This window comes from Streptosporangium sp. G12, from assembly GCF_052983175.1.
This window is the reverse complement of record NZ_JBRIQO010000008.1, coordinates 1-114,210: the sequence shown is the minus strand read 5'-3', so window position 1 is coordinate 114,210 and position 114,210 is coordinate 1. Positions and strand designations below refer to the sequence as shown.

Genomic DNA, 114,210 nt, shown 5'->3' with positions numbered 1-114,210 from the left:
AACTACGGCTGCTGGGAGCGCTGGGGGGGTGACTTCCAGAACCCGGCGATGGCCCAGCAGGACCCCATGTGCTGGCAGGCCTGGCAGAGCAACCCCAACGCGATGTGGAACTGGAACGGGCTGTTCCGCGAGGGCGTCGGCGGCAACCACCAGGCCGCGATCCCCGACGGGCAGCTGTGCAGCGGCGGCCGGACCGAAGGCGGCCGCTACAACTCCATGGACACGGTGGGCGCGTGGAAGACCGTGGACCGTCCCGCCTCGTTCACGATGAACCTGCTGGACCAGGCCTCGCACGGCGCGGACTACATCCGCGTCTACGTCACCAAGCAGGGCTTCAACCCCAAGACCCAGCAGCTGAAGTGGAGTGACCTGGAACTCGTCAACCAGCTGGGCAGCAGGCCCACCGGCACCAGCACGGCCATCCCGGTGAACGCGCCCGGCCGTAGCGGCCACCACATCGTCTACACCGTCTGGCAGGCCAGCCACCTCGACCAGTCGTACTACTTCTGCAGCGACGTCAACTTCACCGGCGGCACGGACCCCGACCCGACCCCCACGCCGACCCCGACCCCGACCCCGACTCCCACCCCGACCCCCACGCCCACCCCGACCCCGGGCCCGGGCGGCTGCTCGGCCACCTACCGCGTCACCTCCCAGTGGTCCGGCGGCTTCCAGGCCGACGTGAGCGTGACCGCCGGCTCCAGGGCGATCACCGGCTGGACGGTGAACTGGACCTTCGCCAACGGTGAGAGGGTCAACTCGGCGTGGAGCGCGACCGTGACCACCAGCGGGTCCGCGGTCAGCGCCCGCAACGTCGCCTACAACGGTTCACTGGGCGCCGGCGCCTCCGCCAGCTTCGGATTCACCGGCTCCGGCACCGGCGGCACCCCCACCCTCACCTGCACGGCGACCTGACCCCCTCCCCCCGGGCACGCACGCGCCGGCCCGCCACCTCCCGGTGGCGGGCCGGTTCAGTGTCCTCATCATCCGCCGTTCGCGGCTCCGAGGCGTTCCCGCACCGGACTCCCGGCCTCCCCGCCGCGCGGGACCAGGGCGGCGCCGAGCAGGGAGAGCGCGCAGGCGGCCCAGAAGACCGCGGGCAGGCCCGCGAGGGAGGCGACCAGGCCGCCGGCCGCGGCGCCCAGCGGCATGGCGCCCATGCCGATCAGGCGGCAGGTGGCGTTCACCCGCCCGAGCAGGCCGTCGGGGATGAGCCGCCGGCGCAGCGAGACGGAGACGACGTTGGTGACGGCGTTGGCCGCGCCGATGCCCGCGGCGGCGGGGAAGACCGCGAGCGGGGAGGGCACGAGCAACGGCACCAGCGGCAGGAGCCCGTTGAGCAGCGTGACGCCCACCAGGGCGCCGTTCGCACCGGCCGGCCGGGTGAGCCGCCCGGCGAGCACCGAGCCGGCCACCGCCCCCGCCGCCGGCGTGGCCGCCAGGAAGCCGTACTGGCCCGGGGTGAGCCTGAGCCCCACGCGGGAGCCGCCGCCGACCACCCACAGCACGAAGACGGCGAAGTACGCGCCGTAGGCCAGGTTGAGCACGCCGGAGTACGCGGCCAGGCCGCGCAGGGCGCGGTGCCCCCACAGGTGGCGCATGCCGCCGCCGAGCATCTTCCGCATCCGCCTGGCCTGGGCGATGATCGCCCGATCGCCCACCAGGACCGACCCGATCGGCGCGCACAGGCCCTTCGACAGGCAGATCTGCACCGTGTCGGCGTAGAAGGCGATCTCCGCGGGGGTGACGCCCAGCGCGACCGAGGCGTTGAAGATGCGCGCCCCGTCCAGGTGCAGCGCCACCCCGTGCGAGCGCGTCAGCTGGGCCACCTCGGCGAGGTAGTCCAGCTGGAGCGGCGGGCCGCCGCACCGGTTCTGCGGCGTCTCCAGGCTGACCAGCGCCGGAGGCGTGATCTGCGGGTCGGCGCGGTCGACCGTGCACGCCTCGGCGATGTCCTCCAGGCTGATCGTCCCGTCCGGCAGGTTGGCGAGCGGCTCGTAGACGATGCCGCCGCACATCGACGCGTCCCCGGCCTCGTAGACGTACAGGTCGGGCTCGTGGCCGACGATCGCCTTGCCGCCGCGGGTCCTCGCGGTGGCCTGCCCCCGCACGTTGACGCCGGCCGAGATGATCCGCCGGCAGTGGGCGGTTACCTCCCCGGGCGTGGAGCAGAGCACCACGCTCAGCGAGCCGGTGTCGTCGACGGGTTTGACGACGCACGGCAGGGCGATCCGCGACAGCGCGACCACGATCCGCGCGCCGACGGGCTCGCGCAGGGCCGGGTGCCGCCGCTGCCGGCCCTCGGCTTCACCGGCGTCGTCGTCACCGGCAGGGAACCGCTCGCCGGACTCCTCCCGTCACGGCACATCGCCCTCGCGCGTCTGAGATGAGACACCATGAACGGGGTTGAAACAGAGATCAGGGTCCTGATCTGCTACTCGGAGAGACTGCTGCGCACGGCACTGTGCTCGATCCTCGCCGCCGAACCGGGGCTGCGCGTCGTGGGGGACGCCGGCGACGGGTTCGAGGCGGTCTCCCAGGCCAGGGGCCTGCGGCCGGACGTGGCCCTCGTCGACGAGCGGCTCACCGGCCTCGACGGCGTCCAGGTCACCGAGCGGCTCACCGGCCTCGACGGCGTCCAGGTCACCGAGCGGCTCCGCGCCGACCCGCTGGCGGGCTCGGTGCGCAGCGTCATCCTGACCGAGCACCCGGAGGCCATGTTCGACGCCGTGCGCGCCGGGGCCCGCGGCTTCCTGCTGCGCTCCAGCGCCCAGGACGAGCTGGTCGGGGCGATCAGGGCGATCGCGCGGGGGAGGCGTTCTTCGCGCCGCAGGTCGCCAGCAGCTTCCTGAGCCGCTTCGAGAACGGGCTCCCGTACCGCCCGCCCGAGGCCGTCAAGTCGCTCACCGAACGCGAGCACGAGGTGCTGGCCCTGGTCGCCGACGGGCTGAACAACACCGAGATCGCGAGCAAGCTGTACGTCAGCCAGGCGACCGTCGAGTTCCACGTGTCCAACCTCCTCAGCAAGCTCGACCTCCGCGACCGCCTGCAGATGGCCGTGTTCGCGCACAAGGCGGGCGTCGTGTGACGCCCGCCGGGCCGGCCCGCGCCCCCGCTGCGGACCGGCCGGGAACGGGACGCGTCACTCGCCGGGGCGGCAGACGGTGCCGGGGGCGGGGAGCGTCAGGTCGACGAGGTAGCGGGTGGCGTGGCCGATCACGCACCGGCTGGCGGGCCCGTTGTCGCCCGGCATGTACAGCACGTGCCCGGGACCGTCGTACCGGACGGTGACCGAACCGGGCACCGTCCCGGCCAGGCTCGCGGTCATGGCGTGGTCGGTCCAGGACCCGGCTCCCAGGAACGGCGGCAGGCCGCGGACCGGCAGCGGGCGGGACGGGTTGGCGACGGGCCGCGGCCAGCCGGAGCAGCCCAGCATGTCGAGCGGCGCGGCGCCCAGGTGGGGGGAGGCCTCCCGCATCCGGCGGGAGGCGTCGCGGAACCGGGCGTAGCCGGCGTAGCCGCGGTCGTCGGGGCAGGTCATCGCCCGCGCGGCCGGTACCGCCCAGATCCGGGAGTTGCCGTTGACGGCATCCGCGAAACCGGAGGCGTCACCCTTCCTGAGCCTGTCCACCGACGCGGCGAAGGCCGACCACCAGGCGTTGTCCGGGCCCGGGTTCGCCTGGAAGCCCAGCAGCCTCAGGTGCCACCCGGTCAGCTTCCCCTCGCCGAGCTCCGGGGACGAGATCGGGATCGGGGAGCGGTCCAGCTTCTCGACGAGGGCGCGCCAGACCGCGCCCGCGTCCTCCTCGTGCAGCGCGCAGGCGCTGTCGGCCGCGCACCAGGCGACGAACCGCCCGAACATCCGCTCGTTGACGGAGACGTGGTCCAGGTGCAGCTTGGCCCATCCGTTGACCTGGTCGGCCGCCCCGTCGAGGTACATCGCCCGGACGCGCCCGGGGAACAGGCGCGCGTACGCGGCGGCGGGCACCCCTCCGTAGGAGTTGGCCATGAAGCTCAGCCGCCGCTCGCCCAGGGCCTCGCGGACCGCCTCCATGTCCCGTGCCACCGACAGGGAGTCGAGGTTGTCGAACAGGCCGCTGGAATCGGCGTCCCGGCACTCGCGCGCAGCCGCCTCCACCCTCGCCACCTGGGCCCGGTACTCCTCGCGGTCACGGGGCTCCAGCAGCTGCGGCCCCATCTTCCAGCACACCGCCGGCAGCCTCTTCCCGAGCCCGGTGTTGCGCGGGTTGTAGCCGACGAGGTCGAAGCGGCGGCGCAGCTCGGTGAGGCCGGGCGCCGAATCCTTCAGGTCCTCCACTCCCTCGGCCCCGGGGCCTCCCGGTATCTGCAGCACGCCACCGATCCGGTTCGCCGGGTCGGTGGCGGGAAGCCGCGCCAGATCCAGGGTGAGCTTCCGCCCGCGCGGCTCCCTCCAGTCCACCGGCACCGTGACGGTGGCGCACCGGATCCCCTCCGGGAGGTTCTCGCCCGCGCACGCCTTCCACTCCAGCCGTGAGGCCGTTCCCGACGCGGGTGCCGGAGCCCGCGCCGACTCCGTGGTGGGTGAGGCCGCGGGCGCCGGTCCTGTCGTGAGTGACGGCGTGGGCGAGGGCGTTCCGGCGGGGACGAGCAGCGCAGACGCCGCCACCAGTCCCGTGAACAACGGTCCGATCTTCCCGTACATCCGTGGCTCCTCTGTTCTGTCCGGACGGCGGTCGGTACGCCGTACGGTCGTCGTGCGCCGGTTCCCGGACACCGGCTCCCCTCCAGCGTCGCGAACCCGTCCGCCGGAGACCACGGGGACGTCCACCGGGAAACCTCGGGATATCCCCCACGGGCCCGCCGGATGTCGGGCGGGAGCGGGGTGCGGCACGCTGGAGAAATGAGCCGTCCTCCCTCCGGCCCTCCGCCTCCGGCCGCGTCGTCCTCGCCCCCGCCCCCGGCAGCGGTTCCGGCTTCACCGATGCCGGGACCGGGACCGATGCCGGGACCGGGATCGGGGCGGGTCTGGCGCGAGCTGGGCTACGCGCTGGCCGGGATGCCGCTGGCCGTCGCCGGCCTGGTCCTCCTGCTCGCCATGCTGCTGGCCGCGTTGTGGTCGACGGCGATCGTCGGCCTCCCGATGCTGGCCGTCGCGGTCCGCGGAGCCCGGTACCTGGGGGCGGTCCACCTCGGTCTGGCCCGCCTGCTGCTGGACGTCAGGACGCCCGCCCCCGCCCCCTTCAGGCCGGGTTCCGGGCCGATCGGCTGGTTCGTGTCGGCGCTCGGCGACGGGGTGGGGTGGCGGGCGGCGGTCTACCTGCTGGTCAAGCCCCTGACCGCGTTGCTCGCCCTCGGAGCCGCCGCCGGATTCTGGGGTGGCGGCCTGTGGCTGCTCTCCTATCCCGTCCGCTGGTCGCCGGGACCCGCCGGTGTCTGGGGTCCGCACGCCGGCACCTGGCCGGGCGTCCTGCTGCTGGGCGTGGCCGGTCTGGCGTTGCTCGCGCCGGCCCCCCTGGCGCTGCGGGCCGCGCTGCTCCCCGAGCGGCTCCTCGCGCGCACCCTGCTCGGCCCGACCAGGGTCTCGGCCAGGATCGGCCACCTGGAGGAGACGAGGGCCCGCATGGCCGAGGACGCGACGGCGACCCTGCGCCGGATCGAGCGCGACCTGCACGACGGACCGCAGGCCCGCCTCGTGGCGCTGGCGATGAGCCTGGGCATGGCGAAGGAGGAGCTCGCCGCCTCACCGGGGGAGGACCGGCTCCGGCAGGCGCGCGACCTGGTGGACGCCGCCCACCGCGACACCAAGGAGATCATCGCCGACCTGCGCCTGCTGATCCACGGCATCTACCCGCCCGTCCTGGACCAGGGACTGGAGGTCGCGCTCGCCATGCTCGCCACGCGCTTCGCGCTGCCCGTCGACCTCCGCGTCGACCTGCCCCGCCGTCCCCCCGCCGCGGTGGAGACGATCGTCTACTTCTGCACCGCCGAGCTGCTCGCCAACGTGGTCAAGCACAGCGGCGCGCGGCGGGCGATCGTCGAGGTGGGGGGACACGGCGGCCTGCTGCGGCTGCACGTCGGCGACGACGGGACGGGCGGCGCCTCGATGGGCGCCGGGACGGGACTGCCGGGGCTGGTGGCCCGGGTGGGCGTCGTGGACGGGCGGCTGGAGATCGACAGCCCTCCCGGAGGGCCTACGGTGGTCACCGTGGAGGTGCCGCTCCCCACCTGAACGGAGATCGCATGCGCGTCGTCGTCGCCGAGGACTCCGCGGTGCTCAGAGCCGGGCTCACCCTGCTGCTCACCACGAGGGGGCACGAGGTCCCCGCGGCCGTGGGCGACGGGGTCGCGCTGCGCGCCGCGGTGGACGAGCACCGGCCGGACGTCGCCGTGGTGGACGTGCGCATGCCGCCGACCCACACCGACGAGGGCCTGCGCGCCGCGATCGACATCCGCCGCGACCACCCCGGCATCGGGGTGCTGGTCTTCTCCCAGTACGTGGAGACGCGCTCGGCGACCCTGCTCCTCGCCGAGGACTCGCGAGGGGTGGGCTACCTGCTGAAGGAGCGGGTCGCCGACGTCGGCGACTTCCTGGCCGCGCTCTCCCGGATCGCCGCGGGCGAGACCGTGCTGGACCCGGAGGTCGTCACCCGGATGATGGCGACCGGCAGGCGCGCCGACACCCTCGACACCCTCACCCCCCGGGAGCGCGAGGTGCTCGTCATGATGGCCGACGGACGGTCCAACGGCGCGATCGCCGAGGCCCTGTTCCTGTCGTACGGGTCGGTGGAGAAGCACGTCACGCACATCTTCACCAAGCTCGGCCTGCCGCCGTCGCAGAGCGACCACCGCCGGGTGCTCGCCGTGCTGCGCTACCTGGAGTCCTGACCTCCCGTCGCGGCCTCAGCGGTGGTCACGCAGCCAGGCCAGCACCTGCGCGGCGTGCCCGTCGGGCGGGAAGACCGGGTAGAAGCAGTGCTCGACCACCCCGTCGCGGATCACCAGGGTGAGACGCCGCAGCAGCGTCATGCCCGCCACCCATGTCGTGGGCAGGCCGAGAGCGCCGGTGAGCTCCAGCGACGCGTCACTGAGCAGCGGGAACGGCAGGTGCAGCCGCTCGGCGGCCTCCCGCTGGTAGGCGGTGTCCTGGGTGGAGAGGCCGGCGACGGCGGCGCCGGCCGCGTGCAGCTCCCCGGCGTGGTCACGGAAGGCGCACGACTCGGGCGTGCACCCGCGCGCGCCGGGGATGAGGTCCCAGCCGGGAACCGGCGGGTCCTCTCCTGGGCGGCCGGTGCGCGGGTACGCGTACAGCACCAGCCGCTCGGCGCCGCCGGGCACCAGATCCACGCGGAACGGCTCCCCGTCCGTCGAGGGGAGGGAGAGCGCCGGCACCGCGGCGCCGGGCAGGTGGGCGCAGGCGCCGTCGTCCACGGGTACCGGCAGGCCGGCGGGCAGGACCGTCGGATCGTGGGGCATGAGCTCAGCCTAGGACGTCCCCGCGAGGCCGCCTCCGTGGTCCGTACGCGGGCACGGGCGGGCGGCCGGATCGGCGCACGTGTCAGGACACGGATTTCCCCGGCACGGCGATGGCGGTCACGACCAGGCCGTCGGACACCAGCCAGCGGCCCGTGAAGCCGGTAAGCTCCCGGCCCTCCACCCGGGGGCCCGGGACGAGGAGGCGGGCGGTGAACGTACCGGAGGAGGAGAAGGTGAGGTGGGCCTCCTCGAAGCCGAGCCAGCGCCTGGCCAGCGGGAACCACGCCTTGTAGACGCTCTCCTTGGCGCTGAACAGAAGCCGGCCCCAGTGCACGCCGTCGTCGAGCTCCGCGATGGCGGCCCGCTCCTCGGGCAGCGAGACCGCGGGCAGGACGCCGTCGGGGAGCGGCTCGTGGGGCTCCGCGTCGATGCCGACGGCCAGCGCCTCGAGGGAGACGGCCGCCGCGCGGTATCCGGCGCAGTGGGTGATGGCGCCCACCACCCCCGCAGGCCACCCGGGGGCGCCGCGCTCGCCGGGCAGGATCGGCACCGGGGGCAGTCCCAGATCGGCCAGGGCCCGGCGGGCGCAGTGGCGCGCGGTGCCGAACTCGCGGCGCCGCTTGTCCACCGCGCGGGCGACGGCCGCCTCCTCCTCGGGGAACAGCACGACGTCGGGCGGGTCCTCGAAGCACTCCGAGCTCGCCACCCACGACGGCAGGATCTTCTCGATCATGCGACGGGCCGAGGGGCGGGCAGGATGCGCCGCAGCTGGCCGGGCGCGGTGGGCCTGGGACGCCACTCGCGGGGATAACCCAAGGAAACCTCCTCGAAGCGGACACCGTCGTGCCAGGTGGTCCGGGGGATGTGCAGGTGGCCGTAGACGACCGTGGCGGCGTCGAAGCGCAGGTGCCAGTCGGCGGTGCGCTCGGTGCCGCACCAGATCGCGAACTCCGGGTGGTACAGGACCAGGGTGGGCTCGCGTACCAGAGGATAGTGGTTGACCAGCACCGTCGGAACCCCGGGCGGCCTGGCCTCCAGGCGCCGTTCGGTCTCGGCGATCCTGGCGTCGCACCAGGCGTCCCTGGTCGGGTACGGGTCGGGGTGGAGCAGCATCTCGTCGGTGCAGACCACACCCTTGTCGTACGCGATGGCGAGCGCCTCCTCCTTCGTCGCGACGCCGGGCATGCGGAAGGTGTAGTCGTACAGCACGAACAGCGGGGCGACGGTGACCGGGCCGCCGGGGCCGGTCCAGGTGAGGTAGGGGTCCTCCGGCGTCGCCACCCCCAGGTTCCGGCACACCTCGACCAGGTGCCGGTAGCGCTCCTCGCCACGCAGCTGGACGGGGTCGCTGGGATGGGTCCACAGCTCGTGGTTGCCGGGCGCCCACACCACCTTCTCGAACCGTCCGGCGAGCAGTCCCAGGGCCCATTCGACGTCGGAGACCTTCTCGGAGACGTCCCCGGCGACCAGCAGCCAGTCGGAGGCGGAGGTGGGCCGCAGCTCCTCGACGATGCTCCGGTTCTCCTGGTAGCCGATGTGCAGGTCGCTGATGGCCAGCAGTGACGTCATGCGCGGCCCGTCCCCGGAGAACCGGTGGCCCGAGCGGGCCGGACGCCGCGCGCCGGCGGCGTGAGGGCCCCCGCCGTCCCCTCGTTCGTTTCCACGTTCCCAAGCACCGCCGCCTCCGTCTCGCCCGCTTCCCGGGCGCGGTCACGAACTCGTGATCGCCGAGCAAAAGAACCCTCTCACGACCGCTCCCGGCGGCACACCCCACCCCGCCGCGAAGGCACCGAGTACGGCGATACTCATGCGGCCGGGGGAGGCGGCGGCGATTCTTGACGTATGACGACATTCGACAGCATGCCCCAGTGCTGCATCGCACCCCCCGACCTGCTCGAGGCGGTCGCCGGCCAGGGAACCCCCGAGGAGCGGGAGGCCGCGCTCAGGACCCTGGCCACCTCGGAGAACGCCCGTGCGCAGCGCGCGTCGTTCGCCGGCGCGCTGCGCCAGCTCAACCTCACCGTCGCCGACGTGGCGCCCGCCCCCGGCATGGTGCGCACGGTCTACGACGTCGAGAACGGCGGGGACTTCGACCTGCCCGGCCGCAAGAGGCGCGGGGAGGGCGACGGGCCGTCCGGTGACGCGGCGGTCGACGACGCCTACGACGGGGCGGGCATCACCTACGACTTCTACCGGAAGGTCTTCGAGCGGGACAGCATCGACGGGCGGGGACTGGAGATCGTCTCCTCGGTCCACTACGGGACCGACTACGACAACGCCGCCTGGATCGGCTTCCAGATGATCTACGGTGACGGCAGCGGGCAGATCTTCACCAAGGGCTCCCTCACCAGGGCCGTCGACATCGTGGCGCACGAGCTGACCCACGGCATCACCCAGTTCACCGCGAACCTGGTCTACAGCAAGCAGTCCGGCGCCCTCAACGAGTCGTTCTCCGACGTCCTCGGGTCGCTCGCCAAGCAGTACAGCCGCGGGCAGACCGCCGAGCGGGCCGACTGGCTCATCGGCGACGGCATCCTGGGCAGCGCCCTGCGGGGGACGGCCCTGCGGTCGATGAAGGCGCCGGGAACCGCCTGGTCGACCCCCTCCGGGGGACGCGACCGCCAGCCGGGGCACATGCGCGACTACGTGGACCTGCCCGACGACGGCAACCCCTCCAACGACCACGGAGGCGTCCACATCAACTCGGGCATCCCCAACCACGCCTTCTACCTCGCCGCCACCGCCATCGGCGGCAACGCCTGGGAGCGCGCCGGACGCGTCTGGTACGTCACGCTCACCGAGCGGCTCCGGCCGCGCTCGGACTTCCGGGAGGCCGCGGAGGCGACCGTGGAGGTGGCCGGGGAGCTGTTCGGCGCGGACGGGGACGAGCAGAGGAAGGTGCGCGCCGCGTGGCAGCAGGTCGGGGTCCTCTAGGAAGGGTCTCCCGTGGCGGGGAACCGCGGACGGGTCCGGGCGCGCCCCGTCAGTCGTGGTCGGCGCAGCAGGGCGTCGGGTTCGGCACCTCGGCGGGCATGAGGCGCCCGCCCGAGGCCGGCATGGTCAGCAGGACCACGTGCCCGCCGCGCAGCTGCGGCCGTACGTGGTCGTTGGTCGTGACGAGCGTGTCCGGCGCCGGCTCCTCCGCCTGCGCCAGCACGACGACGCGGTCGATCACCGAGCGGGCCAGCACCTCGGCCACGCTGAGCGTGCCGGTGAGTTCGGCCCGGCCGGGGAACACGACCAGGCGCCCACCGGACCCGGCGGCGTGCTCGGCCGCGGCGAGCGCGGCCCCCTCCGCCAGATCCTCCGGGCCGGTACGGCTGTCACCGAACGTGGCGCCCACCCCGGCGGGGAGCGCGGCCAGGTCGACGGTCTCCCGGACGGCGAGGGAGCAGGCGACGTGCGGCGGTCCGCCTGCGGTGCGGACGAAATGCGTGCAGCCCACGGTCCCGGCCGGGAGGCCGAGCGCCTTCTCCACGTCATGAAGAAGGTGCTCGGCCTCCGCGACCGTCCGCGAGCCTCCGTCGAGGCCGAGGATCATCCGCGCGGCACGACCCAGATCGGGTTGCTGTAGAACCACAGGTCCTTCCAGGGGTCGCCGTCGCCGAAGACGTCGATCTGGGGCCCGGCCGGGTCGATCGCCGCGCCGAGCAGCCCGGGCGCGCTGCGGTTGCCGTCGGTGCCGCGCAGCCGCACGTAGACCGGCCGGTCGACGGCGCCGAGCTGGTAGGTGAACGTCACCGTCCCGGTGTTCCTGCCGACCTCGAAGGACTTCACGACCTTGGTGGCCGAGGTCGTGAAGACGTCCTTGTCGGCCGCGGGGCCGGTGACGTCGCCCTGGATGACGTCCACGCGGGCCAAGGTCGGGACGTACTGCGCCCAGTTCGGCTGGTTCGCCAGCGTGATCTCGATGACGAGCTCGACCTTGGCGCCCTTGCGGACATGCAGGGTGTCGCCGAGCGAGACCCCGCGCTGCCCCCTGCCGGCCTGCCGGGCGCGCACGACCAGGGCGCTGATCAGACCGCCGTGGTCCACCCACACGCGGCCCTCTCGGAGACCGTCCATGACCGCGGTGTAGGAGAAGTCCTTGGCCCCGACGTGGGTCCGGCTGTAGAAGCCCGGCCAGAAGTCGCCGGCCGCCAGGTTCTGAGAGCCCCGGTAGACGGGGTCGTCGTACTTGCCGTTGGCGTTGAAGTCGCTGCCCGGCCCGCGGTCGCTCGTGTCGGCGTAGACCGAGTGCGAGTCGGAGTTGGCGGTGATCCACCAGCTCTTGCCCTCGGCGAGCAGGCTGTCCCACAGCCCTCCGACGGTCGAGGTCATCCAGTCGAAGCCGCCGAAGGTCTTATAGCTCTCGGCGGGGTACGCGGGGAACGAGTCAGCGCCCGGGTTGCTGTCGTAGAAGCCGCGCCCGCCGCCCGGCCCGTGCGGCTTGGGGATCCCCGCCGCCTGGTGGCCCGGCGCGCCCTCCATACCGACGGCGATGCCCGGCTGGGCGTCGCGCCAGGCCCGGATCTCGTGCGGGGAGTCGAGCCCCTTGCGCGAGGGGTGGTTGGCGAAGAACAGCGCGGCCTCGACGCGGCGCCGCCTGACGGCGTCCGCCAGGAAGTTCAGCCCGGCGATGGCGAGGGCCTCGTTCTGCGGGGTGGAGGCCCCGGCGTTCTTCACCCCGCCGTCGAAGGAGTTCTCGAACTCCTTGAGGGTGGCCACCTCGTTGCGGCCGGGGGCCACGAACACGGTGCCGTGCTCGGCGCCCGGGATGTTCCACTCCAGCCCCTGGAAGACCAGGGCGTCCTTGACCGCCTGCCGCGCGGCGACGATGTCGGGGTTGACCTTGTCCACACCGATCTTGGCGTGGGTGGTGCCTCCGTGGTCGGTGATGACCATCCAGTCCAGCCCGTACGCGTTTCCGTGCTGGACCTGGTCGCTGACCTTGTAGATCCCGTCGGAGCTGTACTGGGTGTGGATGTGGTGGTCGCCCGCGAGCCAGAGGTAGCCGTCGCGCGGCTCGGGCCCGCGCGTGACCCGCGCGGGGGTGGCGGCCGCGGCCTGGCCCTGCGTGCCGAGAACGCCGGCCGCGCTCAGGCCGGCGCCCAGCAGTCCCGCGCGCCGGAACATCTGGCGCCGCGACAGCTGCCCGGGGGAGAGCTCGGCGTCGGGAACCGAGAAGTCCACGACCGGAGCCATGTCACCCTGGTCGAGGGCGTGCTCGGCACCGTGAGAGTGGTCGTGCGGGTGAGCATGAGTGTGATCGTGAGGGTGATCGTGCCCGTGGCCCATGTCGTGCCTTTCCATTCCCGCCGGAGAGATCTTGCTCCGGCTACGCATGGACCCTCGCAAAAGCATCTGAACCGTACGTTAACTGGTCATATCTATAGAGGGGTGAACTGCTGGCGGCCGGCCGACGCCCGGGTCGCGCGGGCCGGTCTAGGATCACTCTCATGAAGGTCTCGATCGTCCGGGGTGGCGGCATCGCCGGTCTCGTCACGGTCATCACGGTCGACTCCGCGTCGCTGGCGCCGGAGGCCGCCACCGGGTTGCGCGCCAGGGTGGAGCTGGCCGGGCTGTCCGGCCCGCCGGAGCGGCCGGGGCCCCCGGAGGGCCGGGCGACCGGGCCTGACCGCTTCGACTACGAGCTGACCGTCGAGGACGGCGGCCGCGTGCTCACGACGCGTGCCCGCGAGGGCGACCTTCCCGGCCCGCTCCGCGCGCTCATCTCGTACGTGACCTCGCTGCCGGAGCGGCAGGAACGGATCGGCCCGCCCGGCTGAGCTCCGTTTCACCCCTTCTGTCCGCTTTAACCCTTTTGTGCACCTCCTTGCTCGCCTAAAAGCGGGCCTGACCATGCGAAACTCCGCGCCGTCACCGGTTTTGGCGCGAGAATTTCCATGTAACGGTTCCCCGATGACACGATCCGCCGATGTGTGCAGGTCACAGGGGTGGCGGGATTCCCCGGCGCCTGCTGGCTTTATTACACCTTGGCGGCAAATGTGGGCACGACTGGATTGTTGGTGCGCGTGAAATCACATTTGCGGGGAGCTCTTCGGATATACGGAGGTATATGTGAAACGCGTCATCATCACCGCAGCTGTCGCCGCCCTCACGGCAGCCGCGCTGGTGCCCCCGGCGCAGGCCCGGCAGGTGATCGCCGAACCGGGCGCGGAAGCCGAGTACGTCGTCCTCTACACGGAGGGCGCGCGTTCCGCGGACGCCCAGCGGGCCATCAGGGCGGCGGGCGGAAGCATCCTCAAGGAGAACGCCGCGGTCGGCGTCGCCACCGTCACCACGACGAACGCCCGCTTCGCCGAGGCGGTGCGCGACGCCGCCTCGATCGACGACATCGCCCACAACCGGTCCATCGGCAGCGTGCCCACCGCCAGGCGGGGAGCCGCCGGCCTCGCCGTGCAGTCGAGGGCGGTGGAGAAGGCCGGTGACGGCGCGCCCGCCACCTCCACCTTCGGCAGGCCCGCACCCGCCGCGGAGCCGCTGTCGGAGCTCCAGTGGGACATGAAGCAGATCCACGCGACCGTGGACGGCTCCTACCGTCACCAGCAGGGCGACCCGGGCGTGCTGGTCGGTGTCATCGACACCGGCGTCGACGGCTCCCACCCCGACATCGCGCCGAACTTCAACCGCGAGCTGAGCCGCAACTTCACCGTCGACATCCCCGTCGACGCCAACGGCGACGAGATCGACGGCCCGTGCGAGGCCGAGCCCGACCGCTCGTGCAACGACCCGGCGGACGTCGACGAGAACGAGCACGGCACGCACGTGGCGTCGTCGATCGCCTCGCCCGTCAACGGGCTCGGCACCTCGGGCGTGGCGCCCAAGGTCTCGATCGTGAACCTGCGGGCCGGCCAGGACTCCGGATACTTCTTCCTGCAGCCCAGCATCGACGCGCTGACCCACGCCGGTGACGTCGGCATCGACGTGGTCAACATGAGTTACTACGTCGACCCGTGGCTGTTCAACTGCGTCGACAACCCGGCGGACTCCCCGGCCGACCGGCAGGAACAGGCCACGATCATCAAGGCCATGCAGCGGGCGCTCACCTACGCGCACGACAGGGGGGTGACCCTGGTGTCCGCGGCGGGCAACGGCGCCTCCGACTACACCAAGACGATCGTCGACGCCTCCAGCCCCGACTTCGCCAGCGTCCCCGGCGAGTTGCCCTACTCACGCACGATCCCCCCGAGCTGCGTCTCCATGCCGAGCGAGGGCAAGCACGTGATCTCGGTCTCCTCGACCGGCATCAGCAAGCGCAAGTCGTACTACTCCGACTACGGCAACGGCTACGTCGACGTCTCCGCCCCGGGCGGCGACGTCTACGACACCGCCGACAACCACCGCGACGTCACCAGGGCGACGCTGGCGGCCTATCCCCGGTCCGTGGCCGAGGCGCGCGGCCAGCTCAACCCCGACGGCACGCCCAACGTCACCAACGTGGTCCGCAGCTGCAAGGGCGACGTCTGCGCCTACTACGTGTACCTCCAGGGCACCTCGATGGCCTCCCCGCGCGCCGCCGGGGTCGCCGCGCTGATCGTGAGCAAGTACGGCCAGCGCGACCGGGCGCACGGAGGCAAGAAGCTCCACCCGGCCGTCGTGGAGACGGTCCTCAAGGGCACCGCGACCAGGACGGCCTGTCCCACCCCGCCCGCCTACACCTACACCAGGCACCTGCCGGACGGCACCACGGCGACCTCGACGCACACCTGCGAGCGAGGCGCCCTGAGCAACGGTTTCTACGGCTACGGGATCGTCGACGCCCTCAGGGCGGTCCGCTGATCCGAACCCGGTGCCCGGCGTCCGCCTCACGGCGGGCGCCGGGCCTCGCCGTTTTTACGCCTTCTTGCGCGATGGGTTGATTTACCCGAAGCCCGGTCCGGGGATGGGTCGTCAGACGCCATCGGTCGCCATCGGGTCATGGCCGTACGCCTGCCGCCGGCCAGACGCATCCGAACGCGGTCTCGCTTGCGAAGTCCTTCGTGGACGTTAAGGAGTGATGCCCATGGCCGCCGTCACGTGTGAGACCGATCGGCCCGGTGAGCGGATCGACCCCCCTGCCGGGCGGGAGGCGACCTCGCCGGCCGGTCGCGGAGACTCGGCGACGAGGAGGAGCGCGTGAGCCAGGCGGTGGTGATCGGCGCCGGTCTCGGCGGGCTGGCCGCCGCGGTCCGGCTGGCCGCCGCCGGGCGGGACGTCACGATCGTGGAGGCGAACGACGTGCCGGGCGGCTGCTGCGGCACGGCCACCCTCGGCGACTACCGCTTCGACACCGGCCCCTCGGTGCTGACCATGCCGGAGGTCCTGGCCGACGTCTTCGCCGCCGCGGGGGAGGACATGCAGAGCATGCTCCCGCTGCGGCGGCTGGACCCGTACTACCGGCTGCGCTACCACGACGGCTCCCACCTGGACGTGGTGGCCGGCGAGGACGCCATGGCCGAACAGGTGCGCGCGCTGAGCGGTGCCGCGGAGGCCGAGAGGTACCGGCGTTTCCGCGCCAGGCTCGGCGAGCTGTTCGACGCGGAGTGGCCCGCCTTCATCGACCGTGACATGACACGGCTGCGTGACCTCGCCCGGCCGCGCGTCCTGGCCCGTATCGCGGCGCTGGGCGGCTTCCGCAGCCTGGACTCCCTCGTCAAGAGCCACCTCACCGACCACCGGCTGGTCAAGGCGCACACCTTCCAGGCCCTGTACGTGGGCCTGCCGCCCCGGCAGGCGCTCGGCATCTACGCGGTCATCGCCCACATGGACACCGTCGGGGGCGTCTTCTTCCCGCGCGAGGGCGGGATGCACGCCATCCCGCGCGCCCTGGCCGCGCTGGCCGAGAAGGCGGGCGCGCGCATCCGGTACGGCGTGCGCGCCGTCAAGGTGGAGGCCGGGTCCTCCGGCGTCTCCGGGGTCAGGCTCGACACCGGGGAGCGCCTGGCCGCGGGGAACGTCGTGGTCGCCTGCGACCTGTCCCGCGCCCACACCGGGCTGCTGCCCAAGGGCGCGGGCGACTGGCGGCTCCGCCGCCCCCGCTACTCGCCCTCCTGCCTGGTCCTGCACTTCGGCCTCGACCGTCGCCTGGCCGGGCAGGCGCACCACACCCTGCACTTCGGCAGGGAGTGGGACGCCACCTTCGCCGCGCTGCGGGCCGGGCGGCCGCAGCCCGACCCGAACCTGCTGGTCACCTACCCCGAGTCCGACACCGGCGCCGCGCCGCGTGGTCACGCCACCCTCACCGTGCTGGAGCCCACGGCCAACCTGCGCGGCGGCGCCGACTGGGACCGGCTCACCCCGCGGTTGGAGGACCGCCTGCTCGGCAGGCTGGCCGACCTCGGTTACGGCGACCTGTCCTCCGCGCCGAGGCTCACCCTCGACCCGCCCGCCTGGGCGCGGCTCGGCCACTCGGCGGGCACCCCGTTCGCCCTGGACCACCGCTTCACCCAGACGGCCTGGTTCCGGCCCGCGGGCGCGGCCAGGCGAGTCCCGGGGCTGCACTTCGCCGGAATGTACACCGCGCCGGGAGTGGGGGTGCCCCCGGTGCTGATCTCCGGCCGGCTCGCCGCGGAACGCGTACTGGAGACCCCCCGATGACCCTCACCGCGAGTTACGAACTGTGCCGCAGGCTCAACGCCCGCCACGGCCGTTCCTACTACCTGGCGACCCTGCTGCTGCCCGCCTGGAAGCGCCCGCACGTGCACGCCCTGTACGGCTTCGCGCGCTACGCCGACGAGATCGTGGACTCCTTCACGATGACCGGCGACAGGGCGCGGGCGCTCGACGGCCTGTCCTCCCGGCTGGCCGTCGTCCTGGCGGGCGGGAGCACCGACGACCCGGTGCTCCCCGCGTTCGCGCAGACCGTGCGTTCCTTCGGCGTCGACCACGGCGACATCGACGCGTTCCTGTACTCGATGCGGACCGACCTGACCGTCACCCGCTACGCGACCTACGACGACCTGCTCGTCTACATGGAGGGCTCGGCCGCGGTGATCGGCACCATGATGCTGCCCGTCCTCGAACCGCTGCCCGGCATGGAGGACAAGGCCCGAGAACCGGCCCGCCAGCTGGGGCTGGCCTTCCAGCTGACCAACTTCCTGCGCGACGTCGCCGAGGACCTGGAACGCGGCCGGGTCTACCTTCCGATGGAGGACCTGGACAGGTTCGGGGTGACGGTGGCCGATCTGGGGCGCGGCGTCCCCACCCCGGCCCTGCGCGAGCTGCTGGCCTTCCAGACCCGGCGGGCCAGGGACCACTACGCGCGGGCCGAGGAGGGGTTCGACATGCTGACCCCCTCCTCCCGGCCGTGCATCCGCGCGGCCTTCCAGCTGTACGGCGGCATCCTCGACCGGATCGAAACCGCCGGCCACGACGTCCTCGGCGCGAGGGTCGTCGTGCCCCGGCGGCGAAGACTGGCGATCTTCGCGCGGCACCTGCTCGCGGCGTCCGCGGCCGACCGCGCCGAGCGCCGCCTGATCGCCGAGATCCCGTGAACAGGCCTGCTGGAGCGGTCGCGGGGGCCTCCAACACCGTCGTCAGGAGGGCGTGATGTCGGAACCTGTGGTCGTCGACGCGATGGGCGGAGACCACGGACCGGTCGAGACGGTCGCCGGAGCGGTGGCGGCCCGGCGCGAGCTGGGGATCCCCGTGCTGCTGGTCGGCAGGGCGGCGGACATCCGTGCCGAGCTCGACCGCCACGGCGCCGTCTCCGAGATCGATGTGGTGCACGCCGAGGACGTCGTCCCGATGGCCGAGCGGGGCGCGGGGGCGGTCTCCTCCGCCACGACCAGCCTGACGGTCGGCTGCGATCTCGTACGGCGCGGAGCGGCGTCGGCGTTCGTGTCGGCCGGATCCACCGGCGCGGTCGTCTCGTGCGCCATCCGCGGCATCGGCCGCGCCACGGATGTCCTGCGGCCGGCCCTGGCCATCGCGCTGCCCTCGGTCACCGGCGGCGCCACCGTGCTGATCGACGCGGGGGCGACCTCCGACCCCACCCCGGAGATGATCGCCCAGTTCGCGCTGCTCGGCGTCTCCTACGCCCAGCTCGTGCTCGGCGTCGCCGACCCGTCGGTGGGCCTGCTGTCGATCGGCTCGGAACCGGGCAAGGGCAACCGGCTGACGCGCAGGGCCGGCGAGCTGCTTCCCGGCCTGCCGTTCCGCTTCCACGGCAACGTGGAGGGCCACGACGTGCTCGCGGGCACCGTGGACGTGATCGTCACCGACGGCTTCACCGGCAACGTGGTGCTCAAGAACGTCGAGGGCTCCGTGCGGGCCGCGCTGACGCTGGTGGCGCGGTCCGGTGTCGCCGGGGCCGAGGAGCTGCGGGAGGTGGCCCGCCGCTACGACCCCGAGACCCACGGCGGGGCGGCGCTGCTCGGGCTGAGCGGCACCGTCGTGGTCGCGCACGGCTCCTCGCGGGCGGCGACGATCGCCCGCGCCTGCGCGGTGGCGCACGACCTCGCCGAGGGCGGGGTCGTCACCCGCTTCGGGGAACACCTCGCCGCGGAACCCGCCCGTTGAGCGGGAACGGGCGGCCGGGCGGAGCGGGCCGGGTCAGGCCAGCGGGTCGGCGCCGTCCCAGGTGCCCTCGCTGGCGTACGGGGAGAACCGGGCGAACAGCTCCTCGGAGTACCAGTCCTCCGCGCGCGTCCTGCCGATCACCCGCCGGTGCTCCCGTCCCCGGTGCGCGAAGTCCCGCACCGCGGCGGCGTCGCGCCACAGCGAGAACGTGCCCTGCCTGGCCAGCGGCCACTCGCCGACGCCGACCGAGGCCAGGCAGCCGTCCTGCTCCGCCAGGAGGCGGTCCACCCCGGGGACCGAGCGGTAGAACGCCACCAGGCGGGAGGGCCGGATCGACGCGCGGGTCAGCACGGCGACGGGGCCGCCTGGGCCGCCGGGATCGCCGGGATCGGGTCCCCGCGCGCTCCCGGGAAGAAGGCCGGACGGGCTCGTGGGGAGAGGGCCGAACGGGTCCACCCCGTTCCAGCGGCCACGCGAGGCGAGGGGAGCCAGCCGTACCTGCCAGGACTCCCGAGCCTCACTTCGCCAGCGCTCCGCCACCGGGGAGTCGCCCAGGAAGCGGTCCAGGTCCCGCTCGTCGCGCCACACCGCCAGCAGGGCCCAGCGGCGCAGGTCCGCGCCCACGCTCATCGAGGCCCCGCGGCCGGAGCCGAGCAGCCGCCAGAACCTCAGTCCCGGCGTGCTTCCCAGCACCGGCCGGTCGAACGCCATATACCGCATAGCCCCCATATCCACATATTTCGTGAGATGGAAGGAAGCGATGGTTCCCCTGCTCGTCTCGGTCATCGGCGGCTACCTTCTCGGATCCGTGCCGGTCGCCGTGCTGGTCGCCCGCGCGCACGGGTTCGACCCCCGCGAGGTCGGCGACCGCAACCCCGGCTTCTGGAATGTCCGGCGGCGGCTCGGCTGGCGGGCCGCCGTGCCGGTCTTCGCGGGCGACACGCTCAAGGGCACGCTCGCGGGGCTGCTCGGCCTGTGGGCCGGCGGCGCGCACCTCACCTGGCCCGGCGGGGTGAGCGGTGACAGCGTGCTGCCGGTGTATCTCGCGGTGGCCGCCGCCATGGCCGGGCACGCCTGGCCGGTCTTCGCCGGGTTCGCGGGCGGCCGGTCGGTCCTCGCCTTCGTCGGCGGCTTCGCCGTCATCTGCCCACCGGGTTTCCTGCTCGGGGTGGCCGCCCTGGTCGTGGTCGCCGTGGTGACGCGGTCCTTCGCGATCGGGGCGCGCGTCGGCGTCTTCGGCATCCCGCTGTTCCAGCTGCTCTTCGCGCCGGTCGTGTACGTGGCCGGGACCGGCCTGCTCATGTGCCTCATCGGGCTGCGCTTCGGTCAGGCGGCGCGGACCAGCCGCCCGTCGTGACCGGTGCCGTCTCCGGTCCCGGCCGCGCGTCCGGTCCAGGCAGGGTGCCGGATCCCGGCCGGTCGTCCGTCGCGGCCCCGCCGGAGCGGGTGCCCGTCGTGCCCCGGCCTGACCGCGCGCCCGTCATGCCGGAGCCGGGGTGGGAGACCATCGTGGCGGCGGGATAGACGCGGCCCCGCCAGTTGCGCACCGGGCGGAGGGTGGCCTGCGTCAGCCGCAGGGCCGCCAGCGGGTCCAGCAGCGGGGAGAGCAGCACGCCCGGCCCCGGCCGCGTGTAGCTGCCGCGCAGCGCGCCGGCCAGCAGCAGCCGCACGGCCAGCAGGCCCAGGTCGAGCCGGGTGGGACGGCCGGCCACCAGCCGCAGCACGGGCAGCGCGGCGGCCAGCCAGACCACGGCCAGGTCGGCGGCCTGCCAGCCCGGCGCGGTGGCGTCGCGCAGCGACAGCGACCGCCCCCACTCCCGCCACACCCCGGCGGCCGAGTCGTGCATGTCGACCTCCAGCAGGCCCCCGGCGTCCAGGAACCCCACCGCCCAGCCGTCCGCCGCCAGGACCCTGGCCAGCGCCACGTCGTCGGCCATGTTCCCGCGTACCCGCGCGAACCCGCGGGCGTCCAGCATCGCCGTGCGGCGGAAGGCCGTGCACTGGCCGTTGGCCATCGCCCGGTGCGGGGCCGGGGGAGTGGCCGGCCCGATCGGGCCGAAGCGGTAGACCAGCGTCGCCAGGAACGAGGCGTGCAGCGCCTGCTCGACCGACCCGTCGCACACGAACCGGGGTCCCGCGCTCACCAGGTCGTATTCCCCCAGGGCCGCCGCGAGCGCGCCGAACAGTCCCGGCGCGGGCCGGGCGTCCGCGTCCAGGGTAACCACGACGTCACCCTCCGCCGCCTCGACGCCCTGCCGCAGCGCCCACTGCTTGCCCACCCAGCCGTCGGGGAGCGGCGCCCCCGTGACGACCTTCGCGCCGAGCCCGGCCGCCAGCCGTGCCGTGCCGTCACGCGACTCGTCGTCGACGACGATGACCTCCGCGACGTCCGGATCGGCGAGCACCGCCGACAGGCACGGGCCGAGGCGGGCCTCCTCGTCGCGGGCGGGGATCACCACGGACACGCGCGGCGACGCCGTCCGTACGGAGGCCAGCGCGGGCCGGCGACGCCGCCCCCGGGCCAGCCTCACCGCCACGGCCAGCGCGGCGGCGGCCTGCAGCGCGGTCAGGAGCCTCATCTTCATGCCTCTCCGGCCGGGACGGCTCCGGTCCCGCGGCCCCGGCCGCCGGCCGCGCGGGGGGAGCCGGCGGGGAAGTCCTCCCGTACGAGCGAGGCGACGATGCGGGCGCCCATCGCGACCAGCGGCAGCCCGCCGCCGGGATGCGCGGAACCGCCCACCAGGTACAGGCCGTGCCGGGGACCCCGGTTGCCGGGGCGGCGGAAGGGCGCGAGCCTGCCCGAGTAGGCGCCGCCGTAGATCGAGCCGCCCCACGCGCCGTACCGGTCGCGCAGGTCGGCGGGGGTGAACAGGTCCACGAAGCGCAGCCGCCCCGACAGGTCGTGCCCTCTGGAGGCCAGGCGGTCGAGCACCAGGTCGCGGTACGCCTCCGGGGACATCGGCCACCGGCCGGGGTCGCGGGACGGGACGTTGACCAGCATGACCCAGTTCTCCGTGCCCGGCGGGGCCTGCGACGGGTCGTCCACGACCGAGCAGCCGATGTAGACGGTCGGGTCCTCCGGAGGCCTGCGCCGCCGGAAGATGTCGTCGAACTCCCGCTCGTAGTCGCCGGAGAAGACGATCGAGTGGTGGCCCAGCCCCTCGGTCCTGCCCTCCACCCCGGCCAGCAGCAGGAACGCCGAGGAGGAGGTGCCGAGCCCGGCGATGCGCCGCAGCCGCCGCCGGTCGGGCAGCAGCCGCCCGTACAGCGCCGCCGCGTCGGTGTTGGCGACCACGACGTCGGCGCGGTCGCGTTCCCCCGAGGCGAGCCGCACCCCGTTGACCCGCTCGGTGTCGGCGAGCACCTGGGTCACCTCCGCGCCAAGGATGACCTCCACCCCCGCCTTCTCCAGCATCAGGGCCAGGGCGTCGGCGATGCGGGGCAACCCTCCGGGGACGTACCAGCCGCCCTCGCCGTGCTCGATCGCCGGGACGCACCCCAGCGCGGCCGGGGCGCGGTACGGGCTGGAGCCCGCGTAGGTGGCGTAGCGGCCGACGTACTGGCGCAGGCGCGGGTCGGTGAAGAAGCGGCGGGCCAGCCCGTCGAGGGTCCGGCCCGGCGCCACCGCCAGCAGGTCCGACAGGCGGGCCTCGGCGGGCGGCCGGGTGAGCGGGCCGGTGAAGAAGGTGCGGCGCGACGCGTCGAAACAGTTCCGCGCCCAGTCGAGGAAGGCCAGCCAGGCGCGGCCCTCGCCGGGGGCGAGCCGGTCGACCTCGGCGGCCGTCCGCGCCGGGTCGCGGTACGCCGCCAGTGTCGAGCCGTCCGCGAAGCGGTAGCGGCACAGCTCGTCGAGTTCCACCAGGTCGAGTTCCAGCCCGAGGCCGGTGAAGACGGCGGGCAGGGTCAGCAGGGAGGGGCCGACGGAGAAGGTGAAACCGTCCCTGGTGTGCTCGGCGAGCTTGCCGCCCAGCCGGGGGAGCCGCTCGTACAGGCGCACCCGGTGCCCCTGCCGGGCCAGCAACAGCGCGGAGACCATGCCCCCGACGCCGCCGCCTATCACCGTTACCTCGGGCATCCGCGTTTCCTTCCGATGGGTGCGGCCGTCGACATCACGCCGGGCCCGCCCCGGGCAGCGGCCGTCTCCGGCGTCCACGCCGCCAGGCGAGCAGGGTGAACAGTCCCATCGAGAGCCCTCCGGCCGTGGCCACCAGCGGGTCCCGCGGGACGAAGACGGCCGCGAAGCCGATGGTCTCCATGACCGCCATCACCGTGTAGATCGACACCAGCCCGGCGCTCCACGCGGCGGGCCCGGCCAGTACGCGTTCCAGCAGGGTCATCACCAGCAGGGAGACGACGAGCCAGCCCGCGAAGTTGCTGAGGGGAACGTCCCGGTAGGGGCCGGGCTCGTGCCAGACCCACAGGCCCAGCCGGATCATCTGCGGGTCCAGGAACAGGTCCCAGGCGGTGAGGGCCAGCGCCCCCGTGACGATCCGCGCCGCCCTGGACCCCGGCGCGACGGCGGCGGCCGCCGCGTGGGCCGCCAGCCCCATGCCGCCCCACGCCAGCGCCACGATCACCGGCACCCCGCCGGGCGCGGGCCACAGCACGCCGGTGTAGTGGTAGTCGCCGAACGGCAGGCCCGTCCTGATCCCGACCCACTCGGCGGCGTACCCGGTCGCGACCACGGCCGCGAACGCCGAGACGGCCCTGGCGGGGGAGTGGGTCGCGCAGGCGAAGGCCAGCGCGCTCGCCGCCAGCAGCAGGACGACCACGCTGGTCAGCACGATCGGCCGGGGCTGCAGTCCCGAGGCGACCTGCGCGACGACCATCGCGGCCAGCAGCGCCGCGCCGAGCACGCTCGCCACGCGCGCTCGCGGTCTCACCGGCGAAGGCGGCTCCCGCACCGCCCCGCGCACGGGCCGTCCGCTGCTCATCTGGTGACTGTGCCCCATGGACGGTCATTCGATCGGCCGGATGCGGTCAGATTCACTTTGAGGTCACGATCTTTCACTTCGAGGTGACGATCTCCGGCGAGTGCGAGTGCGAGTGCGAGTGCGAGTGCGAGTGCGAGTGCGAGTGCGAGTGCGAGTGCGAACGCGAGTGCGAACGCGAGTGCGAGTGCGGTGTGGACGGTGCTCCCCGGTCCTCATGTCGGCAGGGTTTCCCCGCCTTCGCCCCGACAGGCTGTCCCGGTCTCGTCCCAGGCGTCCGCACATCGTGACGTGTAATCACCCTGCAAGGGCCGTGCATGCCCGGTGCTGTACAAACCTCTCACCACCTCGATCCGCCTCCTGCGCCCGGTTGAAAGGACGACCCAGCATGCGCACGACACGCTCCACGACCTCCGAGTGGAACGACCACGAGACGCTCCACGGCTTCGGGCAGGGGGCGGCGGGTGCGGTGGGTGCGGTGCGCGGTTTCGGCTCGTGGGCGTGGGTCCTCGCCGCGGCCCCGATCGCGCTGGCGCTGGTACTGATGGTGGCGTTCTCCGTGGGGAACGCCGCGAACGCGCCCGAGCAGACCGTCTATCCCGGGATCCGCAGCCTCTCCGTGGACACCGACCACGGGAACGTGGAGATCGTCGGCGCCGACGTCACCGACGTCCGCGTGACGCGACGCCACCACGGGGACGCCCCGCGCGGCGAGTCGTCGGGAGGCGGGTCCCTCGCCGTCGGTCTCCTGTGCGACGAGGGGTTCGTCTGCACGACGATCCGAGACACCCCGCGGGACCGTACCGACTACGCCTTCGTCGTCCCGGCGGGCATCGACGTCACCGTCCACAGCCGCAACGGCGACGTCGTCCTGCGCGGGCTCACCGGGAAGGTCGTCACCCGCCCGGGCAACGGCTCGATCACCCGCCAGGACGGCCAGGGCGCCCAGGGCGCCCAGGGCGCGCAGGATGCCCAGGGCGGCCAGTAACGACCAGGGCGTGGCCACGAGGTCTCCGGCGTTGACGGCCCGCGGAGCGCCCTGGCGCGGTGGGTGGGGGGTATGCGGGTCCAGGAACGCCGTAGGTGTGGATCAGCGACGAGGTCGCTTGAGCGGCTCGGCCGCTCCATGGAGCACCGAACCGCCTCGCCGACTCCTCCGGCGCGCCTGGATGATCGCCACTTCGGCCGGCGCAGACCAGGCGGCCCTACAACCCGTACTTACTCCAAAGAAATAGTGCTGCGCCATGAGTTCTCATGGACTGCCACTCTTTTGACGTCAGACTGCTTCTGATCTCGGTCAGAACCGGGGCGATATTGGCTTTGATGAGATATTCGGCCGTCATCACGTAAACCTGATTGAAGCAGTCGGCTTTCGTCTTCCGACTACTTTTCATTGCGATAATCTTCTTGCTCATATTATTGTAATATGGTTCGAACCTGCGCTGAAGGACTGTGAGGGCCTTTGTCAGCGGAACCCCGGAGGTCGATATGATCACCATTTGACTTGGGGTGAGAGTGTTCGGGGCGATGAGAGTGCCGAAGGACTCTTTAAAAGGTTTGTTGGCGTAGATGTCTTCCGCCATCGCGTCCAGGATTTTGGACAGCTGCTGATCGGTGAAGAATGTCGTCAGCAGGGTTTTGGTCTTATTGATGGCCGTCTGCTTGGACGTGATCAGGGTTTGCGGCCCCTGTAGCAGGCCCGGTTTGGCTGATATCGACGCGTGAGTAGCACCCATCGACGTCTGGGTCGGCGACGATGAAGCTGCGCTTGCCACTGAGGCATTCGCAAGGCAGACCGACACCGTGACGGCGGCGGCCAGAAGAGAGGTTCGGGGCACGGCCGTCACGTTACTCATTTCTTCGGTGCCCGTCCACGGCGACGTCTCGGCGCAGGGCTTGGATGAGCAGGGCGAAAGGCCCGCTGATGCCGTGGGCGATGCCAAGGTCGGCGTGCCCGCCGGGGAAATCGGATGACGTTTACCATCGCCGCACCGTGACCGTAGCGGCCGGTTTCCGGGTGGTAGGTGTCGAGCTCGATGTCCGGCACCAGGCCTTGCCCGCGCAGGCCTGTGGCCCACTCGGCGACCCTGGCGGCGGCGGCCTGTCCGTACCGGTCGGAAGCAGGCAGGCGTACGTACAGCCGCAGGTGCCGTCCGGTGGCCGGACCGGTCGAGGTCACCAGCGCCGACGCCGCGAACGCTCCCCTCGCCGACGCGGGCCGGAGCGGCCCGGAGCGGCCCGGAGCGGCCCGGAGCGGAACAGCAGGCCGTACGACGGATCAACTCTCCGCGCGACAGGCGGTGTCCCTGGGCGGCACGCGGAGGTCGATGAAGTACCGGTTGGCGTATGCGATCGTGCACGGGTCACCCGTGTGGTACAGCCCGTGCCCAGGCCCTTCGAAGCGGATCGTGCCCGACCCCGGTACCCGGAGGGCGAGGTCGGCGGTGTCCGCGTAGTCGGTCCACGTTCCCGCGCCGACGAACGGCGGCAACCGGTCCACGGGGAGAGGAGCGGCGGGGTTGCGGACCGGTTCCGGCCAGCCCACGCAGCCCAGGGGGTGCCACAGCTCGGAACCGGACAGATGCGGCGCGATCCGGTCGCCCAGGGCCCGCAAGCGGCGGTATTCGGCGTAGTCGCGATAGCGGATTCCGTCCAGGCAATGGGTCATGTTCATCCCGACGGGCGAGGGCGGCTTCAAGCTGCCCAGCGTTCCCGCCTTGACGTAGTCGGAAAATCCGGTGGCGTCTCCCTTTCCCGCCCGCCTGATCGCCTGGGCCAGTTCCTTCCACCGGGCGTTGTCCTCACCGGGCGTGACGAGGTCGGGCATGGCGGCCACGGTGATGTCGAAGCCGCTGTAGGCGACTCCCTTCTCGGCGGACACAGGAGAGCGGTCGGCCGCGGAGATGAGGTGATCCCAGGCGGTGCCGACGTCGCGTCCATGCAGTGCGCAGGCGGAGTCGTTCGCGCACCACTGGGAGAAGCGGGCGAACTGTGCCTCCATGAGGGTGTACCGTGCTCGATCCTGCTCGATCTTGTCCCGGAGCGTGTTGACGCTTCCGTCCAGGTACATCGCTCGTACCCGGCTGGGGAAGAGCCGGGCGTAGGCGATTCCGGGGACGCCGCCGTAGGAGGTGGCCATGAAGGTGAATCGTCGCTCGCCCATCGCCGCGCGGATCGCGTCGATGTCGCGCGCGAACGAGGCGGAGTCGAGGTGAGCGAACAGCTCAGGGTCGGCGGCTCGGCAGGCTTCGGCGGCCGCCCGGTTCGAGCGGGCCAGCGCGCCCCAGTCGCGCTCGCTGTCCGGTCTGGTGATCCACGGTCCGGTGGTGAGGCAGTCCTGGTCGAGGACGCCCAACTCGATGCCGTTGCGCGGAAGGAGGCTGACGACGTCGAAGCTGTCCCGGATCTGGGCGAAGCTGCCCGCGTGCCGCTCGAGGTCCTGCACTCCCGACCCGCCGGGCCCGCCGGGGATGGAGAACAGCACGCCGACGCGGTGGCGCCTGCCGGTGTGCGGCAGCATCGCGAGGGGGAGCGTGATCGTACGGCCCTGGGGTTCGGCCCAGTCGACCGGAACGCGGATCTCACCGCAGAGCATCTTGCCGCAGGGCTTCCACGCCAAGGTGGAAGCGGGAGGGACGGCGGCGGACACGGACGTGGCACCCACCAGGACGACGGTGGCGAACGAACCGGCCAGCAGCGGCCGGACGCGGCGTCCGCGCGGCGCGACGGCGACCGTCGCGGCGGCCAGGGCGGCCACGGTGTAGGCGGCCAGCAACGCGCCCGCGGAGGTCGGGGTGAGCAGGCCCTCGGCCGCGATCTGGGCGGGCAGCGCCCCGATGAGGTGCGCGCCGATCCGGTGGCCGAGCGGACGCGGCAGGGTCTGCGCGGCGACGGGCAGGATCACCAGTAAGGCCGTCAGCGTGACCAGGGTGCCCGCCGTGGAACGGATCGCCGTGCCCAGTCCGAGCCCGATGAGCGCGACCAGCGGCATCGAGGCACCGGTGATCAGCAGCCCCGCCAGGACGCCGGGCTCGGACAGGGAGGCGCCAAGCGTCTCCCCGCCCAGCAGGACCGTGTCCGCCCTGGTGCCGAGGACGGCCATGGTGGCGGCGTGCATGCCGAAGACCAGCACCTGCCCCGCGACCAGGCTCACGGCCACCAGGACCGGGATCTTCGCGAGGAGGAAGGTGTGGCGGGCCGGGACGGCTGTCAGACTGGTGCTGATGTGGCCCGTGCCGTACTCGGTGGTGACGGACAGCGCGCCGAGCGCGCCGATCACGAGGTAGGCGAAGGGCAGCCCGGTGTCCAGCCCGTCGCCCAAGCCGTCAAAGCGCCGCAGGTCCGCCCCCTGCTGGTTGTCGAAGCCGCGCGTGACCAGAAAGGCCACGCCCGCGCTGAGGCCTACCGTGGCCAGCGAGGAGACCAGCAGGTAGAGGTTGGTGCGTAGCGTCCTGAACTTCAGGAACTCCGCCGCGATCGCGTCCGTCATCGTGCCACGTACTCCCTGCTGTCGCCGGTCAGCTCCATGAACGCCTCCTCCAGGGAGGCCTCGCGCGGTGTGAGCTCGTACAGCGTGATGCCGTGGGCGAAGGCCAGCTCACCGATGCGCCTGGCCTCCAGTCCGGTCACCGCCAGCCCGTTCTCGGCCCGCACGACGCCCCCGTTGGCCCGCAGGACCAGCGCCAGCGCCGCCGGGTCGGCGGCGCGGACGAGCACGTCGCGGCGGTACCGCTCGGCGAGCGCCGCCATGGCCGTGTCGGCGATCAACCGGCCGCGCCCCATCACCACGACGTGGTCGGCGGTCATGGCCATCTCCGCCATCAGGTGGCTGGAGACGAGCACCGCCCGGCCCTCCGCGGCCAGCGTGCGCATCAGCTCGCGGATCCACCGCACGCCCTCCGGGTCCAGCCCGTTGACCGGTTCGTCGAACATCAGCGCCTCCGGGTCGCCCAGCAGCGCCACCGCGATCCCGAGCCGCTGCTTCATCCCCAGAGAGAACTTCGCGATCCGCTTGCCCGCCACGGACGTCAGCCCCGCCCGGTCGAGCACTTCGTCCACGCGGGCCAGGCCGATGCCGTTGCTGCGCGCCACGCACGCCACGTGCGCCCGTGCGGTGCGGCCACCGTGTACGGCTCCCGCATCCAGCAGCGCCCCCAGTGTCAGCAGGGGGCGCTTGAGCGAGGCGTAGGGCCGCCCGGCGACCAGGGCGGTGCCGGCCTGGGGGGCCTCCAGGCCGAGGATGGCTCGCATCGTGGTGGACTTCCCGGCGCCGTTGGGGCCGAGAAAGCCGGTCACCCGGCTCGGTTTCGCGGCGAAGGTGAGCCCGTCCACCGCGATGGCGTCGCCGTACCTGACGGTGAGGTCGTTGACTTCGATCACGGATCCAGCCTCGCCGCGGTGTGCCCGCGTCCTCCATCGGCCCACGCCCACCACGTGAGGCGGGATTTCCCACCCCGGAAGGTGGGGCTGGGCCTACCGTGTGACGGATGATCAGAGGGCAGACTGGCGGGGTGAGCGGAGTCAGGAGGGGGTTGATCGCAGCGGCCGGGGTGCCGCTGAACGCGATCATGGGCGTGGCGGTGGTTCTTGCCTGGGTGCCGGACATCCGCAGGGCTCTCATCTCACTGCAACGAGCGTGGGCGGGAGCGGCGCTGGGCCGGGCCGTCCCCGCGGGTGGGTCCGGGCCGCGTGTCCTGGCCTGGCTGGCGATCAACACCGTCGTCGGCCCGGCCCTGCTGATGGCGGTGGCCGCCGTGGTGAACACGGTGGGCGTCATCTTCTCCCTGCGGCCCGCCGTCAACGGTCCCAGCGTGACCTTCACGCTCAGCCTGGCGCTGCTCACCCTCTCGGCACTCGCCTTGATCATCGCCGCTCTCATGGGACTGGCCGAGGCCCGGCTCGCCGAACTACTCCTCGGCGACGGCGGCCCGCTGGCGCAGCGGGTGCGAGAGCTGACCGTCTCCAGGGCCGCCGCCGTCGACGCGCGGGCGGCCGAGCTACGCCGGATCGAGCGCGACCTGCACGACGGCGCGCAGGCCAGGCTCATCTCCGTACGGATGAGCCTCGGCCTGGCCAGGAACGCCGGCGACCCCGAGCAGGCCCGCGAGCTCATCGAGGAGGCATGGGAGTCGGCCGGTCAGGCGCTTGCCGACCTGCGCGACCTGGTGCGCGGCATCCACCCGCCCGTGCTCGCCGACCGCGGCCTGACGGGCGCGATCGAAGCGGCCGTCCTGCTCTGCCCCGTCCCGGTCGCGACGGACCTCGCCCTGACCGGCCGCCCCGAGCCGCCGGTCGAGTCCGCGCTCTACTTCGCCACCGCCGAGGCCATGTCCAACGTCACCAAGCACAGCCACGCCACCCGTGCCTGGGTACGGCTGAGCCACACCCGCGACGGCCTCCGCCTGGTCGTCGGCGACGACGGGCACGGCGGCGCGGATCCGGCGGCGGGCACCGGACTGCGTGGGATCGCGCAGCGCCTGTCCGCCTTCGACGGCACGCTGGCCGTGTGGAGCCCGCCGGGTGGCCCTACCGTCCTCACCATGGAGCTGCCGTGCGGGTTGTGATCGCCGAGGATCTTGTCCTGCTGCGCGACGGCCTGATCCGGCTGCTGTCGGCGCACGGCTTCGAGGTCGTCGAGGCGGTGGACAACGGCCCCATGCTCCTGGCCGCCCTGGTGGAGCAGAGCCCCGACGTGGCCGTCATCGACGTACGGCTCCCGCCCACCTTCACCGATGAGGGCCTGCGCGCCGCCCTGGAGGCCCGGCAGCGCCGGCCAGGGCTTCCTGTGCTGATCCTGTCGCAGTACGTCGAGCAGCTCTATGCCCGCGAACTCCTCTCCGACCGGTCGGGCGGCATCGGGTACCTCCTGAAGGACCGCATCGGCGACGTGGCGGAGTTCGTCGAGGCGGTCCGCCGGGTCGCCGGCGGCGGCACCGCCATGGACTCGGAGGTGATCTCCCAGCTCCTGACCCGCCGCTCGAGGGACGAACCCCTGGCGGAGCTGACCACCAGGGAGCACGAGGTCCTCGCCCTGATGGCGGAGGGCCTGTCCAACCTGGCGATGGCGACCCGCTTCGGGGTCACGGACAAGACGATCGGCAAGCACACCAACAACATCTTCGCCAAGCTCGGCCTCCCGCCCTCTGACGACCACAACCGCCGCGTCATGGCCGTCCTCGCCTACCTTCAGGCGGGCCCCATGTCTCCGAACCCGTCTTAGGGCCTGTACTTCGCGCCGTCCCGGCTCGTGTCAAGGTCCGGCCGCCGGTCAGCCGCCCGCGCACCCGCCCTGCCGCGGTGGCCGCCGACGAGGCCTACTCCTCCCGGTCCGGTGGGGGAGCCGCAGGCTCAGCGCCCGAGGAGTATCAGGCGCAGCCGCCTGCCGAATCTTCCGCGCCGGAACGCCGCGCGTTCGTTGACCCGGGGAAAGGGCCCGTCCGGCCGAAGCCCGCACCGATCACCTTCACGTCGTGCTCCCCTCGGTGTTCCGGTGGTACGTCCATGGTCGCTCTCCGGAGCCCGGATGGCCTTCCCGCGGTCGGTCCCCATCCCGGGCGGGAGCTCTGATGATTCTCTGATCTGCGCTGTCTAGCTTCGTGGTGAGCGACATACCGGTTATACGACGGCACACCGCTTCAGACGAGTCCAGAAGCCCGCCGCAGGGACCCGGAAACGCCTCGGAAGAGACCAGGGAAAGACCCCGAAGAGATCCGGAACCGCGAAGACGCCGCGCCGACCCGCGTGAAACCAGAGGAGCCGAACCATGAGTGGTCCCGCCGAGCCGCCGTTCCCGCACTCCCTTCTCGAAGCGCTGCGGAGCTCGCCCGACGACCCGGCCTTCGAGCAGGGAGACAGGATCGTCTCGCGAGGTGAGCTGCTGGAGACGATCCGGCGGCTGGCGGGGGCGATGCTCGACGCCGGGCTGGGCCCCGGCCGGGCCGTCGCCGTCCGCACGGCCGTCTCCCCCGAGGCGTTCGCCGCCCACATGGCCGCCCACGCGCTGGGCTGCCGGGTCGTGGGCGTCCGGCCCGGCTACCCGGAGGGGCATCTCGCCCACGTGCTCGGGATGGAGGTCGACGCCCTCCTCGTCGACCGGTCCACCGTGACGCCGGAACTGCTCCGGGCCGCCGGCCCCGTCACGCTGCTGTCGCTCGGGCCGTGTCCCCCGCCGCTGCCGGCGTCGGCGATCGACCTGCTCGCCGACACCGGCACCGGCGAGGGCCAGCCCCTCGTCGTCGCGGCCCGTCCGGACGACGTGGCCGCCCTGACCTTCACCAGCGGCAGCACCGGCCGCCCCAAAGGCTGCGCGATCACCTATCGCGCGCTCGGCGAGCACTGGTCGTGGCAACCCCGCCTGTGGTCCCCGGTCACGGACGAGCTCGCCTCGGCCTTCGGGCGCTACATGCTGTTCGGCACCCTGGCCAGCATGGTGGTCATAGAGTTCCTGGGGCTGTGCCTGCTGGGCGGCGGCACCGCGGTGATCCCCGAGGACGACGGGCGGCCCCTGTTCCCGTACGCGATCGAGCGTCACCGGATCACCGGCTCCATCGTGACCGTGCCGCGGTTGTGCCAGATGCTCGACCTGCTCAGGAAGGAGCCGGTCGACGTCGGCTGCCTGCGCGCGCTGATGGTCTCCGGGTCGCCGCTCGGTCCGGGGCGTCTGGCGGAGGCTGTGAACAGGCTCGGTCCCGTGGTCTACCAGGGGTACGGGCAGACCGAGGTGGGCCTGATCTCGTTGCTCACCCCCGGGGACATCGCCGCGTTCCCGGACCAGGCCCTGGCTTCGGTCGGGCGGCCGAACTCGGGCGTCGAGATCAGCGTGCGCGACGAGGAGGACCGCGAGGTGGCCGTGGGGGACACCGGTGAGATCCACGTGCGCAGCCCGTACCTGATGTCGGGTTACTGGGGGGATCCGGAGGAGACCCGCGCCACCCTGCGGGACGGCCGGCTGCGCACCCGGGACCTCGGCCACCTGGACAAGGAGGGTTTCCTGCACCTCGCCGGCCGGACCCGCGACGTGATCATCGTCAACGCGATAGTGGTGTACGCGGGAGCCGTCGAGCGGGTGCTGAGCGGCCATCCCGACGTCGCCGAGGCGTACGTGGCCGGGGCCCCGGACGAGCTGACGGGAGAGGCCGTCCACGCGTTCGTCGTACCGGCCGAGGGCGCGGTTCCGGACTGCGATGCCCTGGCCGCGCTGGTGGGCGACGAACTCGGTGAGGGCAGCGTCCCCTGGACGATCACGGTGCTGCCCTCCGTCCCGGTCGCCGCGAGCGGCAAGCCCGACAAGCGCGCGCTGCTGGAACTGCTCGACCCGCGGGCTCTCTGATCGTTCTCTGAGAATTCCCCGCCAACACTGGGGACGTCCGTTCGACCGGATCGCTGTGACGGAGGTGTACGTGCCGGACAATGCGCTGGACTACGTGGTGATCGGTGCCGGCCCCGCGGGGCTGCAGCTGGGGTACTTCCTCGGCAAGGCGGGACGGAGCTACCTGATCCTGGAGGCGGGCCCCGCGCCGGGCACCTTCTTCCGGACCTTCCCGCGCCACCGACAGCTCATCTCGATCAACAAGAGGTACACCGGGTCGGACGACCCGGAACTCAACCTCCGGATGGACTGGAACTCGCTGCTGTCGGACGATCCCGGCCTGCTGTTCACCCGCTACAGCGACCGCTACTTCCCCGAAGCCGACGACATGGTCCGCTACCTCGCCGACTTCGCCGCGGCCTGCGACCTGCGCGTCACCTACGACGCCCGCGTCTCCCAGGTCACCCGCGCCTCCGGCACGGGCCACTTCCTGGTGACCGACGAGCGAGGCCGGACCCACGAGGCCAGGCGGCTGGTCGTCGCGACCGGGGTCAGCCGGCCCAACATCCCGTCCATACCGGGCATCGAGACGGCCGAACCCTACGGCACCGTCTCCACCGACCCGTCCGACTACGTGAACCAGCGGGTGCTCGTCATCGGCAAGGGCAACTCGGCGTTCGAGACGGCCGACAGCCTGGTCGCGACGGCCGCGGTGATCCACGTCGCCGGGCCGAACTCCATCCGGCTGGCGTGGCGCACCCACTTCGTCGGGCACCTGCGCGCGGTCAACAACAACTTCCTCGACACCTACCAGCTCAAGTCCCAGAACGCGGTGCTGGACGGCGACGTCAAGCGGATCGAGCGCCAGGCCGACGGCTCGTACCTGGTGACGGTGAGCTTCGTCCGCGCCGACGAGGTCACCAAGGACATCCCGTACGACAGGGTCATCGTCTGCGCGGGCTTCCGGATCGACGCCTCGATCTTCTCCGACGAGTGCCGCCCGGAGCTGACGATCAACGACAGGTTCCCCGCGCTCACCCCCGCCTACGAGTCGGTGAACGTGCCCGATCTCTACTTCGCCGGGACCGTGACGCAGTCCCGCGACTTCAAGCGCGGCACCAGCGGGTTCATCCACGGCTTCCGGTACGGCACCCGGGCGCTGCACCGCATCCTGGAGAACAGGTACCACGGTGCCGGGTGGCCCGGTTACGAGCTCCCGGCCGATCCGGAGGCGCTCGCGGCGGCGGTGCTCGAACGGGTCAACCGCAGCTCGGCGCTGTGGCAGCAGTTCGGGTTGCTGGGCGACGTCGTCGTCCTCGACGGCCACGGCGGGGCGCGCTATCTGGAGGAGCTGCCGGTCGACCTGGAGGGACCGCCGATCGGCGACGGCGGCCACTTCACGATCACGCTGGAGTACGGGCCGGAGCACGACCAGGTCGACCCGTTCGACATCGGGGTGGGCCGGATCCGGCAGAACGACGCCGAGCGCGCCGCCGAGGGCCACTACCTGCACCCGGTGGTGCGGTACCACCGGGCCGGCGCGCCGACGGCCGTCCACCACGTCACCGAGAACCTGGAGAACGAATGGACCTCCCGGGAGACCCACGTGGAACCGCTCCGCGCGTTCTTCGCCCGCCAGGTCGCCTCGGTCCCGGCGTGACGGACGCGAGAACGCCGTGCGTGGCGGGTGAGCGCCCCCCGCACGTGGCGGACGCGAGAACGGCGCAGGGGGCGGGTGAGCGCCCCCCGCATGTGGCGGACGCGAGGACACGGGCGGCCCCGGCGGCCCCGCGTACCCTCCGCGAGTTCGAGGCCGCGGCCCGCGCGCGCCTCGCCCCGGAGTACTACGACTACTTCGCCGGCGGGGCCGGGGACGAGGTCACCGTACGGGCCAACGAGGCCGCGTTCGGAAGGCTCTCCCTGCTGCCGCGGGTGCTGCGCGGCGCAGGGAGACCCCGGACCGACGTCACCCTGCCCGGCGGCCGGGCGGCCATGCCCGTGCTGGTGGCGCCGACCGCGTTCCACCGGCTCGCCGACCCCGAGGGCGAGCGGGCCACCGCGCGGGCGGCGGCCACCGCCGGGACGATCATGATCGTGAGCATGGCCTCCACCGTCGCCGTCGGGGACGTGGCCGCGGCGGCGCCCGGGGCCACCCTGTGGTTCCAGTTCTACGTCCAGCCGGACATGGCCTTCACCGAGACGCTCGTGCGGCGCGCCGAGGCGGCCGGGTGCCGGGCGCTGATCGTCACGGTGGACTCACCGGCCCACGGCCTGCGGGACCGGGAGCGGCACCACGGCCTCCAGGACCTGCCCGAGGGCATGGCCTGCGAGAACCTGCGCGACGGCGGGCGGGTGCGGCCGATCGTCATGTCGCCGGAGATCTCCTGGGAGCACATCGACCTGCTCCGGGAGATGACGGCGCTCCCGATCGTCCTCAAGGGCGTCGCGCATCCCGCCGACGCGCGCCTGGCGCTCGACCACGGCGTCTCGGGGTTGCTGGTGTCCAACCACGGAGGCCGCCAGCTCGACACGGTCCCGGCCGCCGTCGACCTGCTGCCGGAGATCGTGGCCGCCGTCGGCGGGGCCGTCCCGGTGCTGATGGACGGCGGCGTCCGGCGCGGCACCGACGTGCTGAAGGCGATGGCGCTGGGCGCCGCCGCGGTCGCGGTCGGCCGCCCGGTGATCTGGGGGCTGGCCGCGGACGGCGAGCGCGGCGTGACCCGTGTCCTCGACCTGCTCCGCTCGGAGGTCGAGCACGCGCTCACCCTGTGCGGCTGCGCGTCGGTCCACGATCTCGATCCGGGCATGGTGCGACGGTCATGCCGGTGACCGCGCCGGTCAGGGCGGTGGCGGTGGCGGTCGCCGCCGCCACTGTGCTGAGCCTGCCCCGATGGCTCCCCGCCAGGATCGTGGCGTTGCGGACGCGGGTCTTCGCCCGGATCAACGGGGAGGAGGGGATCACCGTCCCCGGAGACCTGGTCGGCGTCGAGAGGTTCAGGGAGATCTACTCCCACCCGGCGGCCGGCGGCCGGAGCAGGGGAGCCGCGCTGTCGGACCTGTTCTGGTACTGGCTGTCGCCCGGTGCCGAGATGCACCAGGAACACATCGAGGCGGGAGAGCGGTACGACGCGGTCGCCCGCGCCACGCGCGGCTTCCTGTCCGTGCCGCGCGTGGAGGCCGAGGAGCTCACCCGCCGCTGCGTCGCCCGGACGCTGCGGGACGCGGGGGGACTGGTCCGGCTGCGCGACCTGATGATGCCGGTCTGGGCGGAGTTCTACTACGAGCTCGTCTTCGGCGAGCCGTGCCCGCCGGCGGCGCGTGACCTGATCGTGGGCAACGCGGACGACGTCGTCACCGCGCTCAAGTGCTGCGGGCTGCGGCACATGGACCGGCGCGACCGGCTGACCCGGCACCTCTCCGGCCTGCTGCCCAGGGTGCGGGACCGGCTCCCGGCGGGGTTGTCGGCCCGGGAGCAGGCCCTCTATCTGCAGGGAGCCTTCTTCAACACCGCGGTCGTCCAGATGTCGGAGGCCATGGCCCACCTGCTGATGGTCCTCGCCCAGCACCCGGACGCCCAGGCCGGGGTGCTCGCGGGCGACGAGCGCCACCTCGACCGCGTCATCTCCGAGACGCTGCGGCTCTACCCGCTCTTCGGTGTCGCCCACCGCATCACCACCGGCGACATCCCCCTCGACGAGCGCACGACGATCCCGGCCGGCTCGGTGCTGTGCTTCGACTATCCCGCCTTCCACCGCGAGGGCTTCCCCGACCCCGACCGTTTCGATCCCGGCCGTTTCGGCACGGACCGCTCGCACGCGGACTACTCGCATCTGGACCGTTCGGGCCAGGTCCGTCCGGAGCCGGACCGCTCAGGCCGGGACGGTCCCGCTTCTGATCGCCCGGCCCCCGGCTGCCCCGCCTCCGGCCGTCCCCGCCCGGGCCGGCCCGCGGTCCGGGAGCTCAACCACATCCCGTTCGGCGTCGCCGCCAACCGCCCCTGCCCCGCCTGGAGGCTGGCGCCGATCACCATGCGGGTCGCGGCGCGGGAGGTCCTGCGCGCGTACGCCCTCGACTCCTCCGCCTCCCACACCCGGTCGATGCCCAACCGGGGACCGTGCCTGCTCGTTCCGCGGGGTGTCCCCAAGGGGGCGGCCCATCGGGCGGCGCTGGTGTTCATGCGGTTCCGCGACCGCTGGGAGGACGTCTGGCGCAGCCTCGTACAGCTCGTCCTCGGCACCTACATGGTCTGGGACGCGCGCAGGCAGCGGCTGTGTGAGCGCCACTTCGCGGAGGCCGACCGTTCGGCCGCCGCGAAGAGCAGATGATCGTCCGGACCACGAGCGGAGAAAACGGTATGCCCACCCTGGCGCAGGTCACCGCCGGTGACCCGAACCTCGAACTGATCCTCAAAGTCCTGCCCGCCCTGGTCGTCATCCTGCTGGCCGCGGCGATATGCGGCCGGCTGGCGCTCATGATGATGCAACCGCGGGTCCTCGGCGAGATGGTCGCCGGCGTCCTCCTCGGCCCGACGCTGTTCGGCCAGTTGTTCCCCGAGGCCCAGGCGGCCGTGTTCCCCGCCGAGGTCAGGCCGGTCCTGTACGTGCTGAGCACCATCGGGCTGACGCTGTACATGTTCCTGGTCGGTGCCGGGCTGGACCACGGCGCGTCGCCGCCCGGCCAGGGCCGCCGGGCGGCGACGCTGGCGTTCTCCGGTATCGTCCCCTCCCTGCTCCTCGGCTCCTGCGTCGGTCTGCTCCTGTGGGACATGCTCTCGCGCCCCGACGTCAGCCGGTGGGAGTTCGCCCTGTTCGTCGGGGGAGCGCTGTCGCTGACCGCGTTCCCCATGCTGGCCAGGATCCTGTACGAGCGGGGGCTGGAGAACTCCCCTCTCGGAAAGCTGACCCTGGTGGCGGCCGCCATCGACGACGCCCTCGCCTGGTGCATCCTCGCCGTGCTGTCGGCGATGCACCTCGACGCGGGTCCCGGCGACGCGGTGCGCACCATCGCCCTGACGGTGCTGTTCGCGGTGGTGATGCTGAAGGTGGTCGCGCCGCTGCTGCGGCCCCTGGGCGAGGGCGTCGCGCGGACCGGCCGGATCGGCCCCGGCGCCATGTACGTCGTCGTCCTCGTCCCCCTCACGGCGGGCTGGCTCACCGACTGGATCGGGGTCTACGCGGTCTTCGGCGGCTTCCTCGCCGGGCTGGCGATGCCCCGCGACGCGGCGTTCCGCCGGGCGCTGCACGGCCGCATGATGGACGTCGTCTCGACGCTGCTGCTGCCGGTCTTCTTCACCTTCTCCGGGCTGAACACCCATCTCGACGGCATCACCGGCGGTCCCATGCTCCTGGCGTTCGCCGCGATCCTGGCCGCGGGTTTCTGCGGGAAGTACTTCGGCTGCTCGCTGTCGATGAGGGCCCTGGGATTCGGCTGGCGCGAGTCCTACGCGGTGGGGGCGCTCATGAACGCGCGGGGGCTGATGATCCTCATCTTCATCAACATCGGCCTGGCGCAGGGCATGATCACGCAGGAGCTCTTCGCCATTCTCGTGCTCGTGGCCATCATCACCACCGCGGGAGCCTTGCCGCTGTACAAACTGGCGCTGCCGGAGCGTTACGAACGTGCCCACGAATCCGGGCCCGCCGGCCCGGACACACGCTCCCTGGAGGAACAGGCCGAGAAATCCCATTCCTCGTGACCGCTCGAATACGTTGAACGCCTGAACGCAGTACAGATATCGTTTTGTGATCAGCCGAACACGGTGTGAGCATTGCCGTGTAACTTTCAATTATTCTGGTAACCCTGGTAATTCGGCGGGAGGAATGCCACGGTTGTTCCGTGGCTGTGACATCGGGGACATCCGGCACGCTCGCTCGCCGGCTGCTCCTCGTCGAGGACGACCCCGAGCTCGGGCACATGCTTGTCGGGTTGTTCACCGAGCAGGGATACATGGTCGACCTGGCCCCGGAGGGACAGCGCGGTCTTCACCTGGGCCTGAGCCGCCCGTACGACGTGATGATCGTCGACCGGGGTCTCCCGGTGGTCGACGGCATCGAGTTGCTGACACGGCTGCGCCGCCGGGCCGTCACCGTGCCGGTGCTCGTGCTGACCGCCTTCGGCACGGTCGCCGACCGGGTCACCGGGCTCGACGCGGGCGCCGAGGACTATCTGGTCAAGCCGTTCGAGATCGAGGAGCTGCTGGCCAGGGTGCGGGCGCTGCACCGCAGAAACCTCGACCACGCCAGGCTGCTGCCGCTCGGCGCGGGCTGGCTGGACTCCGATTCCCACACCGTGGGGCTGCCGACCGGCGAGCAGGTGACGCTCTCGGGGCAGGAGTGCCGGCTGCTGAGCGCGCTGGCGACCCGTCCGCGGCAGGTGCACACGCGCGCCTCGCTGCGCCAGCGCGTCTTCGACGGCGCCCGGACGGAGTCGATCGTGGACACCTACGTCTACTATCTGCGCAACAAACTGGGGGCGGACGTCGTACGCACCGTGCGGGGTGTGGGATACCGCCTGGGCGGGCTGTGAGGAGGCGTCCGCCCCACGAGCCGGAGCGGTACCTGCTGCTCCGGGCCCGTCGCCGGGTCACCATGCAGGTGGCGGGCGCGATCTCCGTGATGCTCGCGCTCGGCGGGATGATGGTGTACTGCGTCATCACCAGCGACCAGGACACCTCGGCGCGGCGCGACCTGGCCGTCGCGGCCCAGCACGCGTACCTCTCGCGGCCCCCGCCCTGCGTCTGGCTGTTCGAACTGCACGGCGGCACCGTGCTGAGGTCTCCCGGCGCGCCGGCGGTGCTGCCGGTGCGTGCCGCGCTGCATCAGGCCGCCGCCGGACGCGAGCCCCGGGTCGGCCGGATCGAGATCGCCGGGCAGTCCTATCTCGTCCACACCCAGCGGCGCGGCGGCGTGGCGGTCCAGGCGGCGATGGACCTGCGCTACCAGGCCGCGGAGCGGCACCGGCTGCTGCGCACGCTCGCCGCCGCGGAGCTCACCGGCCTGCTGGCCGCGCTGATGATCGGCCAGATCGTCGCCCGGGGGGCGATCGCGCCCCTGGGCGAGGCCCTGGCCCGCCAGCGCCGGTTCGCCGCGGACGTCAGCCACGAGCTGCGCACCCCGCTGACCCGCCTGCACATCCGCGCCCAGATCGTCGCCCGCGGGTTGCGGCGGGAGACCGACCCGCTTCTCGCCGCGGCCGAGGTCGACCAGCTGGTGAACGGCACCCGGCAGCTGGGCGACGTGGTCGAGGACCTGCTGCTGACGGCCCAGTTCGGCCAGCTGCGGCGGCCGTTCGCCCCGGTCGACCTCGCCGCCCTGGCCGAGGAACTCGCGCTGGCCGAGGCGGCCCGCGCCGAGGCGCACGGCGTGACGATCGAGGTACGGCGCCAGGGGCCGGGCGGCCACGTCGTGTGCGGGGCGCAGTCCGCGCTGCGCAGGGTGATCTCCGCGCTCCTCGACAACGCGCTCACCCACACCCGCGCGGGCGGCCACATCTGGGTGGTCCTCTCCAGCGGCCCGGAGACGGTCCGGCTCGACGTCCGCGACGACGGCGTGGGCCTCGACCCCCGCGACGCCGAACGTCTCTTCACCCGGTTCGTCGGCGGATCCCGAAGCGGGGGCCTGGGCCTCGGTCTCGCCCTCGTCCGCGAGGTGGTCGACGGCCACGGCGGGACCGTCACCGCGGACGGGCGCCCGGGAGCCGGGGCGGTGTTCACCGTCCGGCTCCCCGCGGACCCTGCCGGGGCGGCGCGGTTCCCGTACCTCCCGGAGCCCGTGGGCCACCCGGCCACGCGGCCGGAGGACTCAGGCGGCGGACCCCACCTGGAGGGCCGAGGCGTGCCCGGCCGGTCGGGAGCCCGCTCCGGTCCCGGGCCGGAGCCGTGACCCCGTACCGGTGCGCCGACCCGCGTCCGGCACCTCGCGAGATCGGACGATCACTCTGAAAGGCGATGAAGCCTCAACCGGCCGACGAAGGGATGGGCTGGGGGCCGGGGCACGCCGTGCGGGAGCGTGTGATTGGCTATGGCCCCGTGGACGTCGCTGAGATGCTGGGACTGCTCGGGGCCGGGACTCTGGCCGGGGTGGTCGGCACGGTGGTGAGCCTGGCGTCGATCGTCTCCTACCCGGCACTGCTCGCGTTCGGCCTGCCCCCGCTGGCCGCGAACGTCACGAACACGGTGGCGCTGACGTTCCACGGGGTGGGCGCGACGCTCGGGTCGCGGCCCGAGCTCGCCGGGCAGGGCGGCAGGGTCATGCGGCTCGGCGTGACGACGCTGATCGGCGGGGCGGTGGGATCGGCGCTGCTGCTGATGACCCCTTCCGACACGTTCGAGGCGATGGCGCCGTGGCTGATCGCCATCGCCGCGCTGCTGCTGATCCGCCCGCCCAGGGTCGGGGGAGGGTTCGGCGGCGAGGACGGGTGGGCGGCGCGCGCCGCGCTGTTCGGCGTCGCCGTCTACATCGGCTACTTCGGGGCCGCGGGCGGGATCCTCATGTTCGCGGTGCTCTCCGCCGTGCTCGACCAGGCGCCGGTCAGGGTCAACGCGATCAAGTCTGTCGTGTCCTCGCTGGCGAACGCGGCGTCCACGGTCGCCTTCGCCCTCTTCGGCCCGGTGCAGTGGTCGGCGGTGGCGCCGCTCGCGCTGGGATTCTTCCTCGGAGGCCTGCTCGGGCCGCCGATCGCCCGCCGCCTGCCCGGCCGCGCGCTCCGGTTCGGCGCCGCCGCCTGCGGGCTGCTCGTCGCGATCAAACTCGGCGCCGACGCCTACATGTGAGCCGCCCGAGGGGACTCGCACCAGTCGACAAGCCTTTCCACGCAGGTGCCGAGGACCTTCAGCCGCCCGTGGGCAGGAGGTCGAGCGTGCGGGTGAGGGCGGCGCGGCCGGCGCGCAGGGCGGCGGCCGGGTCGGTCCCGGCCGGTCCCTGCCAGCGGAGATAGACCATGGTGGAGCCGTGGCGCACCGCCACGGCGACGTGCGCCACGGAGTCGCGATAAGTGGGCCGGGGCGGCAGGTCGGGGCGCCGTACGGCGAAAGTCTCGATCTCGCCCGTCCAGGGCCCCCTGGCGAAGGGGACGAGATGGGGACCGACACTGTAGGACCTCGGGTCCTCGGAGTCGCAGGGCTTCTCCTCGCTATCGGTTGGGAAGCCCGATCCGCGCCAGATGAGCGGCCGGACGCGGGCCTCCTCGGCGCTTCGCTCGTCGGCCAGGAACAGCACGTCCTCGCGGACGGAGATCGCACCGATCAGGCGGCGCGTGACGGCCGGAGCGCCGCCGTGCACGTTCTCGTCGAAAGCCGCCGCGCAGACCAGGTCATGAGTGAGACCGACGGGGTCGGGCCACGGCTTCATGTCCTTGCCGTAGACGGAGGGCGGGGGCAGGGCCGCGGCCATCGCGGCCGAGGCCGCCCGCGAGCCGGCGCCGGTCGGTGCGGGTGCGGCGGGGGCGCCCCCCACGGCGGCCAGCACGGACGCCGCCGCCGCGGTGCCCTCGTGCAGCGGTCGCGGGTCCGGTCTGCCGCCCGCCTCGAACGGCCAGGCCCACGACACCTCGGCCAGCAGCGCGCCATGTGTGGCCACGATCGTCGCACTGGCGCCCGAGTCGCCTTCTTCCGTGAAGTACTCCGTGGTGACCAGGGCCCGCAGCCCGCGCCATCCCCCGCGGTCGAAGTCGCCCACGTCACTGATCGCGTAGTCGCGACGGTCGCACTTCCCGGCGCCTCGCCGGGTCGCCGAGATCAGGCGGCTCGCCTGATCGGGCGAGGTGATCCAGAACCGAACCACCAGCGGCTCGGGCACCTCCGGAGCGCGCAACTGGGCGGTGTAGGCGGGCACGCCCTCGGGTGGCAGCCGTGCCTCGATGCCCCGCTCCCGCTTCGGCCAGCACCAGTGCAGGAGGGGGGTGCCCAGGTTCGTGGCGAAGGGGGCGAAGGTGAGGTCCGCCAGAGGGCTCTCGAAGACGTCGTCCCTCAGGCGGCCCCGCAGCCGCTCGGCGATCTCCTCCACGGAGGTCGCCGCGTTCGCGGGCATCGGCAGCGCGGGCGTCTTCAGCTGGTCGAAGCCGCCAAGGACGAACAACAGGGTGACGGCCGCGATCGCGACGCGCGGCCCATGACGCCTGGAAAGATCCACAAAGGACATGGTGCCGTACACCCGGCCAAGGAGCGTTTTCCGGCTCTCCCCGGAACCGCAGGGCCTCCCGGCCCCGTCCGCGAAACCCCGCGTGACCATGGGGGAGACCCCGGTGCCGACCCTTGACATCGAGATTCCCTGGGGTCACGCTGTTGCGTATAGCGCCGACTGTTCCGCCTTCCGAAACTGGGGTTTATCGCGATGATCCCTGCCTGTCCCCTCGCGGCCCTACCGCCAGGTGAGGCCCACCGGCTCGACGTCGACCCGCCCATCGCCGTCTTCCACACCGAGGACGGCGAGATCTACGCCGTGGACGACACCTGCACCCACCAGGACGCCTCTCTTTCCGACGGGTGGCTGGAGGGCTGCGAGATCGAGTGCCCGCTGCACGCGTCGAGCTTCGACCTGCGGACGGGACGGCCGAGCTCTCCTCCCGCCAAGCTGCCGCTGCGCACCCACCGGGTGGTGGTCGAGGACGGCACCGTCTACGTCATCCCCGCGGAGGAGCCCCCGAACCTGCCGCCCGGCGTCCGCGCGAGCACCGCGTGAGGATTCGAGCACCGCGTGAAGAGGAGCGATCGTGACCGCGAGAAGCCTGCCCCCCAGCGTGATCGCCACCCTGCCAGGCGGCTACTACACCGACGAGATCATCTTCGCCCTGGAGCAGGCCCGCGTCTTCGAGACGATGTGGTTCTGCGTCGCCCGCGCGTCCGACCTCGGCAAGCCGGGGGCCTTCCGGACCGTCCAGGTGGGCCGCGAGAGCGTCCTCGTCAACCGGGCCAGGGACGGCTCGATCCGGGCCTTCCTCAACGTGTGCCGCCACCGGGGCGCCCGGATACGGACCGAGGAGTCCGGCGAGGTCAAGCGGTCCTTCCAGTGCCCGTACCACGCGTGGACCTACGACCTCGAGGGCAAGCTGATCGCCGCGCCGAACCTCACCAAGATGCCCGACATCGACCGGGTGGAGTACGGGCTGATCAACGTGCACGTGCGCGAGTGGATCGGGTACGTGTGGGTGTGCCTCGCCGACGAGCCGCCGTCGTTCGAGGCGGACGTGATCGCCGAGGCGACGCACCGGCTGGGCGACGAGAGGTCCATCGAGAACTACGACATCGCCAACCTCCGGGTGGGCCGCAGGATCGTCTACGACGTGAAGGCGAACTGGAAGCTCATCGTCGAGAACTTCATGGAGTGCTACCACTGCGCCACCATCCACCCCGAGCTCACCGAGGTGCTGCCGGAGTTCGCCGACGGGTACGCGGCGCAGTCCTTCGTCGGGCACGGCGCGGAGTTCGGCGAGGAGATCCGGGGGTTCACCGTCGACGGCTCCGAGGGGGTGGACCGCATCCCCGGGGTGGGCGAGGACCAGGACCGCCGCTACTACGCGATCACCATCAAGCCGCAGGTCTTCGTCAACCTCGTGCCCGACCACGTGATCCTGCACCGGATGTTCCCGCTGGCGGCCGACCGGACGATCGTGGAGTGCGACTGGCTCTTCCTCGGCGACGTCGTGGACTCGGGCAGGGACCTCGGCCCGTCCGTCGAGCTCTTCCACCGCGTCAACGTGCAGGACTTCGAGGCCTGCGAGCGGTGCCAGCCCGCGATGAACTCCCGGGCGTACGCTCAAGGTGGGGTCCTGGTGCCCAGCGAGCACCACATCGGGGCCTTCCACGACTGGGTGCTCGACAAGCTGGGAACCGGGCCCGGCTGAGCGCCTGTATTGTGCGCTCTCGAAGGTGACCGGCCGGAAGGAGGCGCGAGGATGGCCAGGAAGGCCCCGCGCGACGACGTCAACGAGGACGGCCTCGAGGTCGGCCCGCCCAAGGAGTGGGCCGCCGGCATCCCGGGGGTGACCCGGTCGCTGGTGGCCGCGAACGCCCAGATGGGCGTCGGCCGCACCCTGCGCACCCTGGCCGTGGTCAACCAGAAGGAGGGCTTCGACTGCCCCGGCTGCGCCTGGCCCGAGGGCGGGCACCGCAGCCCGGCCGAGTTCTGCGAGAACGGCGCCAAGGCGGTGGCCGAGGAGGCCACCGTCCGCAGGGTCACCCGCGACTTCTTCGCCCGGCACACCGTGGACGACCTGGCCCGGCACACCGACTACTGGCTCGGCCAGCAGGGACGCCTCACCGAGCCGATGCACCGGCCCGAGGGCTCCGACCACTACGTGCCGGTGAGCTGGGACGACGCGTTCGCCATCGTCGCCCGTGAGCTGCGCGCCCTCGACAGCCCCGACGAGGCGCTGTTCTACACCTCAGGGCGCACCTCCAACGAGGCCGCGTTCGCGTACCAGCTCCTGGTGCGCAGATTCGGCACCAACAACCTGCCCGACTGCTCCAACATGTGCCACGAGTCCAGCGGCTCGGCGCTCAACGAGACGCTCGGCATCGGCAAGGGCACGGTCTCGCTGGAGGATCTTTACCAGGCCGACCTCGTCTTCGTGGTCGGCCAGAACCCCGGCACCAACCACCCGCGCATGCTGTCGGCGCTGGAGCGGGCCAAGCGCGGCGGCGCCCGGATCATCGCGGTCAACCCGCTGCCCGAGGCCGGGCTGCTCCGCTTCAAGAACCCGCAGAAGGCCTCCGGCCTGGTGGGCAGGGGCACCACGCTGGCCGACCGGTTCCTGCAGATCCGCCTCAACGGCGACCTCGCGCTCTTCCAGGCCATGTCGCTGCTCCTGCTCGAAGCCGAGGACGCCGCCCCCGGCACCGTGGTCGACCGCGCCTTCGTCGAGACCCACACCCACGGCTTCGACAAGTGGGCCGAGGACCTGCGCTCCCTGGACTGGGCGGAGGTCGAGGAGGCGACCGGCCTGGACCGCCCGGCCGTCGAGGACGCCGTACGGGAGGTGCTCGGCGCGAAGTCGGTCATCGTGTGCTGGGCGATGGGGCTCACCCAGCACAAGAACTCCGTCGCCACCATCAGAGAGGTCGTCAACTTCCTGCTGCTGCGCGGCAACGTGGGCCGCCCGGGGGCGGGCGTGTGCCCGGTGCGCGGCCACTCCAACGTCCAGGGCGACCGCACCATGGGCATCAACGAGAGGCCCCCGGCGTGGTTCCTCGACGCCCTGCGCGACGAGTTCGGCTTCGAACCGCCCCGCGACCACGGCCTCGACACCGTGGAGGCGATCCGCGCGCTGCGGTCGGAGCGGGCGAAGGTCTTCGTCGCGATGGGCGGCAACTTCGTGGCCGCGACCCCCGACACGGCGGTGACCGAGGAGGCGATGCGCCGGGCCCGGCTGACAGTGCAGGTGTCGACCAAGCTCAACCGCTCCCACGCCGTGTGCGGGCGGGAGGCGCTCATCCTCCCCACTCTGGGACGCACCGAGCGCGATGTCGCGCCCGGCGCCCGCGCGGGCCGCTTCGTCACGGTCGAGGACTCCATGGGCATGGTCCACGCCTCGCGGGGCAACCTGCCGCCCGCCTCCGGCGACCTGCTCTCCGAGGTGGACATCGTCCGCCGCCTGGCGACGGAGCTGTTCGGCGCCGACCCGCACGTGCCCTGGGAGCAGTTCGCCGACTACGACGTGATCCGCCACCGCATCTCCCGGGTGGTCCCCGGGTTCGAGGACTTCAACCTGCGCGCCCGCCTCTCGGGCGGTTTCACGCTGCCCAACGCGCCCCGCGACGAGCGCCGCTTCCCGACCGCGACGGGGAAGGCCAACTTCACCGTCAACCCCCTGGAGGTGCTGCGGGTCCCGCCGGGGCGGCTGCTGCTCCAGACGGTCCGCAGCCACGACCAGTACAACACCACGATCTACGGCATGGACGACCGCTACCGGGGCATCCGCAACGGCCGCCGGGTGGTCTTCGTGCACGCCGACGACCTGGCCGAGCAGGGTCTGGCCGACGGCGACATGGTGGACCTGGTCAGCGAGTGGCCCGACGGCGAACGCAGGGCGGAGTCCTTCCGCGCGGTCGCCTATCCCACCGCGCGCGGCTGCTGCGCCGCGTACTTCCCGGAGACCAACGTGCTGGTGCCGCTGGACTCGGTCGCGGAGACCTCCAACACGCCCACGTCCAAGAGCGTCGTGGTCAGACTCGTCGGCCGCTCCCCGTCCCTGGACGGTTCCTGACGCGCGGCCTCAGCCGACGCCGAACTCGCCGGCCTTCACGTGGTTGAGGAAAGTGGTCCATGCGGTGGGGGTGAGGAGGAGTTTGGGGCCGTCGGGGTCCTTGGAGTCGCGTACGGCGATCAGGTCGGGGTGGCCGGTGGCGTCTTTGAGCTTCGCGACCTCGACGCAGTCGCCGCCGTTGTCTCCGGAGAAGCTTGATTTGATCCACGTGACGTTATTCAGGTCCACTTTTCCTCTACCGCCCTTTGGATGAGCTCGATGGACATGCTTAGCGGCAGCGCTTCGGTCCGGATGGCCTCAAAACGCTCCACGGCCGCCGTGACGTCTTCCTGATCGCTTGTGATGAGACCGCGCACGGTCGTCTCCGCATACAGTACGTCGCCTCCTCCGTCCAGCGTCGCGATTACGAACTCCGGGCTGGCCGGGAGTTGCCCCGTCTCCACTCCGCTGATCAGGGACTCGCTGAAGTGGATCCGCTCGGCCAGCTGGCCCTGGGTGAGGCCCGCCGCCTTCCGGTAGTAGCGCAGCTCCCTGCCCCAGATCGCCTGAGGCGTATAGAGATTGGAGATGATGCCCTCCTTGTCGGAGTCAACAAAAGGTCCGCGAACTCCAGCCCACAGTTTTCGTAACCGTTCCGCTACCAAGAGTGGTGATGCCTGGGCACGCTGAACATACGAAATCCGAGGCGGAGAGAGAAAACATGGAAGAGGCACTCAAGGCGAGCGCGGTGCTGACCGAATATCGCTGCACGATGAATCCCGGACTTTCCCCGCTGGGGGAGAAGTGGATACCGCGCGAACCGAGAAGCGTCGCGTCCGCCCGCCGGTTCGTGCGCGACGTCGCCACCGACTGGAAGGCGTCGGGGGACACCCCGGAAATCGCCGAACTCCTGGCCTCGGAACTCGTCACCAACGTGCTGGCGTACGGCTCGCCGGACGTTCCCGCCGTGAGCCCCGTCCGCGTCACGGTCGGCAGGGAGAGGGAGTCGCTGACCGTGGACGTTCACGACACGTGCATCGCGGTCCCGCGCCTGGGACGGGCCGGCGGCCTGGAGATCTCCGGCCCGTCTCAGGCATGGTCTCGCCATCGTCCAGGACCTCTCCCGCAACTGGGGCTGGAGACCCTCACCCCCCGCGGCAAGTCCGTCTGGTTCCAGCTGACGGCCTGGCCATGAAACGAAGGGCGAACCGGCCGAGCAGCCGGCACGGAGATGGCGGAAACTGAACACGAGCCGACCATTTTCCGACACCGGCGGTGTCCATCCATCCGAGAGGACCATCGGAGAGAAGGAGCCAACATGCGAGGGATCCCGCCGGTCGGGGAAACCGATGCCCCGGCCCATGACCGGCGCTCGGCCGGGGATCTGCTGGCGCTGGCGCGGAGAGGAGACGGTGAGGCGTTCCGCGGGCTCGTCGAGCCGTACCGACGTGAGCTCCAGGTGCACTGCTACCGCATCCTCGGCTCGGTGCAGGACGCCGAAGACCTGCTGCAGGAGACGTTGCTGGCGGCATGGCGCGGGATCGGCGGCTACGAGGAACGCGCGTCGGTACGGACGTGGCTCTACCGGATCGCGACCAACCGCTGCCTCAACGCACTGCGGGCCGGTGCCCGCCGTCCGCGCGAATACGCGGCCTACCGATCGGAGGTCCCGTTACCCGAGCCGTCGCACCGCCGAGCGGAACCGAGCTGGCTGGAGCCCTACCCCGACGCGCTGCTCGACGAGATCGCCGACCACATGCCCGGGCCGGAGGCGCGGTACGAGGTCAGGGAGTCGGTGTCGCTGGCGTTCCTGGCGGCGCTGCAGCAATTGCCGCCGAGACAACGTGCCGTGTTGGTGCTGCGGGACGTACTGGGACTCCGGGCCGCCGAGGTGGCGAGCATCCTCGACACGACCGAGAACGCGGTGACCAGCGCGCTGAGACGAGCACGGGGCACGCTGGCGAACGAGCTACCGGATCCCGATCGGGAGAGCGCTCCGCTACCGAACTCGCCACAGGAACGCCGGATCGTGGACGGTTTCACCCGTGCCTTCGAGGCCGGAGACGTCGATGCGGTCGTGGCCATGCTGACGAACGAAGCGTGGCTGACCATGCCGCCACTGCCACTGGAATACCAGGGCCCAGAGGCCGTCCGGCACTTCCTGGCCACGGTCGCGCTGCGCGACGGGCGCCGATACGTGCTGATCCCGACGCGGGCGAACGGCCAGCCGGCGTTCGGCTGTTACCTGCGTGACCCGCGGACACCGATCCTGCACGCACACGGAGTGTTCGTGCTGACCCTGACCGGCGACCGGATCGCCGCGCTGACACGATTCGTGGACAACTCACTTCTGACGGTATTCGGACTTCCACGGTCGCTGCGCGCCTGATCGGCCGCGTACGGACCGGAGGTCCGACGCAGGTGTCCGGCGGCGCGTGCAAAAACCATGCGTGAAAAGCCATGCATGAAAAATGCCATGCGTAAAAGACCATATGCGAAAAATAATGCGTGGAAAGAGGCGGCAGATCTTCAGGACTTCCAGCGAACTGTATCCGCCCGCGCATCCGTAGAAAATCCGAGCAGAAGGAGAAACGGTGAGTACCGACGGGGGACGGATGACGTCCGAGCAGGCATGGGTGTTGGGGCTTGCCTCACTGGCGTCGTTCATGATGGCCCTGGACAGCCTGATCGTGACGACGGCACTGAGCACGATCCGGCAGGAACTGACGGCATCGGTCGAATCACTTGAGTGGACCGTCAACGCGTACAACCTGACGTTCGCGGTGCTGCTGCTGACCGGAGCGGCACTGGGTGACCGGTTCGGCCGGCGCCGGATGTTCGTCGTCGGGCTGGCGGTGTTCACCATCGCGTCGGTGGCCTGCGCGCTGTCCCCGGACATCGGCACTCTGATCATGTCCAGGGCGGTGCAGGGGGCCGGTGCCGCGATGGTGCTGCCACTGTCGCTCACCCTGATCAGCGCGATGTTCCCGCCGCACCAGCGAGGTAAGGCGATGGGGCTGTACCTGGGCATCACCGGCCTGGCGACGTTCGGCGGCCCGTTCATCGGTGGCGTCGTCGCCGAAGGACTGGCCTGGCAGTGGATCTTCTGGCTGAACCTGCCCGTCGGGGTGATCACGATCATGCTCGCGGCGCGGCGCGTCGACGAGAGCGTCGGCCCGAACAACCGGTTCGACCTGGGAGGGGTCGTGCTCGTGACCTTGGGCGCGTTCGGCGTCGTCCGGGGTCTGGTCCGCGGGAACGTGGCGGGCTGGGGCAGCGCGGAAGTACTGAGCGCGCTGGTGCTGGGCGTCGCGCTGGTGGTCGCCTTCGTGCTCTGGGAACACCGCACGAAGGCGCCGATGCTGCCGATGCGGTTCTTCCGGCTGAGGGCGTTCGCCACGGCCAATCCGGCGAACTTCCTCGTGTTCGCCTCGCTGTACGGCACGCTGTTCTTTCTCGCGCAGTACTTCCAGACCGCACTCGGTGAAGGGCCGCTCGGTGCCGGTTTGCGGCTGATGCCGTGGACCGCGACGCTGATGGTGTGCGCACCGATCGCCGGCAGATTGGCAGACAGGGTCGGCGAGCGGAATTTCGTGGTCGGCGGGCTGCTGCTCCAGACCGTCGGCATGAGCTGGATCGCCATGGTCGCCGATACCGACACGGGCTATCTCGAACTGCTGCCTGCGCTGATCATTGGCGGGGTCGGACTGACCATGGCCATGCCCGCGGCGCAGAAGTCGGTGGTCGGAGCGGTGCGACCACAGGAGATCGGCCAGGCGTCCGGCGCGTTCATGATGCTACGAATCCTGGGCGGGGTGTTCGGTGTCGCGGTCACGGTCGCCGTCTTCGCGGGTGCCGGGGGCTACGCGTCAGCCGAGGAGTTCAGTGCGGGCTTCACCGCGGCGATGGCCGCGGTCGCCATGTACGCGTTCGTCGGCATGCTCGTCGCACTCGGCATGCCGGGCAGGCGAGCGGCTGCCACGGCCGTGCCACCGCAGGCGGCGGGTGCCGTACCTCAGGGTGAAGGTGTTCCCGGCCCGTCGAGGTGAAGCCCGCACCGAACTCCTCGGCTGACACCCGTCACCACCGCCGAGACGGCGCTCGGCCTGCGCGGGCTGCCGGGTGAGCCCGAGCCGCGAAGGCGCTCTTGGCCGGTGTCGGATCCGCAGGACTTCACGCCGTCGGCGAAGGCGTCCCGCTCGCGGCAGGGCTACGGCGGAGCCCCTCCACCGGCGCGGGTGAAGGGGCTCCTGTCAGGGGCCCTGCGTCAGGGGGTCAGCCTGGAGGGAAGTTGCCGTTCTTGGCGACGGGCAGGGCCAGCTGGCTGGCACCGCTGAGGACGGCCGGCTCGATCGGGAGACCGGCGAGGACGGGGTTGATGTGCCGCAGGGTCAGCGAGACCGCGGGCAGGGCCGGCGTGACGATGTCGAACTTCTCCAGGTCGATCCACCGGACGATTTTGAGCACCTCGTCCGGGATGTTGTCGCCGGCCTTCTGCACCGGGACGCACAGCTGGCGGGCGTTGAGGACCTGCGCGCCGTGCGTGGGGATGATCGGGGTCAGGACGGGGTTGAGCTGGCGCAGGGACAACTGCTGGTTCAGCGAGGTGTTGGGGGTGATGCCGTAGCACTTGAGGTCGATGTGGCGGACGAGTGACAGCACCTCGGCGGGTGGGAGCACGTTGTTCTTGATGACCGGCACGCACAGCTGCTGCGGGGTGTTGAGGGAGATCTGCGTGCGCGGCAGGCTCTGGAACAGCGGGTTGAGGTGGCTGAGCACGAGGCCCGTGGTCACCGTGGTGCCGGAGATCTTGTAGCAGGCCAGGTCGATGTACCTGATGAAGTTGAGCGCGGGTGACGGCGGCGTCTGGTTGTTCTTGGCGACCGGGACGCACAGCTGCTCACGCTGGCCGAGGGTGACGGTCTCGATCGGCAGGGAGCCGAGCACGGGGTTGATGTGCCGCAGCGTGAGCGTGGTGGCGGGCGGCTGGTACGGGCTCGTCTTGAAGCATTCGAGGTCGAGGAAGGCGGTCAGATCCTTCGGCGTCGGCAGCGCGAGGGCGCTGGCGGGCGGCACGCAGAGGAATGCCACGGCGAGTATCGCAACGACGGCGGATGCGAGGCGCCGGAACATCGTTTTTCTACGCCCGTGAATTCCGGTTACGGCTCGGTCCATTGTGGCTCCAAAATCTGGGGGGCGGGCCTTCTCAACGCCGAGTGTGTGCCGCCGCGACCGTACTTTCAATATTTTTGACACTTTTTGTTGCACATAAAATTCGGGCCGACGGGCCGGGGATTTATCATCGGGTATAAAAGCGTTGTCGGCTCGCCGGTAATCGGAACGAAGCGGCTTTGTCTGGGCTCTGCCAACCTGATGGTGCGGGCCGCGGGAAACCTGTATGGGATGGGTTGACCCGGGAGCGGAATCACGGTAAAGAGGAAGTCCGGCGCCCTGACCGGAGAGCCTTCTTTCGCCGCGACCCTGCCGCCGAATGGCTGAAGTCGAGAGGGAGGGGGTCAGGGACCCTCCTTTCCGGAACGAAATCCTTCCCGGTGGAAATTCGCGGGCCGAAGCCGGTCCGAACGTCGCCGGTTCTTTCTCGAACGAAAACAAGGTTTACGTCAGGTTCGAACTTCGGAACGGCGCGCCGGAGCCTTTCCAGCTGTGAGGCCGGATATGGCAGGGGATCCGCGTTTCGATTCCGGGCTCATATCCATTGCTCGGGACTTCCCGGGAAGTGCGAATCTTTCGGCCTGGGAAAAAGGGGGACCTCCGGCTCCCGGACGGCTTCGCGCTGCCCAACGGCTCGCCGGACGTTCCCGCCGCGAGTCCCGTCCGCGTCAGGGTGGGCCGGGAGAGGGAGCTGCTGATCGTGGACGTCCACGACACGTGCATCGCGGTCCCGCGCCTGAGACGGGCCGGCGACCTGGAGATCTCCGGCCCGTCTCAGGCACGGTCTCGCCATCGTCCAGGCCCTCTCCCGCAACTGGGGCTGGACCCTCACCCCCCCCGCGGCGAGTCCGTCTGGTTCCAGCCGACGGCCTGGCCATAGGTTTTTCTACGGTTTGATTCCGGCCAGTACAGTACGTGGATGGCGAACCTACGAGAGCAGATTCTCGCCGAACTCGGCGTCAAGGCGACCATCGTTCCCAAGGTTGAGATCCGGCAGCGGGTCGGCTTTCTCAAGGACTACCTGCGGGCGACCCCGGCCAAGGGATATGTGCTCGGGATCAGCGGCGGCCAGGACAGCACGCTGACCGGCAGGTTGTGCCAGCTCGCCGCCGAGGAACTGCGTGCCGAGGGGCACGAGGCCACCTTCGTCGCGATGCGGCTGCCCTACGGCGTGCAGGCCGACGAGCACGACGCGCAGATCGCGCTGGAGTTCATCCGGCCCGACCGGTCGATCGCGGTGAACGTCAAGCCGGGCGCGGACGCCGTCGCCGCCGAGACGGCGCTCGGCCTGCGCGGGCTGCCGGGTGAGCCCGAGCTGCGGGACTTCGTGCGCGGCAACCTCAAGGCCCGCGAACGCATGGTGATCCAGTTCGCGATCGCCGGGCAGCTGAGCCTGCTCGTCGTGGGCACCGACCACGCGGCCGAGGCGGTGACCGGCTTCTTCACCAAGTACGGCGACGGCGGTGTCGACATCACCCCGCTGACCGGACTGACCAAGCGTCAGGGAGCCGCCCTGCTGCAGGAGCTCGGCGCGCCACCGAGCACCTGGGAGAAGGTGCCGACCGCCGACCTCGAGGACGACCGGCCCGCACTGCCCGACGAGGTGGCACTCGGCCTGACGTACACCCAGATCGACGACTATCTGGAAGGCGTCGACGTCGCGCCGGACGTGGCGGCGAAGGTGGAGTCGCTCTACCTCGCGACCCGGCACAAGCGGGCCGTTCCGGTCAGCCCGCTCGACGACTGGTGGCGGGCCGAGAGCGCGTCCTCCACGGCTGCTGGTCACCCTTCCCCCGTCGGTCGCTGATCGAGCGCGTGACCGCCGTCGCCGGAGGGCTCGAAGGTCGTGCACCTGCGGCATCCCCGGCGCTCCGGACCGGATGCGCCGACGGTGGCGACGAGCTCGCCGCCATGGGAGCGGGCGGGGGCGGAGCCGGTCATGGCGCGGCGCGTATGTCTTTGACCTGGACCGTGGTCCAGGATCTAGCTTTCTGTCCATGACAACGCCTCAACGCGGAATCGGTTCCGGCTTCGGTGCCCGCAGCACCGCGGACGATGTCCTGCACGGGATCGACCTGTCCGGAAAAATCGCTGTCGTCACCGGCGGCTACTCGGGACTCGGCCTGGAGACGACCCGCGCGTTGGCACGTGCCGGAGCGCGCGTCGTCGTCCCCGCCCGGCGACGGACGGCCGCTCAGGAGGCGGTCGAGGGAATCGACGGTGTGGAGGTCGACGACCTTGATCTGGCCGACCTCGGCAGTGTCCGCGGATTCGCCGAGCGCTTCCTGGCATCGGGCCGGGACATCGACATCGTGATCAACAACGCCGGGGTCATGGCCTGCCCCGAGACGCGGGTGGGCCCGGGGTGGGAGGCGCAGTTCGCCGTCAACCATCTCGGCCACTACGCGCTCGTCAACCGGCTCTGGCCGGCGATCGCACGCGGTGGCGGGGCGCGGGTGGTGGCCGTGTCCTCCGGCGCCCACGCGATCACGGGCATCCGCTGGGACGACGTGCAGTTCGAGCATGGATACGACAGGTGGCAGGCTTACGGGCAGGCGAAGACGGCGAACGTGTTGTTCGCGGCCCGGCTCGACGCGCTCGGCCGTGACGTCGGGGTGAGGGCGTTCTCGGTGCATCCCGGCAGTATCCTCACCCCGTTGCAGCGCCATCTCCCGAAGGAGGAGATGGTCGCCGCGGGGTGGATCGACGAGAACGGCGACCTGGCCGATCCCACCTTCAAGACACCCGAGCAGGGCGCGGCGACGCAGGTGTGGGCGGCGACCTCCCCGCGGTTGGCGGACATGGGCGGCGTGTACTGCGAGGACTGCGACATCGCGGAGCCGGCCGGCGACGACGGCCCGGGCGGTGGGGTGCGCGGCCATGCGACCGACCCCGACCAGGCCGCGCGCCTGTGGGCGCTGTCGGCCGGCCTCACCGGCGTCAACGCTTTCGTGTCCACGACCTAGCCCTGTTCTCCGTACATCGCGGTGGTCGAGGCATCCGGCATGGCCGGCCGGTCGTGGCTGCCTGGAACGACGGTTCGCGGGACTCGGGAGACAGCGAGCGTGATGGGCCGCTCCGGGCGCGGAGAAGGCATGGGGCCAGGAGGAACGGAACGTCGAACCGGATCGGTGTCGTTCCGGATCCGGGGGTGAGGAGGTCCTCAGCCGAGGAACGCCGCGGTGGTCGCCACGAACCGACCGGCGTCGTCGAGCCAGGGGTGGTGGCCCGCCCCCGGCTGCACCACGAGCGTGGCGTCGGGGAACAGCCCGGCGAACTCGGACGCCGACCGAGGGGGACTGTTCACGTCGAACTCCCCGGTGAGCAGCAGTACGGGAGCCTCGCAGGCGGCGAGGGCCGCACGGGTGCTCTCCGGGTGGAAGGCGCCCTCGGCCGCGAAGAGGGCGACAGCCTCTTCGTTGCCCGGCCGGCTGGAGGCATGGTGCTTCTGGGCCGCCGCGTCCCACCGGCCGTGGAAGAAGGGGGCGACGGCCTCCCAGTCGTCGCCGGTGCCCTCGGTGATCGCCTCCAGGGCGGCGAACGCCGCCGGGAACCACGGCTCGTCCTCGCGAAGCCGGGCGATCTCGCGTCGCGTCTCCCCGGTGATCGCTATCCCGACGGCCCGGGTGCCGGGGCCGATCAGGGCGAGCCTGCCGACGCGGTGCGGGTGGCGGGCCGCGTACTGCGTCGCGATGTTCGTGCCGGCGGAGTGGCCGAGCAGGTCCATCCGGGCGAGCCCGAGGTGGTCGCGAAGCGCCTCGACGTCGTCGGTCAGACGGTCGCAGCGGTAGGAGGCGATGTCCTCGGGGATCGCGGACCGGCCGGTGCCGCGCGGGTCCAGGAGGATCAGCCGGCGGTGCGCGGACAGGCCGCCGAGATCGCCGAGATAGGCGGAGTCCGTGGGACCTCCGGGGAGGCAGACGACCGGGTCGCCGCCTCCGTCTCCGGCGACGCGGTAGGCGAGCAGGGTTCCGTCAGGTGCGGAGAAGGTGGGCATGACGCGAATCGTGTCACTTATAACCTGGTTATACAACCGGGTTATAGCTGCGGGGCCGGGGTGTATAACCGAGCTATGGCAGGTGAAGAGGACGCCCACCGGAGTTCCGTGACGCTGACCGAGGAGCAGGCCAGGAGGATGCTCGCCGACGTGAACGACGTCATCCGCGCGGGGGAGGAGATGCGGAGGCTGCGCGCCGAAATGATCAAGATCTTCGTCGGCTACGGCTGGACCCAGGACAAGATCGCCCGGCTCACCGACATGAGCCAGCCCGCCGTCTCCAAGCAGGTGACGAAGTGCAGGGCGGACGACCCGTTCCCCTCGGTGGATCTCTCCCTCGACCAGCGCGACGTCCCCTGGCTCGAAGGACGCCTGTGGGGTCTCGCCGAGGAGATCTCCGAGACCTTCGACGGCACCGCCCGCTGCACGCGCCACGTCAACGCCATCGCCCGGGGAAGGAAGCGCTTCGACCCCCAGCATGTCGACGAGCTGAGACGCCTCGTCGAAGAGGACCTGAGGCTGCACCGGGCGGAGATGCCCGGCGACTACCGGGACGCCTACAACGAGATCAGCCGTGGTCTCGACGTCCCCTCGAAGGTCACCGCCACCACCGCGCCGGCCTCCGTGCGCCGCGCCCTCGCCTGCCGGATCCAGCGTGACCGGCTCGGGGGCGACGCCTGAGTCTGCGCCCAGGCGTGTGACCCGTCGGCGGGGAGCGGAACGCCGCGCTGAGCTCACATGCGCGTGTGCAGCTTTGTTGCAGCTTCCGTCCTCGCCATTGACGCCTTTTGACGGCCGACGTTATGGTCCAAGAGGCAGGAAAGCGCTTTCCGTGCCACCTTGTATGGATTCGTGTGCCTTCACTTGGACCAAGAGAGGGCCGACATGGATGGCCCTGAACCCTTCGCGCGCTCGCCACTTCCGCGTTCGGTCCAGGTACGCGCACGTCTACGCCGGCCACATGGCGGTCGGCGACCACCCCCTGAGCAGGTGTTCGAACACGAAGGTGAGACAAGGATGAGACGAGCAGTCGCGTTGCGACTCCAGGCGGCACTTGCCGCGGTGGTCACCGCGGCCGCGGCCGGTGTGGCCGTGCCGGCGATCCAGGCGTCGGCGGCGGTCGGCAGCGCCACCGGTTACGCGACCGGCAACGGCGGGACCACCGGCGGTGCGGGCGGGCAGACGGTGCGGGCCACCACGGGGACCGCGATCCACGCGGCCCTGTGCGGCCGGGCCAGCGCCGGCACCCCGATCACCATCGAGGTCGAGGGGACCATCAACCACGGCAACACCGCCAAGGTGTCGGGCGAAAGCTGCAACACCGCCGCCGGTGTGATCGAACTCAAGCAGATCAGCAACGTCACGATCATCGGGGTCGGCAACGGCGCCGTCTTCGACCAGCTGGGCATCCACATCCGCGACTCCAGCAACATCATCATCCAGAACGTGACCGTCCGGAACGTCAAGAAGTCGGGCTCGCCCACCTCCAACGGTGGCGACGCCATCGGCATGGAGAGCACCGTTCGCAACGTCTGGGTCGACCACGTCACCCTGGAGGCCTCGGGCGGGGAGTCGGAGGGGTTCGACGGCCTCTTCGACATGAAGGACAACGTCCAGTACGTGACCCTGTCCTACAGCACCCTGCGCAACTCCGGTCGCGGCGGGCTCATCGGGTCCAGTGAGAGCGACCGCTCGAACGGCTTCATCACCTTCCACCACAACCTGTACGAGAACATCGACTCCCGTACGCCCCTGCTGCGTGGCGGCATAGCCCACATCTACAACAACTCCTACGTGAACCTCCACGAGTCGGGCATCAACTCCCGGGCCGGGGCCCGCGCCAAGGTGGAGAACAACTACTTCAAGGACTCCAAGGACGTCCTGGGCACCTTCTACACCAGCGAGGCCGGCTACTGGCAGGTCGCCGGCAACATCTTCGACAACGTGACCTGGTCCGCCCCCGGCAGCGACAACGCCCCCGCCGGACCCAACCCGCAGTCCAACACCACCGTCAGCGTCCCGTACTCCTACAGCCTCGACGGGGCGAGCTGCGTGCCGGACATCGTCCGCCAGACGGCGGGCGCGAACAAGGGGATGCGGGTGTCGAATGGCAGCTGCTCGCCGCAGACACCGACGCCGACCCCGACGGTGACCCCGACGGTGACGCCGACCCCCACGCCCACCCCCACGCCGACGATCACCCCTTCGCCCGGCGGGCCCAACCTCAGCATCGGGGCCGGCTCCGACGGCTCCAGCAAGGCCGACGGGACGAGCTACGGCAACGTGCGGGACGGCAACCTGAGCACCCACTGGTCACCGGCCGGCTCGACCGGTGACATCTCGATCAAGTGGAGCTCCGCCAGGACGGTCTCCAGGGTCGTCATCCGTGAGGCGTCAGGCTCCGTGGGCGTCATCGGCTCCTGGCAGCTCGTCAACGCCGGCAACGGCGCCGTGCTGAAATCCGGCAGCGGGGCGGGCACCATCACCTTCACCCCGACCTCGCTGAGCAAGATCACCTTCAGGATCGCCGGCTCGACCGGCACGCCGAAGGTCGCCGAGTTCGAGACCTACGCCGGGTAGCGGACCGAGTTCCACCACCGATCACCGGTGACGGGGGCGGGGGCCATCGACGAAGGCTCCCGCCCCTTCGGCCGTGGAAGGTCAGGGGCCCGAAGGGGTCGCGTCCAGCGGCGACGGGCTGCTTCGGCCGGTGCGGCGTCCGGACCTCCAGGGGAGATGCGTTGTCACTTCCCGGCCATGCCGGGTTTCCCGCTGATGGACTCCTGATGGATGTCGGCGTAGGTGCGCGAGTCCTTGATCAGGTCGTCGCAGAAGGCGGCGACGTCGTTGCCGATGAGTTCCAGGACTCCCTTGCCGGCCGCGACGCCCTCCTCGAAGAAGTCGATGATCCCTGAGAGCAGGGACCCGTCGGGCGAGTCGACCGGTCCAACCTTGAAGACGTACCTCTGGATCTCCTTGTAGACGATCTGGTAGTCCGGCGGGAGCGCCTTGATCCGCGCCATGTGCGCCCGCCACTGCCTCTTGCCCTCGATGATGTCCTGGATGCCCACGTCAGCCTCCCAGCCGGTCCAGTTTCCTCGCGACGTTCCTGTTCAACTGCTCGCGCCACCGGTCGCGATGGCTCCGACCGCCTTCTCCACCGGCCAGCGCCGCGCAGAAGCCCCCGATGTCGTCACCCAGCACCTCGCGGATGCTCTGCCCGTCGGCGGCTGTCTCTTCGAGCAGTCCCAGAACACCGTCGAGAATCGGCATCAGGTTTCGACCGGTGAAGTCCGAGTAGGGAGAAAGATGACCCTTGATCTCTCCCCACGCCGCCCGGTGGTCGGCGGGCAACGCCTCGGCCCGAGCTTCGAGCGCCTTCCATTCCCTGGTGAGATCGCTGCCGGTGATGGTCTCCCAGAAGTTCATCTCCCGCCCTCCTTGAGCTTGTCGATCCGTGAGGTGACGTACTCCCATTTCGCCCAGAACGTCGCGAGTTCTTCGCGTCCCGCGTCGTTGAGCGCATAGAACTTGCGTGGCGGGCCCAGCCCGGACGGTCGTTTCGTCACCTGGACGAGCCTGTTCTTCTCCAGCCGCAGCAGGATGGTGTAAACCGTCCCCTCGACGACGTCGGCGAAGCCGAGCTCGTTCAGCCGGCGCGTGATGGCGTACCCGTAGGTCTCCTCGTTGCCGATGATTTCAAGCACGCAGCCCTCGAGCGTGCCCTTCAGCATCTCCGTCAGGTCGTCCATCGCGGGTCCTCTTCGGTCTCCTGGTACTCGGTGGTACCGAGTACTACTACAAAGTATCACAGAGTAGTGGACCATGTCGGCAGGTGGCGAGCACAGCCTGCGGGAGCGATTCGGACCATTGGCGCCACGCCCGGCGTGCGGCAGGTGGGGGGGCGGGAGGTTGCGTGCCGGCGGGGGCGCTGTCGTGCAGACCGAACGCGGTACATCCGTTCCCGCCCGCCCCGGGGACCGTCGGCCCGCACGGTGGCGTCGCAGGCCTTCACCAACAGGCACCAGGATGGGATCCCGTCCGATCGAGGTGATCGGACGGGATCCCGTCAGCCCTTTTCGGATCGTCTCGGAAAAACGCCCCCTCCTACCGGACGGATGGTTCGAAGTCCGCCGCGTGGTCCGCCGCCCACCGCGCGAAGGTCCGGCCGGGGCGGCCGGTGAGACGCCGCACGACGGCGGCCCGCTCCTCGTCGACGGGTGCGGGGTCGCGCGCGGACTCCGCCCACATTCGAACAACCAGTCGACGACCTCCGCCGGATAGCCGTCCTGGATCCACCCGTCGCGGGCCTCCACCGGATCCTGCTCCTCGAACCGGATCTCCTGACCGATCGCCGCCCCGATCGCCCTCACCTGCTCGGCCACGGTGAGTGCCTCGGGTCCGGCGAAGGTGTACGTCATGCCCGCGTGGCCGTCCCCGGTCAGGACCGCGGCGGCCGATGTTCCCGGTCGCCCCTGTCACTGGAATCGTCACGTTGCTCCTTTGGTTGCCTGACCGGATGGCGCGACAGGCCGCCGTCGCGTCTTGGCCTTTCGCGGCGGCGGTCGTTTCCGGGATGCTAGGTCGGTTTCGGAACGGTCGCATATGGATCGTTCCAAGGACGTTCGCCGCGCTTTTCGATGGTGACGAGCAGCGGTGGATGTGCCGGCTCGTTCCCTGGCCGAGCCAGGCGGTGGCTCCCTCGCGCACCATGTCGCGGCGCTCGCGCCCGGCGCGGCAGGGCTCAGCCAGGGGTCCCCTGCCTCATCCCCGGGATGGCGGAGTGTTCCCGCCTGTGAAGGTGCCGGGCTGCGTGCGGGAGTTCGAGGCGCGACCGGCCGGCGCGGTCATCTCGCGGACCGGTGTGCCCGTCTCACTTCGCGGTCGATCGCCCAGGCGTCCGCCACCGGGCCCACGTGCCCGAGCTTGTCGGGGTTGATCACCGAGCGGATCGTCTGGATCCGCCCGTCGAATACGTCGAGCGCCAGGGTGTGGAGCACCTTGCCGTCCCGGTCGCGGAAGATCGCGCCCGGCTCGCCGTTGACCTCGTGCGGCTCGAACGTCACGTCGACCCGGGCCAGCCGGGGGACGACGGAGGCGAGCAGCCGGGCCACGTTCCCGGCGCCGACGACGGTCCTGGCCAGCTGCGGGGCCTTGCCACCGCCGTCGCCGACCATCGACACGTCGGCGGCGAGCAGTTCCCGCAGCCCGGCGACGTCGCCTTCGCGGAGGGCGTCGAAGAAGCGCGACGCCAGCTCCTCCCGCTCCTTGCGGACCGCTTCGAAGCGTGGCCGCCCGGCCTCCATATGGTGTCGCGCCCGCACCAGCAGTTGCCGGCACGCCGCCTCCGACCGTCCCACCGCCGTGGCGACCTCGTCGAATCCGAAGCCGAACACCTCCCGCAGCACGAAGACCGCCCGCTCCAGCGGGCTGAGCCGCTCCAGCAGAAGCAACGCAGCCATCGACACCGAGTCGGCCAGCTCCGCCGACCGCGCCGGATCCTCATAGGGGTCGGCGAGCAGCGGCTCGGGCAACCACGGCCCCACATACTCCTCCCGCCGCACCCGCGCCGAGCGCAGCACGTCGATCGAGACCCGCGTCACCACGGCCGCGAGGAAGGCCTTGGCCGACCTGGGTCGTGCCGGGGAGCCGTCAAAGCGCAGCCACGTCTCCTGCACCGCGTCCTCGGCCTCACCGACACTGCCCAGAATCCGATAGGCGATCGAGAACAGCAGCGGCCGCAGCTCCTCGAACTCCTCGACCTTGCTCACGTCCGGTCCCCGTCCCTCGAACCTCTCTCGCCCGGCCGCACTCGCCGGCGCGGGCATCTTCTGGTGATCATCCAGGCCACCGGCGGGCCGGAGCAGCGCCCTGAGCCCGGGGGCTCGGGGGCCGCAGCCGGCCCCCGAGCCGGTCGCCGGTGCCGTTCAGTGGAACTGCCCGGGCTCGTAGTCACCGGCCGGCTGCCGGGTGATGATGTTCAGCCGGTTCGCCGTGTTCATGAAGGAGACCAGGATCACCAGGGCGGCGAGCTGCTCCTTGTCGTAGTGCTTGGCGGCGTACGCCCACACCTCGTCGCTGACCCCGCCGGCCGCATCCGCGACCCGGGTTCCCTCCTCCGCCAGTTCCAGCGCGGCACGCTCGGCCTCGGTGAAGACCGTGGCCTCGCGCCACGCCGCGACCAGGTTCAGCCGCACCGGGGACTCGCCGGCGGCGACGGCCTCTTTGGTGTGCATGTCGAGGCAGACGGCGCAACCGTTGATCTGACTCACGCGAAGCGCCACCAGCTCCTGCGTGGCGGCCGGCAGCGGTGATTCCTTGAGCGCCTTGCCCGCCGCCATGAAGTGCTTGAGGATCTTGCCGGCGGTCGGGTCGGTGAAGTAGTTCAGTCGCGCGTCCATGGGGTGCCCTTCCGTTGTCGTTGACGGCTACACCCTTTGAGACGAGGCGGCCCGGCTCCCTGTGACACGGGCGAACGTGACCTGCGTCTCCCGGCCGTCGGGCGTCGTCATCGGCGCGGCTCCCAGCGGAAGATCCGGAAAGCCAGCACGACGGCGACGACGACCCAGCCCAGCGTGGGTGCCAGGAGGATCAGGGAGTCCGTGACGGGAACGCCGCCGTTCCAGGCGTTGACGGCCAGTTCGGTGGCCGAGCCGCCGGGAAGCAGCCGTTTGAGCAGGGTGAGTTCCTCGGTGCCGGTGAGTCCCACCCAGCCGGCCACGGCGATGGCGCCGAGGCTGACGGGCAGCGTGGTCACCTGAGCGTGCTCGGGGGAGTTCGTCACTCCTGCCGTGGCCAGTCCCAGGCCGAGCATCATGATCATCGTTGAGAGGGCGGCCGCGGCCAGGAGGAGGACGTTGTCCGGCCCGCTCGCGACCATGGCCAGGACGGTCATGATCGCGAGCACCTGGACCAGCGAGATGACGGTGATCGGCAGGAGCAGTCCGGAGACGATGCCGGTGTCGTCGGCCGCGGTGGAGCGCAGCCGCTTGAGGAAGAGGTTCTGCCGGCGTGAGGCCAGGGTGGTCACCGTGGTGGTGTAGAGCCCGAACGCCCCCACGGTGAACATCATTGTCGCCGCGATGTATCCGAGGCTGCCCAGGGCCGTGAAGGCTTCGTGCTGGTAGATGAAGAGCGCGCTGACGGCCACGGGCATGACGAGACTGGTGACCAGAACCAGCCGGTTCCGGAAGATCTGGACCAGCTCGCTGAGAGCGATCGAGAGCATGGCGAAGCTCCTTTCCTGGAAGGTTCGAGTGGCTAGTCGCTGCCGATGGCGCGGAAGACGTCGTCGAGCCGGGTCGGCCCGGCCTGGAGTCCCCGCAGCTCCACCGAGTGGTCCTGCGCCCAGCGGAGCAGGGTGTGCAGGTCCTTCTGCAGGCCTAAGGTCTCTATGAGGAACGTTCCGTTGCCGTCGCGGGTGGCCTGCAGCGGCGGTGCGGGGGCGGGGACGGGCAGGGAGAAGCGGATGGTGGCGGGCATGGTCTGCGTCAGTTCGGAGACGGTCCCCTCCCGGTGGAGGGTGCCTTTGTGCATGAGGCCGATGCGGTCGGCGTGCTGCTGTGCCTCTTCCAGGTAGTGCGTGGTGAGAACGATGGTGGAGCCGTCTTCGCGCAGCCTGTCCACGGTGTCCCACAGATCGTCCCGGGACTGGATGTCCAACCCGGTGGTGGGCTCGTCCAGGAAGATCAGCTCAGGCGTCCCGTACACGGCGGTGGCGAAGTCCAGACGTCGCTTCTCGCCGCCGGAGAGCTGGGACACCTTGGTGCCGGCCTTGCGGGTGAGATTCACGATGCCGAGCACGCGTTCGACCGTGTCCGCGCGCCGGGTGAGGTCTCCGATCAGCCGAACCGACTCCCTCACCGTCAGGTCCGGCGAGAATCCGCTCTCCTGCAGCATGATGCCCATCCTTGGCCGCACCGCCCGCCGGTCGCGGGGGCTCTCCCCGAAGACCCGCACGGTGCCCGAGGTGGCCCTACGGTGACCTTCGACGGTCTCCAGGGTCGAGGTCTTCCCCGCCCCGTTCGTGCCGAGCAGCGCGTAGAGCTCCCCGCGCCGTACCTGGAAGGACAGGTCCTTCACGGCGTGGAAGTCGTCGTAGGTGATATTCAGACGTTCAACGTCGATGACCGGTGTCGAGGACATGTCATCGATCTCAGCAGCCGCCGCGCTCACCGGGCAGTGCGACCACGTCATGACCTCGCCATGACATTCCTGGGGCTGACACATGACGCGGCGTCACTGGTGCCGTCACGGGGTCGGAAGAATACTGGGCGGACTCAGCTGTTCGATCACGGAGGGCCACCCATGGACACCAGGCCCTCGCGCATACCGCTGACGGGGAGAACGACCGTCCTTCTCCCGGTCTGCGTGGCGTTCTTCCCGCACCGCCTCGGTGCCGGTCCCTTTTCCGACGGCACGGAGTCGTGGCCGGAGGACGACCGGTGGCCGATGCGGACGGCCGGGACACTCACCGTGGCGAGCGCTCTGACGGTTCCGGCGCCCGGCCTGACGACTCGGCGACCGGGTGAGGGCCGGTGAGGCCGGTACGGGCGGCACACACGGGGTCCGAGCACGCCGAGGCGTCGCGGGATCGGCTGCGCAGGCTCAATCTCGTCATGTTCCTCCCGCTGCTCGCCGCCGTAGGGGTGCTGCTGGTGGCGAGGGATGCCGAGACCTGGTGGCAAGCCGTCGTCCTGGGCCTGGGCGTGGTCGCGGCCCTGGTGGCCTTCGTGTGGTGGGCGGCGCGCGACATCTCCCGCGTCGCGCTTCCCTGCCTGATCATCACCGCGGCCGTGTGGCTCCTCGGAGTGCTGGTGATGGACAGCCGCACGTCGTTCTACGGTCTTTCGGTCGTGGGCTCCCTCACCATTCCTCAGCTACCGCGCCACCGAGGCGCGGCGGCCCTGGGGCTGACCGCCTACCTCGCCGCCGTAGGCGCGACGAGGCTGTTGATCACACAGGAGGACGTCTCCGGCGTTCTGATCGGATACGTCATCATTCCCGCGGGCGTCACAGCGGTGCTTACCGGCTTCATGTTCCCCAACCAGAGGTTCTACGGCCTCGTCGCGGAGCTGGAGGAGGCACGAGAACGCGAGGCGGAGCTGGCCGTCATCCGGGAGCGCATGCGTTTCGCCAGTGATCTGCACGACATCCAGGGCCACACGCTCCATGTGGTGAAGCTGAAGATCGCGCTGGCCCAGAGGCTGGTGCACAGCGACCCCGAACGGGTGGAGCAGGAACTGCGCGAGGTGCATGCCCTGGTCAGCGACACCATCACCCAGACCAAGCAGCTCGCCTACGCACAGCGACGGCTCAACCTGTCCGCGGAGCTGGAGAACGCGAAGAACCTCTTCGAGGCCGCGGGCATCCACGTGCGCGTCGACCGTGAGGCCGAGGTCGACGCGCACGTGGGCGAGCTGCTCGGCCAGGTCCTGCGGGAGACGACCACCAACATCCTGCGGCACGCGCAGGCCGAGCAGGTGCGCATCACCTTGTCGGAGTCGGGCATCACCATCGTCAACGATGGCGCGCCTGAGGCTCCGCTCCCCGAGCTACGGGGGCTCGCCACGCTCAGGGAACGAGTGGTGGGCAACGGAGGCGAGCTGACGGTGGAGCAGAAGGACGGGTGGTTCCTGACGGCTGCGACGTTCCCGCACGGCCGTTCGGGCGCCGCTCTCTGAAACGGGGAAAGGACGACCGATGACCACCGTGGTGCTCGCCGACGACGAGGCACTCCTTCGCAAGGCGCTGGCGGCGTTGCTCCCGCTCGAGGGCGAGATCACCGTGCTCGCCGAAGCGGAAGAGGGCGGGGCGGCCGTCCAGGCCACGTTGCGACACCGGCCCGATGTACTCGTCATCGATCTGGAGATGCCCGGTGTGGACGGGCTCGAGGCCGTCGCGGAGATCCGCCGTGCGCTGCCGGAGCAGGTGATCCTCATGCTGACCCGCCATGCCAGGCCCGGCGTGCTGCGCAAGGCGCTGAAGCTCGGCGTCCAGGGCTTCGTCAGCAAGTCCGCGGAACCGGCGCACATCGTCTCCGTCATCAAAACCCTGCACGAGGGCAAGCGATGGATCGACCCGGACGTCTCCGCCCGCGCCGTCGTCGACGACTGCCCGCTCACCGACCGTGAGATCGACGTGCTGCGAGTGACCGGCGAAGGCTACTCGGTCGCCGACATCGCCACCCGGCTCCACCTGGCGGAAGGCACGGTGCGCAACTACCTCTCGAACGCGATGCAGAAGACCCAGACCCGGACCCGGCACGAGGCGGCGCGGTACGCGCGTGAACACGACTGGCTGTGAGCGAGGCCGGACAGGTCACCGAACCGGCGGCCGGGGCCCTCGGATCGGCACCCCGCTCACACCTTACCGAGCAGACCCCCGACGACGGCGGCGGCCTGTGGCCCACGTCCTTCGCCGTGGCCGAGCCGGGCGACAAAGCCGAAAACCGGGCGACAAAGCCGAAAAGACGATCATCGCCCCCATCGGGAAGGCCGTGAGCCGGCACCGCGCCTGCTACCCGGTGCGCCGTCCGCGTCCGGCGGCGCCGTCGGAGAGGACCCAGCCGGCCAGGAGGTCCATGGCCTGCCGCGATGCCGTCCCGGCCTCGGTCGTGTAGACGAAGAGGGTCTGATCGGGATCGCCGGGCATCGTGAACGTCTCGTAGTCGATCGTCAGTTCTCCGGCGACCGGGTGCCGGAGGTGTTTGGAGCCGAACGTGCGCCGATACACGCCGTGTTCCTCCCACCATCGCCGGAATTCGGGGCTGCGCGCCACGAGTTCGGTCACGAGATCCTTCGCGGCCTGGTCTCCGGGGTCGTTGCCGATGTCGAGCCGGAGGCTCTCGACGGCCGCGCGCGCCTGCACGTCCCAGTCCAGGAAGAGGTTTCGCGCCTCGTCGGTGAGGAACATCCACCGCGCGTAGTTCCGTTCCCGCGGCCGGAGCGCGTCGAAGTCCGTCAGCAGGGCCCTGGCCATGCGGTTGGTGGCCAGCACATCGGTCCGGCGGCCGAGGATCAGTGCCGGACTGCCGTCCAGGGCGTCGAGGAACCGGTGGAGCCCCGGGCGGACCCTCTGGACGGTGGGGACGCGGCGGCGCGTCCCGGAGACGGGTCCGACCAGGTGCCCGAGGTGATCGCGGCCGGCCGCGTCCAGGCCGAGCGCACGGGCGATCGCGTCGAGGACCCCGGCGGACGGGGTGATCGGCCGGCCCTGCTCCAGCCGGGTGTAGTAGTCGGTGGAGACCCCGGCCAGCAGCGCGACCTCCTCGCGGCGGAGTCCGGGCACCCGCCGGACCCGGCCGTCGGCCGGCAACCCCGCGCGCGACGGGTCGACTCTGCCCCGAGCGCGCCGGAGGAAGTCCGCGAGCTCCCTGTTGCCCACCGTCATGCCCACATTCTCGCAGGAACTGCACGGATCAACCTGGTCCGCCGCGTCCTAGGTTGCCCGGTCCCAGGACGAGAAGGGCAGGTTGTGGCCCTCCTCGGGGTGATCTCGCCACGAAGACTGGAGTCCATGCCGCCGCCGAGCGGGGCCCGGCGGCGGAACACCGACCCATCATCGAGGAGACGATCGACATGACCTACCCCACCGGCACTCCGGCGACCTGGTTCGTCACGGGTACCTCCCGTGGCCTCGGCCTCGAGCTCGTGCGGCAACTGCTCGAGCGTGGCGACAACGTCACCGCGACCACCCGCTCGACCGAGCGCCTCGCCGAGGCCCTCGGCGACGTGGACACCGAGCGGTTGCTGGCTCTCAACGTCGACCTCGGGGACGAGACCGCGGTCGCCGAGGCCGTTCGCCGCACCACCGAGCGCTTCGGAGGTCTCGACGTCGTCGTCAACAACGCCGGCTACGGCTTTCTGGCCTCGGTCGAGGAGACCACCGACGCCGAGGCCCGGCAGATGTTCGACGTCCAGATCTTCGGGCTGTGGAACGTGCTGCGAGCGGTGCTGCCCATCTTCAGGACACGGAGGAGCGGCCACATCCTGAACATCTCGTCCGTGCTCGGCCTGGTCGCCCTTCCGGGCTGGGGCCTCTACTGCGCGGGCAAGTTCGCGCTGGAGGGCCTGAGCGAGGCGCTCGCCGGCGAGGTCGCGGAGTTCGGCGTCAAGGTCACCGTCGTGGAGCCCGGCTACTTCCGGACCAGCTTCCTGACGAGCGACTCGCTGGCGCTGCCGGCCTCGACGACGGAGGGCTACGAGTCCATCCGCGAGATGACCAGGAGCCACCTGGACCTGCAGGGAAGCCAGCTCGGCGACCCCGTGAAGGGCGCCGCCGCGATCATCTCCCTCGCCGTCTCCGGCGACGGGCCGCTTCGCCGGCTCCTGGGATCCGACGCCTACTCCTACGCCGGCGGCAAGGTCGAAGCCCTCAAGGCCGACATCGAAGCCGGCCGCGAGCTGGCCCACACCACGGACTTCCCCCAGCCGTAGCCCGGGGCCGGCCGTCGGCGCCGAGAGTGATCACGACTCGGCCTGCCCCCGCGCCCGGATCGGCACCGACCGGCCACGCGGCGAGCCGGCGGCGGGCCCACCGGCGTACGCGAGGGGCCGTCGCCACTGCTGCCGGCCGGCGGCGGCCGCACGGAGGTCCATCCTTGGCGCTTCGGCGGCAGACCCGCCCAGCGCTCGCCCGGCCGGTGACGGCACGCCGCCGCGACGGCATGGCGGCGCCGCGGCTCACCCGATCCGCGGCGAAGCGGGGCTCGGGGCCGCCGGGGCCCCTGGGGTCGCGCACGGCGACCAGGAGGGACCGGGCGCTCAGATCCGTTCGGTGTGGCCCAGGCGGTGGCTGATGTCCAGGGCTCCGGCGATCATGACCGGTGCCAGCTCGTGCAGCCGCTTCTCGCTGAAGCGGTAGGCCGGGCCGGACGCGCTGACCGCAGCGACGATCTCGCCGTCATGGGAGCGGATGGGGGCCGCGACGGCGTTCAGGCCGATCTCGTACTCCTCGACGGTGACGGCGTAGCCCCGCTCGCGCACCTGGAGAAGCTGCGCCTCCAGCGCGTCGGCCGAGGTGATCGTGTGCGGGGTGTACGGCTCCAGGCCGCCCGCCGCGACCAGCCGGGCCCGGTGCAGGTCGTCGAGGTGGGCCAGCAGGACCTTGCCGCTGGAGGTGGCGTGCAGCGGGGTGAGCTCCCCGACCCAGTTGTGCGTGGTGACCGCCGCAGGGCCGCGTACCTGGTCAAGGTTGACCGCGTAGTGGGAGCGCAGCACGGCGATGTTGACGGTCTCGCCGATCTCCTCGGCGAGACGGCGGCAGACGGGGCGGCTCTGCTGGGTGAGGTCGAGCCGGGAGGCCACCCCGCCCGCGAGGCGGATGATCCCGAAACTGAGGCGGTACTTGCCCCGCTCCTCGGCCTGCTCGACCAGGCCGCGTGACTCCAGCGCGCCCAGCAGCCGGAACGCCGTCGACTTGTGCACCGATATCTCCTGGGCTATCTCGCTCACCCCGGCCTCGCGGCGCTCGGCGAGGATCTCCAGGATGGTGATGGCCCGGTCGACGGACTGGACTCCGCCACTGCTGTCGGCGGTACGGCCGCCGAGGGGATCGTTGCCCATAGCGGGACTGTAGGCGCTGGGGGGCAACAAATGCCACCGGAGGGACAATCGCCGTTGCGAATGGTGCAGCTTATTGCGCTATTCGCTACAATTTTGGCCATTACCTCCTGCTGAACGAGGCGAGGCAGACATGTACGACTTCGTCATCGTCGGGGGCGGCTCGGCGGGAAGCGCCCTCGCGAACCGGCTGTCCGCCGATCCCGCCAACCGGGTGCTGGTGCTGGAGGCGGGCCGCCCGGACTATCCGTGGGACGTCTTCATCCACATGCCCGCCGCGCTGCCCTTCCCCATCGGGAGCCGCTTCTACGACTGGAAGTACGAGTCCGAGCCCGAGCCGCACATGAACGGCCGCCGGATCTACCACGCCAGGGGCAAGGTGCTGGGCGGCTCCAGCAGCATCAACGGGATGATCTTCCAGCGCGGCAACCCGATGGACTACGAGCGCTGGGGCGCCGACGAGGGCATGGAGACCTGGGACTTCGCCCACTGCCTGCCGTACTTCAAGCGCATGGAGAACTGCCTGGCCGCCGACCCCGCCGATTCCTGGCGCGGGCGGGGCGGCCCCCTGGTGCTGGAGCGCGGACCGGTGCGCAACCCGCTGTTCGGCGCCTTCTTCGAGGCGGTGCAGCAGGCCGGATACCCGCTGACCGACGACGTCAACGGCTACCGCCAGGAGGGTTTCGCCCGCTTCGACCGCAACATCAGCAGGGGCCGCCGCCTGTCGGCCGCCCGTGCCTACCTGCACCCGGTCATGAACCGCCCCAACCTGGAGGTCAGGACGCGGGCGCACGTCACCGGCATCCTCTTCGAGGGCACGCGCGCCGTCGGCGTCGAGTACGACGGCCGGACGGTCCACGCGGGCGAGGTGATCCTGTGCGGCGGCGCGATCAACACCCCGCAGCTGCTGCAGCTCTCCGGGGTGGGCAACGCCGCCGAGCTGGACGCCCTCGGCGTCGACGTCGTGCACGACCTGCCGGGCGTCGGCGAGAACCTCCAGGACCACCTGGAGGTCTACATCCAGTACGGCTGCAAGCGGCCGGTGTCGATGCAGCCCGCGATGAAGTGGCGCAACCGGCCGCTGATCGGCGCGCGGTGGCTGTTCCTGCGCAGTGGCCCCGGCGCGACCAACCACTTCGAGGCGGGCGGTTTCGCCCGGAGCAACGACGACGTCGACTACCCCAACCTGATGTTCCACTTCCTGCCCATCGCGGTCCGCTACGACGGCTCCGCGCCGGCGGGCGGGCACGGCTACCAGGTTCACATCGGGCCGATGTACTCCGACTCGCGCGGCTCGGTGAAGATCACGAGCACCGATCCCGCGGTCCACCCGGCGCTGCGCTTCAACTACCTGTCCACCGACCAGGACCGGCGCGAGTGGGTGGAGGCCGTCCGGATCGCCCGCGACATCCTGAACCAGCCCGCGATGGACGCGTTCAACGCGGGGGAGCTGTCACCGGGCCCCGGCGTCGAGACCGACGAGGAGATCCTCGACTGGGTGGCCAGGGACGGCGAGACCGCGCTGCACCCCTCGTGCACCGCCAGGATGGGCGTCGACGCCATGTCCGTGGTCGACCCGCTGTCGATGCGGGTCCACGGCCTCGAGGGGCTGCGCGTGGTGGACGCCTCGGTGATGCCGTACGTGACCAACGGCAACATCTACGCGCCGGTCATGATGGTGGCGGAGAAGGCGGCCGACCTCATCCTGGGCAACACCCCGCTCGCCGCCGAGCACACGGACTTCTACCGGCACCGCGACGGCTCTCCCCGCTGACCGTGCCCGCGCCCCTCACCCGCCGGAGGCGGCGGTCACGATCGCCGGGACGAGGGTGAACGCCGAAAGCCACCCCGGGGGGAGAGCAGCCTCGGAACCGGTGGTCACCGTCACCAGCCGCAGCGCCGGGACGACCACGATGTGCTGGCCCGCGTAACCGCCGGCGACGAAGGCGCGATGCCCCGCGATGCGGGCCGTCCACCACAGGTACCCGTAGGGAAGGTTCTCCGGCGGGCCGCCGGGACTGTGCGCGGCGGTCGCCTCGGCGGCGTAGGCGGGGTTCAGCACGTCGGGGTCGGGGTCGAGCCAGAGTTCGCCGAATCGGAGCAGGTCCAGGGCGGAGAGACGGAGGTGGCCGAACCCGTAGGACAGGCCGTCCGGGTCGCGAGGCCACGTCCAGCCGGTGATGCCCAGCGGGTCGAAGAGCCGCTCGGCCGCGTACTCCTGCAGGTCGCGGCCGAGGGCCTCCTGCAGCGCCGCGGCCAGGACGTGGGCGGCGCCGTTGTCGTAGGCGAAGCGCGTGCCCGGCGCGTGCAGCTGCGGCGCCGACAGCAGGACGTCGACCCAGCCGCCGGGCAGTTCCATCACCTCGTCGATGTCGAAGCGGCCGGTGTGCTCCGCCCCGCCCGACATGGTGAGCAGATGCCGTACGGTCACCTCGCGACGAGCCGGTGGCACCCGGGCGCCGAGCAGGTCGCCCAGCGCCGTCCCCGTCTCGAGCGCGCCGTCCTGGACGGCGAGACCCACCAGGGTGGACAGGACGCTCTTGGTGAGGGAGAAGACGTCTCCCGGCTCGTCCGGCCGCCGCTCCCGGTAGGTGTGCCCGGCGAGGACGTCTCCGCGGTACGCCACGACGAGGTGCTCGGTGGCGGAGTAACGCGGATCGGTGCGGATGGCCGTGTCCGCGGCCGCGATGGCGTCATGGAGGCGCATGACAGCAGACCCTGCCACACGGAGCGTTTCGTTTCCCAGCGGGTGCACCGCGCCCAGACCTGGGACGGTTCGGCGGGTGGTTCGTCATGGCGCGGAGCCCACCCGGGGGAGCGCGGTTTCCCCCGCATGACTCCTGCCGGGACCGCTCAGAACAATCGACTGGACGTGCCCCTCACCGCTCCTTCACCCTGCGGCTATGGACGACCATGCTTTTGAGCCCGCGGCCGCCACTCCCTCGGTTCTGTCGAGCGAGCTGCTGGGTTTCCCTCCCGATGCCCGGGTGCTCATCGTGAACAACGACGACTTCGGGATGTACCACGCGATCAACGCCGCGGTCGTCGAATCGATCGAGGAGGGGATCGCCAGTTCGTGCAGTCTGATGGTGCCGTGTCCGTGGGCGTCGCACGCCATGCATCTGCTCCGCCATCGACCGGAGATCCCGTTCGGGATCCACCTCACACTGTTCTGCGACACGACCCACTACCGGTGGGGGCCGCTGACCGCGAAGGAGAAGGTGCCCTCGCTGCTCGACGAGGCGGGCGAACTGTTCACGCCCGCCCAGGTTCCCGAGCTTCTCGCCCGGGCTCGTCTGGACGAGGTGGAGCTCGAGTTCCGCGCACAGGTCGAGGCCGTGGTCGGCACCGGGCTGACGCCGACCCATCTGGACTGGCACTGTCTGGCCGATGGCGGACGCGACGACATCTTCGACCTGACCGTGGCGTTGGCCGGGGAGTACGGCCTGGCGGTGCGGGTCTGGCTCGAACCCGGACGCCGGAAGTCACGACGGCGGGGCATGCCGGTCACCGACAACGATTTCCTGGACAGTTTCAGTCTCGACATCGACGGCAAGGCGGCGCGATACGCCGAGCTGCTGCGCGACCTGCCGGTCGGCCTGAGCGAGTGGGCGGTGCATCCCGGCCTGGGCAACGAGGAGGCGCGGGCGATCGACGGCGGTTGGCGCGTACGCCGGACCGACCACGAGTTCCTGACATCGCCGCAGGCCCGCGAACTCCTCCGGCAGGAGGGGATCGTCGTGACCGACTACAGGACCGTCCAGCAGGCCTGGTCGCGGACCGGCGCGCCCCGGTAGATCGGCAGTGCGCCTTGCGGCGACGCGGTGCCACAGGGCCGGTGTGCCGGGCACGCCGGCGTCCGCGCGGACCCGCTTCACAGGCAGGCGGGCAGGCCGAACGCCGGGAACATCGACGGTTGTTCGAAGGCGGCGATATCGGTCAGCCGGCCGTGCTCGATGTGGAGCACGGTGAGGACGAACGGGTGGAACGCCTCGTCTCCGGGCCGGCGCAGGTAGCCGGCCGCGCCGGGCCGGCCGTTGGCGGTGATCGGCAGCAGCCGCCAGTCGCCGAGGGCGTTCATGCCGGCCCGCAGGGCGCGGGCGGTCTGCTCGCGGCCCGTCCACTGCCCGATCGCCGGGGAGATGGACAGCCGGACGTCCTCGTGCAGCACCGCGATCAACGCCTCCGGGTCGGCCTGTTCGTGGGCGGCGATGTAGCGCTGGAGCAACCTGCTCTGGTCCGCGTCGGGTTCGGCGGCCGGGGCCCAGTCCAGCCGGCCGCCGGGCCAGCGCCGGTGCAGCGTGGCGTGGGCGCGTTGCAGGGCGCTGTTGACCGCGGGCACGGTCGTCTCGATGAGGGCGGCGACCTCGCCGGCGGACCAGGTCAGCACGTCGCGCAGGATCAGCACCGCTCGCTGCCGCGGCGGCAGCACCTGGATCGCGGCCAGGAACGCCAGCGACATCGTCTCCCTGCTCACCGCCGTCGCCTCCGGGCCGGGCCGGTCGGCGGCCGGCTCGTCCAGCAGGGCGTCCGGATAGGGCTGCAGCCATGGCATGGCCGCGACGGACGGTTCGGCGCCCGACGGCGCCCCGGTCGCCCGGCGGGCGTCGCGGCGCAGCGTGTCCAGACAGGCGTTGGTCGCGATCCGGTACAGCCAGGTGCGCGCGCTCGACCGGCCCTGGAAGCTCCCGCGCGAGCGCCAGGCCCGCAGGAACACCTCCTGGACATGGTCCTCGGCCTCGTCGAACGAGCCGAGCATCCGGTAGCAGTACACGTGCAACTCACGCCGGTGGCGGCGGGTGAGATCGTCGAAGTCCGGCTCGTCGCCGCTCACTGTGCTCCTCCTGTCAGGGGCCCGGGCCACGCCCATTCTGGCGCGGCCGGATGCGCGGGTGCTCGCGTGTTCGCGTGCCGGGGGGCCGGGGGAGTGGCGGGCCGGCGAGCGACCGATGAGTTTCGCCGGCCCGCACGTCTGTACGGATGAACGGCCTCACGGAGGACGGCTGTACGGATGAACGGCCTCACGGAGGACGGCTGTACGGATGAACGGCCTCACGGAGGACGGCTGTACGGATGAACGGCCTCACGGAGGACGGCTGTACGGATGAACGGCCTCACGGAGGACGGCTGTACGGATGAACGGCCTCACGGAGGACGACGCGACGACGGAAGGGAACAGGACGATGGCACTTGTGGAGGCGAACATCTCGATGTCGCTGGACGGCTTCGTCACCGGCCCGAACCTCGACCGGTACCCCGGACTGGGCGAGGGGGGCGACATCCTCCACGCCTGGATCGAGGAGGACCGGGGCATGGACCTCGCCATCGGGGAGGAACGCCAGATCGCCGGGGCTGTCATCACCAGCCGGAAGGTCTACGACGAGACCGGGGGCTGGGACGCCGAGGACGGGTTCTACCGGTTGCCGGTGTTCGTGGTCACCCACCGCCCGCACGACGTGGTCGTGAAGGGCGAGACCACGTTCACGTTCGTCACCGGGGGCGTCAAGCACGCCGTCGAGCAGGCGATCGCGGCCGCCGGGGACAGGCGGGTGCACATCATGGGCGGCGCCGGCATCATCCGGCAGGCGCTGGCGGCCGGGCTGGTCGACGAGCTGTTCGTGCACGTCGCCCCGGTGATCCTGAACGGCGGGACCCGGTTGTTCGATCACCTCGGCGGTCCGATCCGGCTGGAGCGGGCCGAGGTGATCGAGTCCCGCCACGCCACTCACCTGCGGTACCGGGTCCTGAACTAGCGCGCCGGCCGAGCCCGGACCCGCCGGCGGCGGGCCGGTGACACCGGCCCGCCGCCGGCGCGGGTGACACGGCGGCGAGATCATGACGTACCGCGCCGGGAGGTGCGACGGGGCGCGGCGGCGCCGGGAAGCGCCCGGGAGGCGGGCCTCGTGCGTGACCCGCTTAAAGTTGTGTCATGAGCAACGAGCTGGAGAGAGATGGCGCTGCGGTGCAGTCCGTCGACCGCGCGCTGTCCGTCCTGCGGCTGCTCGCCCGGCACGGCGACCTGGGCGTCAGCGAGATCGCCGCGGAGCTGGGGGTCCACCGCTCCACGGCGTTCCGCCTCGTCATGACGCTGGAGCTGCACGAGCTCGTCGAGCAGACCGCCGACCGGGGAAAGTACCGCCTGGGAGTGGGGATCGTCCGGCTCGCGGGCGCCGCGACCGTGAGGCTCGACGTCGTCCGCGAGAGCCGCGCCACCGGCGAGCGGCTCGCGGCGGCGGTCGGCGAGACCGTCAACGTGGCCATCCTCGATCGCGACGAGGCCCTGTACGTCGACCAGATGGCGGGCCCCTCGGCCCTGCAGGCCTACAACTGGGCGGGACGGCGGGTGGCGTTGCACGCGACGTCCAACGGCAAGGTGCTGCTGGCCCACGCCCCGAGGGAGCGGCTCGAGCAGCTGGCCGCCGGGCCGCTGCGCCCGTTCACCGACCTGACCGTCACCGACGCCGGGTTGCTGCGCGAGGAGCTCGACGCCGTCAGGAGGCGCGGGTACGCCACCGCCGCCGACGAGCTGGAGATCGGCCTGACCGCGGTGGCGGCGCCGATCTTCAACGTCGAGGGCGCGGTCGTCGCCTCGATGAGCGTGTCCGGGCCGACCTTCCGGCTGCCGTCCGAGCGACTCCCCGGGGTGGCCGAACAGGTGATGGCCGCCGCGAGTGAGGTCTCCTCACGATTGGGCTGGCACGGTAATGAAGACCGTAAAGCCTTGACTGCATGAACAAAAAGGGTCGATTCTGTTCCTCGTTAAGCATTCTGATGCGCCATACGCAACGGATCATGCGGTAACCGGAAGGACGGCCGCTCGTGTCAGATCTCTACCTCGGTGGCACCTGGAGGGATTCCGTCGCGGGCGGCCACCGTGAGATCCGTTCACCGGCCGACGGCGGCCTGGTGGCGACCGTGTCGGAGGCCACCCGGGCCGACACCGAGATCGCGATCGCCGAGGCCCGCGCGGCGTTCGACGAGGGCACCTGGGCGTCCACCCCGGAACGCGAGCGCGGCGCGCTGCTGCTGAGAGTGGCCGACCTGCTCGAACGGGACGTCAAGAACGTGGCCAGGGCCGAGTCGCTCGACACCGGCAAGCGGCTCGCCGAGAGCGAGTACGACGTCGCCGACGTGGTGGCCTGCCTGCGCTACTTCGGCGGCATCGCCGGGACCGACGCGGGCCGCGTGATCGACACCGGCCGCGACGACGCGATCAGCCGCGTCGTCCACGAACCGGTCGGGGTCTGCGGCCTCATCACCCCGTGGAACTACCCGCTGCTGCAGGCCTCCTGGAAGGTCGCCCCCGCGCTGGTCGCGGGGAACACCTTCGTCCTCAAGCCCAGCGAGCTCACCCCCTCCACCGCGATCCTGTTCATGCGCCTGCTGGAGGAGGCCGGGCTGCCCCCGGGCGTCGGCAACCTCGTCCTCGGGGCGGGCGCCGAGGCCGGCGCCCCGCTGGCCGAGCACCCCGATGTGGACATGGTGTCGTTCACCGGCGGCCTGGCGACCGGCCGTACGATCATGGCGTCGGCGGCGGCCACGGTGAAGCGGGTCGCGCTGGAGCTCGGCGGCAAGAACCCCAACATCGTCTTCGCCGACGCCGACGTCGAGACCGCCCTCGACTTCGCGCTCACCGCCGTCTTCCTCCACTCCGGGCAGGTCTGCTCGGCCGGCGCCCGCCTGCTGGTCGAGGACTCCCTGCACGACACCTTCGTCGACGAGCTCGTACGCCGCGCCGCCCGCATCCGCCTCGGCGGCCCCTTCGACCCCGAGGCCGAGACCGGCCCGCTCATCTCCGCCGCGCACCTGGCCAGGGTCGAGGCGTACGTCGCGTCCGGCGTCGCGGAGGGCGCGGTGCTGCGGTGCGGCGGGGAGAGACTCCCCGGCGCGGGCCATTTCTACCCGCCGACCGTCCTCGACGAGTGCCACCGGGGCATGCGGGTGGTCCGCGAGGAGTCCTTCGGCCCCGTCCTCACCGTCGAACGCTTCGGCGACGAGGACGAGGCGGTCCGCCTCGGCAACGACACCGACTACGGCCTGGCCGGGGCGGTGTGGACGCAGGACGCGGGGAAGGCCCAGCGGGTCGCCGGGCGGCTCCGGCACGGCACCGTATGGATCAACGACTACCACCCCTACGTCCCGCAGGCGGAGTGGGGCGGCTTCAAGCAGTCGGGCATCGGCCGCGAGCTGGGCCCGGCCGGCCTGGCCGAGTACCGGGAGACCAAGCACGTGTGGCAGAACGTCCGCCCCCGCCCGCAGCGGTGGTTTCGCAGCTGACGGACGCCCCCCGTCCCCAGACGACCCGTGAGGTGGTCATGACCATGACATCACCGACCCAGCAGGCGCGGCCTGGAGCCGCCGCGCGGAACGAGGACCGGGCCGTCCTTGACGTGCGAGGTCTCTGGAAGGTCTTCGGCCCGCGTCCCGACCGGGTCGTCGGGACCCCGCTCGCGGAACTCCCGCGGAGCGAGCTGAGGGCGAGAACGGGCTGCGTGACCGCCGTCCGCGACGTCTCCTTCACCGTGCGGCCCCAGGAGGTCTTCGTCGTCATGGGCCTGTCCGGCTCCGGCAAGTCCACCCTCGTACGCTGCCTGACGCGGCTCGTCGAGCCGACGGCCGGAGAGGTCCTGTTCGACGGCGAGGACATCCGCAAGGCGGGCGACAGGCGGCTGCGCGAGCTGCGCCGGCACCGCTTCGCCATGGTCTTCCAGAACTTCGGGCTGCTGCCGCACCGGCGGGTCCTGGACAACGTGGCCTACGGGCTGGAGATCCGCGGCATGCGGAAGGAGGCCCGCTACGAGCGGGCCAGGGAGATGGTCGAGCTCGTCGGCCTCTCCGGTTCGGAGGACTCCTACCCCGACCAGCTGTCCGGCGGCATGCAGCAACGCGTCGGGCTGGCCAGGGCCCTCGCGGTGGACCCCGACGTGCTCTTCTTCGACGAGCCCTTCTCCGCGCTCGACCCGCTGATCAGACGGGACATGCAGAACGAGGTCATCCGCCTGCACCGCGAGGTCGGCAAGACGATGATCTTCATCACGCACGACCTGAGCGAGGCGCTCAAGCTCGGCGACCGCATCCTCATCATGCGCGACGGCGAACTCGTCCAGATGGGCACGCCGGACGAGGTCGTCGGGGCGCCGGTGGACGACTACGTGCGCGAGTTCGTCAGCGACGTGCCCCGCGCGAACGTGCTCACCACCCGCTGGATCATGCGCCCGCCCCGGCCCGACGAACCGCTGGACGGTCCCGAGGTCGGGCCGGACGTCGTCGTCCGCGACGTCGTGCACACGGTCCTGCGCGCGACGCGCCCGGTCAAGGTCGTCGAGGGCGGCGAGTTGCTGGGGGTCGTCACCGCGGAGGAGGTCCTCGGTGTGCTCGCCGAGCCGTCTCCGGACGGGGTCTCCGGTGAATCCGCCGAGCCGTCTCCGGACGGGACTTCCGGTGAGCCCGGCAAGCCCGGTGAGTCCGGTGGGCCCGCCGGGTCCGGCGGGTCCGGGGAGCAGGGGTGACGGCCACCCCGGCCACTCCGGCCACCCCGGCGGGTGGCCTGCGGCGCCTGCCCGCCTGGCCCCGCCGCTACCTGCTCGCCGCCGTCGTGGCGGCGTGGGTGCTGATCTGGGTGTTCGTCCAGGGCCGCGACACCTTCCAGCTCGGCGGCGCGGAACTGACCCCGCTGCACGTGAGCGTCAACGAGGCCAGTGAGGTCATCGACAACAGCAGGAACGAGAACCCGTTCTTCCTGTACTTCGTCAACTACATCCGGCTCTTCCTCGACGAGTCCGTCACGTTCGTCCAGGCGCTGATCAGCCAGCCGTCCTTCGGGCGGCCACTGCCGGTCGTCGGCTGGCTGGGCGTGGTCGCCGTCGCCACGGCGGTCGCGCTGCTGTGGGGCAACCTGCGGGTCGCCCTGCTGACCGCGGCCGGCTTCGCCTCCTTCGGCCTGCTGGGCCTGTGGCAGGAGAGCATGGACACCCTCGCCCTCACCCTGGCCGCCGTCGTGCTCTCGCTGCTGATCGGCGTCCCGCTCGGCGTCTGGGCCGGGGTGAACGACCGGTTCAACCGCCTGGTCACCCCGCTGCTCGACTTCATGCAGACGATGCCGACGTTCGTCTACCTCGCGCCGCTCACCCTGTTCTTCCTCATCGGTCCCGCGAGCGCCACCGTGGCGACCGTCATCTACGCCGTCCCGCCCGCGATCCGCATCACCGCGCACGGCATCCGCGAGGTGCGGCCCGCGATCCTGGAGGCGAGCACCTCCCTCGGCTCGACCGCCTGGCAGTCGCTGAGGAAGGTACGGCTCCCGCTGGCCAAGCGGACCATCATCGTCGGCGTCAACCAGACCATCATGGCCGCGCTGTGCATGGTCACCATCGCCGCGCTGATCGACGCCCCCGGCCTGGGCAAGACCGTCGTCAAGGCGCTGGAGACCCTCGACGTCGGCAGCGCCTTCAACGCGGGCCTGGCCATCGTCGTGATGGCCATCGTGCTCGACCGGGTCACCTCCGCCGCAGGGCGCCGCGTCGAGGCCCGGCACCGGGCCGGACGCTCGCGCGGACCCGGCCGCCGCCGCGCGGAGATCGGCGCGGTCCTGGCGGTCACCGGCGTGCTGGTCTACCTCTCCCACGTCTACGTGTGGGCCGCGGAGTTCCCCAGCGAGGCGAACCTGGGACGATACGTCCGCCAGGGGGTCGACGCGGCCACCCTGTGGGCGCAGGACAACCTCGCCGTCTACACCGGCGCGTTCAGGAACGCCGTCTCCTACGGCCTGCTCAACCCGTTCGAGGCGCTGCTCACCGGCTCGCCGTGGTGGCTGGTCGGCGCCGTGCTCATCGCGTTCGCCGCGATCCTGGCGAACGTCAGGATCGTGCTCGTCACCGCGGTCTGCGTCGCCCTGCTCGTCGCGCTCGGCCTGTGGCAGGACAGCATGGTGACGCTGGCCTCGACGCTGGTGGCCACCGTCCTGGTGATGATCCTCGGAGTGGTGCTCGGCGTCTGGATGGGGCGCAGCGACCGCGTCGACCAGCTGGTGCGGCCCGTCCTCGACGCCGGGCAGACCATGCCGCCGTTCGTCTACCTGGTGCCGATCCTCGGGCTGTTCGGCGCGACCCGGATCACCGCGATCATCGCCGCGGTCGTCTACGCGGCCCCGGTGGCGGTCAAGCTCACCGCGGACGGCATCCGCGGCGTGGCGCCGAGCGCGGTGGAGGCCGCCACGGCCGCGGGTTCCAGCACCTGGCAGCTCATCACCAAGGTGCAACTGCCGATGGCGCGCAGCGCGCTCACCCTCGCGGCGAGCCAGGGACTCATTTACGTGCTCGCCATGGTCGTCGTCGGCGGCCTGGTCGGCGCGGGCGCGCTCGGCTACGACGTGGTGGCCGGCTTCTCCCAGCTGCAACTGCGGGGCAAGGGACTCGCCGCGGGCGTGGCGATCGTCGTACTCGGGATCATGCTGGAACGCATCACCCGGACGGCGGCGCGGCGGGCCGACGCCGAGACGCACGGCGCCCGGTGAGAGGCAGGGCGAGGCGGGGAGCAGCGGGGAGACGGACCGAGAAAACGGGCGGAACCGAACACGGCATACGAAACCCAATACAGGAGGACCTGGTGACAGTTTCGAGGATCGGGCGACCGCGGGCGGTGGCGCTCCTGGTCGCGACCGGCCTCCTCGTCTCCGCGTGCGGCGGGGCGAAGGTCGGCGAGAGCGACGGCGGGGCCGCCCCGGCGGCCTCCGGCACGGACGGGAAGAAGGCCTGCGGCGCGGTCAACATCGCCATCAACCCGTGGGTCGGGTACGAGGCGACCGCGGCGGTCATCGCCCACGTGGCCGAGAAGGATCTCGGCTGCTCGGTCACGAAGAAGGACCTGAAGGAGGAGGTCGCCTGGCAGGGCTTCGCCACCGGTGAGGTCGACGCCATCGTGGAGAACTGGGCCCACGACGACCTGAAGAAGAAGTACATCGAGGACCAGAAGGTCGCCGTCTCGGCGGGCCCGACGGGCAACAAGGGCGTCATCGGCTGGTACGTGCCGCCGTGGATGGCCGAGAAGTACCCCGACATCACCGACTGGAAGAACCTCAACAAGTACGCCGACCTGTTCAAGACCTCCGAGTCGGGGGGCAAGGGGCAGCTGCTCGACGGCGACCCGTCCTTCGTGACCAACGACGCGGCCCTGGTGAAGAACCTGAAGCTGGACTACAAGGTCGTCTACGCGGGCAGCGAGGCGGCGCTCATCACCGGCTTCAGGCAGGCGGAGAAGCAGAAGACCCCGATGCTCGGCTACTTCTACGAGCCGCAGTGGTTCCTGTCGGAGGTCAAGCTCGTCAAGGTCAAGCTGCCCGAGTACACCGAGGGCTGCGACGCCGACGCCGAGAAGGTGGCCTGCGACTACCCGCTCTACGACCTCGACAAGATCGTGAGCAAGAGGTTCGCCGACTCCGGCAGCCCGGCGTACGACCTGGTCAAGAACTTCACCTGGACGAACGAGGACCAGAACCTCGTGGCCAAGTACATCTCCGAGGACAAGATGACGGCCGAGGAGGCCGCGGAGAAGTGGGTCGGCGACAACCCCGACAAGGTGAAGGCCTGGCTTCCCACCTCCTGAGCGCCCACCCGGGAGTCAAGGGGCGCGGGTTCGAATCCTGTCGTCCCGGTGAGGGTGCCACCCGAAAGGGAGGCGCCCTCGCTTCGGCTCCGGGTGACCGGCCGGGCGACCACGACCCCGTCACGTGAGGATCCGGTGCGTCGTCTCCGTCTCCCGTGACGGGCGAGGCGTTTTGTCCGGTACTCCGGCCGCAGATGACGGCAGCCGCGGTCCTGCCTGTGATCGCACGTCCTCGTCGCCGCCCGACACGGCGAACGCGAAGATCAGACGCGCCACACGTTGGACGCCGGTCAACGCCGGGTCACCGACGGCGACCTCATGCGCTGAACCATCACCATCCACGACGAGCGCGGCCACAAATGCTGATCATGTCTCTTGAGCGGCTTGTCACCGGCAACGGCGCGCTGGAACGGCTGGAGGGGTCCGACCCCAGGCTACGAAACATTCGGCATGGCGAGATGACGCTCGGTGAAAACGCGAGCGGCTGGGATCTGGATAGGGGATTCCTGGTAGTTTTGAACTTCATCCCGTCTGGGTCAAAGACACGATCAGATACGACTTCTGCTTGTCCGGATCTTCGCTGATTTTCTTCTTCGTCGGTGAATCCAGAGGGTCGCCGTAAGCATCGTAGCTCTCGAACGAGTCTATTTTGAGGACGGTGTGCTCCCACCTGGCCGCCTCCATCCGGATGGATCGGTAGTCACCTCCGGTGGCTTTCCATCCGCGATTTTGCAGGTGATCGCGTACCTTGGCCCGCGCCTCGTCGAAATTCGAGGATCCGACGTCCATCAGCAAGAAATCATCGACATGGGTGGTGCCGTCATAGTAAGACTCTCGTTTGGTGTGCGCCAGCACCTTGCCGATGTCGCGCACCTCGCTGACAGCGGCCGGATCGACCTCGAATGTCTCGAAATACAATTGTGTTACGCAAACGTAGAGCATGGTCAATCCGCCCAGGATGGCGAGCACGGGTTTGATCACCGCCATAATGCGCTGCGGGCGGGTGGAACGGGTGGGATGCATCGCGGGAGACCTCCGGCGCCTGAGGTGGTCTGTCTCGTGGTCGACGGTCGTGTGGATCAAAGGTGTTTCGGACCCACCATGGTGTCACCGAAGGGTCAAGCCCGTGATGATCGCTCACGGTTCTCCATCAAGGATCCGATTTCGGCCGCTCCACCGGCCCCAACCGCTTCGCGCTTCATGCGGGAACCGGCCGCCCCCGCCGGAGGCGGACCTGCCATAGTCGTTGGGTGGAGGCGGCGCCGCTTTCCCGGGCGCACCGTGCCGATCGACCTCGAGCCCGCGTCGGCCCTGCTCGGCTTCACGGCGCGGCACATCCACCCGGTGTCCGCCGGGGACTGACCGCCGGCCGTACCTGCCCGTCGCCCCCCCGCGGACGACCGCCGGCCCGTCCTTGACAGTGTTGTCGACGGGAGGACAATCTGTTGCGGGAAGCGCACTTCGTTTCGGACTGCGCAACGACGGAGGTGGGTATGGCGGGCCGGCGCGTCGTCGTCATCGGAGCCGGGGTCGTCGGGGCGGCCCTCGCCGACGAGCTCTCGGCCAGGGGCTGGGACGACATCACCGTCGTCGACCAGGGGGCCGTGCCCGCCGCCGGAGGTTCGTCCTCCCACGCACCGGGGCTGGTGTTCCAGACCAACCCGTCCAAGACCATGACGGAGCTGGCCCGCTACACGGTCGAGAAGCTCGTCGACCTCGACTGCTTCCTCCAGGTGGGCGGGCTGGAGGTGGCCACCACGCCCGAGCGGCTCGCCGAGCTGCACCGCCGCCACGGCTGGGCGACCTCCTGGGGGGTCGAGGCGCGCCTGCTCACTCCCGAGGAGTGCGTGGAGCGTCACTCCCTGCTCGACGGGGACAGGGTCCTCGGAGGGTTGTTCGTCCCCACCGACGGCCTGGCGAAGGCCGTGCGCGCCGTCGAGGTCCAGCTGGCGCGCGCCAGGGAACGGGGTGTCCGCGTCCTCGACCGGCACGAGGTGCTCGACATCCGCGTCGAGGACGACCGGGTCACGGCCGTCGTCACCGACCGGGGCGAGATACCCGCCGACCTCGTCGTCTGCTGCGCCGGAATCTGGGGACCCAAGATCGCGGGCATGGTCGGCATGGCGCTGCCGCTCACCCCCCTCGCCCACCAGCTCGCCTGGACCGGTCCGGTTCCCGCGCTCGCCGGGCAGGCCGAGGAGGCCGTCCGGCCGATCCTGCGCCACCAGGACGCCGACCTGTACTACCGGGAGCGGTTCGAGCGGCTCGGCATCGGCTACTACGGTCACCGCCCGATGTCGATCACCGCCGAGGAGATCCTCCCGATCGCCGACGCCGAGGTCATGCCCTCGGTGCTGCCGTTCACCGACGACGACTTCGCCCCCGCCTGGACCGAGACGAAGGCGCTGCTGCCCGCCGCCGGGGAGGCCGGGCTCGAAGCGGGGATCAACGGCCTGTTCTCCTTCACCACCGACAACATGCCGCTGCTCGGGCAGTCGCGCGACGTGCGGGGCTTCTGGGTGGCCGAGGCCGTGTGGGTCACCCACTCGGCGGGGGTGGGCCGTGCCATGGCCGAGTGGCTGGCCGACGGCCACTGCTCGTCCTTCGACCTGCACGAGTGCGACGTCAACCGGTTCGAGGCCCACCAGCTCGCCCCCGAGTACGTCCGCACCCGCGACTGCCAGAACTTCGTCGAGGTCTACGACATCATCCACCCGCTCCAACCGGCCGAGAACCTGCGCCCGCTGCGCACCAGCCCCTTCCACGCCCGCCAGCGCGAGCTGGACGCGTACTTCCTGGAGGCCGCCGGCTGGGAGCGCCCCCAGTGGTACGGCGCCAACGCGCCCCTGCTCGACGGCCGCGACATCCCCCGTCCCAACGACTGGGCCGCCCGCCACTGGTCGCCGATCGTCGGCGCCGAGGCCCAGGCCTCGCGCGAGACCGTGGCCCTGTACGACATGAGCGCGCTCAAGCGGATCGAGGTCGCGGGCCGCGGGGCAGCCGCCTTCCTCCAGCGGGTCTCCACCGGAGACGTCGACAAGTCCGTCGGCTCGGTGACGTACTGCCTGCTGCTCGACCACGACGGCGGCATCCGCAGCGACGTCACCGTGGCCCGGCTGGGCCGCGACCTGTTCCAGGTCGGTGCCAACGGCAACCTCGACCTCGACTGGCTGCACCGCCACCTGCCCGCCGACGGGTCGGTCACCGTCACCGACATCACGCCGGGAACCTGCTGCGTCGGCGTCTGGGGCCCCCGGGCCCGCGAGGTCGTGGCCCCGCTCGCCGGTCCCGGCTTCGGACCCGGCGGTTTCCGCTACTTCCGCGGCGCCCGCGCGTACGTCGGCACCGTGCCCGTCACCGCGCTGCGGCTCTCCTACATCGGGGAGCTGGGCTGGGAGCTCTACACGACGGCCGACATGGGCGCGAAGCTGTGGGACACCCTCTGGGAGGCGGGCCGGGAGCACGGGATCATCGCGGGGGGCCGCGGCGCCTTCAACAGCCTGCGGCTGGAGAAGGGCTACCGGTCCTTCGGCACCGACATGACCTACGAGCACGACCCGTACGAGGCCGGGCTCGGCTTCGCCGTGCGCAAGGCGGACAGGGGCGACTTCATCGGCCGCGCGGCCCTGGCCGAGCGCGGCGCGGCCCCCCGGCGCAGGCTGACCTGCCTCACCGTCGACGACCCCGCCGCCGTGGTCATGGGCAAGGAGCCGGTGTACGACGGCGCGTCCTGCGCCGGATACGTCACCAGCGCCGCCTACGGCTACACGATAGGCAAGGGCATCGCCTACGCCTGGCTGCCCGCCGAGCTGTCCGTGCCGGGGAGGGAACTGCACATCGGCTACTTCGACCGGCGGGTGGCCGCCGTCGTCGCCGAGGAGCCGCTGTACGACCCGGCGATGGAGCGCCTGCGTGGCTAGCGGGCCGGCGGGACGGAAGGACACGCCGGCGCGCCCCGTGACTCCCGCGGATCCGGAGTCCGTGGCGCCGGCGTCCATGACGACGGGATCCGCGGCGCCGGAGCCCGCCGACGGGACCGAGAGGGGACGACGATGAGCACCGAGGAGTTGCCCGAGCACCCCGACCGGCTGTGGAGCAGCCCCGAGCCGAAGGCCTCCTACGACGTGGTGATCGTCGGCGGCGGGGGCCACGGCCTGGCCACCGCCTACTACCTGGCCAAGAACCACGGGATCACCAACGTGGCCGTGCTGGAGAAGGGCTGGCTGGCGGGCGGCAACATGGCCCGCAACACCACCATCATCCGGTCCAACTACCTGTGGGACGAGAGCGCGGGCATCTACGAGCACTCGCTCAAGCTGTGGGAGGGACTGGAGGAGGACCTCGGCTACCCGATCCTGTTCAGCCAGCGCGGCGTGCTCAACCTCGCGCACAGCCCGCAGGACGTCAGGGAGAGCGTCCGCCGGGTCAACGCCAACCGCCTCAACGGCGTCGACGCCGAATGGCTCGGCCCCGAGGAGGTGAAAGAGGTCTGCCCGATCGTCGACGTCTCGCCCGACGCCCGCTACCCGGTCCTCGGCGCCACCTACCAGCCGCGCGCGGGAATCGCCAAGCACGACTACGTGGCCTGGGGATTCGCCCGCGCCGCCGCGGCGATGGGCGTCGACCTGATCGAGCACTGCGAGGTCACCGGCATCGACGTCGTGGACGGGCGGGTGGAGGCCGTACGCACCACCAGGGGCCGCATCGCCGCGGGCAGGGTCGCGATGTGCGCGGCCGGGCACTCCTCGGTCGTCGGCCGGATGGCGGGGGTGGAGCTGCCGGTGCAGAGCCATCCGCTGCAGGCCCTGGTCTCGGAGCTGCTGGAGCCCGTACACCCCACGGTGGTCATGTCCAACGCGGTGCACGTCTACGTCAGCCAGGCCCACAAGGGCGAGCTGGTCATGGGGGCGGGCATCGACGCCTACAACTCCTACCGGCAGCGCGGCGCGTTCCACATCATCGAGCGGCAGATGGCGGCGGCGCTGGAGCTGTTCCCCGTCTTCGCGCGGGCCCACGTGCTGCGTACCTGGGGCGGGGTGGTCGACGTCACCCCCGACGCCTCGCCCGTCGTCGGGCTCACCCCCGTCGACCGTCTCTACGTCAACTGCGGCTGGGGGACCGGTGGGTTCAAGGCCACCCCGGGCGTCGGGTGGTGCTACGCGCACACGATCGCCCATGGCGAGCCGCATCCCCTCAACGCCGCCTTCACCCTCGAACGATTCACCACCGGCGCGCTCGTGGACGAGCACGGCGCCGCCGCGGTGGCCCACTGAAGGAGCCCGACCGATGCTGCTGATCCCCTGTCCGTGGTGCGGTCCACGGGACGAGGCCGAGTTCCACCACGGCGGGCAGGCCCACGTCGCCTACCCCGGCGACCCCGCCGCGCTCTCCGACGAGGAGTGGGCCCGGTACCTGTTCTTCCGCGACAACCCGAAGGGGCCGTTCGCCGAGCGCTGGCAGCACGCGGCCGGATGCCGCCGCTGGTTCAACGCGGTCCGCGACACCGCCACCAACGAGTTCCACGCCGTGTACCGCGTGGGCGAGCCAAGGTCGGTGGGCGCGTGAACCGCCGGGCGAACGGCGCGGCGGGCCACCGGCCGCCCCCGGGCGGCGTGAACGTCCAGGCCACCGGCGGCGCGCGTCTCCCGGCCACCGGTGAGAGAACGGTGTGCCGGTGAGCGGGCAGCCGTTCCGCCGGGCGGGCCGTCGCGGGGAGGTACTGCCGTTCCGGTTCGACGGCCGCGACTACGAGGGGTACCGGGGCGACACGCTCGCCGCCGCGCTGCTCGCCAACGGTGTCCGCACGGTCGCGACGAGCGTCGCGCTGGGACGCCCCCGCGGGATCTTCGCCGCCTGGACCGAGGAGCCCAACGCCGTCGTCCAGATCGAGCACCCCTTCCCCGAGCCGATGCTCCAGGCCACCGTCGTCGAACTGTACGCGGGGCTGGTGGCCACCGGCCTGCCGGGCAGGGGCAGGCTCGCCGCCGAACCCGACCCGGCGCGCTACGACGGCGTGTACGCGCACTGCGACGTCCTGGTGGTCGGCGCGGGCCCGGCGGGCCTGGCGGCGGCGACCGCGGCGGCCGGGTCGGGCGCCCGGGTGATCCTCGCCGACGACCGGCCCTCGCCCGGCGGCAGCCTGCCCGACACCGGCGAGAGCGTCGACGGCGTCCCGGGCACGGCGTGGGCCGCCACCGCGCTGGCCGCGCTGGAGAGCCACCCGGAGACGCGGGTGCTCACCCGTACCAGCGTGTTCGGCTACTACGACGACAACTACCTGGTCGCCGTGGAGCGCAGGGGAGAGAACGCCTCCTCCCGCGAGCGTGTCTGGCACATCCGGGCCCGCCGCGTCGTCCTCGCCACGGGCGCGCACGAGCGCTCGATCGCCTTCGCGGGCAACGACCTGCCGGGCGTCATGCTCGTCGGCTCGGCACGCGCGTACGTGAACCGGTACGGGGTCCTGCCCGGCCGCCGCGCGGTGGTGTTCACCACCGGGGACGGCGCCTACGCCGCGGCCCGCGACCTGGCCGCCGCGGGCGTCGAGATCGCCGCCGTCGTGGACACGCGTGCCCCCGGCGACCCGGGACGGGGCGGCCTGGACGGCACGGGCGGCCTGGGTGACGCCGAGGTGCTCACCGGTCACTTCGTCACCCGCGCGAACGGCGAGCACGGCGTCACCTCCGTGACCGTCTCGGAGAGACCCGCCGCGGCCGGCAGGCCTTCCGGGGCGGCCGGTTCCGGGGCGGTTCCTTCCGGCGGGCGTGAGATCGAGGCCGACCTGCTGCTCGTCTCGGGCGGCTGGAACCCCGCCGTCCACCTGTTCAGCCAGGCCGGGGGGACGCTCCGCTACGACGAGGCGCTCGGTTCCTTCGTCCCCGGGAGCACCCGCCAGGCCGTCGAGGTCGCCGGGGCCGCCCGAGGGCTCCGCACCCTGGCCGCCTGCCTGGAGGACGGCGCCGCCGCCGGGACGCGGGCCGCCGGGGCGGCCGGTCTCCGAACCCCTTCCACCTCCGGCGCGTCCGTCAGGGAAGCGGGGGAGGCCCCGCGGGCGGGGGAGACGTCACCGGGCGCGGAGACTCCGCGGGCGGGGGAGACGTCACGGGACACGGAGATCCCGCAGGCCGGGGAGGCGCGGGAGCCGGGGGCGGTCTCGCCCGGCGGAGAGCCTTCCGGGACCATCCCCGCCGAGCACGTGTGGCTCGTTCCCGCCGACGACTACCGGACCCACTTCGTCGACCTGCAGCGCGACGTCACCGTCGCCGACGTGATGCGCGCCACCGGGGCAGGGCTCCGCTCGGTCGAGCACGTCAAGCGCTACACCACCGCCGGGACCGGGCACGACCAGGGCAAGACCTCCGGCGTGCTCACCAGTGGTGTCGTCGCCCATGCCCTCGGCGTGGGCGTCTCGGAACTCGGCACCACCACCTTCCGCGCCCCCTACCTGCCGGTCTCCTTCGCGGCCCTCGCCGGGCGCGACAGGGGGGTGCTGCACGACCCCGTCCGGGTCACCGCGCTGCACGAGTGGCACGTGGCGTGCGGAGCGCCGTTCGAGAACGTCGGCCAGTGGAAGCGGCCCTGGTACTACCCCCGCGAGGGTGAGGACATGGAGGCCGCCGTCCTGCGCGAGTGCCGGGCCGTGCGGGAGGCCGCCGGAGCCATGGACGCCTCCACGCTCGGCAAGATCGACATCCAGGGGCCGGACGCCGCGGAGCTGCTCGACCGGCTCTACACCAACATGATGAGCACCCTCAAGGTCGGCTCGATCCGCTACGGCGTGATGTGCCGCCCCGACGGCATGGTCTTCGACGACGGCACGGTGATCCGCCTGGCCGAGGACCGTTTCCTGGTGACCACCACCACCGGCAACGCCGCCGCCGTCCTCGACTGGATGGAGGAGTGGCTGCAGACCGAGTGGCCCTCGCTGCGGGTCCACTGCACCTCGGTCACCGAGCAGTGGGCGACGGTCGCGCTCGCCGGGCCGCGTTCCCGCGAGGTGCTGGCCGGGCTCGCCCCCGGCCTGGCCGTGGACAACGCGAGCTTCCCGTTCATGACGTGGCGCGACACCCGGGTGGCGGGCCTCGACGCGCGGGTGTGCCGGATCAGCTTCTCCGGCGAGCTGGCGTACGAGATCAATGTCAGCGCCTGGGACGGGCTCGCCCTGTGGGAGGCCGTCCAGGCCACCGGCGCGGTCACCCCGTACGGGACCGAGACCATGCACGTGCTGCGGGCCGAGAAGGGCTACCCCATCGTGGGCCAGGACACCGACGGCACGGTCACCCCCGCCGACCTCGGCATGGAGTGGGTGGTGTCCAAGAAGAAGGCCGACTTCGTCGGGAGGCGTTCCTTCGCCCGCGCCGACACCGCCAGGCCCGACCGCAAGCACCTGGTCGGCCTGCTGCCGCTCGACCCGGACGTCCTGCTGCCCGAGGGCTCCCACCTGGTGGCCGCCGACCGGCTGCCCGAGCCGCCGGTCCCCATGCTCGGCCACGTCACCTCCAGCTACCGCAGCGCCGCGCTCGGCAGGACCTTCGCCCTCGCCCTCGTCAGCGGCGGGCGCGAACGCGTCGGCGAGCGGTTGTACGTCCCCGTCGGAGGGGAACAGCTGCCCGTCACCGTCACCCACCACGTCCTCTACGACCCCGAGGGAGCGCGCCGCGACGGCCCACCGGGCGGGACACGACCGGGCGCGCCGTACGGAACGGAGCCGCCCGCGGCGGAGCTCTCCGGAACGGCGGAGCTCTCCGGAACGGCGGAGCTCTCTGGAACGGCGGAGCTCTCCGGAACAAAGCCGCGGGGAACAAAGCCCCAGGGAACGGGGCCGTCCGGGCGGCCGAGCCCGGCGGCCCGGCTGGAGCCGGTGTCGAGCCCGAACCTCCGCATCGCGGAACTGCCCTTTCTCACCCAGATCGACCTGCGGGTGGAGCCCGGGAGCGACACCGCGGCCGACATCGCCCTCGCCCTCGGTGTCCCGCTCCCCACCGAACCCGGTACCTTCGCGAGCACCGGCACCGACGTGTCACCGTCAGGTACGGCCGCGAGCGACACCCGGGTGCTGTGGCTCGGCCCCGACGAGTGGCTGGTCGTCGGGCCCGCGGGCGGCACCGGCCTGGAGGCCCGCCTGCGAGCCGCCGCCGGAACCGGTCACGCCGCCGTCACCGACGTCTCCGCCCAGCGCACCGTACTGCTCGTGACCGGCCCGAGGGCGCGCGACCTGCTCTCCCACGGCTGCGCCCTCGACCTGCACCCCCGCGCGTTCGGCCCCGGGCGCTGCGCCCAGACCATGCTCGCCCGCGCCCAGGTCGTCCTCGCCGCCCGCGAGGACGGCGGGTTCCACATCTTCGTACGCTCGTCCTTCGCGGACTACCTCGTGGCCTGGCTCCTCGACGCGGCGGGGGAGTACCTGGGCGGGTGAGGTGATCACCGGGGACCTGGGCGGACACGGCGGAAGGGCCGGTCCCGGCATGCGCCGGGGCCGGCCCTCGAACGTGCGGAAGACCTACCGGCCGGCCACGGGGGCGGGCTCGGTCTCCGGGGCGGAGGCGGCCGGAGCGTCGGGAGCCGGTTTGCTCGCCGACGGCACGACGGTCGCGGAGACGATCGCGATCACCACGGAGAGCGCGGTGGAGAGCCAGAACGCCGTCTGGATCCCGCCGATGGAGATCCCCTGCCCGGATCCGGCGGCCAGCGACGCCACCGCCACCGCGATACCGAGGCACAGCCCGACCCCGAGCTGGCGGTTCGAGTTGTAGAGGCCCGACGCCAGGCCCATCTGGGCACCGGCCACACCGGACGTGGCCGCCACCGCGGTGCTGATCATCATGACCGTGACACCGACGCCGATCAGGATGCCGCCGGGCAGCACGTTCAGCAGGAACGAGCCGTCGGCGGGCGCGAGGGCCAGCACCAGCGAACCGGCCACCAGGAACAGGGCGCCGACGGTCAGCACCGGACGGGCCCCGATCCGTGCGGTCGTCTTCGCCACCGGCAGCGACGCCAGCACGACCACGAGGGCCTGGGGGAAGAACGCGAGGCCGGTGAGGATGGCCGAGAAGCCCAGGATCTGCTGCATGTAGAGCGTGATGAAGAACGTCGAGATGGACATGACACCACCCGACAGGAACGCGACCAGGTTGCCGCCCGTCACCCCGCGGTTACGGAAGATCGAGAGCGGCACCAGCGGCGCGGACACGCGGGTCTGCACGAACAGGAACACGGCCAGCAGCACGAGACCGGCGATCAGCGGGGTCAGCACACCGGCGGTGCCCCAGCCCTCGTCGGACGCGATCGTCAGGGCGTAGGCGATCGAGCACATGCTGGCGGTCACCAGGATGGCGCCGGGCACGTCGATGCGCGCGGACCTGGTCCGCACGCTGTCGTCGTCGAGGCGGATCGCGGCGCGCACGACCATCGCGATACCGACCGGGACGTTGATGAACATGACGGCCCGCCAGCCGAAGACCTCGGTCAGCACGCCGCCGGCGAGCACGCCGCCGGCGAAGCCCACCGAGGACACGGCGCCGAACACGCCCATGGCCTTGGCCCGCGCCTCTCCCTCGGGGAAGCCCGCGCCGATCATCGCCAGCACGGCAGGGGCCACCGCCGCGGCCGAGAAGCCCTGCAGGGCACGGGCGATGATCAGCACGATGGAGCTGGTCGCGAAGCCACCCACCAGGGACGCGATCGTGAAGATCGCCAGGCCCCACACGAACATGCGCTTGCGGCCGATGATGTCGCCCACGCGTCCACCCAGCAGCAGGAAGCCGCCGTAGAACAGCGCGTACGCTCCGACGACCCACGGCAGGGCGCCGGCGGTGAAGGACAGGTCGGTCTTGATCCACGGCAGAGCGACGTTCACGATCGCGAAATCGAGTGTCAGCATGAACTGGGCGAGGCACAACAGAAGCAGTGGTGGTGGCTTCTTGACCTGAGAGTCCATGGTTTTTTCTCCTGTCTCCTGGTGCGGCTTAAGTTATTCTCAGCGTTGATTCCGGGCCGAATGAATTCGTGACCGACGACGGCCTGGGCGGCTGGTTCGAGCGCCACGGCCTCGACGGACATCCGCGGACCACGGGCGAATACGCGCGTCCACCGGCGGGCGAAGCACGGCCAGGGCTGACAATTTTCGCTCCCCTCGACGCCGACATAATTGTTCCTGATGTAAATCAATTATGTGGTCGTGGCCAGGGGGCAGCCAGAGCATCGATCACCAAAAGGGCGTGCATCTTTCACGCCGGTCAAGATGAATAATTCAGCAATCGGACGTGGCGGCAGGAACCGCTTGGCGGGCGGGCGGCGCGCCGCCTCCGGCGGCTCCGGCGAACCGCGGCCCGATCACATCGCGCGGCCTCCACGCGATCGGCCGTGGAGTCCACGGCGGCTATGGCGGCTACGGCGACCGTAACGGCCGTGACGGCCGTGACGGCCGTGACGGCCGTGACGGCTACGGCGGCTACGACGGTCCGCGAGGCTCGGGGCGACCTGACGGTTACGGGGTGCCGCGCCGGCCCGGGGCGGTCACAGCGGGGCGCCGCCGAACCCGATCTCGTTCCCGTCGGGATCACGGTAGGTGGCCTTGCGCACGCCGTTGGAGTAGGTCTCCCGCTTCGCGGGGTCGAGTCCTCGCTCGGCGATCTGCGCGACGAGCGCGTCGAGGTCGTCGACGAAGACCGTGTGCATGGCGTGGCCGGCGTGCTCGGGCAGTTGCTCGATGAACACGGACCGATGTTCCGCGAGCTCCCACACGGCCTCGGTGTCGCTCGCGACGAACGTCGGCGGGGAGCCCAGCAGCCGTTCGTACCACTTCAGGGCCACCGCGTAGTCGGTGACCGGGATTCCCGCGTACAGGTTGAGGGCCATACCGTGATCACATGGACTTCGTCCGGTTCCCGCGGCCTCGCGGACCCGGCCGCGCCCGCCTCGCCGCGCGCTCGGCTCGGCTGACGCCGCGACCACCGTAGGCGCCCGCACTCCTGGCCCGGCGGTTCCTCCAGCCGGCCGCAAGCCGCCGGCCTGAGCCGGCGGGTGACCCCTTGGAGCGGGGATCCGCCGGGGCGATCACCTGTTCAAGGACGTGACGGGGCGGGGATCCGCCGGGGCGATCACCTGTTCAGGGAAGCGTGACGAACTTCTTGAGGAAGGACCGGGCCTGAGGGGTGTCCAGGCGATAGTCGTAGTTGGTCATCCTGCACGCGTCGTCGTCTCCGCTGATGGTCGTGGCCACGAGCAGGTCCGAGGTGGGTCCTCCCAGGAAGTTCGGGCCGCCCGAGTCGCCGAAGCAGGTGCTGCCGTCGCCCTTGGAGGAGAGCGACAGTTTGAGCCACCTGCGGGTGAGGTCCCCGAAGGAGATGGACGCCTGGTGGCGGGTGTCGGTGTAGGTCAGCCGCACCTTGTGCTTCCCCTTGGCGGAGACGTGCTTCCCCTTGGCCGAGGCCTTGGCCGAGACCATGGCACCGTACCCGACCGGGGTGAATCGCGTTATTTTCAGGGCGTTGGCGGCTTCGAGGCGGTCGAGCAGACCTTCGGTGGGCAGCCTGGCGGGCTTGATGCCCGGAACGGCCGTGTCGAAGACGACAACGGCCATGTCATGAAGATCGGACTTGTCCCTGTAGCGCGAGTCGACGACGTAGCGGCCGGTGTAGATCTTGTCCCCGTGCCGGTAGCGGCTGGAGAAGGAGACCCGGGCGGTCTTCTGCCCCCCTTCCGCGCAGTGGGCGGCGGTGAGGAAGACGGTGGGCGAGATGAGGGTGCCGGTGCAGTAGGACCATGTGCCGTCATCGTTTGGCTTGTCGCCGATGACGGCTCCCACCTGCGGGTGAGCGGTCAGGTCGGGTGATCCGTTCGTGATGGCCCAGGCGGGGGAGGCGGGGAACGCGGTGGTAGCGGCGAGGGCGAGGGGAATCATGACAAAGGGGATGAAACGCACGCAGGAACTGTAACCGCCCAAGGGTTACATTTGATACAGAGCACAGAAAGATCTACGGATTCAATGTGCTGAACGGCGAGCCGGCCGCGATCATCGGCTTTCCGATCACGCTCCCCGGGGAAGGGGGACCGGCGCAGGTACCGGTGGACGGCACGGCGGACCTGCCCGGGCGTCATCGGGTCGGTCGACGGGACGCTGTGCGGCACGAGCCCCTCGACGAGCGCCCCCTCCCCGGGCGGTCGTGGCGTCGCGGTCTCTCCTGGATTCGCGCTGTGCGAGGCGCCGGCGAGGAGGCTCTCAGGGTGACGCCGTCCGGCTGACCGGGGTCATCTGCCGGGGGTCGATTCGTTCGCCGCAGCAGGGACAGGTCAGGGCCGGGGTGATGATCTCGCCGCAGCTCCGGTGGCGCAGGGGGAGTGGCGGGCCGTCCTCGCCCGCCATCCAGCGGTCGCCCCAGCCGGCGATCGAGATGATCACCGGATAGAGGTCGAGGCCCTTGGCGGTCAGCCTGTACTCGTGCCGGAGCGGCCGCTCGCTGTAGGGGCGCCGCTCGAGGATCCCATGCTCGACCAGGGTGCCCAGCCGGTCGGCCAGCAGGTGCCGGGAGACTCCGAGGTCGTTCTGGAAGTCCTCGAAGCGCCGCACGCCCAGGAAGGCGTCACGCAGCACGAGCATGGTCCAGCGGTCACCGATCACCGACAGGGTGCGGGCGACCGAGCAGTCGACGTCCCCGATGTCCTTCCAGCGCATGCCAGGAGTTTATTGAGTTCTTTTCCGGAACTGACTAAGTTCCAAAAAAGAACTCACCGAGCGTCAAGGGGACCGATCATGGGCGAGTGGCGGCCGAGCGCCTGCATCCTGTGCGAATGCAACTGCGGGGTCGAGATCCTGGTCGGCCGGTCCGGGGCGTTCGACAAGATCCGTGGCGACAAGCTGCACCCGGCCTCCCAGGGCTACACCTGCAACAAGGCCCTGCAACTCGACCGCTACCAGAACGGGCGCGCCGAGCGGCTGACCCGGCCCCTGCGCAGGCGGCCCGACGGGACCTTCGAGGAGATCTCCTGGGAGACCGCGATCGGCGAGGTGGCCGCCCGGCTCGGCGCGCTGCCCGGAGAGTCGATCTTCTACTACGGGGGCGGCGGACAGGGCAACCACCTGGGCGGGACCTATGCCACGGCGACGATGAAGGCCTTCGGCGCCAAGTACCGCTCCAGCGCCCTCGCCCAGGAGAAGACCGGAGAGTTCTGGGTGAGCGCCCGCATGCTCGGCGCGCCGACCCGCTCCGACGTCGAGCACTGCGAGGTCGCGGTGTTCGTCGGCAAGAACCCCTACCAGTCCCACGGATTCCCCCGGGCACGCACGGTGCTCAAGGAGATCGGCAAGGACCCGGCAAGGTCGATGATCGTCATCGACCCGGTCCGGACCGAGACCGCCGAGCTGGCCGACTTCCACCTGCAGGTACGGCCCGGGACCGACGTCTACCTGCTGACCGCGATGGCCGCCGTCCTCGTCCAGGAGAAGCTGATCGACGAGGACTGGCTGGCCGAGCACGCCGACGGGCTGTCCGAGGTCGGAGAGACGTTGTCGGCCGTGCCGGTGAGCCGCTACTGCGCGACGGCCGGTGTCGAGGAGGACCTGGTCCGGGCGGCCTCGCGCAGGATCGCCTCGGCGTCCTCGGTGGCGGTCACCGAGGATCTGGGCGTGCAGATGAACCGCGACTCCACCGTGGTCTCCTACGTCCAGCGGCTGCTGTGGCTACTGACCGGCAACCTCGGCAGGCAGGGCACGCAGTACGCCTTCTCCAACCTGGTGCCGATCGCCCGTGACCGCGGGCACAAAGTCGGCGAGGGGCCGGTCAGCCCGGTCGCCGGAGCGAAGATCATCAGCGGGCTGGTGCCCTGCAACGTGATCGCCGAGGAGATTCTCACCGACCACCCGGCCCGCTACCGGGCGATGCTCGTGGAGAGCGCGAACCCGGCGCACTCCCTGGCCGACTCGGTGGCCATGCGTTCCGCACTGGAGGCCCTGGACCTGCTGGTCGTCATCGACGTCGCGATGACCGAGACCGCGCGGCTCGCCGACTACGTGCTCCCGGCGCCGACCCAGTTCGAGAAGTGGGAGGCGACGTTCTTCACCTTCGACTTCCCGCGCAACGTCTTCCATCTCCGCCGACCGGTCGTGGACCCGCCGGACGGGCCGCTGCCCGAGCCGGAGATCCACGCGCGGCTGGTGGAGGCCTCGGGCGCGCTGACCCCGGAGGTCGTCGAGCCGCTGCGGGAAGCGGCCGGCCAGGGCCGTGCGGCGTTCGCCGAGGCGTTCCTGAACGTGCTCGGCTCGCGACCGCAGCTCGCCCGGCTGGCTCCGGTACTGCTCTACCGGACGCTCGGGCCGACACTGCCCGACGGCGCCGCGGCCGCGGCCGTGCTGTGGGGCGCGGCGCACGGCTTCGTCCAGGAGAACCCCGCAGGAGTGAAGCGGGCGGGCTACGGCGAGGGCCCGGAGGCCGGTGAGCGGCTCTTCGACGCGATCATCTCCAGCCCGCACGGCCTGGTCACCACCGACGACGTGCAGGAGGAGACCTGGCGGCGCTTGAAGGGCCGGCGCGTCCAGCTCCACATCCCCGAGCTCCTCGCCGAGGTGGCCGGACTCGCCGACCGGCCCGAACCCGCCGGCGACCGGGAATGGCCGTTCGTGCTGTCGGCCGGCGAACGGCGTGCCTTCACCGCCAACACGATCATCCGGGACCCGAGCTGGCGCAAACGCGACATGGGCGGGGCGCTGCGGATCGGGATCTCCGACGCCGAACGCCTGGGAGTGACCACCGGCGACCGGGCGATGCTGACCACCCCGCGCGGCAGCGTCGAGGTCGTCGTGGAACTGACCGACCGGATGCGCCCCGGGCACATCTCGCTGCCCAACGGGTTCGGGGTCGACCATCTGGATCCCGAAGCCGGCCGGGTCGTCACCGGGATCGCGCCCAACGAGCTCACCTCGAGCCAGGACCGCGACGCCTACGCGGGAACGCCCTGGCACAAGCACGTACCCGCACGGCTCGTGGCGCTCGCCGAATCCCGGTGAGGTCGCCCGACGGGACCCGACGGGCGACCCGGGCCGCACCCCGCGGGCCCGTACACCGACGGTCCAGGTCCGCCGGCCCCGCTCAGGGACGCGCGCCGGCCAGCAGCCAGACGGTGGAGACGAGCAGGCGGGCGGCGGCCGCCAGGCCGGGGGCCTCGGCCGCCGCTGATGGCACGGGCGAGGAGACGGGGGCCGGGGAGCTCATCCGCAGCATCCGCCGGGGGCGTCACCGGCGGTGGCGGCGACCGGGGTGGCCGGTGCCCGGCCGCAGCACCCGGTCTGGGCGGCCTGCCCGGCCTCGGCCGTACCTCCGCAACACGACACGGCCACGGAGACGGCGTCGTCGGACGCGGTGGGAGCGGGGCCTCCGCAGCACCCTCCGGCCGCGGGCGGGGTGAAGGCTTCCAGCAGGTCCCCGATGAATCCGCCGGTGCTCTCGCTTGCCATGGTGTGCCCCTTTCGGATCGGTGGCGCACGTTCTCGCGCCGCACCGATCATCGGATTTGATGGATATCTAAGTAGCCCCAGCGTTCCATCTTGATTAGATAGCTGTCAAGTTAGAGAGACATCTAATCAAAACGGCGCGCCCAGCCGGCCACCGCCGAGGGGACGATCCGGTAGCGGACCCAGGTGCCGCGGCGCTCGGAATCGATCAGCCCGGCCGTCCGCAGGGTCTTGAGGTGGTGGGAGATCGTGGGGGCGCTCAGGCCGAAATCATGCGCGGTGGTGGGCGACCAGCGCGAGCGCGGCGACGGCGCAGGCCACCGCGACGGCCGCCATCACCCACGTGTAGCCGGCCGCCTGGGCCAGCGCGACCGCGCCCAGCGGGGCCAGCGCCTTGTCTGCGACGGAGAAGGCGGCGACGCGGCCCGACAGCGAGGCGTAGGCGCTCGTGCCGTAGCGCCGCAGGAGCAGGTGCGGCAGGGTGATGGAGGCGATGCCGAAGCCGAGCCCGAACCCCAGCACGCAGCCGATGGCGCCCGGCACCGTGCGCCCGGCCAGCGGGAGCAGCGCGGCGGCGACGCCCTGCAGGGTGAAGATCGCGGCGGCGATGAGATCGGCGGGCAGGCGGCGTTGCAGGCCGGTGGTGAGCAGGCGTCCGGTCACCGACAACACTCCCAGCAGCCCGGCCAGCGTGGCGGCCAGGACGGGTGAGTGCCCCAGGTGGATGAGGTAGGTGATGAGCAGGACGGCCATCACCGCCGCCGCGCCGCCGTTGGCGGTGAAGGCGATCACCAGCAGCCAGAACGGCCGCCGGCGGGTGGCGGCCCTGACGATTTCGGCCCGTTCCCGGGTCGTGACCGGCCGGTGCCCGGTGCGGGCGGGGCGGCGCACGACGAGCGCGTGCAGCGGAATCGCCGCCACGCCGTAGATCACGGCCAGGATCACCAGGGCGGTGCGCCAGCCGTAGGAGTCCACCAGCAGCCCGGTCAGCGGCAGGAAGATGGTGGAGGCGAACCCGGCGACGACGGTGAGCGCGAGCAGGGCGTTGGCCCGGCCGTGGCCGGGACCGTCGAACCAGCTGACGATGACGGCGAAGGCGCTTTCGTACAGCACCATCGCGCACGCGACGCCGATCGCGGCGAAGACCGCGTACAGCTGGGGCAGGTTCTCGACCCGTGACCAGGCCAGGACGGCGAGCGCGCCGATGACCGACCCCGTGGTCATCAGGCCCCGGCCGCCGTGGGCGTCCAGCAGGCGGCCGACCGGCGGGGCGCACAGCGCGGCGATCAGGATCGAGCCGGTCAGCGCGGCGGCGACCTGGGTGCCGGTGGCGTGCAGGTCGGCCGCCATGGGGGTGAGGAAGACGGAGAAGGCGTAGTAGAGCACGCCGTAGCCGATGGTCTGCGTCACGGCCAGGGCGGCGACGACGCGCCGGCCGTGACGTGCCGGTGCGGCTTCGGCGCCGGTCGACGGCCGGTGCTCGGCCTCAGCAGCCGTCAACGTCACCGCCGCCGACGGTGACCAGCGGGAGCGGGGCGGCGAGCAGGCCCACCGGGCCCGCACCGATCACCACCACGGGCGGCTCGCCACCCTGGGACGTGAACGGCTCGATCCCCACGGCCGCCGTGCCGCGCTGTCCATCGCTCATGATCGTTTCTCCCGTGAGTCGCGTGCTGATCGTCAGGGGTGCCGGGATGGAGGTGGAGTCCGGTCCATTGAGCCCTACCCGCCCCCCATCTGATTAGAGGAATGTCTAAGTAGAGCCCGGCCCACCTCATTGATTTGATGATTGTCAATATAGATGGGGGCCTAAGTTGTGAGGTGCGGATACCCGGCGGCTCCCACCGTCCGTCGGAGTGAAATGCCGGGTCGGCTCATCCCGCGCGGGTCACGCGGGCGCGACCGACTCCCGGTGTCTCACCGGCATGGCGACCCGGTGCACCCGGCCGGGTTCGGACTCCTCGCCCATCTGGGCGAACAGCACCTCCACCGCCTTGCGTCCCAGTTCGTGGTGCGGCAGCGCCACGGTCGTCAGCTTGGGCCGTATCCACGACGCGATGGGGTGGTCGTCGAACGACACCACTGACACGTCCCCGGGAACGGAGAGCCCGGCGTCGCTCAACGCCTGGTAGGCGCCCAGGGCCAGCCGGTCGTTGAGGCAGATCAGCGCCCGGGGCCGGTGGCCGGCCAGCAGGGACCGGGTCGCGGCCAGGCCTTCCTCGGGTTGCCAGTCGGCGCAGACGCGGGCTCCGGCGATCCTCAGGCCGGCCTCCTCGATGCCGGTCAGGCGTTCCACCGCCGCGACGCTGGTGGCGGGCACGTCGCGTGACCTCGGTCCGGCCCCGATCAGGTAGACGTCCTCGTGGTGGCCCGCCTCCAGGAGCACCCGGGCCGCCGAGCGGCCGGCCCCGACCTCGTCGGGCACGATCGACGGCAGGTCGGAGGCCGGCCTGGGCAGCGCGTTGAGCAGCACGGCGGGGCCGATGTCCTTCGGGACCTTGATCGTCCGGGTGTACATGGCGGCCAGGATGATGCCGTCGACCTGGCGGTCCTGCATGGCGTGCAGCAGGGCGCGCTCCAGTTCGGGATCGCCCTCGGTCTCACCGATGAACAACATCACGCCGCGCTCGCGGGCGGCCTCCAGGGCGCCCTTGATCATGTCTCCGGCGAGGCGGGAGGTCGCGACGGTGTCGGAGACGAAGCCGATCGTGCGGGTCGTACCGGTGCGCAGCCCGATGGAGACCGCGTTCGGGCGGTAGCCCAGCTCGTCCGCCGCACGCAGTACCTTCTGCTCGACGTCGTGGGAAATGCGCAGCTCACGGCCCCTGCCCGTCATTACGAGCGAGGCGGTGGTACGGGACACTCCGGCGGCCTGGGCCAGATCGGCCAAGGTGACCCGACGTCGACTCACGGGAGGGACCTCCAACATTCCAACCGAATTACGGGGCCTTGACACCGTCGGATGCGTGCGGTGAGACTATCGCATCGCTAATCCGATTTAGCAAAGGGAGACGCACCATGTCTCGTCGAGTTCACTCCCGCCGGAGCCGCGTGGCGATGGTGGTCATCCTGGGGGGAAGCCTGGCCGCCGCCTGCGCGGCGCCGGGAAGCGGCACCGCGCAGCCGACGGCCGCCGCGTCGTCGTTGTCGGCCGCGCCGACCTGCGGCACCGCGCCGGTCACGCTGAAGGGCTACTTCGAAACCGGGTTCCCCCTGCCCAAGGCGCTCACCGCCGAGTTCACCAAGCAACACCCGAACGTCACCTGGGACATCCGCGAGGACCAGTTCGCCGTGATCACCCAGAACGCCCCGCGCGTGCTGGCCGACGACCCGCCGGACCTGATGCGCCTTCCCCAGGTCTCCGAGCTGGTCAAGAACAACCTGCTCAAGAACCTCGACGAGTACGCCAAGGTCTACGGCTGGGACAAGTGGCCCGCCTCCCAGCTCGAACAGATGCGCATGGCGCCCGGCGGCGCCGTACGGGGTGAGGGCTCCCTCTACGCCATGGGCCTGAACTTCTCCATGACCGGCGTGTTCTACAACAAGAAGCTGGCCGAGCGGATCGGCATGACCGACCCGCCGGAGACCCTCGCCGACCTCGACGCCGCCCTGGCCAAGGCCAAGGACGCGGGCCTGGCGCCGATCGCCCAGTTCAACGGCGGCGCGACCGGCGGCCTGGCCTTCCCGCTCCAGGACCTGATGGCCTCCTACGGCCCGCCCGCGCCGATCAACGAGTGGATCTTCCAGAAGTCCGGCGCGACCATCGACACCCCGGCCAACCTCCAGGCGGCCCGGCACCTGGAGAAGTGGGTCAAGGCCGGATACTTCTGGAAGGACGTCAACGCCGTCGACTACGCCACGATGATGAGCCGCTTCATCGGCGGCGACGGCCTGTTCATGTTCAACGGCGACTGGGAGTCGGGCAACCTCGACAAGAAGATGGCGGGCGACATCGGCTTCTTCCTGATGCCACCGGCCCAGGCCGGCGGGAAGCGGGCCGCCATGTCGGCCCCGCTGGCGTTCGGCATCGGGGCGAACGCCAAGAACACCGACTGCGCCGCCGCGTTCCTCGACTGGGTCGCCACCGACACGCAGGCACGTACGATCGGCGTCCAGATCGGCGGTTCCCATCCGATGGGCCCGGCCGACGGGCCGATGCCGCCGGTGGCGGAGGACAGCGTGACCGAGAGCACGCTCGCGGCGGGCGCGCGGATCGCGCGGGACAACGGCGCGATGGACTTCATCGCCAACGCCACCGGCGCGATCTACGCCAAGAGCTGGACCCCGAACCTGCAGAAGCTGGTGGCCGGGGAACAGACCCCCGAAGGCCTGCTCAAGAGCGTGCAGGCCGACTACCAGAGCCAGGTCAAGGGAGGCTGAGGTGAAGGCGGCCGTGAGACGGCGGAGCGGGCCGAGATGGGCCGGCTGGGTGTTCGTGCTGCCCGCGGCCGCGTTCTATGTCGTGTTCGTGATCCAGCCGCTGGCCATGACGGTGCAGTACTCCCTCTACAGGTGGGACGGCATCGGCGTGGCCACCTGGACCGGGGTCCAGAACTACCTGCGGGTCTTCACCGACCCCGACCTGTTCGCCTCCATCCTCAACGCGGTGAAACTGATCGCGTTCTTCAGCGCGGTCCCGGTCGTGCTCGGGCTGGCCATCGCGGCGACGATCCGCCGCATCGCCACCAGCCGCCTCGCGCTGGTGGCCCGTACGGTCATCTTCCTGCCGCAGGTCATCCCGCTGGTCGCGGCCGGGATCACCTGGAGCTGGTTGCTGTCCTCGACCGGGCTGGTGAACCAGATCCTCACGGCCGTCGGGCTGGAGAGGATCACCCGCGCCTGGCTGGGCGACTTCTCGACGGCTCTGCCGGCGGTCGGGGTGATCGGCGCCTGGGTGCTCCTGGGACTGTGCACGCTCCTGCTGCTGGCGGGAATGAGCAAGATCGATCCGGCCCTGTACGAGGCCGCGCGCCTCGACGGCGCCGGCCCGTTCCGCGAGTTCCTCTCGATCACCCTGCCCAGCCTGCGGCAGGAGATCGGGGTCTGCGTCACCGTCACGGTCGTGGCCGCGCTGGCCAGCTTCGACATCGTCTACATCTCGACCCAGGGCGGGCCCGGCAACGCCAGCATGGTGCCCGGCCTGGAGATCTACTACCTGGCCTTCTCCGAACGCCAGGTCGGCCTCGCCTCGGCCCTCGCGGTGGTCCTCACCGTGCTGGTGATCGCGTGCGCGCTGCCGATCCAGTGGCTCACCAGGGAACGCAAATCATGATCTTCGATCGTCGTGAGGCCTGGACCGGCAGGGTGTTGCTGCTGGTGCTGATGGCGGCCACGCTGATGCCGTTCGTCAGCCTCCTCGTCACCGCGCTCCACCCCTCGGGCAGCTACCCGCTGGGTCTCGAGTGGCCCGACGACCCGCAGTGGGGCAACTTCGTCACCGCGTTCACCGCCGCCCGGATGACCGAGCTGCTCACGTCCAGCGCGCTGATCGTGCTCGGGGTGGTGCCGATCTCGCTGGTCATGGCCACCATGGCCGGATTCGCCATCGGGCACCTGCGCATCCCCGGACGGCGGTTCGTCTTCGTGGCGTTCCTGCTGGGGCTGACGTTGCCGTTCGAGGGCATCATCACACCGCTCTACTACCTCGTGCGCGACATGGGCGTGCTGAACACCCGGTGGGCGATCATCCTGCCGCTGATCGGGCTGTTCATGCCGTTCTCGGTGTTCTGGATGCGGGCCCACTTCGTGAACATGCCCGAGGAGCTGTCCGAGAGCGCCCGCATCGACGGCGCCGGAACCTGGCAGCTCTTCTGGCGGGTGCACGTGCCGCTGGCCGCCCCGGCGACCTCGTCACTGGCGATCCTGCTGTTCCTGTGGACGTGGAACCAGTTCCTGCTGGCCATCGTGCTGGTCGACGACCCGCTGCAACGCACCATGTCCGGGGCTCTGGGGGCCTTCCAGGGACAGTGGGGCACCGACATCCCGCTGCTGTGCGCGGGCTCGCTGCTCATCCTGACCCCCACGCTCGCGGTGTTCCTGATCTTCCAGCGGCGTTTCGTCACGGCTCTGCTCCAGGGTTCACTGAAGGGATGACCATGTATGGAGCAGTCGAGGCCGGCGGCACGAAATGGGTGTGCGCGCTCGCCGACACCGACGGAAGGATCGTGGCCACCGAGGTGGTCCCGACGACGACCCCCGACGAGACCGTCCCGGCCGCCGTCGGCTTCTTCCGCCGCCATCCCGCCCCCGCGGCGGTCGGCGTCGCCACCTTCGGGCCGGTCGACCTGGCGAGCGGGCGCATCACCGCCACCCCCAAACCCGGCTGGTCGGGCACCGACGTGGTGACACCCTTCCGGGAGGGGCTCGGGGTGCCGGTCGGGCTCGACACCGACGTCAACGGTGCCGCCATCGGTGAGCTGCGCCACGGCGCCGGGCGGGGGCTGCACACGCTCGCCTACATGACCGTCGGCACCGGCGTCGGGGTCGGGGTGATCGTCGGTGGGCGCCCGCTGCACGGGCGCACCCACCCCGAGGCCGGGCACATGCGGCTGCCCCACGACACCGCGCGCGATCCCTTCCCCGGCGCGTGTCCCTTCCACGGCGACTGCCTCGAAGGGCTGGCCTCGGGGACGTCGATGCGGCAGCGCTGGGGGCGGCCCGCGCAGGAACTCGGGGACGGCGAGCCGTGGGAACTGGAGGCGGAGTACCTGGCGCTGGCCGTGCACAACCTGGTCGCCGTTGTGTCTCCGCAGGCGGTGATCATCGGTGGCGGGGTCGGCGGCCGGCCCGGCCTGCTCGACCTGGTCCGGGCCCGCGCCGCCGAACTGGCCGGTGGCTATCCCCTGGACACCGTCATCACCCCGCCGGGACTCGGGAACCTGTCCGGGATCACCGGCGCGGCGGAACTGGCCCGAGCGGCCCTGAACGGAGACGAGAACGAGTGAGCACGACGACCCGGTGGACGCGGCGCCATCTCGACCTGATCACCGGGGACCCGGCGACGACCGCACCGCCCATCCTCGGCCCCGTCGAGGCGGCGCTGCCCGGCCTGGACCTGTGGGACATGTGGCCGATCCAGGAAGAGGACGGTGCCACCGCCCTCTTCGACGGCCGCGAACTCTGGATGGGCCTGACCGCCCCGGCGGCCGGCCACCCGGAGGACCGCCACGACGTCGCCCGCATCCGCCTGCTCACCCTGGACGAAGGGAAGTGGATCGACCTCGGGAACGTCTTCCCCGACGGTGGGTCACCGGGCAGCCGCGAGTGGTCCGGCACGGCGATCCGGCGTACGGACGGCACCGTGTCGGTCTTCTACACGGCGACCGGGCACCGCGACGAGAAGCGGCCCACCTTCGTGCAACGAGTGGTCGAGGCGCGTCTGCCGCTCGACGGGAGACCCGGGCAGCCGAGATCGGCCGAGCATCGGGAGATCGTACGTTCCGGCGGCGGGTTCTACCTTCCGGCCGACGAACGCGAAGGGGGGCCCGGGCGGATCCGGGCCTTCCGCGACCCGGCCTGGTTCCGGGGCCACCTGCTGATCGCGGCCTCCGTTCCGTGGGGCGACCGCCACATGGGTGCCGTCGCGCTGACCGGCCCGGAGTCCGAGGGACTGCCGCTGCGCCCGCCGCTCCTGGTCGCCGACGGGATCAACCGCGAGATCGAACGCCCGCACATCGTGGCCCACGGCGGCCTGCACTACCTGTTCTTCTGCACCCACCGCCAGTCGTTCGAACCGGAGGGCGCCGCCCCGACCGGCCTGTACGGCTTCGTCTCCGCGACGATGGAGGGCCCCTACGAACCCCTGAACGGCTCCGGCCTGGTCATCGGGAACCCGGCGGCCCAGCCCGACCAGGCCTACGCCTGGATGGTGCTCGACGACCTGCGCGTGGTCAGCTTCCTCGACTACCGGGGCCCGGTCGAGCGGGCCCACTTCGGCGGGACGGTCGCCCCGATGCTGAGGCTGCGCCTGGAAGGCCCCCGCACCCGGCTCGAACCGGTCACCTGAGGAGGGGGGCCGGGCCAAGGGCCCGGCCCCCCTTTTTTCGCGTCGACGCGCGAAGGGCCGTGCGGTCACACGCCCGTGACGGTCCGCCGGTCGCCGGCGATCAGGTCCCGGTTCCTCGTGACCGTGGCGCCCGCGTCGTCCATCGTGGATCGCTCACAGGAATCGCCACAGGCGGTCGTTGCCGCCGGTGTCGTCGGCCAGCACGATCTGGGCGCCCTGCGCGGTGGATCCGCCGCTGACGCCCAGGACGCGGCCGCCGTTGGCGCACTGGATGCGGAAGGAGCCGTTGGTGCCGTACCGCAGGCGCCAGCGGTGGTCGTTGGCGCCGGTGTCGGACCACTGGAGCACCCGGGCGCCCGCGCTCGTCGAGGCGTTCTCGACGCCGAGGACCTTGCCGCTGTTGGAGTTGCGCAGCTTGAGGTAGCCGCCGGTGCTGGTCACGGCCGTCCACAGGTGGTCGGCGGTGCCCGTGTCGCCCCACTGGACCACCAGGCCGCCGTCGGCGGTGGACATGTTCGTCACGCCCAGCACCATGCCGCTGGCGACGTTCTGGATGCGGCGCGCGCCGGTGGGCAGGAAGCGCCACTGGTTGTCGCCGCTGCCGTTGTCGGGGTCCTGGACGGCCTGCGCGCCCTGGCTCGTGGAGCCGTTCAGGATGGCCAGCAGCTTGTTGCTGTTGACGTTGCGGATCTTGTGGGTCCCGTCCCCGACGTCCACGAGCGTCCACCGGTGGTCGGCGGTGCCCGTGTCGCCCCACTGCAGCACGCGGGCGTTGTCCGTGGTGGCCATGTTCTCCACGCCCAGGACCTTGCCGCTGTGGACGTTGCGCAGCTTGACGGCGTTGCCGTCCACGACCAGGACCCAGTCGTGGTCGGCGGTGCCGTTGTCCGCCCACTGCACGGCCAGGCCGCCGTCGGCCGTGGACATGTTCTGGACGCCGAGGACGAGCCCGGTCGCCGCGTTCTGCAGCCGGAAGCTCGCCGTCCCCGTGCCGACCTGACCGTTGGTGCTCCAGTAAACGGTGTAGTTGTGGCCGTGGGCGTCGTGGAACGGGATGAGGTTGACGGTCGCGGAGTTCGCGGTCGCCGTGAACGTGAGCGCCGAGGTGCTCGTCCGGGTGACCGACGCGGGGTTCAGCGACGGCAGCGCCGACAGCGCGGTGTTGCCGTAGTTGCCCGACAGCACCAGCGGCCCGTAGGTGACCGCCTGGACGTTCTGGTTGTCGTTGGCGGCCTTCATGACCACGCGCATCGGCAGGCGCACGGTCACGGTGTCGCCCGAGGTCCACGACCGGGTGATCGTCGCGTACGAGCCGGGCGTGGTGGCGATGTCCTGCTGGACGTCGTTGACGCTGATCGTGGCGCCGCTCGTCCAGGAGGGGATGCGGACGCGCATCGACCACGAGCTGCCGACGTCGCCGGTGACCTGGAGCGAGACGGTGTCGCTCGCCGGGAAGGAGGTCGTCTGGGTGACCGTGATGCCGCGCTGGCTCCAGTCCAGCACCGACGGGGTGAACAGGTTCACCGTCAGCGTCGTGCCGTTGTGGAAGTAGATGGAGTCCATCAGCTTGGTGTTCACTTCGATACCGGTGCCCTGGCAGCACCAGAAGGAGTTGTAGTCAGTGCTCCAGGTGCCGCCGCCCCAGGCGGGACCGACACCCCGGCGGCCGCCGGGGTTGAGCGGGGTGAAGTAGGTGATGTGCCCGTGGGCGTCGGCGGGGTTCTGCTGACCGATGAGGTGGTTGATCAGGGCCCCCTCGTAGTAGTCGAAGTAGTCCGCCCGGTTCGGGTCCAGCAGCCACAGCTCCCGCGTCAGTTTCAGCATGTTGTAGGTGTTGCAGGCCTCGGCGGTGTCACGCGCCAGGTACCCGGCGATGGCGTTGGGCGCCCGGAAGTGCTCGGCCTGGCTGTTGCCGCCGATCACGTAGGTGTGCGCGCCGGTGGTGATACGCCAGGCGTTGGAGGCGATGTCGCGGTAGCGGGTCGTGCCGGTGGCCTTGTACTCCCGGGCGGCGCCGATCCACTTGGGCACCTGGGTGTTGGCGTGCAGGCCGTTGAGCTGGTCCTGGTTCGCCGCGAGCGGGTTGAACACGTTGTTGTGGTCGAACCGCTGGGCGGCGGTCAGCCAGCGCGCGGTGCCGGTCTGCTGGTACAGGTCGGTCAGGACGGCGTTCATCCCGCCGAACTCGGTGCCCAGCATGGCCTGCATCTGGCTGGAGGTCAGCCGGCTCGTCCGCCAGTCGACCCACCCGGCCAGCGCCAGCAGCACGTCGCGAGCCTGGAGGTTGCCGATGTAACGCCACACGTCGAGCAGCCCGGCCAGGGTCTTGTGGATGCAGTAGTACGGCACGTTGCCGTTGCTCAGCGTGCGGGCCTCGAGCGCGGTGATGTCGGACTCGGGAAAGCCGGAGAGGTAGCCGGTGTTGAAGCCGGCGGCGCCGTTGTTGGCCTGGCACTTGGCCAGCTCGGCGACCATGGTGTTGGCCTTGTCGCGGCAGGTGGTGTCACCGGTCACCGCGTACGCCTGGGCCCAGGCGGTCAGGAAGTGCCCCTGCATGTGGCTGCGGAAGGGGAAGCTGGGGGCGTCCCAGCCGCCGTTGGCCGCCGCGCCCTGGGTGGACAGGCGGTGGTTGGCGCGGAAGACGTACATCAGCCGGTTGACGTCGACGAACCGCAGATAGGACAGGGTGCGGTTCTGGTTGTCCAGCCAGCGGCCGGAGGTCAGGCGCACCCGCCCCAGCTCGAACGCGTAGGCGGACACGCCGATGTCGGGTCGGACGGGGGCGATCTCGGCGAAGGCGGGTGCGGCGCCGGTGAACTGGCCCGCGGCGGTCGCGGCGACGGTGAGGCCTGCAGCCTGGAGCAACTGGCGTCGGCTGAGGGGTGACATGTGAACTCCCAGGGGGGTGGAGTGGAGGGGGCCGTGTGAACCGCCGGTGTCCGCCGCCGTCTCGGGGCCGGCATGGACGGCGTCGACGGCGGCGAGCGGGTTCCGGCGGTTCACGTGGTCATGAGGAATCGGACTTCGAGCGGGTTGTGATCAGATGCGGTTCCACCGCTGGTTGCTCTGGCCGTTGCAGGTCCAGATCTGCAGCTTGACGCCGTTGGCGGTGGAGCTGTTGGGCACGTCCAGGCACTTGTTCGCACCGAGGGCGGTGATGGTGCCGTCGGAGTTGAACCGCCACTTCTGGTTGTTCTGCCCGTTGCAGTCCCAGATGAGGACGCCGGTTCCGTCGGCGGTGCCGTTGTTGTTGACGTCCAGGCACTTGTTGCCGTAAACCCGCAGCTCACCGGCCGCCGTGGAGGTCCACTGCTGGTTGCTCTGGCCGTTGCAGTCCCAGATGTTCACCAGGGTGCCGTTGGTCTGGGAGGCGCCGGTCACGTCGAGGCACCGGCCCGATCCCACGCCCTGGATGCGGGACGTGGACGCGGTGGGCGTGGGAGTGGGAGTGGGGGTGGGGTTGGGCGTGCCGCCGCTGACCCGGTACACGACGGTGCCGTGCGCCGGCACGCTCGCCGAGATGTTCCCGGTGGTCGAGGTGACGGCGTTGCTCCAGGCGTCGCGCAGGCCGAAGGAGTTGCCGGACAGGCCGATGGCGGACGCGGTGGTGCTGATCGTGGTCGTGCTGCCGCCCTGGTTGAACAGGGCGACCGCGACGTCGCCGTTGCTCAGGCGCTTGGCCAGGATGCGGCGCGTGCCGTCATTGCTGATCTGGGTGGCCTGGAGGCCGAGCGTGTCCTGGTTGATGGCGATCAGGTTCTGGTTCTTCAGGATCGTGCTGGTCGCGCTGTCCATGTTCCGGACGTCGTTCCCGGCGATCAGGGGCGAGGCCATCATGGCCCACAGCGCGAAGTGGCTGCGCATCTCGGTGTCGTTCATGCCGCCGCGGCCGACTTCCATCATGTCGGGGTCGTTGAACTGGCCGGGCTTGGCGTACGAGGCCAGCGGGACGGTGACGTTGACGATGTTCTGGATGCCCATCGGGTAGCCGTTGGTCTGACCGGTGTTCCAGGCGTTGGTGATGTCCTCGGTCGTGCGCCAGATGTTGGCGATGTCGCCCCAGTTGCGCATCGGGCCGGTCTTCTCGTGGATGCTGTTGGGGTTGATGCTGTAGAGGATCGGCCGCCCGGTCGCCGCCAGCGCGTCGCGCATCCTGGCGAAGATGCGTACCTGGTCGTCGATGGTGCCGGTGGGGGAGCACCAGTCGTGCTTCAGGTAGTCGACGCCCCAGGCGGCGAACTGCCGGGCGTCCTGGACCTCGCGGTTGAGGCTGCCGGTCGCGCCGGGGTAGGAGCCGAAGTACTGGGCGCAGGTCTTGTCCAAGGGGGCCTGGTAGATGCCGAACTTCAGCCCTCTGGCGTGCAGGTAGTCGCCGAGCGCCTTCATGCCGCTCGGGAACCGCGACAGGTTGGCCTGGAGGTTCCCGGCGGAGTCGCGGTTGGGGTCCATCCAGCAGTCGTCGACGACGACGTACTGGTATCCCAGGTCGCGCATGCCGTTGCTGACCATGGCGTCGGCCGTCTGCTTGATCAGGGTCTCGTTGATGTTGCAGCCGAAGGTGTTCCAGGTGTTCCACCCCATCGGCGGGGTGCGGCCCACGCCGTTCTCCAGGGCCTGCGCCTGGGTGGCGGGGGTGAGCGCCAAGGTCAGCGCCGCCAGGCTCAGCAGCACACGTGCTCGTTGTTTTCTCATTGATGTCGCTCCTAGCGATGGTCAGGCGCAGAGGACCGGGGGGTGGTCGCGCTGTCGCCGGTCATGGGGCCGAAGGTGGTGCTCGTGCCGGCCGCGGGCGAGCCGTTCCACCGGGGCGGGACGAAGGTGGTGCTCTCGCCGGCTGGCCGCTGGACGACGAGGGTCGTGACCGCGACGGCCGTCAGCGGTGACCGGTGTCCTGGCATGGCGCGTCTCCCGTCACTGGAAGGAGGCGTCGTCGATGTAGAGGTTGTCGGTGCCCGCGGCCGTCTCGACGTAGAAGGAGGCGTTGGTCAGTGTCCCGGTCCACGAGACCGTCGCCGTGCCGGTGAGCTGGGTCCACCCGCCGGCGTTGACCGTCTGCGCCGGGGTGAGCTGGAGGTAGCTCGTCGTGCCGTTCGCGGTGAGCGTCAGGGTCGCCTTCGCGCTGGGGGTGCCGCTCTGCGAGCGGACCCACACGCTCGTGGTGTAGCTCTTGCCGTTGGTGAGCTGCGCGGTCACGTTCTGGTGCGGGCCCTGCCAGGCGGACGTACGGCCGGAGTTGAGCAGGGACCGGCTGCCGCCGTGAGCCACGGTGGTGGCGGAGGACAGGGTGCCGCCGGAGCTGGTCCAGCTCGTCGTGCCGTCCTCCATCGTGCCGTTGGCCAGCAGGTTCCCGCCGCTGCCGCCGCTCGGGGCGAACTGCCACCAGTTGAGGTTGAACAGGTAGCCGCTGCCGCCGGTGAAACGCAGGTAGAGGTCGCGGGTGCCGGTCGCGCCCGACACCGGGCAGGTGACCGAGGTCCAGCTCTGCCAGCCGCCGGTGCCGGGGACGGTGCAGGTGCCCACGAGGGTGCCGGTGGCACTGCCGAGGCGCACTTCGATCCGGCCGCCGCTGGTGCCCGAGGCCACCCGGGCGGTGAAGGAGGACGCCCCGGTGCCGAAGGCGACGCCCTTGACCTTGACGTGGTCACCGTTCTCGATGAAGCCGACGTTCATGCCGCCTTCGCCGGAGGCCTCGGTCTCCACCCCGGACGCCCAGGCGATGGTCTCGGCCTCCTGGCGGACGAACGGGTCGAGGGTGCCGACCTGCGGTGGCCCGGCGGTGGTCATGTTGATGGTCGGGATGGTGCCGTCGGCGTTGTAGGTGAACTTCTCCACGGCCACCGAACGGGTGTAACCGCTGCCGCCCGGCAGGGCGCCGTTGTGGTAGAAGAAGTACGAGCCACCGGCGAAGTCGACGATCCCGGCGTGGTTGGTGAAGCTCGACCCCTGCCTCGGCATGATCGTTCCCCGGTAGGTCCACGGCCCGGTGGCGCTGGGGGCCGTTGAGTAGCCGATGAACTCCGAGCAGCACTCGGCGGCGAACACGTTGTAGTAGAGGCCGTTGCGCTTGAAGACCCACGGCCCCTCCTCGTAGAGGGTGGGACGGCTGGCGTTGCCGTTCCGCGTGCCGAACCCCGCCGTGGTGAGCGGAATCTGGGTCGCGCCGCCGGAGAAGGAGATCATGTCGGTGTTCAGCCGGACGTACCACAGGCGGGGGTTGCCCCAGTACAGGTAGGCCTGGCCGTTGTCGTCGATGAACGCGTGCGGGTCGATCTCGCCGTTCTCGACCAGCGGGCGGCCCAGCGCGTCCCGGAAGGGCCCGGTGGGGCTGTCGCCGACCGCGACGCCGATGGCCATTCCGCCGGTCGCCCGGTTCCGCACCGGGACGTACCAGTAGAACTTCCCGTTGCGGGGGATGACGTGGCCGGCCCAGGCGTTGGCGTCGGCCCAGGCGAAGGTGGCCAGGCTCATGGGGGAGCCGTGGTCGGTCCAGTTGGCCATGTCCGTGGAGGAGTACACTCGCCAGTCGCGCATGGTGAAGTACGTCGAGCCGTCCTCGTCGTGGCCGGTGTACACGTACACGCGGCCGTTGTGGACGAGCGGCGCCGGGTCGGCCGTGTAGATCGTCTGCACGATCGGGTTGTCGGCCCTGGCCAAGGACGGGAGCAACGTGGTCAGCAGGAACAGGCTCACGGTCCAGAGGACCAGGCGGCGAGATCTCCTCCTGGCCGCGCGAAGTAGGGGTCTCACCTGTTGTCTCCCTTGGGCGGTCTCGACGGGGGGTGTTGGTGGCCCCGGACGCGGCGGCTCAGAGCGCTCGCCGCGTCCGGGGCGGTTCAGGGGGTGATCAGCAGGGGGAGTCGCTCCGGGTCGGCAGGATGATCTGGGCTCCCTGCGTGACCCTGGGGGCGGGCTCGGCCTCGCGCCGAGCCCGCCCGCTCCGACGTCAGGAACGTCTGAGCCGGATCGGTGTCACACCGGTCAGCGCTGCAGTGTCAGCAGGCCCGGCCGGTAGGGCAGGAGGCCGTATTCGACACCGTCGGAGTTGGGGTTGCGGCCC

99 protein-coding genes and 1 pseudogene (1 of these 100 only partly in view) are annotated in these 114,210 nt (G+C 71.2%); 54 read left to right on the top strand and 46 right to left on the bottom strand.

Going from position 1 to position 114,210, the window contains the following annotated elements; all coding sequences use genetic code 11:
• On the top strand, positions 1-915 hold the 3' portion of the coding sequence (locus ACVCAG_RS14425; RefSeq protein WP_440083589.1) for a lytic polysaccharide monooxygenase. Its footprint begins 189 nt before the window's first position; 915 of the gene's 1,104 nt are visible here — the last part of the coding sequence; its start codon lies off the left edge, out of view; it ends in the stop codon at positions 913-915.
• Positions 916-983: 68 nt separating this feature from the next.
• On the opposite strand, the gene ACVCAG_RS14420 is transcribed toward ACVCAG_RS14425, so the two are convergent.
• Positions 984-2,249 (bottom strand): beta-eliminating lyase-related protein, encoded by a 1,266-nt coding sequence (locus ACVCAG_RS14420; RefSeq protein ID WP_447189933.1) that lies wholly within the window; start codon positions 2,247-2,249, stop codon positions 984-986.
• A gap of 147 nt (positions 2,250-2,396) precedes the next feature.
• Between ACVCAG_RS14420 and ACVCAG_RS14415 the strand changes: the two genes are divergently transcribed.
• Positions 2,397-2,852 (top strand): response regulator, encoded by a 456-nt coding sequence (locus ACVCAG_RS14415; protein WP_440083733.1) that lies wholly within the window; start codon positions 2,397-2,399, stop codon positions 2,850-2,852.
• On the top strand, positions 2,849-3,088 hold the full coding sequence (locus ACVCAG_RS14410) for a LuxR C-terminal-related transcriptional regulator (protein ID WP_440083727.1): 240 nt from the start codon (positions 2,849-2,851) through the stop codon (positions 3,086-3,088). The genes ACVCAG_RS14415 and ACVCAG_RS14410 overlap by 4 nt, the downstream gene beginning before the upstream one ends.
• A gap of 54 nt (positions 3,089-3,142) precedes the next feature.
• Here the strand turns inward: ACVCAG_RS14410 and ACVCAG_RS14405 are convergent, their stop codons facing one another.
• Positions 3,143-4,684: an alpha/beta fold hydrolase gene (locus tag ACVCAG_RS14405; protein WP_447189932.1), complete on the bottom strand. Its 1,542-nt coding sequence runs from the start codon at positions 4,682-4,684 to the stop codon at positions 3,143-3,145.
• A 297-nt stretch (positions 4,685-4,981) separates the two neighbouring features.
• Here ACVCAG_RS14405 and ACVCAG_RS14400 point away from each other — a divergent pair, with 297 nt between their 5' ends.
• Together ACVCAG_RS14400 and ACVCAG_RS14395 are read left to right on the top strand one after the other, a co-directional pair.
• Positions 4,982-6,211: a sensor domain-containing protein gene (locus ACVCAG_RS14400; RefSeq protein WP_440083587.1), complete on the top strand. Its 1,230-nt coding sequence runs from the start codon at positions 4,982-4,984 to the stop codon at positions 6,209-6,211.
• A gap of 11 nt (positions 6,212-6,222) precedes the next feature.
• Positions 6,223-6,867, top strand: coding sequence for a LuxR C-terminal-related transcriptional regulator (locus tag ACVCAG_RS14395; protein ID WP_440083586.1), 645 nt, complete (start codon positions 6,223-6,225; stop codon positions 6,865-6,867).
• A 15-nt stretch (positions 6,868-6,882) separates the two neighbouring features.
• On the opposite strand, the gene ACVCAG_RS14390 is transcribed toward ACVCAG_RS14395, so the two are convergent.
• From ACVCAG_RS14390 to ACVCAG_RS14380, 3 genes are all read right to left on the bottom strand, one after another.
• A complete protein-coding gene (locus ACVCAG_RS14390) occupies positions 6,883-7,455 on the bottom strand; it encodes a redoxin family protein (RefSeq protein ID WP_440083585.1) in 573 nt (190 codons plus the stop codon).
• Between the two features lie 82 nt (positions 7,456-7,537).
• Entirely contained in the window at positions 7,538-8,188 is a 651-nt protein-coding gene (locus tag ACVCAG_RS14385; RefSeq protein WP_440083584.1) for a 4'-phosphopantetheinyl transferase superfamily protein, read from the bottom strand.
• The gene (locus ACVCAG_RS14380; protein ID WP_440083583.1) at positions 8,185-9,024 is read right to left on the bottom strand and encodes a metallophosphoesterase; all 840 of its coding nucleotides are present in this window, start codon (positions 9,022-9,024) and stop codon (positions 8,185-8,187) included. The genes ACVCAG_RS14385 and ACVCAG_RS14380 overlap by 4 nt, the downstream gene beginning before the upstream one ends.
• A gap of 273 nt (positions 9,025-9,297) precedes the next feature.
• On the opposite strand from ACVCAG_RS14380, the gene ACVCAG_RS14375 reads away from it, so the two are divergent.
• Positions 9,298-10,389 carry a M4 family metallopeptidase gene (locus ACVCAG_RS14375; protein WP_447189931.1) on the top strand — a complete coding sequence of 364 codons (1,092 nt, stop codon included), beginning with the start codon at positions 9,298-9,300 and terminating at the stop codon, positions 10,387-10,389.
• Between the two features lie 49 nt (positions 10,390-10,438).
• On the opposite strand, the gene ACVCAG_RS14370 is transcribed toward ACVCAG_RS14375, so the two are convergent.
• Positions 10,439-11,035: a hypothetical protein gene (locus tag ACVCAG_RS14370; RefSeq protein WP_447189930.1), complete on the bottom strand. Its 597-nt coding sequence runs from the start codon at positions 11,033-11,035 to the stop codon at positions 10,439-10,441.
• On the bottom strand, positions 10,993-12,639 hold the full coding sequence (locus ACVCAG_RS14365) for a PHP domain-containing protein (RefSeq protein ID WP_440070347.1): 1,647 nt from the start codon (positions 12,637-12,639) through the stop codon (positions 10,993-10,995). The genes ACVCAG_RS14370 and ACVCAG_RS14365 overlap by 43 nt, the downstream gene beginning before the upstream one ends.
• A gap of 254 nt (positions 12,640-12,893) precedes the next feature.
• Here ACVCAG_RS14365 and ACVCAG_RS14360 point away from each other — a divergent pair, with 254 nt between their 5' ends.
• The 5 genes from ACVCAG_RS14360 (at position 12,894) to plsX (ending at position 18,957) form a co-directional block, all read left to right on the top strand.
• Positions 12,894-13,223 (top strand): protealysin inhibitor emfourin, encoded by a 330-nt coding sequence (locus tag ACVCAG_RS14360; protein WP_440083579.1) that lies wholly within the window; start codon positions 12,894-12,896, stop codon positions 13,221-13,223.
• A gap of 292 nt (positions 13,224-13,515) precedes the next feature.
• On the top strand, positions 13,516-15,237 hold the full coding sequence (locus tag ACVCAG_RS14355) for a S8 family peptidase (protein ID WP_447189929.1): 1,722 nt from the start codon (positions 13,516-13,518) through the stop codon (positions 15,235-15,237).
• A gap of 336 nt (positions 15,238-15,573) precedes the next feature.
• Positions 15,574-17,034, top strand: a complete 1,461-nt coding sequence (gene crtI / locus ACVCAG_RS14350; RefSeq protein WP_440083577.1) for a phytoene desaturase family protein — start codon at positions 15,574-15,576, stop codon at positions 17,032-17,034.
• Complete coding sequence (locus ACVCAG_RS14345) at positions 17,031-17,930, top strand: squalene/phytoene synthase family protein (protein ID WP_440083576.1); 900 nt, start codon at positions 17,031-17,033, stop codon at positions 17,928-17,930. Before crtI ends, ACVCAG_RS14345 begins: the two co-directional genes overlap by 4 nt.
• A 55-nt stretch (positions 17,931-17,985) precedes the next feature.
• A complete protein-coding gene (gene plsX / locus ACVCAG_RS14340; RefSeq protein WP_447189928.1) occupies positions 17,986-18,957 on the top strand; it encodes a phosphate acyltransferase PlsX in 972 nt (323 codons plus the stop codon).
• A gap of 33 nt (positions 18,958-18,990) precedes the next feature.
• Here the strand turns inward: plsX and ACVCAG_RS14335 are convergent, their stop codons facing one another.
• Positions 18,991-19,677 carry a spheroidene monooxygenase gene (locus ACVCAG_RS14335; protein WP_440083574.1) on the bottom strand — a complete coding sequence of 229 codons (687 nt, stop codon included), beginning with the start codon at positions 19,675-19,677 and terminating at the stop codon, positions 18,991-18,993.
• Positions 19,678-19,699: 22 nt separating this feature from the next.
• On the opposite strand from ACVCAG_RS14335, the gene ACVCAG_RS14330 reads away from it, so the two are divergent.
• The gene (locus ACVCAG_RS14330) at positions 19,700-20,314 is read left to right on the top strand and encodes a glycerol-3-phosphate acyltransferase (RefSeq protein WP_447189927.1); all 615 of its coding nucleotides are present in this window, start codon (positions 19,700-19,702) and stop codon (positions 20,312-20,314) included.
• Here the strand turns inward: ACVCAG_RS14330 and ACVCAG_RS14325 are convergent.
• The 3 genes from ACVCAG_RS14325 to ACVCAG_RS14315 are packed head-to-tail and all read right to left on the bottom strand — an operon-like array spanning position 20,265 to position 23,891.
• Positions 20,265-21,542, bottom strand: a complete 1,278-nt coding sequence (locus ACVCAG_RS14325; RefSeq protein WP_447189926.1) for a glycosyltransferase family 2 protein — start codon at positions 21,540-21,542, stop codon at positions 20,265-20,267. The genes ACVCAG_RS14330 and ACVCAG_RS14325 overlap by 50 nt on opposite strands.
• The gene (locus ACVCAG_RS14320) at positions 21,539-23,032 is read right to left on the bottom strand and encodes a phytoene desaturase family protein (RefSeq protein ID WP_447189925.1); all 1,494 of its coding nucleotides are present in this window, start codon (positions 23,030-23,032) and stop codon (positions 21,539-21,541) included. Before ACVCAG_RS14320 ends, ACVCAG_RS14325 begins: the two co-directional genes overlap by 4 nt.
• Before the next feature lie 34 nt (positions 23,033-23,066).
• Positions 23,067-23,891, bottom strand: a complete 825-nt coding sequence (locus ACVCAG_RS14315) for a carotenoid biosynthesis protein (protein WP_440083570.1) — start codon at positions 23,889-23,891, stop codon at positions 23,067-23,069.
• Positions 23,892-24,276: 385 nt separating this feature from the next.
• On the opposite strand from ACVCAG_RS14315, the gene ACVCAG_RS14310 reads away from it, so the two are divergent.
• Positions 24,277-24,876: a hypothetical protein gene (locus ACVCAG_RS14310; RefSeq protein ID WP_440083569.1), complete on the top strand. Its 600-nt coding sequence runs from the start codon at positions 24,277-24,279 to the stop codon at positions 24,874-24,876.
• Between the two features lie 217 nt (positions 24,877-25,093).
• Here ACVCAG_RS14310 and ACVCAG_RS14305 read toward each other — a convergent pair whose 3' ends face one another.
• The 4 genes from ACVCAG_RS14305 to ACVCAG_RS14290 all read right to left on the bottom strand — a co-directional run bounded on the left by ACVCAG_RS14305 (position 25,094) and on the right by ACVCAG_RS14290 (position 29,267).
• Complete coding sequence (locus tag ACVCAG_RS14305) at positions 25,094-25,735, bottom strand: hypothetical protein (protein WP_440083568.1); 642 nt, start codon at positions 25,733-25,735, stop codon at positions 25,094-25,096.
• A gap of 5 nt (positions 25,736-25,740) precedes the next feature.
• Positions 25,741-26,067: a lantibiotic dehydratase C-terminal domain-containing protein gene (locus tag ACVCAG_RS14300; RefSeq protein WP_440083567.1), complete on the bottom strand. Its 327-nt coding sequence runs from the start codon at positions 26,065-26,067 to the stop codon at positions 25,741-25,743.
• 99 nt (positions 26,068-26,166) lie between these two features.
• Positions 26,167-28,377: an alpha/beta fold hydrolase gene (locus ACVCAG_RS14295; RefSeq protein WP_447189924.1), complete on the bottom strand. Its 2,211-nt coding sequence runs from the start codon at positions 28,375-28,377 to the stop codon at positions 26,167-26,169.
• Positions 28,374-29,267 (bottom strand): ABC transporter ATP-binding protein, encoded by an 894-nt coding sequence (locus tag ACVCAG_RS14290; RefSeq protein WP_447189923.1) that lies wholly within the window; start codon positions 29,265-29,267, stop codon positions 28,374-28,376. The genes ACVCAG_RS14295 and ACVCAG_RS14290 overlap by 4 nt, the downstream gene beginning before the upstream one ends.
• Before the next feature lie 131 nt (positions 29,268-29,398).
• Between ACVCAG_RS14290 and ACVCAG_RS14285 the strand changes: the two genes are divergently transcribed.
• The 10 genes from ACVCAG_RS14285 to ACVCAG_RS14240 all read left to right on the top strand — a co-directional run bounded on the left by ACVCAG_RS14285 (position 29,399) and on the right by ACVCAG_RS14240 (position 41,965).
• Positions 29,399-30,451 (top strand): histidine kinase, encoded by a 1,053-nt coding sequence (locus ACVCAG_RS14285; protein WP_440083564.1) that lies wholly within the window; start codon positions 29,399-29,401, stop codon positions 30,449-30,451.
• A complete protein-coding gene (locus ACVCAG_RS14280) occupies positions 30,439-31,107 on the top strand; it encodes a response regulator (protein ID WP_440083563.1) in 669 nt (222 codons plus the stop codon). Before ACVCAG_RS14285 ends, ACVCAG_RS14280 begins: the two co-directional genes overlap by 13 nt.
• Before the next feature lie 543 nt (positions 31,108-31,650).
• Entirely contained in the window at positions 31,651-33,216 is a 1,566-nt protein-coding gene (locus ACVCAG_RS14275) for a class I adenylate-forming enzyme family protein (RefSeq protein WP_447189922.1), read from the top strand.
• A 70-nt stretch (positions 33,217-33,286) separates the two neighbouring features.
• On the top strand, positions 33,287-34,855 hold the full coding sequence (locus ACVCAG_RS14270) for an NAD(P)-binding domain-containing protein (protein ID WP_447189921.1): 1,569 nt from the start codon (positions 33,287-33,289) through the stop codon (positions 34,853-34,855).
• 20 nt (positions 34,856-34,875) lie between these two features.
• Positions 34,876-36,024: an alpha-hydroxy acid oxidase gene (locus tag ACVCAG_RS14265; RefSeq protein ID WP_447189920.1), complete on the top strand. Its 1,149-nt coding sequence runs from the start codon at positions 34,876-34,878 to the stop codon at positions 36,022-36,024.
• Entirely contained in the window at positions 36,015-37,520 is a 1,506-nt protein-coding gene (locus ACVCAG_RS14260) for a cytochrome P450 (RefSeq protein ID WP_440083559.1), read from the top strand. Before ACVCAG_RS14265 ends, ACVCAG_RS14260 begins: the two co-directional genes overlap by 10 nt.
• Positions 37,521-37,549: 29 nt before the next feature.
• On the top strand, positions 37,550-38,890 hold the full coding sequence (locus ACVCAG_RS14255; RefSeq protein ID WP_440083558.1) for a cation:proton antiporter domain-containing protein: 1,341 nt from the start codon (positions 37,550-37,552) through the stop codon (positions 38,888-38,890).
• A 140-nt stretch (positions 38,891-39,030) separates the two neighbouring features.
• Complete coding sequence (locus ACVCAG_RS14250) at positions 39,031-39,720, top strand: response regulator (RefSeq protein WP_440083557.1); 690 nt, start codon at positions 39,031-39,033, stop codon at positions 39,718-39,720.
• A complete protein-coding gene (locus ACVCAG_RS14245) occupies positions 39,717-41,075 on the top strand; it encodes an ATP-binding protein (protein ID WP_440083556.1) in 1,359 nt (452 codons plus the stop codon). The genes ACVCAG_RS14250 and ACVCAG_RS14245 overlap by 4 nt, the downstream gene beginning before the upstream one ends.
• Before the next feature lie 146 nt (positions 41,076-41,221).
• On the top strand, positions 41,222-41,965 hold the full coding sequence (locus tag ACVCAG_RS14240; protein WP_440083555.1) for a TSUP family transporter: 744 nt from the start codon (positions 41,222-41,224) through the stop codon (positions 41,963-41,965).
• 58 nt (positions 41,966-42,023) lie between these two features.
• On the opposite strand, the gene ACVCAG_RS14235 is transcribed toward ACVCAG_RS14240, so the two are convergent.
• Positions 42,024-43,322 (bottom strand): hypothetical protein, encoded by a 1,299-nt coding sequence (locus ACVCAG_RS14235; RefSeq protein WP_440083554.1) that lies wholly within the window; start codon positions 43,320-43,322, stop codon positions 42,024-42,026.
• Positions 43,323-43,523: 201 nt separating this feature from the next.
• Between ACVCAG_RS14235 and ACVCAG_RS14230 the strand changes: the two genes are divergently transcribed.
• The 3 genes from ACVCAG_RS14230 to ACVCAG_RS14220 are packed head-to-tail and all read left to right on the top strand — an operon-like array spanning position 43,524 to position 47,394.
• Positions 43,524-43,871 (top strand): bifunctional 3-phenylpropionate/cinnamic acid dioxygenase ferredoxin subunit, encoded by a 348-nt coding sequence (locus ACVCAG_RS14230; RefSeq protein ID WP_440083553.1) that lies wholly within the window; start codon positions 43,524-43,526, stop codon positions 43,869-43,871.
• A gap of 31 nt (positions 43,872-43,902) precedes the next feature.
• On the top strand, positions 43,903-45,033 hold the full coding sequence (locus tag ACVCAG_RS14225; RefSeq protein ID WP_440083552.1) for an SRPBCC family protein: 1,131 nt from the start codon (positions 43,903-43,905) through the stop codon (positions 45,031-45,033).
• Positions 45,034-45,084: 51 nt separating this feature from the next.
• Positions 45,085-47,394, top strand: a complete 2,310-nt coding sequence (locus ACVCAG_RS14220) for an FdhF/YdeP family oxidoreductase (protein ID WP_440083551.1) — start codon at positions 45,085-45,087, stop codon at positions 47,392-47,394.
• Between the two features lie 9 nt (positions 47,395-47,403).
• Here ACVCAG_RS14220 and ACVCAG_RS14215 read toward each other — a convergent pair whose 3' ends face one another.
• Together ACVCAG_RS14215 and ACVCAG_RS14210 are read right to left on the bottom strand one after the other, a co-directional pair.
• On the bottom strand, positions 47,404-47,622 hold the full coding sequence (locus ACVCAG_RS14215) for a DUF397 domain-containing protein (protein WP_440083550.1): 219 nt from the start codon (positions 47,620-47,622) through the stop codon (positions 47,404-47,406).
• Positions 47,613-48,038 carry a Scr1 family TA system antitoxin-like transcriptional regulator gene (locus ACVCAG_RS14210; protein WP_440083549.1) on the bottom strand — a complete coding sequence of 142 codons (426 nt, stop codon included), beginning with the start codon at positions 48,036-48,038 and terminating at the stop codon, positions 47,613-47,615. The genes ACVCAG_RS14215 and ACVCAG_RS14210 overlap by 10 nt, the downstream gene beginning before the upstream one ends.
• A gap of 56 nt (positions 48,039-48,094) precedes the next feature.
• Here ACVCAG_RS14210 and ACVCAG_RS14205 point away from each other — a divergent pair, with 56 nt between their 5' ends.
• The 3 genes from ACVCAG_RS14205 (at position 48,095) to ACVCAG_RS14195 (ending at position 51,422) form a co-directional block, all read left to right on the top strand.
• Positions 48,095-48,568 (top strand): ATP-binding protein, encoded by a 474-nt coding sequence (locus ACVCAG_RS14205; RefSeq protein WP_440083548.1) that lies wholly within the window; start codon positions 48,095-48,097, stop codon positions 48,566-48,568.
• Between the two features lie 123 nt (positions 48,569-48,691).
• Entirely contained in the window at positions 48,692-49,762 is a 1,071-nt protein-coding gene (locus tag ACVCAG_RS14200; protein ID WP_447189919.1) for a sigma-70 family RNA polymerase sigma factor, read from the top strand.
• Between the two features lie 205 nt (positions 49,763-49,967).
• Positions 49,968-51,422 carry a DHA2 family efflux MFS transporter permease subunit gene (locus tag ACVCAG_RS14195; RefSeq protein ID WP_447189918.1) on the top strand — a complete coding sequence of 485 codons (1,455 nt, stop codon included), beginning with the start codon at positions 49,968-49,970 and terminating at the stop codon, positions 51,420-51,422.
• 226 nt (positions 51,423-51,648) lie between these two features.
• Here the strand turns inward: ACVCAG_RS14195 and ACVCAG_RS14190 are convergent, their stop codons facing one another.
• Positions 51,649-52,464 (bottom strand): hypothetical protein, encoded by an 816-nt coding sequence (locus ACVCAG_RS14190; RefSeq protein WP_440083545.1) that lies wholly within the window; start codon positions 52,462-52,464, stop codon positions 51,649-51,651.
• A gap of 1,000 nt (positions 52,465-53,464) precedes the next feature.
• On the opposite strand from ACVCAG_RS14190, the gene nadE reads away from it, so the two are divergent.
• Together nadE and ACVCAG_RS14180 are read left to right on the top strand one after the other, a co-directional pair.
• Positions 53,465-54,352, top strand: coding sequence for an ammonia-dependent NAD(+) synthetase (gene nadE / locus ACVCAG_RS14185; RefSeq protein ID WP_447189917.1), 888 nt, complete (start codon positions 53,465-53,467; stop codon positions 54,350-54,352).
• 190 nt (positions 54,353-54,542) lie between these two features.
• Complete coding sequence (locus ACVCAG_RS14180; RefSeq protein WP_447189916.1) at positions 54,543-55,511, top strand: SDR family NAD(P)-dependent oxidoreductase; 969 nt, start codon at positions 54,543-54,545, stop codon at positions 55,509-55,511.
• 197 nt (positions 55,512-55,708) lie between these two features.
• Here ACVCAG_RS14180 and ACVCAG_RS14175 read toward each other — a convergent pair whose 3' ends face one another.
• On the bottom strand, positions 55,709-56,542 hold the full coding sequence (locus tag ACVCAG_RS14175) for an alpha/beta fold hydrolase (RefSeq protein WP_447189915.1): 834 nt from the start codon (positions 56,540-56,542) through the stop codon (positions 55,709-55,711).
• 75 nt (positions 56,543-56,617) lie between these two features.
• Here ACVCAG_RS14175 and ACVCAG_RS14170 point away from each other — a divergent pair, with 75 nt between their 5' ends.
• Positions 56,618-57,223, top strand: a complete 606-nt coding sequence (locus ACVCAG_RS14170; protein ID WP_440083541.1) for a hypothetical protein — start codon at positions 56,618-56,620, stop codon at positions 57,221-57,223.
• 336 nt (positions 57,224-57,559) lie between these two features.
• A complete protein-coding gene (locus ACVCAG_RS14165; protein WP_440083540.1) occupies positions 57,560-59,122 on the top strand; it encodes a pectate lyase family protein in 1,563 nt (520 codons plus the stop codon).
• Between the two features lie 164 nt (positions 59,123-59,286).
• Here ACVCAG_RS14165 and ACVCAG_RS14160 read toward each other — a convergent pair whose 3' ends face one another.
• The 7 genes from ACVCAG_RS14160 to ACVCAG_RS14130 form a co-directional block, all read right to left on the bottom strand.
• Complete coding sequence (locus ACVCAG_RS14160) at positions 59,287-59,613, bottom strand: DUF1048 domain-containing protein (protein WP_440083539.1); 327 nt, start codon at positions 59,611-59,613, stop codon at positions 59,287-59,289.
• Position 59,614: 1 nt separating this feature from the next.
• Positions 59,615-59,971, bottom strand: a complete 357-nt coding sequence (locus ACVCAG_RS14155; protein ID WP_440083538.1) for a DUF1048 domain-containing protein — start codon at positions 59,969-59,971, stop codon at positions 59,615-59,617.
• Positions 59,968-60,294, bottom strand: coding sequence for a helix-turn-helix transcriptional regulator (locus tag ACVCAG_RS14150; protein ID WP_440074183.1), 327 nt, complete (start codon positions 60,292-60,294; stop codon positions 59,968-59,970). Before ACVCAG_RS14150 ends, ACVCAG_RS14155 begins: the two co-directional genes overlap by 4 nt.
• Positions 60,295-61,389: 1,095 nt before the next feature.
• Positions 61,390-62,313, bottom strand: coding sequence for an RNA polymerase sigma-70 factor (locus ACVCAG_RS14145; protein ID WP_440083537.1), 924 nt, complete (start codon positions 62,311-62,313; stop codon positions 61,390-61,392).
• Between the two features lie 156 nt (positions 62,314-62,469).
• Positions 62,470-62,943, bottom strand: a complete 474-nt coding sequence (locus ACVCAG_RS14140; RefSeq protein ID WP_440083536.1) for a carboxymuconolactone decarboxylase family protein — start codon at positions 62,941-62,943, stop codon at positions 62,470-62,472.
• A gap of 107 nt (positions 62,944-63,050) precedes the next feature.
• Positions 63,051-63,770: an ABC transporter permease gene (locus tag ACVCAG_RS14135; protein ID WP_440083535.1), complete on the bottom strand. Its 720-nt coding sequence runs from the start codon at positions 63,768-63,770 to the stop codon at positions 63,051-63,053.
• Positions 63,771-63,802: 32 nt separating this feature from the next.
• Positions 63,803-64,687 carry an ATP-binding cassette domain-containing protein gene (locus ACVCAG_RS14130; protein WP_440083534.1) on the bottom strand — a complete coding sequence of 295 codons (885 nt, stop codon included), beginning with the start codon at positions 64,685-64,687 and terminating at the stop codon, positions 63,803-63,805.
• Positions 64,688-65,160: 473 nt separating this feature from the next.
• Between ACVCAG_RS14130 and ACVCAG_RS14125 the strand changes: the two genes are divergently transcribed.
• Both ACVCAG_RS14125 and ACVCAG_RS14120 read left to right on the top strand, forming a co-directional pair.
• Positions 65,161-66,225, top strand: coding sequence for a histidine kinase (locus tag ACVCAG_RS14125; protein WP_440083726.1), 1,065 nt, complete (start codon positions 65,161-65,163; stop codon positions 66,223-66,225).
• A 19-nt stretch (positions 66,226-66,244) separates the two neighbouring features.
• Positions 66,245-66,847, top strand: a complete 603-nt coding sequence (locus tag ACVCAG_RS14120) for a response regulator (RefSeq protein ID WP_440083533.1) — start codon at positions 66,245-66,247, stop codon at positions 66,845-66,847.
• A 213-nt stretch (positions 66,848-67,060) separates the two neighbouring features.
• Here ACVCAG_RS14120 and ACVCAG_RS14115 read toward each other — a convergent pair whose 3' ends face one another.
• A complete protein-coding gene (locus ACVCAG_RS14115) occupies positions 67,061-67,933 on the bottom strand; it encodes an MmyB family transcriptional regulator (protein ID WP_440083532.1) in 873 nt (290 codons plus the stop codon).
• Positions 67,934-68,121: 188 nt separating this feature from the next.
• Between ACVCAG_RS14115 and ACVCAG_RS14110 the strand changes: the two genes are divergently transcribed.
• Positions 68,122-68,979, top strand: coding sequence for an SDR family NAD(P)-dependent oxidoreductase (locus ACVCAG_RS14110; protein WP_440083531.1), 858 nt, complete (start codon positions 68,122-68,124; stop codon positions 68,977-68,979).
• A 327-nt stretch (positions 68,980-69,306) separates the two neighbouring features.
• Here ACVCAG_RS14110 and ACVCAG_RS14105 read toward each other — a convergent pair whose 3' ends face one another.
• Positions 69,307-70,107 carry an IclR family transcriptional regulator domain-containing protein gene (locus ACVCAG_RS14105; protein WP_440083530.1) on the bottom strand — a complete coding sequence of 267 codons (801 nt, stop codon included), beginning with the start codon at positions 70,105-70,107 and terminating at the stop codon, positions 69,307-69,309.
• Positions 70,108-70,237: 130 nt separating this feature from the next.
• Between ACVCAG_RS14105 and betA the strand changes: the two genes are divergently transcribed.
• On the top strand, positions 70,238-71,878 hold the full coding sequence (gene betA, locus ACVCAG_RS14100) for a choline dehydrogenase (protein WP_440083529.1): 1,641 nt from the start codon (positions 70,238-70,240) through the stop codon (positions 71,876-71,878).
• Between the two features lie 15 nt (positions 71,879-71,893).
• Here betA and ACVCAG_RS14095 read toward each other — a convergent pair whose 3' ends face one another.
• Positions 71,894-72,811, bottom strand: coding sequence for a serine hydrolase (locus ACVCAG_RS14095; RefSeq protein ID WP_440083528.1), 918 nt, complete (start codon positions 72,809-72,811; stop codon positions 71,894-71,896).
• A gap of 196 nt (positions 72,812-73,007) precedes the next feature.
• Between ACVCAG_RS14095 and ACVCAG_RS14090 the strand changes: the two genes are divergently transcribed.
• Positions 73,008-73,901: a polysaccharide deacetylase family protein gene (locus tag ACVCAG_RS14090; RefSeq protein ID WP_440083527.1), complete on the top strand. Its 894-nt coding sequence runs from the start codon at positions 73,008-73,010 to the stop codon at positions 73,899-73,901.
• 77 nt (positions 73,902-73,978) lie between these two features.
• Here ACVCAG_RS14090 and ACVCAG_RS14085 read toward each other — a convergent pair whose 3' ends face one another.
• Complete coding sequence (locus tag ACVCAG_RS14085) at positions 73,979-74,974, bottom strand: RNA polymerase subunit sigma-70 (protein ID WP_440083526.1); 996 nt, start codon at positions 74,972-74,974, stop codon at positions 73,979-73,981.
• 313 nt (positions 74,975-75,287) lie between these two features.
• Between ACVCAG_RS14085 and ACVCAG_RS14080 the strand changes: the two genes are divergently transcribed.
• The 6 genes from ACVCAG_RS14080 (at position 75,288) to ACVCAG_RS14055 (ending at position 82,704) form a co-directional block, all read left to right on the top strand.
• A complete protein-coding gene (locus ACVCAG_RS14080) occupies positions 75,288-75,857 on the top strand; it encodes a dihydrofolate reductase family protein (protein WP_440083525.1) in 570 nt (189 codons plus the stop codon).
• A gap of 176 nt (positions 75,858-76,033) precedes the next feature.
• Complete coding sequence (locus ACVCAG_RS14075; protein WP_440083524.1) at positions 76,034-76,837, top strand: IclR family transcriptional regulator domain-containing protein; 804 nt, start codon at positions 76,034-76,036, stop codon at positions 76,835-76,837.
• 86 nt (positions 76,838-76,923) lie between these two features.
• A complete protein-coding gene (locus ACVCAG_RS14070) occupies positions 76,924-78,381 on the top strand; it encodes an aldehyde dehydrogenase family protein (RefSeq protein WP_440083523.1) in 1,458 nt (485 codons plus the stop codon).
• 38 nt (positions 78,382-78,419) lie between these two features.
• Positions 78,420-79,613: a quaternary amine ABC transporter ATP-binding protein gene (locus ACVCAG_RS14065; protein ID WP_447189914.1), complete on the top strand. Its 1,194-nt coding sequence runs from the start codon at positions 78,420-78,422 to the stop codon at positions 79,611-79,613.
• Positions 79,610-81,616, top strand: coding sequence for an ABC transporter permease subunit (locus ACVCAG_RS14060; protein ID WP_440083521.1), 2,007 nt, complete (start codon positions 79,610-79,612; stop codon positions 81,614-81,616). Before ACVCAG_RS14065 ends, ACVCAG_RS14060 begins: the two co-directional genes overlap by 4 nt.
• A gap of 92 nt (positions 81,617-81,708) precedes the next feature.
• Positions 81,709-82,704 carry an ABC transporter substrate-binding protein gene (locus ACVCAG_RS14055; RefSeq protein ID WP_440083520.1) on the top strand — a complete coding sequence of 332 codons (996 nt, stop codon included), beginning with the start codon at positions 81,709-81,711 and terminating at the stop codon, positions 82,702-82,704.
• A 522-nt stretch (positions 82,705-83,226) separates the two neighbouring features.
• Here ACVCAG_RS14055 and ACVCAG_RS14050 read toward each other — a convergent pair.
• On the bottom strand, positions 83,227-83,727 hold the full coding sequence (locus tag ACVCAG_RS14050; RefSeq protein ID WP_440083519.1) for a hypothetical protein: 501 nt from the start codon (positions 83,725-83,727) through the stop codon (positions 83,227-83,229).
• 470 nt (positions 83,728-84,197) lie between these two features.
• Here ACVCAG_RS14050 and ACVCAG_RS14045 point away from each other — a divergent pair, with 470 nt between their 5' ends.
• The 4 genes from ACVCAG_RS14045 (at position 84,198) to ACVCAG_RS14030 (ending at position 92,116) form a co-directional block, all read left to right on the top strand.
• Complete coding sequence (locus tag ACVCAG_RS14045; protein ID WP_440083518.1) at positions 84,198-86,624, top strand: GcvT family protein; 2,427 nt, start codon at positions 84,198-84,200, stop codon at positions 86,622-86,624.
• A gap of 132 nt (positions 86,625-86,756) precedes the next feature.
• Positions 86,757-87,977: a sarcosine oxidase subunit beta family protein gene (locus ACVCAG_RS14040; protein ID WP_440083517.1), complete on the top strand. Its 1,221-nt coding sequence runs from the start codon at positions 86,757-86,759 to the stop codon at positions 87,975-87,977.
• Between the two features lie 13 nt (positions 87,978-87,990).
• Complete coding sequence (locus ACVCAG_RS14035) at positions 87,991-88,269, top strand: sarcosine oxidase subunit delta family protein (RefSeq protein WP_440083516.1); 279 nt, start codon at positions 87,991-87,993, stop codon at positions 88,267-88,269.
• 109 nt (positions 88,270-88,378) lie between these two features.
• On the top strand, positions 88,379-92,116 hold the full coding sequence (locus tag ACVCAG_RS14030; RefSeq protein WP_440083515.1) for a sarcosine oxidase subunit gamma family protein: 3,738 nt from the start codon (positions 88,379-88,381) through the stop codon (positions 92,114-92,116).
• Positions 92,117-92,200: 84 nt separating this feature from the next.
• On the opposite strand, the gene ACVCAG_RS14025 is transcribed toward ACVCAG_RS14030, so the two are convergent.
• The 4 genes from ACVCAG_RS14025 to ACVCAG_RS14010 all read right to left on the bottom strand — a co-directional run bounded on the left by ACVCAG_RS14025 (position 92,201) and on the right by ACVCAG_RS14010 (position 96,376).
• Positions 92,201-93,640, bottom strand: a complete 1,440-nt coding sequence (locus tag ACVCAG_RS14025; RefSeq protein WP_440083514.1) for an MFS transporter — start codon at positions 93,638-93,640, stop codon at positions 92,201-92,203.
• A 578-nt stretch (positions 93,641-94,218) separates the two neighbouring features.
• Positions 94,219-94,560: a VOC family protein gene (locus ACVCAG_RS14020; protein WP_440083513.1), complete on the bottom strand. Its 342-nt coding sequence runs from the start codon at positions 94,558-94,560 to the stop codon at positions 94,219-94,221.
• 250 nt (positions 94,561-94,810) lie between these two features.
• A complete protein-coding gene (locus tag ACVCAG_RS14015; protein ID WP_440083512.1) occupies positions 94,811-95,626 on the bottom strand; it encodes a trypsin-like serine protease in 816 nt (271 codons plus the stop codon).
• A gap of 297 nt (positions 95,627-95,923) precedes the next feature.
• The gene (locus tag ACVCAG_RS14010; RefSeq protein ID WP_440083511.1) at positions 95,924-96,376 is read right to left on the bottom strand and encodes a winged helix-turn-helix transcriptional regulator; all 453 of its coding nucleotides are present in this window, start codon (positions 96,374-96,376) and stop codon (positions 95,924-95,926) included.
• Between the two features lie 78 nt (positions 96,377-96,454).
• Here ACVCAG_RS14010 and ACVCAG_RS14005 point away from each other — a divergent pair, with 78 nt between their 5' ends.
• Positions 96,455-98,704, top strand: a complete 2,250-nt coding sequence (locus ACVCAG_RS14005; protein ID WP_440083510.1) for a molybdopterin-dependent oxidoreductase — start codon at positions 96,455-96,457, stop codon at positions 98,702-98,704.
• A gap of 82 nt (positions 98,705-98,786) precedes the next feature.
• Here the strand turns inward: ACVCAG_RS14005 and ACVCAG_RS14000 are convergent, their stop codons facing one another.
• From ACVCAG_RS14000 to ACVCAG_RS13975, 6 genes and pseudogenes are all read right to left on the bottom strand, one after another.
• Positions 98,787-98,909: a hypothetical protein gene (locus ACVCAG_RS14000; protein WP_440083509.1), complete on the bottom strand. Its 123-nt coding sequence runs from the start codon at positions 98,907-98,909 to the stop codon at positions 98,787-98,789.
• Positions 98,906-99,151, bottom strand: coding sequence for a hypothetical protein (locus ACVCAG_RS13995; RefSeq protein ID WP_440083508.1), 246 nt, complete (start codon positions 99,149-99,151; stop codon positions 98,906-98,908). Before ACVCAG_RS13995 ends, ACVCAG_RS14000 begins: the two co-directional genes overlap by 4 nt.
• Positions 99,152-99,273: 122 nt before the next feature.
• A pseudogene (locus ACVCAG_RS13990) lies at positions 99,274-99,417 on the bottom strand (ArsR/SmtB family transcription factor); the annotation flags it as partial.
• A gap of 1 nt (position 99,418) precedes the next feature.
• On the bottom strand, positions 99,419-100,648 hold the full coding sequence (locus ACVCAG_RS13985) for an MFS transporter (RefSeq protein ID WP_447189913.1): 1,230 nt from the start codon (positions 100,646-100,648) through the stop codon (positions 99,419-99,421).
• Positions 100,635-100,796: a hypothetical protein gene (locus ACVCAG_RS13980; RefSeq protein ID WP_440083506.1), complete on the bottom strand. Its 162-nt coding sequence runs from the start codon at positions 100,794-100,796 to the stop codon at positions 100,635-100,637. Before ACVCAG_RS13980 ends, ACVCAG_RS13985 begins: the two co-directional genes overlap by 14 nt.
• Positions 100,797-101,036: 240 nt before the next feature.
• Positions 101,037-102,059, bottom strand: a complete 1,023-nt coding sequence (locus ACVCAG_RS13975) for a LacI family DNA-binding transcriptional regulator (protein WP_440083505.1) — start codon at positions 102,057-102,059, stop codon at positions 101,037-101,039.
• A 107-nt stretch (positions 102,060-102,166) separates the two neighbouring features.
• On the opposite strand from ACVCAG_RS13975, the gene ACVCAG_RS13970 reads away from it, so the two are divergent.
• Genes ACVCAG_RS13970 through ACVCAG_RS13950 form a run of 5 tightly spaced genes read left to right on the top strand, consistent with a single transcriptional unit; the run spans position 102,167 to position 107,153 of the window.
• Entirely contained in the window at positions 102,167-103,528 is a 1,362-nt protein-coding gene (locus ACVCAG_RS13970; RefSeq protein WP_440083504.1) for an extracellular solute-binding protein, read from the top strand.
• A 1-nt stretch (position 103,529) separates the two neighbouring features.
• The gene (locus ACVCAG_RS13965; RefSeq protein ID WP_440083503.1) at positions 103,530-104,420 is read left to right on the top strand and encodes an ABC transporter permease subunit; all 891 of its coding nucleotides are present in this window, start codon (positions 103,530-103,532) and stop codon (positions 104,418-104,420) included.
• A complete protein-coding gene (locus ACVCAG_RS13960) occupies positions 104,417-105,241 on the top strand; it encodes an ABC transporter permease subunit (RefSeq protein ID WP_440083502.1) in 825 nt (274 codons plus the stop codon). The genes ACVCAG_RS13965 and ACVCAG_RS13960 overlap by 4 nt, the downstream gene beginning before the upstream one ends.
• 2 nt (positions 105,242-105,243) lie before the next feature.
• Positions 105,244-106,092 carry an ROK family protein gene (locus tag ACVCAG_RS13955; protein WP_447189912.1) on the top strand — a complete coding sequence of 283 codons (849 nt, stop codon included), beginning with the start codon at positions 105,244-105,246 and terminating at the stop codon, positions 106,090-106,092.
• Positions 106,089-107,153 carry a glycoside hydrolase family 68 protein gene (locus ACVCAG_RS13950; protein ID WP_440083500.1) on the top strand — a complete coding sequence of 355 codons (1,065 nt, stop codon included), beginning with the start codon at positions 106,089-106,091 and terminating at the stop codon, positions 107,151-107,153. The genes ACVCAG_RS13955 and ACVCAG_RS13950 overlap by 4 nt, the downstream gene beginning before the upstream one ends.
• Positions 107,154-107,306: 153 nt before the next feature.
• Here ACVCAG_RS13950 and ACVCAG_RS13945 read toward each other — a convergent pair whose 3' ends face one another.
• From ACVCAG_RS13945 to ACVCAG_RS13930, 4 genes are all read right to left on the bottom strand, one after another.
• The gene (locus ACVCAG_RS13945) at positions 107,307-110,042 is read right to left on the bottom strand and encodes a beta-L-arabinofuranosidase domain-containing protein (protein WP_440083499.1); all 2,736 of its coding nucleotides are present in this window, start codon (positions 110,040-110,042) and stop codon (positions 107,307-107,309) included.
• Positions 110,043-110,192: 150 nt separating this feature from the next.
• Entirely contained in the window at positions 110,193-111,845 is a 1,653-nt protein-coding gene (locus ACVCAG_RS13940; protein WP_440083498.1) for a lectin, read from the bottom strand.
• Positions 111,846-111,856: 11 nt separating this feature from the next.
• Entirely contained in the window at positions 111,857-112,051 is a 195-nt protein-coding gene (locus ACVCAG_RS13935) for a hypothetical protein (RefSeq protein ID WP_440083497.1), read from the bottom strand.
• Between the two features lie 13 nt (positions 112,052-112,064).
• Entirely contained in the window at positions 112,065-113,900 is a 1,836-nt protein-coding gene (locus ACVCAG_RS13930) for a family 43 glycosylhydrolase (RefSeq protein WP_440083496.1), read from the bottom strand.
• Positions 113,901-114,210: the final 310 nt, after the last annotated feature.

Bases quoted from the DNA above. Each gene is read 5' to 3' on its own strand.
- ACVCAG_RS14010 (WP_440083511.1), bottom strand. From the start codon at position 96,376: ATGCGCTGGAAGGACATCGGGGACGTCGACTGCTCGGTCGCCCGCACC.
- ACVCAG_RS14125 (WP_440083726.1), top strand. From the start codon at position 65,161: ATGTTCCTCCCGCTGCTCGCCGCCGTAGGGGTGCTGCTGGTGGCGAGG.
- ACVCAG_RS14110 (WP_440083531.1), top strand. From the start codon at position 68,122: ATGACCTACCCCACCGGCACTCCGGCGACCTGGTTCGTCACGGGTACC.
- ACVCAG_RS14130 (WP_440083534.1), bottom strand. From the start codon at position 64,687: ATGTCCTCGACACCGGTCATCGACGTTGAACGTCTGAATATCACCTAC.
- ACVCAG_RS14360 (WP_440083579.1), top strand. From the start codon at position 12,894: ATGAAGGTCTCGATCGTCCGGGGTGGCGGCATCGCCGGTCTCGTCACG.
- ACVCAG_RS14365 (WP_440070347.1), bottom strand. From the start codon at position 12,639: ATGGCTCCGGTCGTGGACTTCTCGGTTCCCGACGCCGAGCTCTCCCCC.
- ACVCAG_RS14230 (WP_440083553.1), top strand. From the start codon at position 43,524: ATGATCCCTGCCTGTCCCCTCGCGGCCCTACCGCCAGGTGAGGCCCAC.
- ACVCAG_RS13935 (WP_440083497.1), bottom strand. From the start codon at position 112,051: ATGCCAGGACACCGGTCACCGCTGACGGCCGTCGCGGTCACGACCCTC.
- ACVCAG_RS14170 (WP_440083541.1), top strand. From the start codon at position 56,618: ATGGCAGGTGAAGAGGACGCCCACCGGAGTTCCGTGACGCTGACCGAG.
- ACVCAG_RS14040 (WP_440083517.1), top strand. From the start codon at position 86,757: ATGAGCACCGAGGAGTTGCCCGAGCACCCCGACCGGCTGTGGAGCAGC.
- plsX (WP_447189928.1), top strand. From the start codon at position 17,986: ATGTCGGAACCTGTGGTCGTCGACGCGATGGGCGGAGACCACGGACCG.
- ACVCAG_RS13960 (WP_440083502.1), top strand. From the start codon at position 104,417: ATGATCTTCGATCGTCGTGAGGCCTGGACCGGCAGGGTGTTGCTGCTG.
- ACVCAG_RS14020 (WP_440083513.1), bottom strand. From the start codon at position 94,560: ATGGCCCTCAACCTGTACGCGGGAATCCCGGTCACCGACTACGCGGTG.
- ACVCAG_RS14315 (WP_440083570.1), bottom strand. From the start codon at position 23,891: ATGAGCAGCGGACGGCCCGTGCGCGGGGCGGTGCGGGAGCCGCCTTCG.
- betA (WP_440083529.1), top strand. From the start codon at position 70,238: ATGTACGACTTCGTCATCGTCGGGGGCGGCTCGGCGGGAAGCGCCCTC.
- ACVCAG_RS14395 (WP_440083586.1), top strand. From the start codon at position 6,223: ATGCGCGTCGTCGTCGCCGAGGACTCCGCGGTGCTCAGAGCCGGGCTC.
- ACVCAG_RS14025 (WP_440083514.1), bottom strand. From the start codon at position 93,640: ATGGACTCTCAGGTCAAGAAGCCACCACCACTGCTTCTGTTGTGCCTC.
- ACVCAG_RS13995 (WP_440083508.1), bottom strand. From the start codon at position 99,151: ATGGCAAGCGAGAGCACCGGCGGATTCATCGGGGACCTGCTGGAAGCC.
- ACVCAG_RS13970 (WP_440083504.1), top strand. From the start codon at position 102,167: ATGTCTCGTCGAGTTCACTCCCGCCGGAGCCGCGTGGCGATGGTGGTC.
- ACVCAG_RS14050 (WP_440083519.1), bottom strand. From the start codon at position 83,727: ATGCATCCCACCCGTTCCACCCGCCCGCAGCGCATTATGGCGGTGATC.
- ACVCAG_RS14140 (WP_440083536.1), bottom strand. From the start codon at position 62,943: ATGGACGCGCGACTGAACTACTTCACCGACCCGACCGCCGGCAAGATC.
- ACVCAG_RS14080 (WP_440083525.1), top strand. From the start codon at position 75,288: ATGGCACTTGTGGAGGCGAACATCTCGATGTCGCTGGACGGCTTCGTC.
- ACVCAG_RS14075 (WP_440083524.1), top strand. From the start codon at position 76,034: ATGAGCAACGAGCTGGAGAGAGATGGCGCTGCGGTGCAGTCCGTCGAC.
- ACVCAG_RS14085 (WP_440083526.1), bottom strand. From the start codon at position 74,974: ATGGGCGTGGCCCGGGCCCCTGACAGGAGGAGCACAGTGAGCGGCGAC.
- ACVCAG_RS14180 (WP_447189916.1), top strand. From the start codon at position 54,543: ATGACAACGCCTCAACGCGGAATCGGTTCCGGCTTCGGTGCCCGCAGC.
- ACVCAG_RS14295 (WP_447189924.1), bottom strand. From the start codon at position 28,377: ATGACGGACGCGATCGCGGCGGAGTTCCTGAAGTTCAGGACGCTACGC.
- ACVCAG_RS14255 (WP_440083558.1), top strand. From the start codon at position 37,550: ATGCCCACCCTGGCGCAGGTCACCGCCGGTGACCCGAACCTCGAACTG.
- nadE (WP_447189917.1), top strand. From the start codon at position 53,465: ATGGCGAACCTACGAGAGCAGATTCTCGCCGAACTCGGCGTCAAGGCG.
- ACVCAG_RS14175 (WP_447189915.1), bottom strand. From the start codon at position 56,542: ATGCCCACCTTCTCCGCACCTGACGGAACCCTGCTCGCCTACCGCGTC.
- ACVCAG_RS14035 (WP_440083516.1), top strand. From the start codon at position 87,991: ATGCTGCTGATCCCCTGTCCGTGGTGCGGTCCACGGGACGAGGCCGAG.
- ACVCAG_RS14045 (WP_440083518.1), top strand. From the start codon at position 84,198: ATGGCGGGCCGGCGCGTCGTCGTCATCGGAGCCGGGGTCGTCGGGGCG.
- ACVCAG_RS14000 (WP_440083509.1), bottom strand. From the start codon at position 98,909: ATGAGCTCCCCGGCCCCCGTCTCCTCGCCCGTGCCATCAGCGGCGGCC.
- ACVCAG_RS14095 (WP_440083528.1), bottom strand. From the start codon at position 72,811: ATGCGCCTCCATGACGCCATCGCGGCCGCGGACACGGCCATCCGCACC.
- ACVCAG_RS14005 (WP_440083510.1), top strand. From the start codon at position 96,455: ATGGGCGAGTGGCGGCCGAGCGCCTGCATCCTGTGCGAATGCAACTGC.
- ACVCAG_RS14165 (WP_440083540.1), top strand. From the start codon at position 57,560: ATGAGACGAGCAGTCGCGTTGCGACTCCAGGCGGCACTTGCCGCGGTG.
- ACVCAG_RS14120 (WP_440083533.1), top strand. From the start codon at position 66,245: ATGACCACCGTGGTGCTCGCCGACGACGAGGCACTCCTTCGCAAGGCG.
- ACVCAG_RS14310 (WP_440083569.1), top strand. From the start codon at position 24,277: ATGCGCACGACACGCTCCACGACCTCCGAGTGGAACGACCACGAGACG.
- ACVCAG_RS14155 (WP_440083538.1), bottom strand. From the start codon at position 59,971: ATGAACTTCTGGGAGACCATCACCGGCAGCGATCTCACCAGGGAATGG.
- ACVCAG_RS14385 (WP_440083584.1), bottom strand. From the start codon at position 8,188: ATGATCGAGAAGATCCTGCCGTCGTGGGTGGCGAGCTCGGAGTGCTTC.
- ACVCAG_RS14415 (WP_440083733.1), top strand. From the start codon at position 2,397: ATGAACGGGGTTGAAACAGAGATCAGGGTCCTGATCTGCTACTCGGAG.
- ACVCAG_RS14205 (WP_440083548.1), top strand. From the start codon at position 48,095: ATGGAAGAGGCACTCAAGGCGAGCGCGGTGCTGACCGAATATCGCTGC.
- ACVCAG_RS14390 (WP_440083585.1), bottom strand. From the start codon at position 7,455: ATGCCCCACGATCCGACGGTCCTGCCCGCCGGCCTGCCGGTACCCGTG.
- ACVCAG_RS14375 (WP_447189931.1), top strand. From the start codon at position 9,298: ATGACGACATTCGACAGCATGCCCCAGTGCTGCATCGCACCCCCCGAC.
- ACVCAG_RS13955 (WP_447189912.1), top strand. From the start codon at position 105,244: ATGTATGGAGCAGTCGAGGCCGGCGGCACGAAATGGGTGTGCGCGCTC.
- ACVCAG_RS13940 (WP_440083498.1), bottom strand. From the start codon at position 111,845: ATGAGAAAACAACGAGCACGTGTGCTGCTGAGCCTGGCGGCGCTGACC.
- ACVCAG_RS14335 (WP_440083574.1), bottom strand. From the start codon at position 19,677: ATGCGGTATATGGCGTTCGACCGGCCGGTGCTGGGAAGCACGCCGGGA.
- ACVCAG_RS14135 (WP_440083535.1), bottom strand. From the start codon at position 63,770: ATGCTCTCGATCGCTCTCAGCGAGCTGGTCCAGATCTTCCGGAACCGG.
- ACVCAG_RS14325 (WP_447189926.1), bottom strand. From the start codon at position 21,542: ATGAAGATGAGGCTCCTGACCGCGCTGCAGGCCGCCGCCGCGCTGGCC.
- ACVCAG_RS14380 (WP_440083583.1), bottom strand. From the start codon at position 9,024: ATGACGTCACTGCTGGCCATCAGCGACCTGCACATCGGCTACCAGGAG.
- ACVCAG_RS14065 (WP_447189914.1), top strand. From the start codon at position 78,420: ATGACCATGACATCACCGACCCAGCAGGCGCGGCCTGGAGCCGCCGCG.
- ACVCAG_RS14260 (WP_440083559.1), top strand. From the start codon at position 36,015: ATGCCGGTGACCGCGCCGGTCAGGGCGGTGGCGGTGGCGGTCGCCGCC.
- ACVCAG_RS14105 (WP_440083530.1), bottom strand. From the start codon at position 70,107: ATGGGCAACGATCCCCTCGGCGGCCGTACCGCCGACAGCAGTGGCGGA.
- ACVCAG_RS14115 (WP_440083532.1), bottom strand. From the start codon at position 67,933: ATGACGGTGGGCAACAGGGAGCTCGCGGACTTCCTCCGGCGCGCTCGG.
- ACVCAG_RS13945 (WP_440083499.1), bottom strand. From the start codon at position 110,042: ATGTCACCCCTCAGCCGACGCCAGTTGCTCCAGGCTGCAGGCCTCACC.
- ACVCAG_RS14275 (WP_447189922.1), top strand. From the start codon at position 31,651: ATGAGTGGTCCCGCCGAGCCGCCGTTCCCGCACTCCCTTCTCGAAGCG.
- ACVCAG_RS14345 (WP_440083576.1), top strand. From the start codon at position 17,031: ATGACCCTCACCGCGAGTTACGAACTGTGCCGCAGGCTCAACGCCCGC.
- ACVCAG_RS14090 (WP_440083527.1), top strand. From the start codon at position 73,008: ATGGACGACCATGCTTTTGAGCCCGCGGCCGCCACTCCCTCGGTTCTG.
- ACVCAG_RS14200 (WP_447189919.1), top strand. From the start codon at position 48,692: ATGCGAGGGATCCCGCCGGTCGGGGAAACCGATGCCCCGGCCCATGAC.
- ACVCAG_RS14320 (WP_447189925.1), bottom strand. From the start codon at position 23,032: ATGCCCGAGGTAACGGTGATAGGCGGCGGCGTCGGGGGCATGGTCTCC.
- ACVCAG_RS13980 (WP_440083506.1), bottom strand. From the start codon at position 100,796: ATGAGCGATGGACAGCGCGGCACGGCGGCCGTGGGGATCGAGCCGTTC.
- ACVCAG_RS14405 (WP_447189932.1), bottom strand. From the start codon at position 4,684: ATGTACGGGAAGATCGGACCGTTGTTCACGGGACTGGTGGCGGCGTCT.
- ACVCAG_RS14400 (WP_440083587.1), top strand. From the start codon at position 4,982: ATGCCGGGACCGGGATCGGGGCGGGTCTGGCGCGAGCTGGGCTACGCG.
- ACVCAG_RS14150 (WP_440074183.1), bottom strand. From the start codon at position 60,294: ATGGACGACCTGACGGAGATGCTGAAGGGCACGCTCGAGGGCTGCGTG.
- ACVCAG_RS14220 (WP_440083551.1), top strand. From the start codon at position 45,085: ATGGCCAGGAAGGCCCCGCGCGACGACGTCAACGAGGACGGCCTCGAG.